Here is a 112,964-nt window from a genome sequence, read left to right on the forward strand (position 1 = left end):
CACCGGCACAAAGCTCGACCGGCCCGTGCCTGCAGGTTTCGAGACGGAACCCGCAAGGGATCCGGGTAAATCTCCGCGTGCGGGATGCCTCGGGCATCACCACCAAAGCTTCAAATCGGACACGATGTCCGCCGTGCATCCCGCACCCCTCTCATCGCTCCAGGGTTCAGGCCCGTGGAGGATTTCGCGCTGAGTGCCTTTCCTCCCCATTCCATGGGGAGGGGGACCCGCGAAGCGGGGGAGGGGCGCCGCGCCAGCGGCGTTGTGTTGATGCCAAGCTCCACCGCCCTCCGGCGCTGACGCGCCGGCCCCTTCGACCCCTCCTTCGCCAAGGCTATGGAGGGCCCACTTCCCCATGGAATGGGGAAGAAAGAGAGAGAGCGCTTTACGCGCCACAAGGCTAGGGGAAGTGAGAAAGAGAGTGGACAAAATCGGCCCCGAACACACAAACGCCCGCCCCCGGGAGGGCGGGCGCTGTGATGCGTCTGCGACACCTCTAGGCGTCGACCTCGGCTTCCAGCGCATGCTCCTGGATGAAGTCGCGGCGCGGTTCGACGACGTCGCCCATGAGCTTGGTGAAGAGCTCGTCGGCAGTATCGGCATGGGTGACCGAGACCTGCAGGAGAGAGCGCGCATTCGGGTCGAGCGTGGTTTCCCAGAGCTGGCCGGGATTCATTTCGCCCAGACCCTTGTAGCGCTGGATCTTCATGCCCTTGGCGCCGGACGTGGTGACGGCCTCGACCAGCTGGCTGGGCGAATGGATACGCACACTGCCGGATTTCGGTGCGAACACGGCCGGGCCGGTATAGTCGCCGGCGATCGCCAGGGCACGCTCGGACAAGCGTTTCGCTTCCGGGCTTTCGCGGAGATTGGCGTCCAGCACCACGGTCTCGGTGACACCGCGAACCTCGCGCTGGAAGATCAGCTGGTATTCCTCGCCCAGGCGCGCCGTCCAGCCATCCTCGCCCTCATCGGCAACGGCGTTGAGCCGTTCGGCGGCCGTCTTCACGGCCTCTTCGGACGGTTCCAGCACCAGCGCACCGGCCAGGGCGGCGGCTTCCAGGGCAAAGCCCGGAGCCCGCGCCGTCAAGCGGTCGACGGAGAGCTTCACCCCCCGCGCCGCAGCGACACGGCCGGCCAGATCCTGGCCATAGACGATCTCGCCATCGGCGAGGGTCAGCGAGGCATCGCTGACACCTTCCTCGATCAGGTAGGCGTCCATTTCCGCCTGGTCCTTCACATAGCGTTCCGAACGGCCCTTGGTGATCTTGTAGAGCGGTGGCTGGGCGATATAGAGGTGGCCGCGCTCGATCAGCTCGGGCATCTGCCGGTAGAAGAAGGTCAGCAGCAGGGTGCGGATGTGGGCGCCGTCCACGTCGGCATCGGTCATGATGATGACCTTGTGGTAGCGCAGCTTGTCGTAATTGATCTGGTCGCGCCCGATGCCCGTGCCCAGCGCCGTGATCAGCGTGCCGACCTGGTCGGACGAGAGCATCTTGTCGAAGCGCGCGCGCTCGACATTGAGGATCTTGCCCCGCAGCGGCAGCACGGCCTGGTTCTCGCGGTGACGGCCCTGCTTGGCGGAGCCGCCGGCCGAGTCACCCTCGACGATAAAGAGTTCGGACTTGGCCGGATCCTTCTCCTGACAGTCGGCGAGCTTGCCGGGCAGAGAGGTGATGTCCAGCGCCGATTTGCGCCGCGTCAGCTCGCGCGCCTTGCGGGCAGCTTCGCGGGCGGCGGCAGCCTCGATGATCTTGGAGACGACCATCCTGGCTTCGTTGGGATGCTCCTCGAACCATTCGGCCAGCGCCTCGCCGACCGCGCCCTCGACGGCGGGACGGACTTCCGAGGACACCAGCTTGTCCTTGGTCTGGGAGGAGAATTTCGGATCCGGCACCTTCACCGACAGGACGCAGGTCAGGCCTTCGCGGGCATCATCGCCCGAGATGGCGACCTTGGCCTTGGCGGCCAGGCCGGACGAGCCGGCATAATTGTTGATGATGCGGGTCAGCGCACCGCGGAAACCGGCCAGGTGGGTACCGCCATCGCGCTGGGGAATGTTGTTGGTGAAGCAGAGCACATTCTCGTGGTAGCTGTCATTCCACTCCAGCGCCGCTTCCACCGAAACACCGTCACGTTCGCCCTGGATCAGGACGGGCGGGGTGAAGAGCGGGGTCTTGGTGCGGTCGAGGTGCGAGACGAAAGCCGCCACGCCGCCCTCATACATCATCGTGTCGGAGAAGGGCTCGGGGCCGCGGTCGTCCTTCAGCGTGATCTTCACGCCGGAGTTCAGGAAGGCGAGTTCACGCAGCCGGTGCTGCAGCGTGTCGCGGTCGAACTCGATCATCGAGAAGGTCTCGTCCGACGGCATGAAGCGCACTTCCGTGCCCTTCTGGCCCTCGGCCTCGCCGACGACCTTGAGATCTTCCTCAGCCTCGCCGCGGCGGAAGCGCATGTGGTGCTTCTTGCCATTGCGCCAGATGGTCAGATCCATCCAGTCGGACAGCGCGTTCACCACCGAGACGCCCACGCCGTGCAGGCCGCCGGACACTTTGTAGGAATTCTGGTCGAACTTACCGCCGGCGTGCAGCTGGGTCATGATGACCTGGGCCGCAGAGACGCCTTCTTCCTTGTGGATGTCGGTCGGGATGCCGCGACCGTCGTCGCGCACCGAGGCCGAACCGTCGGCATGCAGGCGCACCACGACTTCGGTACAATGGCCGGCGAGCGCTTCGTCGATCGCATTGTCGACGACCTCGTAGACCATGTGGTGAAGGCCGGAACCGTCATCGGTGTCGCCGATATACATGCCCGGGCGCTTGCGCACGGCGTCGAGCCCTTTGAGGACCTTGATCGACTCCGCGCCGTATTCCTGATTCGCTTGTTCCGTCATGGGATTGTTGTACAGGTTTCGCATCCCTGTGACCACTCGCGCGCACACGCGCGCGTGCGTACGCGCGTGAGTCAGTTCGCAGCGTCTTCAGCCTCGGGACGGACCATCCGCCGCTTCAGCCAGTTGCGGCCGATCACGCCGATCAGGACGAGCAGCAGAACCGCCCCGCCGACCGCGATCCAGGCCTGCAGGCCGGCGCCCTCGAGGCCCCGGATGGCGGCATGGCTGGCAAGGGCGATCAGCGCCATTTTCGGCACGCTGCCGATCGCGGTCCCGGCGATGAAGTCGCGAAAGCGCATCGGCGTGCAGCCGGCCGCGGCATTGATCACGATGGAGGGCAGGGTCGGCACGAGACGGATCACCGCGCTGGCCCAGAAACCGTGGCGTGCCAGCTCGTCCATCACGATGGCGGCGTCGGAGCCCGCCCGCTCTTCCACCCAGCCCGCCCCGAGCTTGCGGCCGAGGGCGAAACCGAGTGCACAGGCGGCCAGCTTGCCGGCCCAGCTGTATGCAAAGCCCGCCCAGGGACCGAAGGCTGCCACCATCGCGGCGATCAGCACCGCCTGCGGTGTGCCCAGCAGGATCAGGACGAGGAAAAGCACCAGCGCGACCGGCGGCGCCCAGACGGTTCCGCCTGCCGCGCCGAGCATGTCCAGTCCGCGCCGCGTGACATCTTCGGGCAGGAGGAAGGCGGCAAACCCGCCCAGCGAAAACAGGGCGATGAGCACAATCAGAGCCACAGCCCGGCCCGGATGGCGCCGGACGAGACCGGCCAGCGCCCCGGGGATCACGGCTGCGCCCGGTAGAGCGTCAGCCGCATCTCGTCGCCATTGGAGTAGTTCCGGCCCTCGATCGTCTCGAGCGCCTGCAGCGACAGCCCCAGCGCCTCGGCCTGCGCCAGGAAAGGTTCGGCTTCGGAGGCGTCGATCAGGGCGAGCGAACAGGCCGTGTCGGCCGCCAGCCGGGTCGCGGCATCGGCGGGATCTGCGGCCAGCACGGTGTCATAGGGGCCGTGGCGATAGACCAGGCTGGGTTCGCGGAAGGCGGAGGTGACGAGATGGGTCGGTTCACACGCCGCATGCGCATCGACGGCCGCAACGATGCGCGGCGTCAGCCACAATGTTTCCAGCCGCGGCATGGTCACTCCATAGACCGTGATCACCGCCAGCGCTCCGCCGGCCAGTCCGGCCGCAAGCGAGGCCGGCCGGCGGCCGGTGAGATAGAGGGCAAGCGCTACAGCGGCCGCGAGGAATATGGCTGCGCCCAGCACGACGAGCAGCGGCGAGACAATGCCCTCGGACCAGTGGAACCCGGCCGCCGGCACAGCGGCGACCAGTCCGGAAAAGGCGAGCCACACGACGGCGTAGAGCCCTGCCGCGATCTTCAGCCAGAGCGGCGCCTTGCTGTCGCCCGGCGCGAAGATCGCCGCCACAGCCAACACGGCCAAGGCCGGATAGGTTGGCATCACATAATGCGGCAGCTTGGTCGCGATCAGCTCGTAGGCGATCCAGGCCGGCACGATCCAGCAGATCAGATAGCGCACGGCCGGCCGGGTCCGGTTGGCCCACGCCCACCAGCCGGCGAAGACCGCAAACAGCGAGCCGGGCCAGAAGGTCAGCGAGAACAGGCCGAGATAATAGCCCGGCGGGCCGGCATGGGATTGCTGGCTCTCGCCCACCTTGCCCATCAGGCTGTCGCCGACGGCTTCGGCGTAGAAGGCGCCGTCGGACACGATGCCGATGGCGACATACCAGGGCAGGGCGATGAGCAGGAAAAGCGGCACGCCCCAGAGCGGTTTCAGTCCGCCCAGCCAGGAAAATTTTCGGTCCCAGACCAGAAGCGCGGCCAGGGCCAGGCCGATGAAAAGCAGGATGATCGGTCCCTTGATCATCATGCCGGCGCCCAGCGCGGCCCAGAACAGGGCCGGTCGCCACCAATGCCCCTGTGGCTGCAGATAGATCCGCATCAGGGAGAGGTGTGCCGCCGTGATTGTCGCCAGCAGGACCGCATCGGTCTTGGCAATCCGCGCCTCGAACCCGACAGCAAGGGCCGTCGCGACAAGCAGGCCCGCGCCCACACCCGCCGTACGCCCGAACAGGCCGGCCGCGATAGCCGCCGTCATAACCACAGCAGCCAGAATTCCGAGGAAGGACGGGATGCGATGCGCCCAGATTGCGCGGTCATCCGCCGTGCCGGAGACGGTCACCGCAATCGATTGCAGCCAGTAGATTCCGGCCGGCTGCAGATAGCGCTGCTCGTCCTGGAAGCGGATGTCGATGAAATCGCCGGTCTCGACCATCTGGCTGGTCGCAACGGCATAGCGGCCCTCGTCGCGATCGACCGGCGGGATGGAGGAAATGCCCGGCAGCAGAACCACGAAGGACAGCAGGACCAGGACAAGCCTGTCCTTCCACCCCAGCGCGCGGCCGGCCGCCTCGCTCACGGGCGTCGCTCTTCAATGCGGCCCGGCGCCTTGGTCCGCCGCACCAGCCAGATCACGCCCATCGTGTCGAATATGCCGACAAAGGCGCGGCCGATATTGGTGTATTTCGACTGGCCGGCATGGCGGGCCCGGTGGCGCACCGGATGATTGATCAACGGATGGCCATAGCGCTGGAACAGGGCCGGCAGGAAGCGGTGCATGCCTTCGAAACAGGGCAGCATCAGGAAAGCCTCTCGCGGGAAGACCTTCACGCCACAGCCGGTATCGGGGCAGTGATCGCCCAACACCGCGGCACGGAAACCGTTGGCGATGCGGGTCGCCACCAACCGGGAGACCGGATCATTGCGGCGCACACGTGTGCCGGCAACCAGCGGCGCCTCGCCCTCGGCGGCCCAGGCTTTTTCCAGCATGTCGGGAAGATCGGCCGGATCGTTCTGCCCGTCACCATCCATGGTCGCGATCCAGGGCGCGCGGGCGGCCAGAACACCGGACCGGACCGCCTGCGACTTGCCGCAGCGGCGGTCATGGCGAACGACACGGACGCGCGGATCCTTCGCGGCGATATCCTGCAGGATGTCTGGCGTGGCATCGCTCGACCCGTCATCGACAAAGACGATCTCGAACGCGCCGGCGCGTTCCATTTCGCGCAGCGTCTCCTCGCACACGGCGGCAACATTCTCCGCCTCGTCGAGCACGGCGATCACGACGCAGGCCCGCGGCCCCTCGCCGGACCGTTCCGGCCGCCGGAAATCGATGCTTGTCGGATCGCTCATGTCCCTGCCCCGATCATTGCGCCGCGAGTGTGTGCCGCTTTGGCGCCGGTTACAAACCTCAATCGCCGTGCTCCCAGCCTGCCCGCCTGCCCGCTAGCGTGCGACCAGCAGCAGGATCGCAATACCGGTCATGACCAGCCCGGTCACGATATCCGCGCCGCGCCGGACCGCCGGCGTCACCAGCCATTCGCGGGCCCGATGCGCGCCGCCGATATAGGCGCCCGCCGTGAGCACGGCCAGCACGGTCATCATGGCCAGCATCAGCGCGTATGTGGCCGGTGTGATCGCCTCGAGCGGCACAAAGGCCGGCACCAGGGTCAGGTAGAAAACGATGGGCTTGGGATTGGACAGCGGCATGGCAACGCCCGCAATGAAGGTCGCGGCATGGCTGCGTTTCGAGCCCGCCTTGAAGACCGGTTTCGGGCGGGCACCGGTCCAGGCACTCCAGAACGCCCGGAACGCCATCCAGGACAAATAGGTCACGCCCACCAGCTTGGCCGCCAGCCAGAAGCCGGACAATTGCGTCGCCAGCGCCGACAACCCGGTCACCGCCAGGGTGAACCAGAACATGTCGCCCAGCAGAATGCCGAAGCCATAGATGGCCGCATTCACCGGACCGCCATCCAGCGTCCGCGCCACCATCGCCGCAATCCCGGGACCTGGCGTGATGAAAAGGACCAGCAAGGCACCGGCGAACAGAAGGAGGTTTTCGGGAGTCATGCCGACCGCTCCACACGGGCCGCATCGACCTCGAAATACTGCGCCCGCCCTGCGAAGGGCTCAAACAACACGCGCTCCACGCCGGTCAGCCAGGCTTGCGAGCCTGTGGCGAGGATCTCGCGGGCCAGCCCCTCGCGACGGGTTGCGTCCAGATGGGCGCAGGCCTCGTCGAACAGCAGAAGAGGGGCCACGCCGCCCTGCCGGGCCAGCGCCCGGGCCTGGGCCAGCGCAAGGGTGAGGATCAGTGCTTTCTGCTCGCCGGTCGAACAATCGCCGGCAGCCTGATCCTTGTCGCGATGACGGGCAACGAGCTCGGTCCGGTGGGGACCGCGTGTCAGGGTGCGGCCGGCCGCGCCGTCCCGCCGCCGGCCGTCTCGTAGTGCCGCGGCAAACCTGTCTTCGGCCGTTCCGGCATCCAGCCCGTCGGCCAGATCGGCCTCGACCGCCCCGTCCAGCGCCAGATCGGCCTGCGGGAAAGCGCCTTCCGGACGGGCATCGATCTCGCCCTGCAGGCGGATCAGCGCATCCAGCCGCGCCGCCGCCATGGCCACGCCGTGACCGGCCATCTCGCTTTCCAGCGCGTTGAGCCAGGCCGGATCCGCCTGGCCCTCGTCGAGCAAGCGCTGGCGGCGCGTACGCACCTTGTCATAAGCCGTCGCCGCTTCGGCATGGGCGGGATCGGCGGCGTAGACGAGCCGGTCGAAGAATTTCAGCCGGTCGGCCCGGGGACCGGCGAACAGGCGGTCCTGGGCCGGTGTCAGCCAGATCATCGGTACCAGCCGCGCCAGTTCGCCCTGGGGCGCCGGTTCGCCGTCGATCCGGGTTTCCCGACGGCCGCCATTGCGCGCGCCGACGCCAAGGCGGACCTCGCCATCCCGCGTCTCCATCTCGGCGAAGACCGCCCAGGCCTCAGCCGCACCGGAGGCATCCTTGCGCGCGACACCGTCAGCGCCGGCCGAACGCAGACCGCGGCCGGGCACGAGAAAGGAGAGCGCTTCGAGCAGATTGGTCTTGCCGGCCCCGTTTGCGCCATAGAGCGCGACAGGTGCGGGCGCGAGCTCAAGGTCGAGCGCGGCATAGCAGCGAAAATCGGTAAGCCGCAAACGACGAACCGCCGCAGGCGGAACCGGCGGCGGTGTCGGAGTCTCGAATTCGGCAGACCCGTCCGTCACACCCGCAACGGCATCAGCACGTAAAGCGCGTCTTCATCGCCGCTGTCTGTCACCAGGGCCGGCGACGCCGCATCGGCGAAGTGGAACCGCGCCTCGTCGCCCTCGATCTGCGAAGCGACATCGAGCATGTAGCGCGCGTTGAAACCGATCGCGAAGCCCTCGTCGGAATAGGACACGGCCAGCTCTTCCTCGGCCTGACCGCTTTCCGGATTGTTCACCGCCAAGGTCAGCGTGTCCTGACCCAGCGAGAGCTTTACCGAGCGCGACTTCTCGACCGAGATCGTAGCGACACGGTCGACAGCCTCGGCAAAGCGCTTGTTCTCGACCGACATCACCCGGGTATTGCCGCGCGGGATCACGCGCTCATAGTCCGGGAAAGCGCCGTCGATCAGCTTGGAGGTGAGCACGGCGCGGCCCAAACGGAAACGGATCTTGCCTTCGGAGACCGAGACCTCGACATCGTCGTCGGCGTCTTCCAGCAGACGGCGGACTTCCTGCACCGTCTTGCGCGGCACGATCACGCCCGGCATGCCGTCCGCCCCTTCCGGCAGATCGATCTCGGCCAGCGCCAGGCGTACGCCATCGGTGGCAACAGCGCGCAGCGTCTTGCGGCCGTCGTGCTCGGCGGCATGCAGATGGATGCCGTTGAGATAATAGCGTGTCTCTTCGGTGGAGATCGCGAAACGGGTCTTGTCGATCACCCGGGCCAGCTCACTGGCGGGAACCGAGAAGCGGTGTTCGAGATCCTCGGTCGGCATGACCGGGAAATCGCCCGGCGGCAGGCAGGGCAGCGAGAAGTTCGAGCGGCCCGCCTTCAGCGTCAGCCGCGGATCGCCGCCTGCCATCTCCAGCGTCACATCGGCGCCGTCCGGCAGTTTGCGGGTGATGTCGTAGAGCGTGTGCGCCGGCGCGGTCACCAGACCTTCGCCCTCGCAGCTCGCATCCGTCGTTTCCAGGATCTCGATATCGAGATCGGTGGCCGCGAAACTCGCACCATCCGGCCCGGCCGAGATCAGGACATTGGACAGGATCGGGATCGTGTTGCGCTTTTCGACGACGGCCTGAACATGGCCCAGGGCCTTCAGGAGCGTTGCGCGCTCAATCGTCAGCTTCATGTCTTACGTCCGCTTGCACATTGGCGGCATCACCGCAGCGTGACACCGGGTCGGTCGGGACAGCACGGCGGGCAAATCACCCCGTGCCGAAACAGGTGGGTCAAAGAGGATACATGAAAACGCGCGTTCGCAAGAGATTTCTCCAGCGCCCGCGCCTTCTCCACAACTGAGACTGACCGGAAGGCCCGGACGTCAGCCCTGCAACTCGCGGGTGAGACGGTCGATATCGTCGCCCACCGGATCCCCCGCTTCGAGCAGGGCCGTGACCTTGTTGACCGCGTGGATGACGGTGGAATGGTCCCGCCCGCCAAAGCGCCGGCCGATATCCGGCAGCGAACGCGTCGTCATCGTCTTGGCCAGATACATCGCGACATGCCGCGGACGCACGACGCTCTGGGTGCGGCGCTTCGAACAGATATCGGCAGGAGTCACACCGTAATGGCTGGCGACGGCTTTCTGGATGTCGTCCACCGTCAGGCGGCGCTCGGAATTCAGCGACAGTTCGCGCAGCGCCGTGGACACGGCTTCCATCGTCACCGGCAGACCGAGCAGGGCCGTGCGGCAGATGACATTGTTCAGCACGCCTTCCAGCTCGCGCGGGCTGGTGGTGATCCGGGCGGCGAGGAAGTCGCGCACGGCTTCCGGCACATCGAGCACCGGATAGTGGCACTTCGCCTGGGCAATCTTGCAGTCGAGGATCTGGCGGCGCAGGTCGAGATCGGGTTTGCCGAGCGGACAGGACAGACCGCCCGTCAGCAGCGAACGCAACCGGTCGTCGGACACCTGCAGCTCGGCCGGCGGCCGGTGCGAGGCCAGCACGACCTGCTTGTTCTCGGCAATCAGCGCCGCGATCGTGTTCAGCAGCTCGTCTTCGGTCTTCAGCTTGCCCGCGATGAAATGGACATCGTCGATCAGCAGCACATCGACGCCGCGCACGGTTTCCTTGAAGGAGATCGTGTCGCGCGCCCGCATGGCGGTCACGAAGCCGGACAGGAATTCCTCGGCCGTCAGATAGAGCGCCTTGCGCGGCCGCGAGGTGTGCTCGAAGGCGCTCGCCATGGCGTGCATGAGGTGGGTCTTGCCGACGCCGTAGTCGCCGTAGAAGAAAACGGGATTGAAGGGCGGGGTCTGGGCACCGACCACGGTCCGCGCCGCCGCGGCGGCAACCTCGTTGGCCGGGCCGACCCGGAAGCTGTCGAACGTGAAGCGGGTCTCGCCGATCGCGGGATCGGCTGCCGCCTCGGACGTCGCCTGCGCCTCTTTCACCGACGGTTCCGCAGTACGCCGCGCCGCCGGCTCGGGCCGCTTTGCGACCACGGGTTGAGCCTCACTGCTGCCTTCAGCGACAAGGTGAACGGCGCGATGTGTGGTATCAAGCTCGGACCAGATCGCGCGAATTCTCGCTCCCCAGTGGTCCTCCACCCAGTCACGATTGAACTGGCTCGGGGCAACGATGACAACCGCACCGGACTCCGAAACACTGACCCGGAGACGGGCGATTTCCTGGGAGTAAAGTGCCTGACCGCACTCATCCCGAAGCCGGGATCTCACCTGACGCCAGATAGCCGAAATGCCCCCGGTTCCATCGACTTCAAAGCCCGCTGTCTTTGCCTCTGCCACAGCCAGTTTGTTCAACGCCATCGTTCGCCACACTTTTGTTTTTATCACGCGATTGCGCGGTTCAGGTGTTTGTTTTTTAGGCGCAAATCTCCCCACCCAACGAGACGGATCGCCTCGTCGATATCGGAAATTTATCCGCATGGGATTGGTCGCCCTCAGTGGCCCAGAGGTTACGCCTTCCCCGGTTATGGTCAACCGGATTCAACGCCTGATTCTGGAGATTCTTCGCTTGACACGAGAAATCCGTGATCGGATCGAAGCTTGTCGTTTACGACAGATTTACGACACTCATAACGGTCTTTTTTCGCGACAAAACCGACGCATCCGGTCAGCCGAAAATCAAGCCCGGCGATGAGCGCTCGCTCATCCGTATCAGGAATAAAATATCAATAATTTGGCGTCTCCGGCACCGCGCCGCTGAGCGCGCTTGCTCGAGCCCGGCGGAGTCCGTTCGAAAAAAATGCGCCCGGAACGTGTGTTCCGGGCGCATCGCATTTTTCGTCGTTTCAGCGACGGCCGATCAGGCCGACATCGCCTTCACGCGGGCCGACAGACGCGAAACCTTGCGCGAGCCGGTGTTCTTGTGAAACACGCCATTGGAGACAGCGCGCATCATTTCCGACTCTGCCTTGACCAGAGCCGTCTTGGCCTCGGCCTGGTTGCCGGCCGCGATCGCCAGCTCGACCTTCTTCACGAAAGTCCGGACGCGCGAGCGGCGCGCCTTGTTGACAGCCGTGCGGCGCGCGATCTTGCGAACCATCTTCTTGGCCGAGTTTGTATTGGCCATGGATCCTAACCTCTTCATGCGGCCGGACGCTCGAGGCGGCCGGCGAAATCCGTGAGCGGCGGCGTATAGGCCCTTGCAGCCGGGCCGTCAACCGCCGTAATGCGCTTTCACCGCTAGCGGTGCTTGAAATGCGGGGCGCGCTTCTCGGCAAAGGCTGCCATGCCCTCGCGCTGGTCTTCCAGGGAGAATTGCGACTGGAAGACACGGCGCTCGAACAGAACGCCTTCCGTGAGGCCGACCTCGAAGGACCGGTTGATCGCTTCTTTGGTCATCATGGCGACCGGCAGCGACTTGGTCGCAATCGTCTCGGCCGCTTCCATCACCGTGTCCATCAGGTCGTCAGCCGGGACAACGCGCGAGACCAGCCCGGCGCGCTCGGCTTCCTCGGCATCCATCATACGGCCGGTGAGGCACAGATCCATGGCCTTGGCCTTGCCGACAGCGCGCGGCAGGCGCTGCGTGCCGCCCGAGCCCGGCATGACACCGAGATTGATTTCCGGCTGGCCGAACTTGGCGGTCTCCGAAGCGATAATGAAATCGCACATCATGGCGATTTCGCAGCCGCCGCCCAGCGCATAGCCGGACACGGCCGCAATGATCGGCTTGCGGAAACGCGCGACGGATTCCCAGGTCTGCGCGAACGGGTCGTTCAGGTAGAGGCTGACCTGGTCGCGGCTCTGGAGTTCCTTGATGTCCGCGCCTGCGGCAAAGGCCTTGCGCGAGCCGGTGAGCACGACGCAGCCGATGTCCTCATCGCGCTCGAAAGCCGCCAGAGCCTCGGCAAGTTCACCGGTCAGCGCATCGCACAGCGCGTTGAGCGCCTCGGGGCGGTTCAGCGTGATGACGCCGACCCGTCCTTCGGTCTTAACCTGTATCGTCTTGTAGGCCATTCGGCACTCCATGTGACGGCGCGGAAACCCCCGCGCGGGAAAAATCCGCGCCGCTATAACGCACGGTGGCGCGAGCGTCGATACCGGCGCGTTCGCCGGAGTCACCCGCTCGCGCCGGCGTTCGGCAATCTGCTATTGGCGAACGACCTCATAGCCCTGGTCACGCAGCAGGTCGATCACGCCTTCATCACCGGGCAGGTGGCCTGCACCGACAGCGATGAAGACCGTGCCCTCGCCTTCCAGGACAGCCTCGATCTGCGGGATCCAGTTACGGTTGCGCTGGACGATCACGGCCTCATAGACCTCAGGCTCGTCCTCACGCAGGTCGCCGTTCACATACTGGTCGAGCGCTTCGACATCTCCGGTCGCCCAGGCACGCACCATGTCGTCCACTTCCTGCGGCAGGTCTTCCAGCTCATGCAGGGTCTCGGCGAGACCGCGGACCTGGACCTCCTCAGGAATACCGGCAAGGAAGCCGATCTGCTCGGCGGCGGTTTCGAAATAGCCAAATTCGGTATCGGTGCCATTGACGCGGGCGATCAGCTGCATCTCGGTTCCGGCTGCCGGGTTGAAGCCCATCTGCTGGATCTTGGCGACGCTGAGCATGAGCTGGGCGAGCCAGGGGCGCAGCGGGTCCAGCGCGGCCGGCGCGGCTCCGACGCTCGGCGCGACTTCGGCGAGAAGCTCGCGGGTTTCCTCGTCCAGCATGGAGGAGAGCGTCACACCTTGCGGGTTGAGACCGTATTGCGGGATGAGGGCCTGCATCTGGGCCTGGGCCTCGGGGCTGTGCACATCCGCTTCCAGATAGACCGTGTCCGCGGAATCCACTGCTGCCATGAGGTCATCGGTCTGCCAGTCCAGCGTATCCGGGAGGATGTGGAAGGTGCCGAAGATGTACACGTCCGAGTCCGCATCCGAGACACGCCACAGCGCCGGGTCTGCCTGAACGTCCGAATAATCGATGGCCGCAGGCTGGGCCTGGGCCATGGACGCACCGGCCAGGAACCCGGCCACAACGGCGGTTCCGGCTGCTAGCGCAGGGCGCATGCGGGTCAGTCGGGAAACAGAAATCATGAGGTCTTTCTCCTTGGAGCGCAGATCAATGACAGGTTTTCTAGGCGAGATCGCGGCACGTGTTATCCGGGATTATGGCGATAGCGGTCCCCACGAGACCGCACCACCATAGATAGCGCAACCGAAAAACTTATCGCTGGCAGGACGGGCAGAAGAAGGTCGAGCGCGCGGACTGCACGATCCGGCCGATCGTGCCGGAACACCCCTCGGTCACGCACGCTTCACCTTCGCGGCCATAAGCCCGGAAGCGGTGCTGAAAATAACCCAGCGCACCGTCGGCCGCCGCGAAGTCGCGCAGGGTCGATCCACCCGCGTCAATCGCCTCGTCGATGACACTCCGAACCACCGGCGCCAGCCGCTCCGCCCGCTGCCCCGGAATACTGGATGCCAGCCGCCGCGGACTGATACCCGACCGGTGAAGCGCCTCGCAGACATAGATATTGCCCAGCCCGGCCACGATCTTCTGATCGAGAAGGGCCGTCTTGATGGGCGTCCGGCGCCCCGCCAGGACCTCGGACAGATAGGCGCCGGAGAAACGGTTCTCATTCGGCTCCGGCCCCAGGCTGGCGAGATAGGGGCTGTCACTGTCGCACGCGAACAAATCCATGAAACCGAAGCGCCGGGGATCGTTGTAGCGGATCGTCACACCGCCCTCGACCTGCAGCACGACATGGTCATGTCGCGGATTGGCCGGCGTGGCATGCACAAAGTCTCCAGGCTGTGCCGCCCCCTGTTCCGCCTCGATGGAATACCGTCCCGACATGCCCAGATGCGATAACAGCGTCAGATCGCCGTCCAGCCGGATCAAAAGGTATTTGGCCCGGCGGTCGATGCGAACGACCCGGCGGCCGGCCAGCCGATCGGCGAAGCCGGCGGGAAAGGGGAAACGCAGATCGGCCCGGTTCTGCTGCACAGACAGGATACGGCGCCCTTCCAGGGCCGGCACGAGACCGCGCCTTACGGTTTCAACCTCGGGAAGCTCGGGCATGGCGATCCATCCTTTTTGCCTGTATCGCCCCGTTCCGGCTTTACGGGCAAGCGTCTGCCGGCTGCGACACTGCGAACCGCCCCGGCCGCTTTCCCCGCACCGCGCCTGAGTTTATGGTCACGAGCATGACCGAGACCCAGACCCATTCCACCGTTTCCTTCGGCTTCACCGATGTCGCCCGCGAGGAAAAGGCCGGCCTTGTGCGCGGCGTGTTCGACCGTTCGGCGCGGCGTTATGACCTGATGAATGACCTGATGTCGGTCGGGGTGCACCGGGTGTGGAAGGACATGGTGATCACCCGCGCCAATCCGCAGCCCGGCGAGCGTCTGATCGATGTCGCCGGCGGCACGGGTGATCTGGCACGCAGCTTTCTGGTGAAGGCCGATCGCGCGGCCGCCCGGCGCGGCGACCCGCGGCAAGCCGAAGCCATCGTTCTGGATATCAATGAGCAGATGCTGCGGGCCGGTGTTAAGCGCGGCGTATCCGACCGGCAATCGGGCCGCATCCAGTGGGTGACCGGCAATGCCGAATGCCTGCCTCTGCCCGACCGCTCGGCACACTGCGTCACAATCTCGACCGGGATCCGCAACGTCACCGAACGCCTCACAGCGCTCAGGGAGATGCGGCGCGTGCTCAAACCGGGCGGGCGCTTTCTCTGCCTGGAGTTCACACGGCCGACCAGCCGAGCCTGGGAAAAAATCTACGACGCCTGGTCGTTCAACGTGATCCCCGAACTCGGTGCCCACATCGCCAAGGATCGCGAAAGCTATCAGTATCTGGTGGAGTCCATCCGGCGTTTCCCCGATCAGGAAACATTTGCCGCAGAGCTGCGCGAGGCCGGTTTCAACCGCGTCAGCTATACCAATTTTTCCGGCGGCATCGCGGCGCTTCACACGGGTTGGGCCTAAACCTCAGGCCTGATCGCCGGCGCGCTTGCGACGCAGCCAGGCCTTGGCAGCTGTCACCGTGTCAAAGATTTCGAGGCCCGGCGCATAGGCATCACGGCCGAAATTGACCCAGTATTCGACCAGCGGCTTCTGGATCGCATTTCCGCAGACCTGGGCGGAATAGTTCGGCGTATCGCCATAGTGTTCGGCAATGAATGCGGCCAGATCGCTCCGGACCCGCCGGAAATCCTCGGCCGTGATACCGCCCAGCAGCCCGTCATCATACACCACGATCCGGTCGCAATGCGGCGTCCAGCCCGGCATCGCCACCAGGCGCTGCATGACCTCAAGCGCATCCTCGATCGCTACCTCGCCATGGTAACGAATGACGGCCCACTGGTTTTCACGGTCGAGGTCGATTGTATGTTTCACGGCACAACAATCCGACACCCGCTGCACGCAGGCAAGCATTCTTGCCGGCTGCTTGCCTGCGCGACTTCACGCCACGCTCGCCAAACGGCGCTGCAGACACTAAACCGGCTTTCGATGCTTGCCTCCCTCGCCTCCTTTTTCCGTCTTGTGCGTGCCCTGGTCACCCTGGCGCGGCACGATGCGATCCTGCCGGCGGAATACCAGTCGGTCTATCCGGCATCGGCGCGCATGCTGGGCCGGATCACGCGCCTGTTTGCCCGCCGCGGCGGCCCCGACAATCCCGGCGAACGCCTCGCCCGGGCTCTGGAGTCGCTGGGCCCGTCCTATGTGAAGTTCGGCCAGATCCTCGCCACACGCGGCGATGTCGTCGGCGAGCGCTTTGCCCGCGGCCTGGCCCGCCTGCAGGACAAGATGCCGCCCTTCGGCGATGCCGAAGCCCGCAAAGTGCTGGCCGAGGAATTCGGCGCGCCGGCCGGGGAATTGTTCGCCGAGCTGGGCCCGCCGGTCGCGGCGGCCTCGATCGCCCAGGTCCACAAGGCCCGCACCGCCGACGGCCGGGACGTCGCGGTGAAAATTCTCCGGCCCGACGTGGAACGCCGCATTGCGCGCGACATCCGCACGCTATCGCTCGGCGCCTCGCTCGCCGAGCGTTTCGCTCCGGCTTCCCGCCGCCTCGAACCACGCAAATTCGTGGAAACGGTGTCCCGCTCGCTGATGGTCGAGACCGATCTGCGTCTCGAGGCCGCCGCCGCGTCCGAACTCTCCGAAGCGGCTGCCGTCGCCGAGGGCTACCGTATTCCGGCAGTCGACTGGTCACGCTCCAGCAAGCGCGTTTTGACCACGCAATGGATCGACGCCATTCCGCTGTCCGACATCGAGCGCGTGGCGGGCAGCGATCTGGACCGGCCGGCCCTGGCGACGCGCCTCACCCGGGCCTTCCTGGCCACCGCCCTCGATCGCGGCGTGTTTCATGCCGACATGCATGCCGGCAATCTCTTCGCCGGAGAGGATGGCACCGTCTGGGCTGTCGATTTCGGCATTATGGGACGCATCGGCCGGGCCGAACGGCGCTTCCTCGCCCTGATCCTGCATGGCTTCCTGACCCGCGACTACATGGCGGCCGCCCGCGCCCATTTCGCAGCCGGCTATGTGCCGCAGCATCATTCGGTGGAGGACTTCGCCAGTGCGCTGCGCGCCGTCGGCGAGCCGATCTTCGGCAAGCGGGCCGACGAGGTGCCGATGTCGCGCGTGCTGCTGCAGCTCTTCGAGATCACCGACCTGTTCGACATGCGCCTGCGCCCGGAACTCGTCATGCTGCAGAAGACGATGGTCCAGTGCGAAGGCGTCGCCCGCCAGCTCGACCCCAAGCACGACATGTGGGGCGCCGCGGCCCCCGTGGTCGAACGCTGGATGAAGCGCGAGCTGGGTCCGGAAGGCCGCATCCGCGATCTGGGTGAAGACCTGCAGCGCCTGCACGATGCTGTGCGCCAGCTGCCTCGCGCCATCGACGACTGGGCCGAGGTCGGCGCGATGCTCAAGGCGGGCGAGCTGAAACTGGGCGGAAGTCCGCGCATCCGTCCGTGGGCCCTGCGCATTGCCTGGCTCGCTGCCGCAGCGGCGGCCGGTGCCTTTGCCGCACAGGCTCTGTTCTAGTTTTAGCGATCCTCTACACCTTCCCTCAAGGAAGCTGTGATCGAATGCTTGCATGACAAGGCACGACGCGATCCCGAACGAGCAGCGCGAGATCCAGCGCGAGTTCTTCCGCATCGATGCGGAAACGGCGGAACGTATCCGCCATCTCAAGCCGCGCCTGATGACCTATGCGCGCGAAGCCCTGGAAACGGTGTTCGATCACCTGATGGGCAATCCGGAAGTCGCGCACTACTACGAGATCGCCGAGAATATCACCTATCTTCGCGCCGGCATGCTGGCTCATTGCGATCGCCTGTTCGCCGCGCGCTACGATCACGCCTACTACGCCGCCACCGACGAGATGGGCGAACGCCATTCGCGGCTGGAATACCACTCGCACGTCTACACCGCGGCCTATACCAACATGTTTGCGCGCATCGTCGAGCTGGCCATGTCGGACCGCCACCGCTTCACCGTTGACGACATCACGGCCCTGACGCGGGTGACGATGTACGACATGGAGCTGACGGTCGGCGCCTTCTACCGGCATCGCATGGAAAAGCGCGATGCGCTGGCGCAGGACACAGAGAAGGTTCGCGAACTGCTCGCGGCGAGTTGAGCGACCCGGCACACCCTTGCTCTTGGGATTTGCGCCCGGAAGCGCTACCTGTCTTCCCGTCCTGACGGGAGATGAGCCTTGTCCAGTCCGCGCATCCTGCTGATCATCGGCGGTGGTATAGCCGCCTACAAATCCCTCGAACTCATCCGCGAGCTGAAACGCCGGGAGATCGGCAGCCGCTGCATCCTGACGAAGGCCGGCGCAGAATTCGTCACGCCGCTGAGCGTTTCTGCCCTGTCGGGCGAAAAGGTCTATGCCGACCTGTTCGACCTCACGGACGAGGCGGAGATGGGGCATATCGAACTGTCCCGGTCGGCAGACCTCATTGTCGTCGCACCGGCGACCGCCGACCTGATGGCCAAGGCCGCCACCGGGATGGCGAACGATCTGGCCTCCACCACACTGCTCGCCACCGACAAACCTGTCCTGATGGCGCCCGCGATGAATGTGCGCATGTGGCTGCATCCAGCCACCCAGCGGAACCTGGCGACGCTGACGGGCGACGGCGTGCATTTTATCGGGCCCGACGAGGGCGACATGGCTTGCGGGGAATACGGGCCGGGCCGTATGGCCGAGCCGGGGACGATCGCCGGCAAGATCGAGAGCCTGCTGAATGTCTGAGCCGCTGGCCGGCCGCCACGTCCTGGTCACGGCCGGACCGACGCGCGAGCCGATCGACCCCGTACGCTTCATTTCCAACCACTCCTCCGGCAAGCAGGGCTACGCCATTGCGACGGCCTGCGCCGCGCTGGGCGCCCGGGTGACGCTGGTCGCCGGGCCGACCGCCCTGGCTGATCCGGACGGCGTGACGACGATCCATGTGGAAACGGCGCGCGACATGCTCGAGGCCGTCGAGACGGCCTTACCTGCAGATGTCTTCATCGCCGTGGCGGCCGTGGCCGACTGGCGCCCGGCCCAGCCCTCCGACCGCAAGCTGAAGCTGGACAAGGCCAGTTTCTCCAGCCTGCCGCTGGTCGAGAACCCGGACATTCTGAAGACCATAGCCCGCCGCGATACGGACCGTCCGGGCCTGGTCATCGGCTTTGCTGCCGAGACCCATGATGTCGAAGCGCTGGCCCGCGCCAAGCGCGAGCGAAAAGGGTGTGACTGGATCGTCGCCAATGACGTCTCCGGCGATGTGATGGGCGGTGCCGAGAATGCCGTCCTGCTGGTCACCGCCGAAACATCCGAGGCCTGGGAGCGCGCACCCAAGGGCGTGGTTGCGGAAAAGCTGGCGGAGCGGATCGCTAAAGCCCTCGCCTGACTTGCCTCGCACCGCGACGCATCGGAAAACAGGGCAACATCCAGACCATGAGGGCCGCCGCACATGACCGTATCCGTCCGCATCAAACCGCTTGAACACTATGAAGGCCTCGCTTTGCCGGCCTACGAGACCGCCCAGTCCGCCGGCATGGATCTGCGTGCGGCCGTGGCCGAGGATGAGCCGGTCACCATTCCGCCGGGCGAGTGGCGGCTGATCCCGGTGGGGATCGCGATCGCCCTGCCGGCCGGCTATGAAGCCCAGGTGCGCCCCCGCTCGGGCCTGGCCGCCAAGTTCGGCATTTCCTGCGTCAACACGCCGGGTACGGTGGATGCCGACTATCGCGGCGAGATCCGCGTCAACCTGATCAATCACGGCAAGGCCGATTTCGTCGTCAATCGCGGCGACCGCATCGCCCAGATGATCATCGCCCCGGTCACACAGGCCGTCTGGGAAGTCGCCGACACGCTCGACGAAACCGCGCGCGGCGAGGGCGGTTTCGGCTCGACCGGTGTCTGATAAAAAGGAGCAACCCCATGACCGACCAACCCGGACGCGGCCGCGTCTATGCCTCCATCGCCGACACGGTCGGCAGCACGCCCCTCGTCGAGATGAGCGGCCTGGCGAAGGCCCATGGCGTGAAGGCGCGCATCCTCGCCAAGCTGGAATTCTTCAACCCGCTGGCCAGCGTCAAGGACCGGATCGGCGTGGCGATGATCGACGCGCTGGAAGCCGCCGGCAAGCTGGGTGAGGGCACGGTGATGGTCGAGCCGACCTCGGGCAATACCGGGATCGGGCTCGCCTTCGTTGCCGCTGCGCGGGGCCACAAGCTGATCCTCACCATGCCGGAGAGCATGTCGATCGAGCGCCGCAAGCTTCTGAAATATCTCGGCGCCGAGCTGGTTCTCACCGAGGCGGCCAAGGGCATGAAGGGCGCCATCGTGAAGGCCCAGGAAATCATCGACGCCACGCCCGGCGCGGTGATGCCCAGCCAGTTCGCCAATCCGGCCAATCCGGAAATCCACCGCAAGACGACAGCGCTGGAGATCTGGAACGATACCGGCGGCGAGGCCGATGTGCTGGTCGCCGGCGTCGGCACCGGCGGCACGATCACCGGCTGTGCCCAGGTGCTCAAGCAGAAAAAGCCCGGCTTCCATGTCGTGGCCGTCGAGCCCGAAGACAGCCCGGTCCTGTCCGGCGGCGATCCCGGCCCGCACAAGATCCAGGGCATCGGCGCGGGCTTCGTTCCGTCAATCCTGGAGACCGACCTGATCGACGAGATGGTCACCGTCTCCAACGCCGCCGCCTTCTCCACCGCCCGCGAAGCCGCCCGCACCGACGGTGTGCCCGGCGGCATTTCCTCCGGCGCCGCCCTCAAGGCCGCCCTGGAAATCGGCAAACGCCCGGACATGGCCGGCAAGATCATCGTCGTGATCCTGGCCAGCTGTGCCGAACGCTATCTGTCGACGGCGCTGTTCGAGGACGAGTAGGGCCGGCCTGCGGGGCCCGCGGCTCAATACCGTCATCCTGACGAAGGTCAGGACCCAGATCGCAGGGCGAGCGGGTGCCAAGTCTGGCACGCCCCGGCTTTTCGAACTGGGTTCCGGCCTTCGCCGGAATGACGGTGAAAACCGGCCGGGCGGGTGACTCCCTAAGCCCCCACGCTCGCCGGCGCCGGGTCACAGAAGCTGCGCACGTCGAAAATGCGCGGGTCCGAGATGATGTCGCCGGGGGTCAGCGGTCGCGACAGCTCCAGCCCTTCCAGCGAGCGGGCCCGCGAGAGGGCGACATAGGCCTGCCCGTGTGCGAAGAGGCGGCGGGCAAGATCGAGATAGACCTTGTCCAGCGTCAGCCCCTGGGCCTTGTGGATCGTCATCGCCCAGGCCAGGCGTAGCGGATACTGGGTGAAGCTGCCGGCGGTTGTCTTGGTCAGCGCCTGGGCTTCCGGATCGAAGGCATAGGCGTTGCGCTCCCATTTCTGGGGCTCCACGGCATAGGTGGTATCGCCGATACGCACCCGCACAGCCTTCTCGTCGAAACCCTCGACCTCCCCCAGCGTGCCATTGACCCAGCGCCCCGCCGGATCGTTGCGGGTGAGCATGACGCGGGCGCCGATCTTCAGTGTCAGCGGTTCTTCCGCCGGAAACAGCCGCGTGTCGAACTGGCCTTCCACCTTGGCCTCGAACGCCCGCCCCGGTGTGCGCAAACCTTCCAGCCGAGCGGAATTGATCTGCCAGGCGGCCTCATTGGTCGAGGTCAGCACGATATGGGTCAGCGAGGCTTCCAGGCCGGAGCGGCCGGTCACCCGGTCATTCAGGTCCGCCGCCTCGTCGGATGTCAGATCGCCATCGCGCACGGCATTGAGGATGTTGATGAAATACTCGTCGGTCTGACGAAAGACCTGCTCAAGCTCGACCAGGGAGAAACCGGCCTGTCGGAAGGGTTCCGGGTTGAAGAAGAAAGGCCCGCCGAACGTGCTCTCCAGATACTCCGCCTCGGCCCCCTGGATCACCGGCGGCAATTGCGCAAGATCGCCCACAAGCACGACCTGCACGCCGCCAAACGGCTCGTCGCGTTCGCGATTGACCCGCAGCGCCTTGTCGATCGCCCACATCATGTCGGCGCGCACCATGGAAATCTCGTCGATTACCAGGGTTTCCAGTGCCTGCACCACGCGGCGGTGACGCACCTTGCGGATATCCCGCGCGCCGATCATGCGCGGCGGGAAGTGGAAGAAGGAGTGGATGGTCTGTCCGCCGGCCTGCATCGCCGCCACGCCGGTCGGGGCGATCACCGCAGCACGATTGCCCGCCCGGCGCAGGAATTCGCGCATCAGCGTGGTCTTGCCCGTGCCCGCCCGGCCCGTGATGAAGACATTCGGCCGCGCACCCGTCAGCCAGTCCAGCAGGCGCGACTGCTGGTCGGAGAGGGTCGGCTGGACCGACGCAAGCTGGGACACGGTGGACATGCCCGCAAACTGGCCGGGTTTGGGTGAAAAGCATAGTGCGAAGCGGCAGCGTGCTTGATAACCGCCCGGCAATCCGCCACCACTCCTGCATGACAGACGAGATCGATATCGAGCGCTTTGCGCGCCACATCGTATTGCGCGAGATCGGTGGGCCGGGCCAGCAGGCCCTGGCACGTGCCCATATTGCGATGATCGGCGCAGGCGGTCTGGGCGCGCCGGCAGCGCTCTATCTCGCAGCCGCAGGCATCGGCCGCATCACGCTGATCGATCCGGACGCGGTGAGCCTGGACAATCTGCAGCGGCAGATCCTGTTCCGCACGGCGGATGTCGGGCGCGCCAAGGTCGCGACGGGTGCGCAGGTCCTGACCGCGCTCAATCCCGGCACGACGGTCGACGCGGTCGGACAGGCCATAGACGGCAATAATGCCGAACGCCTGCTGGCAGGTGCCGATCTGATCCTGGACGGCTGTGACAATTTCGAGACGCGGTTCGCGGTCAATGCCGTCAGCCGCAGGCTGGGCATTCCGCTAGTCTCGGGCGCGGTCGGGCGGTGGGACGGGCAGGTTTCGCTGTTCAACGCCTCTCCGGACGCACCCTGCTATCGCTGCTGGGTGCCGGAAATTCCGCCAGACGCCGAGACCTGTGCTCGCGTGGGCATTGTCGGAGCGCTGGTCGGGGTGGTCGGCTCGATGATGGCATTGGACGCCATCAAACATGTCTGCAAAGCCGGCGAGACCCTGGACGGGCGCATCTGGCTGTTTGACGGGCTGTCGATGGAGAGCCGGACGGTGAAGCTGCCGCGCGATCCCGACTGTCCGGTGTGCGGCCGCTAGAGGCGATCCGCGGTCCGGTTCTCGCACCGGCGCGCCCGGGCTAGCAGAAAGCCGCCGGCGATCGTCGCGGGCAGGAGGGTGAATATCTGCGACAGCGCAAGATTGCCGCTCAGTGCGCCGACAGCGATCCAGGCCAGCAGGCCGAAGAGGATGATGCCGACCCCCGCAAGCCGGATATGCCCGGCGTCCCACGCGCTCAAATCCATTCCACCCTCACCGTCATCGCCTCGCCGTCAATTGCAGGCCGAGCCCGATGGCAATGCCGGGAAGGAGGCCGAAGGTGAGCCCCAGCAACATGTTGGAGGTCACCAGGCCGATGATCAGCCAGAGTAGCAGGCCGATACCCAGCCCCGCAGCAAATCCCAGGGGGCGTCCCAGGCGGGATCCGAGCGGGGCTGGGCCATGCGACCCGGAAGGGGGTGTTTCCGGTTTTGCCATAACACACCATTTAGCGCGTCAAGGCTGACCGGAAACTGGTCACAGGTTTAAATCTTGGTCACGATCCGGGTCTACTCGTAGGCAAAATCATTGCCCACGGCATCATTGTAGAGCGTTTGCACCATGCGGTCGGTGGTGATGAAACGCCAGTTCCAGTCATCGTGCAGGTCCGCCAGCGGCTCGGCCGCTCTTACGGCTTCCAGATCGGCACCGCCCTCGACGAGGGTGCGTACCCTGAACGCCGCTTCGCGCAGCATGTCGATCGAGGCCTGCAGGTCGGCGCGGGTCGAGAGCGGCCCATGGCCCGGAATGATGCGCGTCTCTTCACCGGCGATCTCCATCCCGCGTTCCATGGCCGCGATATAGCCGTCGACCGTGCCACCGGCCGACAGGTCGATGAAGGGGAAGAGGCCGGAGAACATCACATCGCCCATGTGCAGCACGTCCGCCTCGCGGAAATAGACCAGCGCATCGCCATCGGTATGGGCGGTGGGCACGTGCGTGACTTCGACCGTCTGCCCGTTCATGTGGAAGGTCAGGTCCTCGCCGAAGGTGATGATCGGCAAGGTGGCCGGGCTCTGCGCCCATTCATCGTCGGCATCGGCCAGGCGGCGGCGGATATTGTGGTGCGCCGCAATGGTCGAGCCCAGTTCGGCAAAATGCGCGTTGCCTCCGGTATGATCGCCATGCCAGTGCGTATTGACGATAAAGCGCGGTGCATTCGTGCCGGTGACCGCCACAACAGCGCCCTCGATCACGGACGTTGTGTTCGGCAGCTGGTCGTCGACCATCACCACGCCGTCATCGCCCGCGAGCACGGCGAGATTGCCGGCGATCCCCGTCGACATCATGAAAATACCGTCGCCCATATCGGTCGTCTCGACTTGGATGTCCTCGCTTTGGCGCATCCTCACGCTGGCTTCGGCCGCACGCGGCACGACGCTTCCTGCCGCCAGAAGCGCGGCAACACTTGTTATCGCAAGACGAAAGCTCATCCTGTCCCTCCCTGGATCGGTGCAGCCAGCCGGCTGCCTTCCCGAAGATATAGGAAAGCGCGCTGCGATTTCACCTTTGCCGGTTTTGCACGGCGGGTTCATGCTGGGTGCGCGTTGGGACGCACCGCTTTTACGGCCTGTTCACCGAAGCCGGGCACAGGCTTGGCGGAAGGAGTCCGTTCATGCGCCGCTCGATCATGCTTGCCCTCGCCCTTTCGGCCGCCGCCCTGGCGTCCGCTTCTGCCGTCGCGCAGGACGACAGCGATCGCGCCGACACGCCGTCAGGCCAGCAGGTCCCGCGCTTTGTCAGCCTGAAAGTGGATGTCGCCAACGGCCGCTCCGGACCGTCCCGCTCCCACCCCATCGCCTGGCGCTATGTGCGGGCGGGTCTGCCGATGGAAGTGATCGCGGAAACCCCCGACTGGCGCCGCGTGCGCGACCCCGATGGCGAAGTTACCTGGATGCACCGGTCAATCCTGTCCGGCCGCCGTTCGGTCTGGACGCTTGACGAAACACCTTTGCACGCACGCGACAACGCGGACTCCCCGGTCGAGGCGATTGCCGAGCCGGGCGTCGTTTTGTCGCTCGAACGCTGCCGCACCGGCTGGTGCCGTGTCGAGGCACAGGGTTATCGAGGCTGGGCAAGGACGGACACGCTGTGGGGCGTGTATCCGGAGGAAAGAACGGATGCCGAGACGCAGACGGGTGACGGCAGCGCCGTCTTGAGCACCACCCGCCCGCGTGATACCGCTCTGCCCTGACCCACCCGGCCGGCCTTCGGACCGGGTCCCAGTGACCAGCCCGGCGGCCACCTTCTTCCGGTCGTACGCGGCGCAACCGATCGGCTACATGACTGAACGCCAAAGCTCTTTCAGCTACGAAGATCTGATTGAATCCAGCGAAGGCCGGATGTGGGGCCCCGAGAACGCCCAGCTTCCCGCACCGCCCATGCTGATGATGGACCGCATCGTCCATATCGACGAAGACGGCGGCGAATACGGCAAGGGGCATATCGTCGCGGAACTGGATATCAATCCCGATCTCTGGTTCTTCGATTGCCACTTCAAGGGCGACCCCGTCATGCCCGGCTGCCTGGGCCTCGACGCCATGTGGCAGCTGGTCGGCTTCTTCCTGTGCTGGAAGGGCAATCCGGGCAAGGGCCGGGCGCTCGGCGTCGGCGAAGTGAAGTTCAAGGGCGAGATCAAGCCGGAGACCAAGCAGGTCCGCTACATCATCGACCTGAAGCGCGTCATCCAGCGCCGCCTGATCATGGCCATCGGCGACGGACGTGTCGAAGCCGACGGCAAGACCATATATACAGCGAAAGATCTGCGCGTGGGCCTGTTCAAGCCCGGCGAAATGGCCTCACCCCAGGAGACCTGACATGCGTCGCGTCGTTATCACCGGACTCGGTGTGATTTCTCCCATCGGCAATAATGCTGCGGAAGTCACGCAATCCCTCAGGGATGGCAAGAGCGGCATCGGCCGCATGGACGACTTCGTCAAATACAATTTCAAATGCCATGTCGGCGGCAAGCCGTCGGTCGATCCGGCCGAACATGTCGACAAGCGCGTCTACCGCTTCATGTCGGAAGGCGCCGGCTGGAACTATATGGCGATGGAACAGGCCATCGCCGAAGCCGGCCTGGAAGAGAGCGACATCTCCAATCCGCGCACCGGCATCATCATGGGTTCGGGCGGTCCGTCTGCCGGCACTATCGTCAATGCGGCCGACATCACCCGCGACAAGGGCCCGCGCCGCGTCGGCCCGTTTGCCGTCCCCAAGGCGATGAGCTCGACGGCTTCGGCCACGCTGGCCACGCCGTTCAAGATCCTCGGCGTGAACTACTCGATCACCTCGGCCTGCACGACGTCCCTGCACTGCATCGGCGCGGCTGCCGAGCAGATCCAGTGGAACAAGCAGGACGTGATGTTCGCCGGTGGCTGCGAGGAAATCCACTGGGCGCTGTCGAACCTGTTCGACGCCATGGGTGCCCTGTCGACCAAGTATAACGAGACCCCGGAACTCGCCTCGCGCGCCTTCGACAAGGACCGCGACGGTTTCGTCGGCGGTGCCGGCGCCGGTGTCGTCGTGCTGGAAGAGTATGAGCGCGCGAAAAAGCGCGGTGCGCCGATCCTGGCGGAAATCACCGGCTATGGCGCCACCTCCGACGGTTACGACATGGTCGCCCCGTCCGGCGAAGGCGCTGTGCGCGCCATGAAGCTGGCGATGGAGACGGCCGGTTCGGATATCGACTATCTCAACCCGCACGCCACCTCGACCCCGGTGGGCGATATCGCCGAGATGACCGCGGTGAAGGAGACGTTCGGCGACAGCGCGCCGATGATCTCGGCCACCAAGTCGATGACCGGCCACTCGCTGGGCGCTGCCGGCGTTCACGAGGCGGTCTATACGCTTTTGATGATGAAGCACGGCTTCGTCGCGCCCTCGATCAATGTCTTCGACATGGATCCGGACATCGCGGCGCTGAACCTGCCGATCGTCACCGAAACCCGCGATGCCGATATCAAGACCGCCATGTCGAACTCCTTCGGCTTCGGCGGCACCAACGGCACCGTGGTGTTCAAGAAAATCTAAGCCTCAAAGCGTTCGGGGAGAGCCTGATGAGCGAGACCGTGTTTCCGGCCGGAGACCTGATGAAAGGCAAGCGCGGGCTTGTCATGGGCGTGGCCAACAAGAACTCCATCGCCTGGGGCATTGCCCAGCAGCTGGCAGCCCAGGGCGCGGAACTGGCCTTCTCCTATCAGGACGATGCGCTGGAACGGCGTGTGCGTCCGCTGGTGGAAAGCCTGGGCGAGCCCTTCATGATCAAGGCCGACGTCACCGACGACGCCTCGATGGATGCCTGCTTCAAGCAGCTGGAAGACAAGTGGGGCACGATCGACTTCCTCGTCCACGCCATTGCCTTTGCCGGCAAGGACGAGCTGGTCGGTTCCTTCACCGAGAATACCACGCGTGAAGGCTGGCGCCGGGCCATGGAAATCTCGGCCTTCTCCTTCGTCGACGCCGGCAAGCGCGCCAGCCATCTGATGCCGAATGGCGGATCGATGGTGACGCTGACCTATCTCGGCTCCGAGCGCGTCGTGCCGTCCTACAATGTCATGGGCGTCGCCAAGGCCGCGCTGGAAGCCTCCACGCGCTACATGGCCCGCGATCTGGGTCCGAGCGGCATCCGCGTCAACGCGCTGTCGGCCGGCCCGATGCGCACCCTGGCCATGGCCGGTATCTCCGGCGGCAAGGCGCTGATGAAGACCGGCCGTGAATGGTCGATGATGAAAGAGGATACCAAGATGGAAGGCGTGGCCGGTGCCGCGCTCTACCTGCTGTCCGATCTCGGCTTCTCCTGCACCGGCGAAACCCTGCACGTCGACGCCGGCTTCCACGCCGTCGCGGTGCCGGACATCGCGGACGAGTAGTCCGCCTCCGCCAGACTATCCGGAAAACCCGCAATGCCCGGTGCGTCGCGGGTTTTTCTTTGCCGGGCTTTCCTTCACCCCCTATCTGCGCAAGTCTGAGGGCAAGCCACGACGGAGCGCGTTATCGCCCTGTTTTCCGGCCTGAGCGGCTCGCCCGGTCCGAAATCGGCCTGGAACCGCATTACTGCGCACATGAAACCGCCCGTCTTTTTCGGCGCGGCAGGGCTGGTGATCGGCTTTGTGGTCTTTGGCGCCGGCTTCACCGACACGGCCGCGTCGGCCTTCGAGGCCGCACAGGCGTGGACCACGCGAACGTTCGGCTGGTGGTACATGCTGGCCGCCACGGGCCTCTTGGTGCTGAGCGTCTTCCTGCTTTTCTCCCCGGCCCGCCATGTACGACTGGGCGGCAGGGACGCAACGCCCGACTTTTCCCGGCTCAGCTGGATGGCGATGCTGTTCGCCGCCGGCATGGGGACGGGTCTTGTCTTCTGGTCTGTCGCCGAGCCGCTGACGCACTACATGCAGGCCCGGCCCGGGCTGGAGTCCCGGACCCCGCAGGCCGCGGGCGAAGCGATGCGGCTGACCTTCTTTCACTGGGGCCTGAATGCCTGGGCCATCTACATCGTACTGGGGCTGGCGATCGCCCTGCTCCACTTCAATCGCGGCCTGCCGCTTGCCCCGCGTAACATCCTGGAGCCCGTGTTCGGACGGGCCGTGATGAAGGGCTGGGCCGGTCACATCGTGGACATTCTGTGCACGGTCGGCACCCTGCTTGGCGTTTCCACCTCGCTTGGCCTCGGTGCCATGCAGATCAATACCGGGCTCGAGCGCTTCCTGGGCTGGCCGATCTCCACAACGGTCCAGAGCCTGCTGGTCGGCGTCATCACGCTGCTGGCAACGATCTCCGTGGTGGCGGGCCTGTCCAGCGGGATCCGGCGACTGAGCCGGGCAAACATGATCGCTGCGCTCGGCCTCATGGCCTTCGTATTTGCCGCCGGCCCGACGGGCCGCATCCTGGAAAGCCTCGTCACGTCGAGCGGTCTCTACATCCAGTCCCTGCCGCGCTCGACGCTTTTTGTCGACTTCGTGCGCGAGAATGATTGGCAGGCGGACTGGACGCTGTTCTACTGGGGCTGGTGGATATCCTGGGCGCCCTTCGTCGCCGTCTTCCTGGCGCGAATATCCCGCGGGCGTACGGTAGGCGAATTCATTGTGGGTGCGCTGATCGTGCCCAGTCTGGCGACCTTCGCCTGGCTGGCCGTTTTCGGCACGAGCGGTCTCGACCTCGCCCTGAGCGGCGATACAGAACTGGCCCGGCGTATTGTCGAGGAACCGGCCATCGCGCTTCACGCCCTGCTGGAAACCCTGCCGCTCGCCCCCGTCAGCATGGCCCTCGCAACCGGCGTCATCCTGATCTTCTTCGTGACGAGTTCGGACTCGGGCTCCTTCGTGGACGATATGGTCACATCCGGTGGAGATCCGGACCCGCCGCGGGCCCAGCGTGTCTTCTGGGCTGTCAGCGAGGGGGCCGTCGCCATCACCCTGCTGCTGGCCGGAGGCCTGTCGGCCATCCGCAACGCATCGATCGCGCTCGGCCTGCCGATGTCCTGTATTCTGGTTCTGGCCGCGATCGCCCTGGTGCGGGCCCTCGGCCGTCAGGAAGGCGCCCGGCGGCCCCGTGCGGGGCCGCCGGATGCTTCATCCTAGTCCGCAGCGACCTCTTCGCCGCCGCCCATCGGGTCTTCTTCCGGCATGACCCAGCGGTCCAGCCAGTCGAAGCTTTCCGCGAGCACGTGGAGCACGCTCTCACGGCCGCGATAGCCATGGCTCTCAAAGGGCAGCATGACCAGGCGGGCCGTGCCGGCATTGCCCTTCACAGCGGCGAACATGCGTTCCGACTGGATCGGGAAGGTGCCGGAATTATTGTCCATCTGGCCGTGGATCATCAGCATAGGCTCGTCGATCTGGTCGGCTTGCATGAAGGGCGACAGTTCGAAATAGATGTCCGAGGCTTCCCAGAAGGTACGCCGCTCGGCCTGGAAGCCGAAGGGCGTCAGGGTGCGGTTATAGGCGCCCGACCGTGCGATACCCGCCCGGAAGATATCCGAATGGGCCAGCAGGTTGGCGGTCATGAAGGCGCCGTAGGAGTGACCGGCAATCGCCAGGCGTTCACCATCGCCGAAGCCCATCTCCACCGTGACGTCACGGGCGGCCTCGGCCGACATGACAAGCTGTTCGATGAAGCTGTCATTCACCGTCTCCGGATCGTCGCCGACGATCGGCATGGTGGCGTTCTCCAGCAGGGCATAGCCCTGGGTCACCAGGAAGCGCGGGCTGGTGCCGGCGACCCGGGTGAACTCATACGGTGAGCCGCGGACCTGGCCGGCAGTTTCGGCATTGTTGAACTCGCGCGGATAGGCCCAGACGACGACCGGCAGCTGGTCGCCTTCTTCATAGTCGGCGGGCAGGTAGAGCGTGGCGGACAGCGGCACGCCATCGGCACGGTCGAAGGTGATCAGCTCGCGCGAGATCGCGTTGAGCTGCGGGTGGGGATTGGGGAAGTCCGTGATCTGCACGGTCTCTTCGCCCGCCCGGTGCCAGCGCACATTTGCCGGCGTCTGCGGGTCTTCCCAGGAGGTCAGGAAGGCGGAGGCATCCGGAGCGGTCAGGCCGATCACCTGCTCGTAATTCTCGCCGGAATTGCGCCAGATCTCCTCGGTCTCGAACGTGTCGAAGCTGACCCGGTTGAGGAAGGGCCGGTCGCCTTCCGGCGTGGCGCCGTCACCGGTGAAGTACATATAGCCGTCCGTCACCGCGACGACGCTCTCGCCAAAGCGGTTGCGCGTCATCACCGGCTCACCCGGATCGGCATAGCTGTCCTGGATATTGCGTTCCTCGGCCAGGCGCGGCTCGACCGACGGATCGGAGAAGTCGACCAGCCAGCGGCGCACGACCCGCGTATCGCGGTCATATTCCATGGCGAACCCGGTTTCGCCCTGCTCAGTGAACTGGGCACCGTAATAGCGGTCCTCGGTGCGCAGAAGCTCCACCGGCTCACCGTCGAACGGTGCGTCCAGCGTCCAGACACTGTCGCGCTCGTCGGTCTCGACCCGCGGGTCGCCGCCGTCCAGGGCTTCCGCCCAGGTCAGACGGGCTTCATGGGAGTCCTGCCAGCCGACGGAGCGGCGGCCGGTCACCACGCCACCGATCGGGATATTGTCGGCCAGCGGCTGTTCGGCGATCTGGGCGATCTCATTGCCATCAAGGTCGATCACGAAGGTCCGGTCGGGAAAGCGGCTCCAGGGCACCTGGTAGGAGAAGGGCTGGCGCATCTCGCCAACCAGGATGTAGTCGCCGCCCGGGGCCGGGTCGGCCATGAAGTAGAGGCCCGGCTCGCCCACATGGCGCAGGCCGCGGCCATTGGCGCCGACGATGGCCAGCTGGCTGGTCGCCAGCCAGGCGAAGAGTTCGGCATCGTGCTCGTCGTTCAGCAGGTCCTGATAGGTGCGGACCGGCGCTTCATAGCCGCTGGCTTCCTGGATCACAGGGCCGGCCGGCACGCGCGGCCGCTGCGGCTGGGCGCCGCGATCCGGATCGGTCAGGCTGACCAGCAGGCGTTCGCCATCGGGCATCCAGGTGAAGGGCGAGAACACGGCATTGACGCCACGCTCCACGACGGCGCGGGCCCGGCCGCGCGCCACATCGGCGACCCAGATCCCGATCGTGTCATTGCGGGTAAGGGTGAAAGCGATCCGCGAGCCGTCCGGCGACCAGGAGATCGAGCCGATACCGGCATCGGCCGGCAGTTCGATCGTGCGCTCTTCGCGCGTTTCCAGATCGATCAGGCTGAGCCCGGTCACTGTGCGCGGACCGTGACGGCCATTCGTCGCCGCATCGAGACGCATACCCGCCAGACGCTCCATCGGCCGCGCCAGTTCGGAGACCGGCGGCAGGGCTTCACGGTGCATCAGCAGCAGCGTGTCGCGTGCCGGAGACAGCGAGGTGTAGGGCGCCGGCGCGGCGTCGACGATGTCGACAATATCCTGCGGCGGCAGGCGGTAGGCTTCCTGCGCTGCCACCGGCGTCAGGCCGAAAGCGGCCAGCGCCAGGGCCGGCGCAACACGCCGTACCGCAATGTGAAGTCCGAGCGGTTTCATGACTATCTCCCCGTATCCCGATCGATGACGGGGAGAATAGGGCGAACACTCCGTCCGGTCGCTGAAAATTCCGTAATGTTCGAACTTCAGCGCACCGGAGCGGATCGCCATTTCAACCCCATCACGGGACGAAGCGGCGGAATGCGGCGCACGATCTCATAGCCCGCCACACAGCCGGCCGTCGTGACCCCGGCGAGGATTGCGAACTCGACCCAGACATTCAGACCCATCGGCGCGATCCAGTAGCCGGTGAGGACGGTGATCGTCTGGTGCAGGATATAATAGGGAAAGATCGCGTCGGTAAGATAGCGGCGCACGGGACCGTCGCCATTGAGATAGCGGCGGGCCAGACCGATCAGCGCCAGAATGGCCAGCCAAGCGTAGAGGATGCGGCCCAGACGGAAAATCCAGCTCAGCCAGGCCTGCCCCTCCCAGTCGGCGTCCGGACGCCCCAGCCCCCACCAGAGCGCGGCGGCGTAGATCGCGCAGTAGATCAGGGCCGGAACCAGGACCCGGTCAGCGGCGCGCCAGAAAACCTCATTCTTTGCAACGGCATAGCCGATCAGCAGGATGGTGAGGCGATGGGCGTGATTGGCCCAGTCCCAGTAGAGATTATGGGTCGTGGGGAAATGCGGTTCCAGGAAAATCCGGTAGGCCCAGAAGGGCAGGACGGGGATGAGGGCGAGCAGGATGAGACCCGTCACGGGACGGTTCAATACCTGCAACATACGGCCAACAAAGCCGTCGCATAAGGCCCTCATAAGCGGCACAAAGGGTGACAGTATGAGGCAATAGACGAAGAGATAGACGACGTACCAGAGATGGTTCCACGTCGGCACTTCTATACCACCGATTTCCCACCCGAGGATATATCGCGGCCAGAAGGCGAGAAGCCCCGCCTCGATCACGCCCGCCTGACGCAGCTGCGCCCAGGTCTGGGGCATGACGATGACGATCATGCCGAACACGATCACGGGCAGGAGACGCCCCGTCCGGTCGAGCGCGAAACGGCCGGCGCCGAGCTTGTCGGAGAGATAGCGGATCGCCACGCCGGAAATGAAGAAGAGCAGGGCCAGCCGCCAGGGATTGAGCAGCAGCATGGCGTAGACGGGGCCGTCATTGGCCTGGGTGCTCTTCACATGCCAGTCCCAGGGCACGAAGAACATGCCGACATGGTAGAGGATGAGCAGGCCGAAGGCGATGATCCGCAGCCAGTCGAGATCGTGGCGGCGGGGATGGACGGTCCCGGATGCGGCGGGATGGGAGAGCGGGGTCATGGCGGTATCCTTTCGCCGCCAGACTGCATGTCCGCCGCAATCGCCCCAGCGGTGCGGGACGATATCCGGACCGGCGGGGTGAGCGACTGCAGCGCGGGGACGGGCGGCGGCGCTCCGGGACGAGCGGCGCGCCTGCCTCTTGCGCCGGGCGCGCACAGGGGCAAGAACACGGCATGACCCGGACCGAACGTCAGATCGAGGACGGCACCGACCGGCGCGTCGCGCTGTATGCGGGCCTGTTCACCTGTGCCATGACGCTGGGCCATCTGGCCGTCAATTCGGCGTCCCGGGTGACCGATTTCGAACGCATCGGCCGGGAGATGGCCCCCGCCTTTTCCTGGTTCATCGAGGCGACCAGCGTCGTCTACATCCTGCTGCTCTTCATCGGCCTGATCCTGCTGGAGCGGCGCTTTCCGCTGGCCTCGACCCGCTGGACTGTCGCCATCCCCGTCCATATCGCCGGCGTGCTGGTCTATGCGACGACCCACATCTTCGCGATGGCCTGGACCCGCGAGACCCTGACGCCCCTGCTGTTCGGCTTTGACTACCGCTTCTTCGAGGACCCGGTGCGCGAATTCGTCTACGAGCTGCGCAAGGACGTGCTGACCTATGCCTCGCATTTCCTCGTCCTGTCCGGCTTCCGGGCGATCGAGACGCACCGGATGGAGGCCATCGGCGCACGGGCGGAAGCCCGCCAGACGCATCGGCTGACGCTGAAATGCGGCGGCCGGATCATCCGGCTGGAAGCGGACCGGTTCGACAGCGCCCGCGCCGCCGGCAATTATGTCGAAGTGCACACGCCCGCCGGTGAACATCTGGCGCGGATCACCCTGTCTGAGCTGGAAAAACAGCTGACGGAAGCCGGCATCGACGCGGTGCGGGTGCACCGTTCCTGGCTGGTCAATCGCGCCCGGATCGCCGAGATCGCGCCGACCGGCGAAGGCGATGTCGCCATCACGCTGGAAAGCGGCGCCCGGATCCCCGGCAGCCGCCGTTATCGCGACAGGCTGGCCGCAGCCTGAGCCCGCGCCGCGGCGCGGAACAGGGCGGCCGCCCCCAGGAAAGCGCCGGCAAAGATCACGGTCACGCCGATCAGGCTCTGCGGCCAGGACGGCGAGCCACTGCCCATCCCGCCCAGCCAGGCGATGAGGCCGATCAGCACCTGCGCCCCCGCCATCAAGGCCAGGGTGAGCGCCATGCCGGCGGCCCGCAGGCGCGCGACGACGGCGCCGGCCAGGGCGATCAGCACGACGACGCCATACATCAGATTGGCCGCATTGCTTTGCGAACCGATAATGCCGACAGCGCCATTGATCCAGATCAGCGCCAGGACGGACAGAAGCGCGAGGAAGGCCGCAGCCCGGTAGGCCAGCTGACCGCTGGCTTTCAGCGCGATGGCCGCGCCGAAGACAAAGCCCGCCAGCAGGGTCGCCGCGGCCGCATAATCTCCGAAACTCCAGTCCATGTCCCGTCCCTCCCGTCCGGCTGAAAAGCCACGATAGCAGACCCTTCCGCGGGTCTGTCCAGTCCGCTGGAGCCAATGTCACAAACGGTCAAAACGGCCTCCGGCAGAGGGTCTAAACATCGGGTCTGTCCCGTTTCCCGCCCCGGAGCCTGTCATGAATGCCCGCCGCCTGACCCCCATCCTCCTGATCCTCGCCGTTCTGTCGATGGCGCCCCTGATACCGGGCGGGCCGGTGGAAAACCGCAGTTTCGGACACATCCCCGTCGCGGTGCTGATCGCGTTCAACGCCTTCATCACGCTGGTGGTGCTGGGCTCGATCCCGCTGGCTGCGCTGGCACGCCGGGGCGGCCGCGACATCCTGGTCTGGGTGATCGCCGACGGGCTGGGCTATGTCGCGATTTTCGCCCTCGACCTGCTGCACATCTTCCCGGTCTCGCCGACACCGATGTCGCCGGCCCTGATCGGGTTCGAGCTTGCCGGGCTGGCCTTCGGCCTCGCCATCATCGGCTCCGCCGTCCGCGATTTGCGCCGGCCGCAACCGGAGCAAACCCCGTCGCGCGCCCTGTCAGCCGGTGCACGGCGGCTCATTCTCGGCGGCGCGCTCGGCCTGGCCGGTATCGTCATCATCGCCGGCACGATCGGCGCGCTCCACTGACACCCACAACTCCACCCGCACCGGCCCGCCCAGGACCGCATCGGCCCGGAAGCGCTCGAAATCCGGACGGTCCGACTTGACCCAGCCGCTGCGCGGCAGCCAGCTGGCCCAGGCGTAGTTGACCGTGTCGAGCAGGGTTTCGAGCGGGCCGTCATGGACGAAGACGGCATACGGCCCCGCCGGGATGTCGAGGGCGATCAGGCCTTCGTCCGCCCCGCCTTTGCCCGGCCCGCCTTCTTCCGGCCGGGCGGCGACATAGACCAGGCAGCGGTCCGGCATGTCGGCGATCGCGGGATGGTCGGCCAGGGTGACGCCGAACAGCGTGTCGCCGGGTGCGGGCGGATCCGCGTCCAGAACGGACATCCACAGGGCCTCGACGGCGGCCTGGTCTTCAAAGGCGACACCGATGCCCCGGCCGGCGAGCGTCAGCGGCTGCGTCCATTCGACCAGATCCGGCGGGGCGCGCAGAACCCGGCGCCGCTGGGCAAGACCGGGCGGCGTCGGCGGGCGCAGGCCGGACTGGTAGCGCCGCGCCGGCCGGGCGCGATAGCGGCCCGGCGCCGTGCCGTACAGAGCCTTGAATGCGCGCGTGAAAGCCGCCTGGCTCTCGAACCCGCAATCGAGCGCGAGATCCAGGATGCGCACATCGCTGCCGCGCAGCCGGGCGGCGGCCCATGTCAGACGGCGCTTGCGGATATAGGCCTTCAGCCCTTCGCCATAATGGGCCTGGAACAACCGGTGCAGATGATAGCGCGTCAGACCGGCCGCGGCAGCGACCCGGTCGAGCGGCAGCGGCGTATCGAGATGCGCCTCGATATAATCCATCGCCGCCTGGACATGCTGCTGCGCCGTTTCCATCGCTTCGCCGGACCTCCCGCCCGGCGGGATAAACCGGGCCTCCCCGTCTGGCAAACGGCGAGGCCCGGTCTGCTACTTCAGCGACAGATCAGAACCGCGCCTTGATACCCACGATGCCGACATTGGACTGGACGCCGGACAGGGAGACGTCCTGGATGCCGACGAAGGGCTGGAAACCGTCGTTGAAGACGTATTCCACGCCCAGATCGAGCTGCGGTGTGAGGTGCATTTCCAGGCCGAGCACGTGCTGGAAGGCCTCGTCGAACTCGGTATTGTCCGGGCCGAGCGTGGTGTGGGAGAAGACCGCGCTGAGATCGGTATCATAGCCCAGAAGCTCGGTGCGGTAGCGGCCCATCACGGTGAGCGCATCGAGATGGCGATTGCCGTCGAAAGCCTGGCCGGCATCCGTGTTGAAGGCGGTCGCCGACCAGACATCGGTCGAGCGGGTGTATTCCACGGCGAGATCATAGCGCGGCGTGGTGTATTCCGCGGCGATGTCCCACAGGCCGGTGCGGTATTCGATATAGACCAGCGGCGGACGCGGCGCGTTCGGCGGCGAGAAACGGTCGACGGCCTGCACCGTGTGGGCGGTGAAATTATTGTTGTAGATCGTGTCGTGCAGATAGCTGGCCGACACGCGCAGGGCCCGGTCGTCGCCCAGATCGAAGCGGCGCTCGGCCTTCAGGGCGTAATTCGTGCCCAGACCGCCATCCCGGTCCGTGGTGAAGCCGACGCGCAGCATGCGCTCGCCGGTCGCCGCCGTGGCGGACACGCGCCAGGTATCGGCGATATAGCCCAGCTCCAGCACCGGCTCGTCGGCCAGGGCCCAGAAGAAGTGCTGGTTGATCGAGTGGGTGAAGGGGTTGTAGCCAAACTGCTCGCCGAAATCGATCGTCTTGCGGCCATAGGCCAGATAGCCGCCGAACACATCGAGATTGCCCAGGACGGCATAGTATTCGCGCGTCTGGAACTGGTTCTGGTCGCGCGTGAAGGTGACTTCGGAATACTCGGTGTGCACGAAACCGGTCAGCCAGTCGCCCACGGCACCGGTGAAGGTGAGGCCGGCGGCGTTGATCACGAAGTCGGAGTTTTCCTCGCCGGAGCCGTGCTGGTCGGGAAAGCGGTTGAGGATCGGGAATTTGCCGGCCGTATCCGTGGTTTCGTGGAAATAGGCGCCCTTGAAGAAACCGCCCAGGGTCAGCGTGTTCGCATCGAGCCGGCCGGACTGGCGCGCGCGCAGCAGGAAAGCGACATCCTGGGTCAGGCCTTCCTGGGTGTCGGCCAGTTGCGCGGTGAGCGCGGGGTCGACCCGGATGTGGCGGCCCAGCGCCGTGTATTCGACATCATGGTCCTGCGCGGAAGCGGCACCGCTCACCGCCATGAGGGCGGCGGTGGTCAGAAGAATGGTTTTCACTGAAACGTCCCCTTTGCCGGCGTATCGCGCCGGGAAATCCCGAAAAGAGATGGGGGTATTAGCAGGCTGTTTTGCGGCTGCAAGCCGCGAGTGCCGCATAAATGATACTGACTTTACAGTGTGTTGAAAAAGAAACGCCCCCGCAGGCGGAAGCTGCGGGGGCGTCTCGTTTCAGTCGGGATGAAGCGGGCCTTATTCGGCGTCGGCTTCTTCCTTCATCTCTTCGCCGGTCTCCTGGTCGACGACTTTCATCGACAGGCGGACCTTGCCGCGATCGTCGAAGCCGAGCAGCTTGACGTAGACTTCCTGACCTTCGGCCACGACGTCGGACGGGTGCTTCACGCGCTCGTTCTTCATCTGCGACACGTGGACGAGACCGTCCTTCGGGCCGAAGAAGTTCACGAAGGCACCGAAGTCCATCACCTTGACGACCTTGCCCTTGTAGATCTGGCCTTCTTCCGGTTCCGCGGTCAGACCGTGGATCCAGTCGAGGGCAGCCTTGATCGAGGCGGCATCGGAAGAGGAGACCTTGATCACGCCGTCATCATTGACGTCGACCTTGGCACCCGTCTTCTCGACGATTTCCCGGATCACCTTGCCGCCCGAACCGATCACGTCGCGGATCTTGTCGGTCGGAATGGTGATGGTCTCGATACGCGGCGCAAATTCGCCGAGCTCGGTGCGGGCTTCGCCCAGCGCCTTGCCCATCTCGCCGAGGATATGCATGCGGCCGCCCTTGGCCTGTGCCAGGGCCGTCGTCATGATGTCTTCGGTGATACCGGCGATCTTGATGTCCATCTGCAGCGAGGTGATGCCTTCGGACGTGCCGGCGACCTTGAAGTCCATGTCGCCCAGGTGATCTTCGTCACCCAGGATGTCGGACAGGACGGCAACGCCGTCCGGATCCTTGATCAGACCCATGGCGATACCGGAAACCGGACGCGTGATCGGCACACCGGCATCCATCAGGGCCAGCGAGGAACCGCACACCGTGGCCATGGAAGACGAACCGTTCGATTCCGTGATCTCGGAGACGAGACGGACCGTGTACGGGAAGTCTTCATGGTTCGGCAGGACAGCCCGCACCGCACGCCAGGCCAGCTTGCCGTGGCCGATTTCCCGGCGGCCCGGAGCGAGACGGAAGGACGTCTCACCGACCGAGTAGGGCGGGAAGTTGTAGTGCAGCAGGAACTTTTCCTTGTAGGTGCCGGTCAGGTCGTCGATGAACTGCTCGTCCTCGCCGGTACCCAGCGTGGCGACAACCATCGCCTGGGTCTCGCCGCGGGTGAACAGGGCCGAACCGTGCGTGCGCGGCAGGATGCCGGCTTCCGACACGATCGGACGGACCTGGTCGAGCGAACGGCCGTCGATCCGCTTGCCGGTCTTGATGATGCCGCCGCGGACGATGGAGCTTTCCACCGACTTCAGCACATCTTTCAGAACCGTGCCCGGGATACCGTCGGGGCGTTCTTCGGTCAGGGCCAGCTCGGCCACGGCCTTTTCCTTCGCCGCGCCAACCGCTGCATAACGCTCGGTCTTGTCGGTGATGGTGTAGGCCTTGGCGAGGTCGGCTTCGACCAGTTTGCGAACCTTGGCTTCCTCGGCCGAGTAATCGGCCGGCTGGTAGTCCCAGGGTTCCTTGGCGGCTTTTTCGGCCAGCTTGATGATCATGTCGATCACCGGCTGGAAGGCCTTGTGGCCGGCCATGACGGCACCGAGCATGATGTCCTCGGACAGCTCCTTGGCTTCCGATTCCACCATCATCACGGCATCGCTCGTCCCTGCAACGACGAGGTCCAGAGCGCTCTCCGGCATTTCGTCGACATGCGGGTTGATGACGTATTCGCCATTGATATAGCCGACGCGGGCTGCGCCGATCGGGCCCATGAAGGGCAGGCCGGACAGGACCAGCGCCGCCGAGGCGCCAACCATGCCGACCACGTCCGGATCGTTTTCCATGTCATGCGACAGGACCGTGATCATCACCTGGACTTCGTTCTTGAAGCCGGGTGCGAACAGCGGGCGGATCGGACGGTCGATCAGGCGCGAGGTGAGGGTTTCCTTTTCGGTCGGACGCCCTTCGCGCTTGAAATAACCGCCGGGAATCTTGCCGGCGGCGAAGTATTTTTCCTGGTAGTTCACGGTGAGGGGGAAGAAGTCCTGCCCCTCTTTCGCGGTTTTGACACCGACGGCGGTGGCGAGGACCGTGGTCTCGCCATAGGTCACCATGACCGCGCCGTCTGCCTGCCGGGCGACCCGCCCGGTTTCGATGGTGAGCGGACGACCCGCCCACTCGATCGTTTCTTTCTGAATATCGAACATATCGTCTTTCGTACGGATGTGGTCGCGGATCAGCGGCGCAGACCCAGCTTCTCGATAAGCGCCGTGTAACGCGCTTCGTCTTTCTTCTTCAGGTAGTCGAGAAGCCGGCGACGCTGGGAAACCATTTTCAGAAGGCCGCGACGCGAGTGGTTGTCCTTCTTGTGGCTCTTGAAGTGCTCGGTGAGGTTGGCGATCCGTTCGGTCAGGATGGCCACCTGGACTTCGGGCGAACCCGTATCCGTGTTGCCGCGAGCATTGTCTTTGATGAGCGCGGTCTTGCGCTCTTGCGTAATCGACATCGTGTTCTCCTAAAACGCGTTATGTCGCCCCGTTCACGGGGTGAGGTTGAAAACGCGCCAGGGCTGGAATTTTCCGGCTCTGGCGTCGCCGATCGCGACTGCCTGGTCCTTGCAGGTCGCCAAAGCCGAGAAGCTGCAGTCCCGACCCGCAATCGAGAGCGGGCGTCGCTGCGTTTTCAGCTCTTGCGCCTGACGCGGGAGCAGGACGATCGAGCGTCCTTGCTTCAATTGGAAGGCTTCCTCCTCGGTCACGGCCAGGGCCGGGATGTCGTCCAGCGCGGTCTGAACCGGGAGCAGAGCTTCCGAAGCGGCGCCCTTATGGGCCATTTCTTCCAATACGTCCAGTCTTGTGGATTCAGCCTCATCGAAACGGCCGACCCGGATCCGGCGCAGCGCCGCAACATGGCCCTCCGTGCCCAGCGCAAAGGCCAGATCGCGGGCCAGGGAACGCACATAGACGCCCTTGCCGCAGCGCATCTCCAGCACCGCCATATCGGGCGAGGGGCAGTCCATCAGGCTCAGCGCGGAGACATGCACCTGGCGGGCCTCCAGCTCGACCGCCTCGCCGTCGCGGGCGAGGTCGTAGGCACGCTCGCCATCCACCTTGATCGCCGAATAGACCGGCGGCACCTGTTCGATATCGCCGATGAAGCCGGCCAGCGCCGCCTCGATCGCCGCCCGGTCCGGACGCACATCCGACGTGGCGACGATCTCGCCCTCGGTATCCAGCGTGTCGGTGCGCTCGCCCCACTTCACCGTGAAGCGGTAGATCTTCTCGCCCTCCACGGCGAAGGGCACGGTCTTGGTCGCCTCGCCCAGCGCGATCGGCAAAAGGCCGGAGGCCAGCGGGTCGAGCGTGCCGGCATGGCCGGCCTTCTTGGCATTGAAGATGCGGCGCACAGCCGAGACGGCCTGGGTGGAGGTCATGTCGAGCGGCTTGTCCAGGACGATCCAGCCATGGACGTCCAGCCCCTTGCGGCGACGGGCCATACAAGTCTCCTTCTTTCGCCGGGGATCGGACCCGGATGCGCAAGAGCGGTCAGAAAGGGCGGGTGTCTAGACGACGGGCCCGGCGCGTGCAACCGGGCGGTCCGGCCTAGTCCTCGTCCTCGCCCGGATGATCGTGTCTGAGGTCCTGCTTCACCTGCGGCCGCGACAGCAATTCGTCGACATGGCTGGCCGTGTCGAAACTGTTGTCGGGATGGAAGTTGAGCTGCGGCGTGAACTTCATGTCGATCTCACGTCCCAGCTTGCCGCGCAGATAGCTGGCGGCGCGGTTGAGCGCCGCGGCCAGACGCACCTGGTCGCCCTGGCCGAGCGGTGCGACATAGACTTTCGCCTGGCGCAGATCGGGGCTGGGCCGCACCTCGGTGACCGAGATCAGCACACCGTCCAGATCCGGATCGCGCAGCTCCTCGCGGGCGAGAATGTCGACCAGCGCATGACGGATAAGCTCACCCGCGCGCAGCTGGCGCTGCGAGGGGCCCTTGGTTTCGTTGCGATGCTGATGTCTGGCCATGACGCGCTCCATCGGTTCGGGTCCGGGGCGCGGGGGTGTACGCCTCTTGCCGCCGCGATGCAAGGCATGCGCCCGGCTTTGCAGGGCAAGCGCTCGCAAAAGCGTGAATGGCTCCGGCCGGACGCCGCGTCTAGTCTCGCTCACCGCCGCGGGGAGGAGAACGCAGATGGACAAGTCGGTTGCCGGCTTTTTCGTGATCATGATGGCGCTGGTCGCCCGGCAGGACGATGCACCGCCGGAGGCCCCGGTCGCACAGGCCTATCTGGCCGCCTACCAGGCGCAGGATTTCGACGCCCTGGCCGGGCTCTATGCCGAGGACGCCGTCTTCGTCGACCCGACCTCCTTCGATGTCGGCGCAATCACACCGCCGATCGACTGGCAGGGCCGCGAGGCCATCCTCAGCGGATTGCGTTCGTGGAATATCGAACGGCTCGAATATGCCGTCGATCGCAATTATCAGGCGTCCGGACGCACCGTCTTTGACGGCGCGGTCACTGCTGTCTACGCGCTGGAAGACGGGGAACGGCACTACCGCTTTCCCATTGTCACCATCGTCACGGTGCAGGACGGCCAGGTCGTCGAGCATCGCGACTATACCGATTATGCCGGCATGGCGCAGATCGATCCGGCCGGCGATCACTGACGAGGACCTGCATGAGAAAACATACCGTCGCGGCAGCAATGATGGCCGGCCTGTTCTGCATGCCCGCAGCCTGGGCGCAGGAGATGAACGAGACCGAGCGTTTCGCCCGCGAGTACATGGAACACTATTCCGCCGTCGACTGGGATACGATGGAAGGGTATCTGGCCGAGGATGTGGTGTTCGCCGACCCGACCGCGATGGGTCCGGACTATGGCCAGGACGGTGCCCTGTACGAGGGCCGCGAGGCGGTCATGGAGGCGCTGCGCAGCTTCAGCGCCAGCTATAATCCGATCGAGCTCGGCTTCGAGTGGGACACCGTGTTCGAGAGCAATGGCCGCGTTGTCTTCATGGGCCATGTCAACGCGCTCTATCCCGCACGTACAGAGGGCCAGAATTTCCGCTGGCGCGCCGAACAGGTCACCGTGGTGACGGTGCGCGACGGCGTGGTGATCCGTCATGACGACTACGCCAATTACGCCAATCCCGAACAGGGGCTGATCCCGGCCGCCGAGTGATCCACCGGCCCTTGTAGCGGGATGCAGAAAGGGCGGCCCCTGCCGGAGCCGCCCTTTTTCAATGCCAGCTGTTCGGCCGAACCGGTCAGTCCAGCTTGCGGGCGATCTCGACCACTTCGAAACACTCGATCTGGTCGCCCTTCTGCAGGTCGTCGTAATTCTCGAAGGCCATGCCGCACTCGGTACCGGCACGAACCTCGGGAACCTCGTCCTTGAAGCGCTTGAGGGTTTTCAGATTGCCCTCGTGCAGCACCGTGTCGTCGCGCAGCAGGCGCACGCCGCAGCCGCGCTTCACCACGCCTTCGGTCACGCGGCAACCGGCGACCTTGCCGACCTTGGTGATGTTGAACACTTCCAGGATTTCCGCGTAACCGATGAAGTTCTCGCGCTTCTCCGGCGCCAGCATGCCTTCCATCGTGTTCTTCACGTCGTCCAGCACGTCGTAGATCACCGAGTAGTAGCGGATCTCGACACCTTCACGCTCGGCCAGCTCGCGGGCCTGCTTGTTGGCGCGGACGTTGAAGGCGAAGACCGGAGCACCGGACGACTTGGCCAGAAGCACGTCGCTCTCGTTCACACCGCCCGGGGCAGCGTGAATGACGCGGGCGCGGACCTCGTCATTGCCCAGCTTCTCGAGCGACTGCTTGATCGCCTCGGCCGAACCCTGCACGTCCGCCTTCACCAGCAGCGGCATTTCCTGGGTCTGGTCCTGCTTCAGGCGCGCCATCATCTGCTCGAGCGAGGCACCGCCGCCGCTGACCGCACCGGCCGCCTGACGCTCCTTGCGCTGGCGATAATCGGCGATCTCGCGGGCCCGGGCCTCGTTCTCGACGACGGCAAAGACCTCGCCCGGTTCCGGCGCACCGGCCAGGCCGAGAATCTCGACCGGCACGGACGGCTCTGCGGAATCCAGCTGCTGGCCGCGCTCGTTGACGAGCGCACGCACCCGGCCCCACTGCGACCCGGCGACGACGATATCGCCGCGCTTCAGCGTACCGCGGCGCACCAGCACCGTAGCCACCGAGCCGCGGCCCTTGTCGACCTGGCTTTCGATGACCACGCCTTCGGCGGCCCGGTCGGGATTGGCCTTCAGGTCGAGCAGTTCGGCCTGCAGGTTGATCGCCTCGGTCAGCTCGTCGAGACCTTCGCGCTTCTTGGCCGACACATTCACCGACTGCACGTCACCGGACATCGCTTCCACGACGATCTCGTGCTGCAGCAGGTCGGTGAGGACCTTTTGCGGATTGGCGTCCGGCTTGTCGCACTTGTTGACCGCCACGATGATCGGCGTACCCGCCGCCTTGGCGTGATGGATCGCCTCGATGGTCTGCGGCTTGACGCTGTCGTCGGCCGCCACGACCAGGATCACGATATCGGTCGCCTCGGCACCGCGCGAACGCATGGCCGAGAAGGCCGCGTGGCCCGGCGTGTCGAGGAAGGTGATCTTCTCGCCACCCTTCAGCTGCACCTGGTAGGCGCCGATATGCTGGGTGATGCCACCCGCCTCGCCGGCGGCCACATCGGTGGCCCGCAGCGCGTCGAGCAGCGAGGTCTTGCCGTGGTCGACGTGACCCATGACGGCGATGACCGGCGCACGGGCGACCTGGCTTTCTTCCGGATCGTCCTCGGCGATGAAGCCTTCTTCCACGTCGGACTCGGAGACGCGCTTCACGATGTGACCGAACTCCTCGACCACCAGTTCGGCGGTGTCGGCATCGAGCACGTCGTTCACGCGGACCATCTGGCCCTGCTTCATCAGGTATTTGACGACGTCGACAGCGCGTTCAGCCATACGGTTGGCCAGATCGGACACCGTAATGGCTTCCGGGACGACCACATCGCGGGCGATCTTGTCACGGCCGGTGCCGGTATCCTGACGGCGCTGCTTTTCACGCTCGCGGGCCCGGCGCACCGAGGCGAGCGAACGCTGCCGCTCCTCGTCGCCATCGACGATATTCTGGATCGTCAACTTGCCGCGGCGGCGATTGTCGGTCTTGGCACGGGCTGGCTGGGCCTTGGCCGGGCCGGGACCGGCACTGCCCTTGCGCTTGACGCGGCCACCCATGGCCTCGAGCGCCGACGCGGCGTCCTCGCCGTCATCGCGACGGTCGCGGCGCGGCTCGTCCTTGTCCTTGGCCGGCGCAGCCTTGCGGCGCGGCTCGTCATCGCTGCGCGGCGCATCCTGGGCCGCTGCCAGATTGGCCGCCTCTTCTTCCGCCTTGCGACGCGCTTCGTCGTCAGCCTTGCGGCGGGCCTCTTCCTCGGCTTCGCGCGCTTCGCGTTCCTCGCGCTCGCGCTGTTCCTCGAGATGGCGCTGTTCGTCCGCGGCGCGCTGGGCGCGTTCCTCGGCCTCTTTCTTCTTCAGCGCGTCGCGGTCAGCCGCCTCGGCCCGGGCCCGGGCGATGGCGCGCTGACGGGCGACCAGTTCCTCTTCGGACAGGCCGAGCTGGCGCGCCTTGGCCGCAAGCGCGCTTTCGCCGCCCTTGGCCGCGCCGCCGGCACCCTTGCCGGTTCCCGGAGCTCCGTCCTTGCCCGGTGTCGCCACACGCTTGCGCTTCTTCTCGACCACCACGGCCTTGGAGCGTCCGCGCGCAAAACTCTGCTGCACGGTGCCGGAGCCGGATCGTTTCAAAGAGAGCGGCCGGCGGCCGGACTTGTTGTCGTCTGCGTCGCTCATGCGAGCCTTCCAAATCGGCTTTCGTTCCACGTTCCGCCCCGGTAGCCGAATGCCGGTGCGGCGCACTATCCAAACCTGCTCGTCCGGTTTGAAGGCTCGCTAAACTAGCCAGCTCCGGCCCGGACGCAACCGCGAAGGCGGTTCATTTCGCATCTGCCGCAAGACCCGCCCCGTGCGGGTCGAGCGGCCGGAAGCCCGAGAGCTTCCGCATCACCGTCGAAAAGGCCCGCGCCTGCGGTCCCTCCGACAGGGAGGCATGGACCACCGGACTGCGCCCCAGCGCCAGACCGATGGCTTCCGCCTCGAAACATCCCGCAACCGGGACATCGCCCCAGGCTGCGCGTGCCAGCCGGTCGAGTTTCGACCGGCCGTCCGCCGCCCCGTCCGACGCTTCGATGCGCCAGGCCGGGCGGGCGGCCTTGAGGGCGAGACGCACCGCGTCCTGCCCCACTGCAAGCTCGCCGGCCCGGCGCGCCAGCCCCATCAGGTTCAGCGCACGCTCGGCCAGAAGCCGTTCAATCGTCCCGGCGAAATCCTCCGGGACCGTGACCGGACCGCCAAAGGCCCGGTTGAATGCCTTGCGGGCCACCGCCCGCTCCACCGACGCACGGTCGGCGGAAACCCAGGCACCGCGGCCCGGGAGTTTCGCGGCCAGGTCGGGCACCACGCTGCCATCCGGCGCGAGGGCGATGCGGACCAGGTCCGCCTCATCCCTCACCTCGCCGCTGGCGACGCAGCGCCGTTCACGCTCCCGGCCGCTGGCAGGAGACCTAGTCAGTCTCCTTCTCCTCTTCGGCTGCCTCGTCGAGATCGAGACCCAGGGCCTCGGCCTCGGCTTCCAGAGCCGCCAGATCCATGTTCTCGACGTCGAACACGCCCTCGTCCCCGTCGTCAGCCTCGACCTCTTCGACCGCCGGCTGCGGCAGGTCTTCTTCAGAGATCCAGCCGGCCGCGACGCGGGCGCGCATGATCATCATCTCGGCATCGTCGGCGGACAGGTTGAAGTCTTCCAGGATGCCCGGCTCGCGCACGCGCTCGCCATTGCGGTTCTCGAACCAGCCACGCAGATCGTCGGTGACCAGGCCGGCCAGATCGTCGACCGTCTTGACGTCGTTCTCGCCGAACTTCACGGCCATCGCCAGGTCGACGCCCTCGATCTCGAGCACGCCGTCCTCGACGCCCAGCTCCTTGCGCTTGGCGTCCTGTTCGGCCGCCAGACGGTCCAGATAATCGCGGGCGCGGGCCTGGATTTCCTCGGCGGTGTCCTCGTCGAAGCCTTCGATCACGGCGATCTCGCCGAGGTCGACATAGGCGATTTCCTCGACGTCCGAGAAACCTTCCGTAGCCAGAAGTTGGGCAATGACCTCGTCGACATCAAGGGCCGCGATGAAGAGCTGGGTCCGCTCGGCGAATTCCTTCTGGCGGCGTTCGGACTCTTCTTCCTCGGTCAGGATGTCGATCGACCAGCCCGTCAGCTGCGAGGCCAGGCGGACATTCTGGCCGCGGCGGCCGATGGCGAGCGAGAGCTGCTCGTCCGGCACCACGACCTCGATGCGCTGGTCTTCCTCGTCGAGCACGACCTTGGCGACTTCCGCCGGCTGCAGGGCGTTGACGATGAAGGTGGCCGGATCGTCGGACCACGGGATGATGTCGATCTTCTCGCCGGCGAGTTCGGACACCACGGCCTGCACGCGCGAACCGCGCATACCGACACAGGCGCCGACCGGGTCGATCGAGCTGTCATTGGAAATCACGGCGATCTTGGCGCGCGAACCCGGGTCGCGGGCGACCGACGGGATCTCGATAATGCCTTCGTAGACTTCCGGCACTTCCTGGGCGAACAGGGCAGCCATGAAGTCCGGATGCGCCCGCGACAGGAATATCTGCGGACCGCGGACCTCTTCGCGCACATCGTAGATGTAGGCGCGCACGCGCTCATTGTTCTGCAGGTTCTCGCGCGGAATGCCGTCGGCGCGGCGGATAATGCCTTCGGCGCGGCCCAGATCGATGATCACATTGCCGTACTCGACGCGCTTGACGATGCCGGAGACGATTTCGCCGACACGGTCCTTGTATTCCTCGAACTGGCGCTGGCGCTCGGCTTCACGCACTTTCTGCGTGATGACCTGCTTGGCGGTCTGCGAGGCGACGCGCCCGAACTCGATCGGCGGCAGCTCGTCGGAGAAGACGGTGCCGATCTCGGCGGTCTTGTCGATTTTCTGCGCGTCGGCCAGCGTGAGCTCCTGGCTCTCGTTCTCGACCTCTTCGACGACCGTCATGTTACGGGTCAGCGACAGCTCGCCCGTCTTCGGGTCGATCTTGGCGCGGATGTCGTTCTCGGCACCGTAGCGCGAGCGCGCAGCCTTCTGGATCGCTTCCTCGATGGCCTCGATGACGATGCTCTCGTCGATCGATTTCTCGGCAGCGACCGCACGGGCGATCTGCAGCAGCTCGAGCCGGTTGGCGCTAACACCAATGCTCATCGGGCAATCCCTTTTGCCGTAAACAGCGACATCATTCGTCTCCTTCAGTCTGCGCGGGCGCATTGCCGCCGCGCGCTTTCAAATCCGCCTCGATCAAGGCGTCCGTGAGTACAAGTTTGGCATCCGCGATCCAGTCGAACGGGATCAGCGCGGTGTCCTCTTCGCCATCCATGTCGAGGAGGACATTGCCGTCCTCGACACCGGCCAGCATGCCGCGGAAGCGCTTGCGGCCTTCCACCATGCGATCCAGCTCGATCTTGGCCTCGTAACCCTCCCAGCGCGCGAAGTGCGCCAGCGTGGTCAGCGGCCGGTCGATACCCGGAGAGGATATCTCAAGATCGTATTCTCCGGAAACGGGATCCTCGACCTCGAACACGTCGGACAGGGCGCGCGACAGGCGTGCGCAGTCGTCGACATCCACCCCGGTGCCGTCCAGCCGGTCGGTCATGATCTGAAGGCGCGGCTTCTTGCCGGACATGACGCGCACGCGCACGATTTCCAGGCCGAGCTCGGCAGCCACCGGGTCGACGAGGGCGAGAATGCGGGTGTCCTGCGGGGTCTTGGTCTTCAAGGGACCCGTGTCTCCATCAACAAAAAGAGCGGCCGCCGGAAGCGACCGCTCGATAGCATCATCCGATGCGATCGAACATGTAATGGGCACCTTATACGCCCGAAGGGTCGATGATGCAAGATGAGCGTCAGGAGCGCACGAAATCCATGAACACCGGCGCGCAGTCGCCCAGGCCCTTGGTTTCGTAGCGGGTGGTGATGTGGTCGGCCGGGGCGATGCGCCAGTCGTCGGCTTTTGCGGCCTGCCAGACAAAGCGGTCATCCTGCCGGAACTCGCTCATGCAGTGGTCGGCATAGGATTTCACATCCGTGGCGATGCGCAGCTGGCCGTCGGGCTTCAACAGCCGGGCGAAGGCGTCGCGCGTGGTCTGCTGCACGAAACGGCGCTTGGCGTGGCGCTTCTTGTGCCAGGGGTCCGGGAAAAGCAGGAAAATCCGGTCGAGACTGGCATCGGCAAAACGCGGCAGCAGCTCGCGCGCATCGGCGCGGGCCAGGCGGACATTCTCCAGACCCTGTTCGTCGATATAGGTCAGCGCCTTGGCGACGCCGTTGAGGAAGGGCTCGATGCCGATGAAGCCGGTCTCCGGCGCACGCGCGGCCTGGGCGGCAAGATGCTCGCCGCCGCCGAAGCCGATCTCCAGCACCTGCCGGCGGCAGTGCGGCAACAACTCAGCCGCGTCCACCGGCCCGCTTTCAGGCAGGCCGATGCGCGGCAGGAGATCGTCGACCAGCCCCTGCTGGCGCGCCGAGAGCGGCTTGCCCTGGGCACGGCCATACAGGCGGAATTCCGGTGCGTCCGGTTTCGGGGTCTTGCTCATGCGCGGGCATTTAGCGGTTTTGCGACCGCTTGACATCCCTTGCGTCGCAGACCCGCCGCCTCAGTGCGCGAGCGCACCCTCATCGGCTTCGCTTGCCAGCGTGCGGACCAGTTCCAGAACGCGCCGCCGGACCTTGGAGTCCTGGATGCGCGAAAAGGCTTCGGCCAGCGACACACCGTCGGCGCTCTGGATGAAGTCGTAGACAACGGGCGTCTGGTCGCCTTCCGCCATGCCTGTGGCGGCCGATCGCTCGCCCAGCCCTTCGAAGAAGAACTGCACAGGCACGTCCAGCACGCGCGACAGCCGGTAGAGCCGGCTGGCGCCGACGCGGTTGGCGCCACGCTCGTATTTCTGGACCTGCTGGAAGGTGACACCCAGTTCGTCACCGAGCTTTTCCTGACTCATCTTGACCAGTTGGCGGCGCAACCGGATCCGAGCGCCGACATGGACGTCGATCGGGTTGGGCCCTCTGGGATTCGCCTTGGGCATTCAATTACCTCTTTGCCGGTTTGCCACCCCGCGGTGCCCTGATGATGCTATCACAACCCTTGCGTGATTTCACATCACTTTCAGTTCATGTTCGCATCGACAGCAGTCGGGCCACCGCCCGGCGGCGCAGGATCAGAACGCCGGCAAGAATTGTCAGGACAACAATCCAGACCGGCACATCGCCCCACCACCCGTATAGAGGAACGCCCACAGGCCTCGGAAGGTTCACATCGCGAACACCTTCCTCACCCGGAGGAATTTCCACCCGGGTCCGGCCATGCGCATCGACCACGCCGGACACGCCCCGCGCGGCCGAGCGGATCATCGGCACTCCGGTCTCGATCGTCCGGTAACGCGCCTGGTTGAAATGCTGCCGCGGCCCGGCCGTCACCCCGAACCAGGCATCGTTGGAAATGTTGAGCAGCCAGGCCGGCCTGTCCGCTGCGGCGCGGACAAAGCCGGGGAAGATCGCCTCATAGCAGATCAGCGGCATCACGGGCGGCGCACCGGGCAGGTCCAGCGTCGTCGCACCCGGTCCCGGCGTGAACTGGTAGCGCGCGAACTCGTCCAGCCCGACCGCGCGCAGGAGGCCGGTCAGCGGCACGATTTCGCTGAACGGTGTCAGGCGCACCTTGTCGTACAGGCTCTCCACCCGCGGCGAGCCGTTGGGGAAGCGCAGGCCGACCAGGGCGTTGTAGTAGGCGTACTCGCCATTGCCGTTGTCGGCACGGCGATTGATGCCGGCGACCAGGGTCTGGCCGGCGCGCAATTGCTGGCCGATCAGGGCGAGCGTCGCATCATCTTCCAGCATGAAGACCGGCAGCGCGCCTTCCGGCCAGATGACATGGGTGACGTCCGCCAGGCCCGGCTCGGCAGTCAGTTCGAGATAGCGGTCGCGCGTCATGGCCGCCCCGCCGGGTGCCCATTTTGCGCGCTGCGGGATGTCGGCATGGACCAGGCGCAGCCGGATGTCCGGCTGATAACCTGCATCGGCACCGGACAGGCGCAGCGCCCCGCCGCACAGCACGATCAGGCCGATTACCGCCCCGGCGATCACCGGCGCCAGGCTGGACAGGCGCAGGGGCCGTCCAATGGCGGCCGCCGGCGAGGCCAGGGTAAAAACCGTCAGGAAGGACAGGCCGTAAATCCCGAACCAGGCGGCCGCCTGGCTCATCGCGCCACCGGCCGGCCAGGCATAGCCGGGCAGGTTCCAGGGCAGGCCGCCAAAGAGATGTCCGCGCAGCCATTCGGTCACGGTGAGTACGGCGGCGAGGACCAGAACCCGCCAGGGCAGGCGCGGCGCGATCCAGGCCTGCAGCACGCCGGCCATCCCCCAGAACACGGCCAGCATGGCCGCAAAGGCCGGCACGGCCACCGGCACCATGAAGCCATAGCCCTCGCCGCGGGTCAGGAAGGCAAAGGCGATCCAGTAGGTGCCGGCGAGAAAATAGCCGAAGCCGAAGACGAAACCGCGCAGGAAGCCGGCCAGGGTGCGTTTGGGGTGACGCCGGGCACCGTCCAGGCTCCACACCAGCACACACAGGCCGACCGCCAGGGCCGGCCAGAAATGCAGCGGCGCCATCGCGGTCGCCGACACGGCGCCGGCTGCAAAGACCACGGCGAGATGCCGCCAGCCCTGACGGGCGGCAAGCCAGGCTCGCGGACGCCAGAGAGCGAGCCGGCGCCAGTTCATGATCCGGATCCGGCTCCCTCTGCCGCCGGTGTTACCGAAGGCTTGGGTTTGCGATGTGCGGCGCGTACGCGCATCCGCTTGATGCGGCGGCTGTCGGCCTCGATCACCTCGAACTCATAGCCGGTCGGGTGACGGATTACCTCGCCGCGCTCGGGCACGCGGCCGATCAGGGTGAAGACCAGCCCGCCCAGGCTGTCGACATCCTCGTCCTCGTCCTCGGCGGCGATTTCCTCGCCGACGACGGCTTCGAAATCGTCGATCTCGGCGCGGGCGTCGACATCCCAGACGCCGGGACCGCGGGCGCGGATGGCCGGCGAATCCTCGTCGTCATGCTCGTCCTCGATATCGCCCACGATCGGCTCGATCAGGTCTTCCAGCGTCACCAGACCGTCGGTGCCGCCATACTCGTCAACCACCAGTGCCATGTGCATGCGGCGCCCCTGCATGCGGCGCAGCAGATCGCTGGCGCGCATCGAGGGCGGGGCGAACAGGAGCGGACGGCTGATGGCGGGCAGGATCTGTTTCTGCAGCCAGCCGGGCAGGCGCTCGCCATCCTCGCTCGGGGCGAGATGGCCGACCACATCCTTGATGTGTGCGACGCCGACCGGATCGTCCAGCGTTTCCCGGTAGATCGGAAGGCGCGAATGCGCGGCTTCGGCGAAACGCTGTGCCAGCTCGTCGAGCGGGGTGGAGACCTCGACGCCGATAATGTCGGCGCGCGGCACCATCACATCGGCAACGCGCAGCAGGTCCAGCGCATCCGCCTCGATGGAGAGCGGCAGGGAAGCCGGAGCCGCCGGTGCGGCCGCCGCTGCGACGGGAGTTTGACCGCTTTTACCCAGAATGCGCCGGAACCAGGAGCGGCCCTCCGGGCCCGGCGTGGTAGGATTGTCAGCCATTGTGTCTTCGATCGGGAAATTGTCGCTCAGGCGGCATAGGGATCAGCCACCCCCAGTCTGGCCAGCGCGCGGCGCTCCAGACCTTCCATGATTTCAGCCTCGTCGTCATCCTGGTGATCATACCCCTGCAAGTGCAGGAATCCATGGATGATTAAATGCCGCAGGTGATCGGCGAGCGAGATTTCGCGCGCCTGCGCCTCGCGCGCCACAACACCGGCGGCCAGGGCGATATCGCCAAGGTGATTGTCGGCATGACCGCCGGAGGGGAAGGAGAGCACATTCGTGGGCCCTTCCCGGCCGCGGAATTCAGCATTCAGGGCCGCCACGGCATCGTCGCCGGTGAGCAGGATCGCCACCACGCCCGGGCTGCGCTCGTCGAGCTCTTCGCAAACGGCTTCAACGGCTTGCTCGGCGAGACGGGTCTTGCCGTCCAGCCCGTTCCAGGCCTCGTCCTCAACGATCAGGTCGACAGCGTTCATCGGTCCGGTTTCGCCGTGCCGCTCGCGCGGCGCGCATCGTCCTCATAGGCTTCCACGATCCGGGCCACCAGATCGTGCCGGACCACATCAACACGCGAAAACCGGCAGATGGCAACACCCTTCGTCTCCGACAGGATACCCAGCGCATGGCCGAGGCCGGACGGTTCGCGCGGATGCAGGTCGATCTGGCTGGGATCGCCGGTCACCGCCATGCGCGAGCCTTCGCCCAGGCGGGTCAGCACCATCTGCATCTGCGGCTTGGACGTGTTCTGCGCCTCGTCGACCACGACAAAGGCGCGATTGAGTGTGCGGCCGCGCATGAAGGCGAGCGGGGCAACCTCGATCCGGCCGTCCTCGCGCATCTTCTCCAGCTCGTGACGCCCCAACGTGTCGGCCAGCGCATCCCAGACCGGCAGCAGATAAGGGTCGACCTTCTCGGTCAGATCGCCCGGCAGGAAGCCCAGCTTCTCGCCCGCCTCGACGGCGGGGCGGGTGATAATCAGCTTCTCGACCTTGCGCTGGACCAGCAGCGAGGCGCCATAGGCGACCGCCAGCAGCGTCTTGCCGGTGCCGGCCGGGCCGACGCCGAAAACCAGATCGTACGCCTTGTCATTCTTCAGGGCGCGCACGTATTCGCGCTGACCTTCGGTGCGGGCGATCAGGCTGGAGCCGCGCGGCACGCGGATCACGCCATCCTCGTTCCCGCCGGCGCGCTCGTCGGCATCGCGCAGGCGCAGAGCGGCGCGCACGGCCGCCTCGTCACAGGTCAGCCCGTGTTCCAGCGAGGCATAGAGCCGCTTGAGCACGCGCTTGGCTTCGTCGCGCGCCGCGCCGTCACCGGCGGTGATGACGATCTGGCCGCCGCCGGGCGCCGACAGGCGTACGCCGAGTTCCTGCTCGATGAGGATCAGGAAGCGGTCGCCGGCGCCGGCCATGCCGCGCAGGCGCTCCTTGTCGTCAAAGAAGACCGTTTCCGAGGCTTCGCGCCGCGGCTTGGTTGCCCGGTTGCGGGGCGGTGTCTTGGCTGAACTCACGCCGCGCTCCGTTCTCCGCCCGCCAGACGCCCGGCCAGCGCATTGCGGCTGGCGCGCTCGATAATGACATCGCCGATCTGGCCGATCATCCCGGCCGGCGCCTCGACATGGACAGCCTGCAGATAGGGGCTGCGGCCATGCAATTGCCCGTCCTGGCGGCCCGGCTTTTCAAACAGGACCGGCAGGGTGCGTCCGATCTGGCTTTCGTTGAAGGCGACCTGCTGGGCGTTGAGCAGATCCTGCAGCACGGCCAGACGCTCGCCTTTCACGGCTTCGTCGATCTGGCCCATCATCGCGGCCCCGGGCGTGCCCGGACGGCGCGAATACTTGAAGGAGAAGCAGGAGGCGTAATTCACCTCGCGCACCAGATCGAGCGTGGCCTGGAAATCGGCATCGGTCTCGCCGGGAAAGCCGACAATCATGTCGCCGGAAATCGCGATATCCGGCCGGGCCGCCCGCAGGCGCTCGATAATGGCGATATATTCCGCGGCCGTATGCTGACGGTTCATGACCTTGAGGATCTTGTCGGACCCGGCCTGCACCGGCAGGTGGAAATAGGGCATCAGCTTGGGTTCGTCGGCAAAGGCCGCGATCAGATCGTCATCCATGTCGCGCGGATGCGAAGTGGTGAAGCGGATGCGCTCGATACCGCCGATCAGGGCGATATGGCGCACCAGCTGACCCAGACCCCAGGCACCGTCGGCCTCGCGGCCGGACGGCGGCGCGCCGTGGAAGGCGTTGACATTCTGGCCCAGCAGCGTGACTTCGCGCACGCCCTTGGCCGCCAGGCCGCGCACTTCGGCAACGATCTGGTCGACCGGGCGCGACCATTCCGCACCGCGCGTATAGGGCACGACGCAGAACGTGCAGAACTTGTCACAGCCTTCCTGCACGGTGACGAAAGCGGAATAGCCCTCGACCTGGCGCTCGCCGGCGAGACGGTCGAACTTGTCCTCGACCTCGAACTCGGTATCCAGCGCCTCGCCGCGGGCGCGGTGCGCCTGGGCGATCAGCTCGGGAAGCTTGTGATAGGTCTGCGGTCCGACGACGAGATCGACGACCGGTGCGCGCTTCATGATTTCCGCGCCCTCGGCCTGGGCAACACAACCCGCCACGGCGATCGTCATGCCGCCGGATGCCGCCTTCTCGTCCTTCAGCGGACGCAGGCGGCCCAGTTCGGAATAGACTTTCTCGGCGGCCTTTTCGCGGATGTGGCAGGTGTTCAGGATCACCAGATCGGCGCCATCGGGCTCCTCGGCCGGCTCATAGCCAAGCGGGGCCAGCACGTCTCTCATCCGTTCGGAATCGTAGACATTCATCTGGCAGCCGTAAGTCTTGATGAAGAGACGTTTGCGCGTCGAACTCATGAAACCTTCAAAACCGCGTCCGGCGGTTCACCCAATCAGCGTCATCCGGCCCGCGGCCGGGAAGCGGGGCGTTATGATGGAAATGGGGCCGATAGGCAAGGCCCGCAAGACTATTCGGCCTCTACGGCGCCTTCAGGAACAGTCTCCCGGGACGCCAGTTCATGCGTGCCCGGATCGTGCCGCTTGGCGCCGAGCGCCAGGAAGAGCGCGACAATCGTCAGCGCCGAGGCCAGAAGGAAGGGCGCGCCGGCGAAGACAAAGGGCGCATCGGCGCCCGTGAAACCCTCGAACATGCGCGACATGATCAGCGGCCCGATAATCATCGACAGGCTCTGCATCGAGGTCATTGCCCCCTGCAGCTCGCCCTGGGCATTGGCCGGGACGATGCGCGAGATCACGCCCTGCAGCGCCGGCTGGCCGATCCCGGCCAGCGCGCCGAAGACGATGATCGGGTAGACCATCCAGCCGCTGGTCGCCAGGCCATAGGCGGCATAGGAGCACACGGCCAGCGACAGCGAGACCGCGATGGCGCGCCACTCGCCCAGTTTCGGCACGAGAATGCGGGTCAGCCCGCCCTGCACCAGCGCCGTCGTCAGCCCGACCGCCATCAGAGACAGGCCGATATCGCCGGATGTCCAGCCGAATTTGAAGTCGGTGTAGTAGGACCAGACAGCCGGATAGACCGCGTGGCCGAGCAGCATCAGGAAGACCGCGCCCATCATCACCAGAACCGCGGGATAGGAGCGCATTTGCAGAAGCGAACCGAGCGGATTGGCGCGGCGGATCGAGAAGGCGCGGCGATTTTCCGGCGCCAGCGTCTCGGGCAGCACGAACAGGCCGTAGATCAGGTTCAGCCCGGCCAGAATGCCGGCCGCAAAGAAGGGCGCGCGCGGACCGAAATGCTCGCCCAGCAGACCGCCGATCGCCGGGCCGAGGATGAAGCCGATGCCGAAGGCGGCGCCCATCATGCCGAACCGTCCGGCCCGCTCGTGCGCCGGCGTGATGTCGGCGATATAGGCGTTGGCGGTGGAATAGCTGGCGCCGAACACGCCGGCCAGGATGCGGCCGATCAGCAGCAGCCAGAAATGCGGGGCAAAGCCCATCATCGTGTAGTCAAGCGTGAAGCCGGCCAGCGCTGCCAGCAGAACGCGCTTGCGCCCGAACCGGTCGGACAGGCCGCCGACAATCGGTGCGAAGACGAATTGCATGCCGGCATAGCTGGCGGTCAGCCAGGCGCCCAGAACCACGGCATTATTCGCTTCCAGCCCGGTCACATCCTCGATCAGGGCCGGCATGACAGGCATGATCAGCCCGATGCCGATCATGTCGATCAGCACGGTGATGAAAATGAAGATGAAAGCGTGCTTGCCGGGCTTGCGGGCGGACATGACGTCTCCTGCGGGAGGCGGACGCCCTAGTCCTCGGCGCCCTTCAGGGGCACGCCGTAAAGCTCCAGGCGGTGATCGACAAGCTTGTAGCCCAGCTTGCGCGCGATCGCTTCCTGCAGACGTTCGATCTCTTCATTGACGAATTCCACGACTTCGCCCGTCTTCAGGTCGATCAGGTGGTCGTGATGCTCGTCGCCGACTTCCTCATAGCGCGACCTTCCGTCGCGGAAGTCGTGCCGCTCGATAATGCCGGCTTCCTCGAACAGGCGGACCGTGCGGTAGACCGTGGCCAGCGAGATCCGCGGATCTTCCGCCGATGCCCGGCGGTGCAGCTCTTCGGCATCCGGATGGTCGTCGGAAGACGACAGCACGCGGGCGATGACCCGGCGCTGATCGGTCATGCGAAGTCCCTTCGCGATGCAGATCTGTTCGATACGGTCAGGCATCATCGTCCTCGTCCTTGATACTGCAGAGATAGGCGTTCACGCCGGGGTTTGTCCATCTTCGCGCAGCCATTTTTCAAGGACAAGCGCATCCGCACCGTCGGCATAGTAGGCCTTGCGCAGCCCCACCTGCCGGTATCCCGCCCGGGCATAGAGCTTTTGCGCGGCCGTATTGGCGACCGAAACTTCCAGGAAAACCCTGCTGCAACCCGCCTGCATCAGCCCGTCCTGGGCAGCGGCGAGCAATTGTCCGCCGCGGCCGGACACCCGGGCGTGCGGCGCAATGCCGATGGTCAGGATTTCCGCCTCGTCGAGCGCCTGGCGCACGACAACAAGCCCCCGCGCCTCGCCATCCCCGCGCAGGATCAGCGCCGTGACGCCGTCCGTCAGCAAAAGCGAGGCGAATTCGCGCTCCGACCAGGGCGCGGCGAAACAGGCTGCATGCAGCGCCGCCAGCTCGCCGGCGGCTTCCGCCCCGGCGCGCTCGATGGTGACGCTCATGCCGGCTCGATCCCGCCCGGCAGCTTGGCGTCCGGCGGGCGGGCATAGAAGGGCGAGGCCGGTGCCTGCGCCGGATCTGCCTCGGCCACCAGATCGAGCAGGGCGTGAAGGTCGAGCTCGGTGACATCGCGGACCGATGCGACGGCCGGGTCGACCAGCGCCGCGCCCGAGCCGGCCAGGACGAGGCCGTCGAGCCCGAGGGTATCGAGGTGAGCGGGAACCGCATCGACGGTGAGGCGTAGCGGTCCGGACGCGTCCGGCCCGGTCCAGACCTGCAGGATGACCTCGCCGCGCTTGGCATCGTGCAGCACGGCCAGCGGGCGCACATCGTGCAGCTGACGGGCGATCACGGCGAGATTGCCGATGCCGATGGCCACGGCCCCCGTCGCCAGGGCAAGACCGCGGGCGAAGGCCGTGCCGACCCGGGTGCCGGCAAAACTGCCCGGACCGATCGTGACGCCGATACGCGTCAGCGCGCCGGGCGTGACCCCGGCATCGGCCAGGATCTGCTCCACCATCGGCGCCAGCCGTTCGGCATGGCCGCGGTTGATCCGTTCGCAAAGGACACGGTCCGGCCGGCCATCCACGCGCAGCGCGACGGCACAGTCCGGACCGGTGGTATCGATGGCCAGCAGGGTCATGCCAGCCCTTTAGAGGATTTTCGCGGCCTCGTCGAAGTCCAGGCGCGGCAGGCGCGGGAAGAGGTTCTTCGTCGTGCCATAGCCCAGATTGATCAGGATGTCGGACCGCCAGGTCTTCATTTCCGGATCGTCGAGGAAGAATTCCTTGTCCAGGCCGTCATTCTCGAACCCGGTCATCGGACCGGTGTCCAGGCCCAGCGCGCGGGCGGCGATGATCAGATAGGCGCCCTGCAGCACGGCATTGCGCTTGCCATTGTCGATCGTGGACGCCGGGGCGGTGAACCATTCGCGGGCACCGGGATTGTGCGGCATCAGCTGAGGCACCTTGTCGTAGAACTCGGTATCCCAGGCCAGAACGACCGTGACCGGCGCCTTCATCGTCTTAGCCCGGTTGCCTTCGGACAGGTGCGGTTCCAGGCGGGCCTTCGCCTCGGCCGTCGTCAGGAACAGGAAGCGCGCCGGCGAGGAATTGGCGCTGGTCGGACCCATGCGGAGCGTGTCGTAGAGTTCTTTCAGCGTCCCGGCCGGGACCGGGCGGGTCTCGTCGAAATCATTATAGGTGCGGGCGTCCAGCAGGATCTGCTTCAGCGCTGCGTCACCGATCGGATCGTTATGGGTGGGCTTGCGCGACAATTCGTCGGCCATGGGGGCGCTCCTGTGCGAATAACCAGTTCGGCCGGACCATAATCCGGGCCGACCGGCTTTTGAATTTCCGCACTGGAAAAAGTCTTTCCGGCGAGCGGAAACCGTTATTCGACGGCTTCCACGCCCTGGATTTCGGGAATGTAGTGGCGCAGCAGGTTCTCTATCCCGGCCTTCAGCGTCATCGTCGAGGACGGGCAGCCCGAGCAGGCGCCGCGCATGCGCAGACGCACGAGACCGCTGTCGGCAACATAGGAATGGAACAGGATATCGCCGCCATCGCGCGCCACGGCGGGACGGACGCGGGTGTCGATTAGATCGATGATTTCCTTCACCACCTCGGCATCCGCCCCGTCATACTCGGCATGATCGACCCCGCTCTGCGAGGTCTCGAACAGCGGCCGGCCCGACTGCAGACCGTCCATGATCGCGCCCAGCAGGAAGGGCTTGATATGGTCCCATTCATAATCGTCGGTCTTGGTGACGGCGACGAAGTCCTCGCCGAAAAACACGCCGCTCACCCCGTCGACCAGGAAGAGATCGGCCGCCAGCGGCGACGCCTCGGCATCCTCGGCATTCTCGAATTCCCGCGGCTGATCGGGCGAGATTTCCCGGCCCGGCAGGAATTTCAGCGTGTTGGGATTGGGTGTGGCTTCAGTCTGGATAAACATGGTTCGGATCTCCTGACCGTCACTTGGCCCACCCGGCCACGGCTTTCAACCATGATCGGCGTGTGGGTTTCACACGAGCGCGTCGATTTCCGCCGGATCCATGTCGCCGGGCACCACGGTCACAGGCACCGCACGGCCGTCGAACAGGCCGCGTCCGCGCGCGAGCGCCGTCACCAGCGGGCCGGGGCCCTCGCTCGAGGAGGAGGCCGCCAGCACCAGCAGCGAGATCAGCGGGTCTTCCTCCAGAAGACGCGCCAGTACGGTCCGGCGATCGCCTTCGCGCAGCAGCAATTCCGGACGCTCGCCGGTAACGGCCTCGGCATCCTCGGCCATGGATTCCAGCAGCGTCTCGGCGGCGGTCTCCGCTTCACGCTTGGCCGTCTCGGCGACACCGATCCAGTGATTGAAGTCGCTGGGCTCATGCGTTGCCAGAATGGCGACATGGGCACCGGTCGACACGGCGCGGCGGGCGGCGAAGTAGAGCGCCGTCCGGCACTCATTGCTGTCGTCGGCCACGACCAGGAATTTTCGTGAGCTCTGAGGCATGGAAACGGAGTTTGGCGTCTCGCGGGCGACTCGTCCAGAGAATGCTGCTAACACCGCGCGGGCAAGGGAGGGCGCATGTCTGCAAGCGAACACCGGGACCGGCGCAATGCCGCGACACCGGCCAGAATCTTCAGCCTGACGGACGCAGCGCTGGTCTGGCGCGGCGAGGGTGAAAACGATCCGGGCGGCGAGGTCGAACTGACCGATATCGCCCAGGTGCGGCTGAGTGTGGAAATGGCCGGCCAGCAGAGCCAGGTGGTCTGCCGCATCACCGACACGCAGGGAGAAGAGACGGTGTTCGGCTCGATGCGCTGGGCGGGCGTGGGCCATTGGGAGCCCGCCGCCGACACATTCAGCGCCCTGCTGCGCGACCTGCACCTGGCCTTGCTGCCCTATCGCGACGGCATCCGCTTCATCGAAGGCTCGTCGATCGTCTTCCTGTTCGTGATGTTCTCACTGGGCCTGGCGCTGACCGGGATCAGCCTGTTCTTCTTCGCTCTGCTCTTCCTGGTACGTGAACAGGCCTCAGGCCTGTTCCTGATTGCCGGTGTCGTGGCGGGCGTGTGGCTGACCCGCCTGTTCTGGCCCCGCGGACCGAAACCCTATGATCCGGAAACCTATGCCCGGCCCGCGACAAAGCGCGAACCGGACCCGGCCTGACGGCTGCTAGTGGCCGGAATGCCCGCCCGGTGCCGTATTGCGCGCCTGGAAGGTGACCGCGACCTCGCCGGCCCGTTCAAAGACGAGCGTGCCGGTGACCGCATCGCCCTCGGCGACCGGATCCATGCCGAACACCATCAGGTGCAGCCCGCCCGGTGCAAAGGCCAGCGCGCCGGCATCGGTGATGTCCTGCGGACCCACCTGGCGCATCTGCATCATGCCTTCATCATTCATGGTGTGGGTGTGCAGCTCGATATGGCCGGCACCGTCCATGCGCGCCTCGACCAGGCGGTCGGCATGGCCCTGCGCGAGCGTTGCCGTGAAATAGGCCGCCGTCACGTCGCGGCCCTGCGGGTGCGGCCGGATCCAGGCATCGGCGATCTCGACCACCGGGGTAACGCCATCGTCGGGCAGCGGCGCGGCCGCGTCAGCCGTTTCGGCAGGTGCCGCGTGATCCATCCCGCCATGATCCATGGCGGAGTCCATGGCGGCGGTGTCTTCGGCCGGTTCGCTGCAGGCTGTCAGGGCGAGGCCTGCGGCAACGATCAGGGCATAGTGCTTCATTGAAGTCCTCCAGCCGCTACAGGAGCGCGCCGTGAGAAGGCCCGCCATGCGGCGAATTGTCCACCTGAACCACTTCATCGCGATCAAGGGCGATGCGTTGATCGCACTTTGGAGTGGTCGCATTTCCGAACCGCAGAACCGGTTCCCACGTCTGCTGAAAATGCTTTAGTGCCAGAAACCGATGATTTCCTTGGTTTCCTTGAGGATCGGAGCGGCGATCACATCGGCCCGCTCGGCGCCTTTTGTCAGGATGCGGTCGATTTCGGCCTGGTCGGCAATCAGCCGGCGGAATTCCTGCGAGATCGGTGCGAGATATTCCACCGCCACATCCGCCAGCGCCGGCTTGAAGGCGCCGAAGCCCTGGCCGCCGAACTCGGCGAGCACATCCGCCTTGGTCTTGCCGGTCAGCGCGGCATAGATGCCGACCAGATTGGACGCTTCGGCACGGGCCTCCAGGCCTTCCACCGTTTCCGGCAGCGGCTCGGGATCGGTTTTCGCCTTCTTGATCTTGCGGGCGATCGTGTCGGCATCGTCTTCCAGATTGATGCGCGAATTGTCCGACACGTCGGACTTGGACATTTTCGCCGTGCCGTCGCGCAGGCTCATGATGCGCGCGCCCGGCCCCTGGATCACCGGTTCGGTGAGCGGGAAAAAGGCCTGGCCATCGCCATAGTCGCGGTTGAAGCGCGCCGCGATATCGCGGCACAGCTCGAGATGCTGCTTCTGGTCCTCACCGACGGGCACATGCGTCGCCTTGTAGGCGAGAATGTCGGCGGCCTGCAGCACGGGATAGGTCAGCAGGCCGACGGAGGAGCGCTCCTTGTCCTTGCCGCCCTTGTCCTTGAACTGGGTCATGCGCTCGGCCCAGCCCAGACGCGCCACACAGTTGAATATCCAGGCCAGTTCCGCGTGTGCGGACACAGCGGACTGGGCGAAGATGATGCTCTTGTCGGGGTTCACGCCGGCCGCGATGTAGGCGGCAGCCGCAGCACGCACAGCGCCGGGCAGGGCCTTGGGGTCGTGCGGCATGGTGATCGCGTGCATGTCGACCACGCAATAGATGCACTCGGCATCGCCCTCGTCCTGCAGCGCCACCCAGTTCTTCAGCGCGCCCAGATAATTGCCGAGATGCAGGCGGCCGGTGGGCTGCATGCCGGAAAAGATGCGCTCGGGACCGGTGTAGTCGGTGGGCGTTTCGCTCATGGGATCATGCCTTGGCAGAAAAGGGTCGGACGGCGCGTCTTACCCAGCCGGAGCCCAAGCCTCAAGAGCGCTTGAGCGCCGTGCGCACTTCGGACAGGCGCAGGGCGCCGGTCAGGAGCGAGGCAAGCGCGAAGACGACGAGGCCTGCCGCACACACGGCGGCGAGCACCAGAAGTGTCGAATTGAACAGCCAGGGATAGAGCCAGCCGAGGTTCTGGTGCGCCAGCAGCAGGAAGCCGGCCATGATCGCGCTGGCCACGACAATGCGCGGCAGGCGGTTGAGCAGGCGGGCATCCGGCTCGAACAGGCCACGCCGGTGAAGTGTCACCGCGAGCAGCAGCGTGTTGACCCAGCCGGCGACCGAGGTGGCAATGGCGAGCCCGGCAAAGCCGAGCGGACCGAAGAAGAGCGACAGCCCCAGCGCGAGATTGATCACCACGCCGACCGTCGCGAACTTCATCGGCGTCATTGTGTCCTGGCGCGCAAAGAAGCCGGGTGAGAGGACCTTGATGAGAACGAAGGCAGGCAGGCCGGCCGCAAAGGCGATCAGCGCCTGGGCAACCATTTGTGCATCCTGAGGCGTGAAGGCGTCGCGCTCGTAGATGCCGGTGGCGATGAAGACCGGGATCGCCGCCAGCGCCGCTGCGGCCGGCAGGGTCAGCGCCATGGAAATCTCCAGCGCGCGGTTCATCGCATTGCCCGCCGCCGGCAGGTCGCCGGCCCGCAGGCGCGCGCTCAGCGTCGGCAGCAGCACGACCCCCATCGCGATCCCGACCACGCCCAGCGGCAGTTGATAGAGGCGGTCGGCATAATAGAGCCAGGAGCGCGCACCCTCCTGCAGCGTCGCGATGGAGGAGGTGACGAGGATATTGATCTGGGTGACACCGGCCGCCATTGCGCCAGGCACGCCGAGCACGATCAGCCGCTTCACATCCGGGGTGAGCTTCGGCAGGCGCACCGACAGCCGCACGCCGGTCGCGCGCGTTGCCGCCCAGAGCCAGATGAGCTGCGCGACTCCCGACACACTGACACCCACTGACAACCATAGCGCCAGCTGGCGACCTTCTGCCGGGGAAAAAGCGAGGATGCCGATCAGGGTGAGGTTCAGCAGGACCGGCGCCGCAGCGGCAACCGCAAACTTGCCGTGGGAGTTGAGGACACCGCTGAGCATGGCACTGAGCGACATCATCATGAGGTAGGGCATGGTGATCTGTGTCAGGAGTACCGCCAGACCGAACAGGCCGGGGTCTCCCACGAAACCCGGCCCCAGCGCATACATCAACCACGGCATGACCAATTGTGCCGCGACCACCAGAACCAGCATGGCTGTCAGGAGGACCGACAGGACCTGACGGGCAAACAGCTGTGCCTCGGTCAGACCGTCGGCTTCCAGCTTGCCGGCATAGAGCGGCACGAAGGCCGCATTGAACGCGCCCTCGGCAAATATCCGCCGAAAAAGGTTGGGGAATTGCAGCGCTGTCAGGAAAACGTCAGTAACCGCGCCTGCGCCCAGCGCCGCCGCCAGCATCATCTCGCGCACAAGGCCGAGGACCCGGCTGGCCATGGTGAAAAGTCCGACCACCGCCGAGGACCGAAGAAGACGCATGCCGTTACCTCAGAACACTGGCGCGGGCCCGCGCGATACCGCGCTGGGCGGCTTTTTCGTCGGCGGCCGTCTCGCTCTCGCTCAGCACGGCCATCAGACCTTTTTCCACCCGCTCGATCACCTCGGCATCTTCCAGCTTGGCCTGTCCGTGACTGACATAGAAGACGTCGGTCGCACGCTCGCCATAGCCGTCGATCTGGGCGGAATTAAGCGCGAGGCCTTCATCGGCAAGCACGTCTGCCAGGTCGGCCAGCAGGCCCGGCCGGTCGCGGCCTGACGCCTCGATCACCGTGGCATTCTCGGCAATCTCGTTGGAGATCGTGACAGAGGGCGTGACCCGGAAAGCGGCATCGCGGCGCTGCAGCGGCATGGATTTGCGCCGGCGAACGGTGAGCTCGCCGGTCGCGACCTCGCGCAGATAGGCGACCAAGGCCTGGCGCTGGCGCTCGTCCTGCTGACCATAGGGCTGACCGGCCGCGTCCTGGATGTAGAAAATGTCGAAGACCTGGCCCGACGCAGTCGTGTTGATCGTCGCACCGACGACGTCTGCCCCCATCTCGGCGAAGGCGGCGACGATATCGGCAAAGATGCGCGTGCGGTCAGGCGACCAGATCATCACCTCGGTCGCCGCACGCCGCCGGTCCACACGCACACCGGCCGCCGTTGTCTCCCCGGCTTCGAATGCCCGCCGGACAAAGGCCGCATGGCGGTACCGGTCCTCGCGGCCGAAGGATACCCAGTAGGCATCGTTCAGCTCGGCCACCCACCAAGCCGCAAATTCCGGATTGAGCCGCTCCAGCCGCGGCAGCACGGCCTCGCGCTCGGCCCGCGCCCGGTCCGAAAGGCTGCGCCGGGCCGAGGCCATTGCGTCACCATCGCTGAGCAGTACCGCTTCGGTGGCGGTGTAGAGCTCGCGGATCAGCTGGCCTTTCCAGCCATTCCAGACGCCGGGCCCGACAGCTCGGATGTCGACCACAGTCAGCACGGTGAGCAGGCGCAAGCGTTCGACCGAGCCCATCGCGGCCGCGAAATCGGCGACGGTGCGCGGATCGGACAGATCGCGCCGCTGGGCGGTATCGCTCATCAGAAGGTGGGAGCGGATCAGCCAGGCCACCAGCTCGGTATCGTCATGGCCCAGACCCAGGCGTTCGCAGGCCGTCAGCGCCCGCAGCGCGCCCTCGATACACTGGTCGCCCGCTCCCTTGCCGGTATCGTGCAGCAGGATGGCGAGGTGCAGCGCGCGGCGGTTCTGGATCAGCGGTGCAATCCGGGTCGACAGCGGATGATCGAGCGGGTGCAGCCCGTCCTCGATCTCGCGCAGCAGACCCAGCGCCTGCAGCGTGTGCTCATCCACCGTGTAGCGGTGATACATGTTGAACTGGGTGCGCGCGACAATATCGCCGAACTCGGGGATATAGCGCCCCAGAACGCCCGCCTCGGTCATCATGCGCAGCACCGCCATCGGCGCCGGACTGTCCAGCAGCACCGCGAAGAAGGCGCGCGCCGCACGCGGGTCGCGGCGGAACTCGTCATCGATCAGATAGAGTGTACGGCCGATCCGGGCGACGGCTTCCGGGTGCAGATCCAGTCGCCGGGAGGCCGCCATGTGGAAGAAGCGCAGCAGCCGCACCGGATCCTCGCGGATCTGGGTGGCGTGGGCAAAGTCGAGCCGGCCCTCGCGGATGATGAATTCGCCGACATCGGCGCCTTCCTCATGATCCATGCCCGGCGGCAGGAAGCGCGCCAGTCCCTTCGGCTTGGCCTTCCAGGCATCGGCCTCCAGCTTGGCACAGACGAGGCGGGTCAACGCGCCGACGGCCATGGCGGTGCGGAAATAGCGGCGCATGAAGCGCTCGACGGCACTTTCCGTCTCGCTGTCCTCATAGCCCATGCGGGCCGCAATTTCCGGCTGCAGGTCAAAGGTCAGGCGTTCATCCTTGCCGCCCGCCAGATCGTGCAGATGGAAGCGGACGGTCCACAGGAAGTCATCGGCTGCCACATAACGGCTGACATCCTCGACCGAAAGCAGGCGCGTGCCGACCCAGCGTTCGAAGGCGTCGGCGCCGTAGAGGAATTGCGCCAGCCAGCGCATCAGCTGCAGGTCGCGCAGCCCGCCCTTGCCGGATTTAAGATTGGGCTCGACCGTGTAGCGCGAGCGCCCGGCCTTCTCGATCCGTGCATCGCGTTCACGCAGCTTGGCCTCGACGAAGCCCTGCAGATCGCCCGCGACAATCTCCTCGCGGAAACGCTGGGCAAGCGACTGGGTCGCGGTCTCGTCGCCCGCCAGATGCCGCAGGCTGAGCAGGGCCGTGCGTTCGGATGCATCTTCGCGCGTCAGATCGAGGGTCTGGTCGATCGTGCGGCAGGCCCCGCCGCCGACATCGATTTTCAGATCCCACAGGGCGTAGAGGAATTGCTGCAGGAATTCGTCGGTCTCCGGCCGCTCGCCCTCCGGCTTCACCAGCAGGAGGTCGACATCCGAGGACGGGGCCAGCTCGCCGGCCCCGAACCCGCCCTGGGCACACAGGGCGATACCGGCCGATCCGTCCGGGTCGCCGGCGGCCATGGAGTCGAACAGGGCATGCAGGCAGACACTCATCCCGTCCGACAGGACCTGCGCCGCCGCGGCACCACCGCCGGCACCGGACAGACGGGCAAAGGCCTGTTCACGGAACCCGTCCAGCGCCGAGCGGACATGGGCCAGTCCTGCCGAGCGTGCGGCAGGCGAGGTCCAGCCCGACTGCGCCGTGGCGGCAGCCAGTTGCGCCCGCAGTTTCAGGGCGTCGAGCGAGGCGGGCAGGGCGGACCGTGTCATGACGGCGTCAATCTAGTCGTGCCGCGGGCCGTCGTCACGCCTTCTTCACCAGCGATTTTAGCGCATAGACAAGGTCCAGCGCCTCGCGCGGCGTCAGCGCATCCGGGTCGATCCCGTCCAGCCGCTTTTCCACCTCTGACGGTTCCAGGATCGGCGCCTGTTCCGGCTCGGCGACGGCAAAGAGCGGCAGGGTGTCGAGTGCGGCGGCGGGCGCGCCATCGGACTCCAGGCGCTTGAGGATCGATTTGGCCCGGCTGATCGCCTTGCGCGGCAGACCGGCCCGGCGCGCGACCTCGATGCCGTAGGAGCGGTCGGCCGCCCCGGCCCCGACCTCGTGCAGGAAGACCAGCTCGCCCTTCCATTCCTTGGCCTTGAGCGACACGTTTCCGGCCGCATCGAGGTCTTCGGCGAGGCGGGTCAGCTCGTGATAGTGGGTGGCGAAGAGCGCGCGGCAGCGATTGATCTCGTGCAGATGTTCCGCCGCCGCCCAGGCAATGGACAGCCCGTCAAAGGTCGCCGTGCCGCGGCCGATCTCGTCGAGGATGACAAAGCTGCGCGGTGTCGCCTGGTTGAGGATCGCCGCCGTCTCGATCATCTCGGCCATGAAGGTCGAGCGGCCACGCGCCAGATCGTCGGCCGCCCCGACGCGGGAATAGAGCCGGTCGGCGACACCGATCTCGGCCCGCTCCGCCGGGACATAGCAGCCGGCCTGGGCCAGCATCAGGATCAGGGCATTCTGGCGCAGGAAGGTCGATTTACCCGCCATGTTGGGGCCGGTAACGAAGGTCAGACGGACCGCATTTTCCCCCGATCCGTCGAGTTGGCAGGAATTGGGGGTGAAGCGTCCCTCGCCGGATTTCGCCAGCGCGCGCTCGACCACGGGATGCCGGCCGCCATCGACAGAAAACGTAAACGAATCGTTAATTTGTGGGCGGCACGCCCCGGCCTCTTCGGCCCATTCGGCGAGCGCGGACGACACATCGAATTCTGCCAGAGCGGCCGTCGCGAGGCGGATAAAGCCTGCCAATGCCTCCACACGGTCACGCAGCGCGGCAAATGTCTCGATCTCCATCGCCAGCGCCCGCTCACCGGCACTCGCGATCTTCGATTCCAGCTCCGCCAGCTCGGTCGTGGTGAAGCGGACGGCGTTCGCCATGGTCTGGCGGTGGATGAAAGTATCATCCCCCATCAGCGCATCGGCATGACGCGCCGTCACCTCGACGAAATAGCCCAGCACATTATTGTGCTTGACCTTCAGGCTCGAAACGCCCGTCGCCTCGGCATAGGTCTGCTGCAGGCCGGCAACGATGCGGCGCGAAGCGTCGCGCAATTGCCGAGTCTCGTCCAGCTCCGGCATCCAGCCTTCAGCCACGAACCCGCCATCGCGCGCCAGCAAGGGCGGCTCGTCGACAATCGCCCGGTCAAGATCGCCGACCAGGGCCGCAAGCTCCGGCTTGTCGGCCAGAGTCAGTGCCGCGATCCCGTCGGCAATGCGTTGCGGCGGCCGGTCGAGCTGGGCGTCCAGCAGGCGCGCGGCGATCGCCTCTCCCTCCTGCAGCGCGCCGCTCAGCGCCTTGAGGTCCCTCGGACCGCCACGGCCGACGAGCAGGCGCGACAGGCCCCGCTCGGCATCGCCGGCGGATTTCAGCCGCTCGCGCAATTGCCGGCGCAGCCCGGCCTCGCGCTCGAACCAGGCAACCGCGTCCAGCCGCGCCTCGATCACGGCGACATCGGTCAGCGGACGCGCCAGCCGGTCGGCGAGCGCCCGCGCACCCGGCGCGGTGACGGTCCGGTCGATTGCACCGAGCAGCGAACCCTGGCGGTCACCGGAGAGGGTGCGATCGATTTCCAGACTGGCCCGGGTCGCCGGATCGATGGCCAGAACACTGCCCTCGCGGGCCTGGCGCGGCGGCGACAGCTTGGCCGGAGCACCGGCCTGGGACAGGGCGAGATAGTCCAGCAACGCCCCCAGCGCGGCGCGCTCGGCCTTCGAGAAATCCCCGAACGCGGTCAGCTCCTGCACCTCGAACTGGGCCTTGAGCTGCCGCTCCGCTGAAGCGACATCGAACTTGGCCCGCGGCAAAGGCGTGAGCGTGGTGCGCGGCAGAAGGCCCGCCGCCTCGCCGAACCGGCTCTCCTCGACCAGCAGTTCGGCCGGGTTCATCGCGGCCAGCTCGGCCGTCAGGGCGTCGCCCGCAACAGCACAGACCGCAAACTCCCCGGTCGAGATATCCGCCCAGGCGATGGCGTTCTCGCCGGTCGCCAGCTGCGCCAGCGCGGCAATCCGGTTGGCCGAGCGTGGATCGAGCAGACTGTCCTCGGTCAGCGTGCCCGGCGTGACGATACGGGTGATGGCCCGCTGCACGACCGCCTTGGATCCGCGCGCCTTGGCGGCCTTGGGATCCTCGATCTGCTCGCCCACGGCGACCTTGAAGCCCGCCTTGATCAGCCGCGCCAGATAGGCCTCGGCCGTGGCTGCCGGCACGCCGCACATCGGGATCGGCTCGCCCTGGTGCTCACCGCGCTTGGTCAGCGCGATATCCAGAGCCGCAGCCGCCCGCACGGCATCGTCGAAAAAGAGCTCGTAGAAATCGCCCATGCGATAGAAGAGCAGGGCATCGCCCGGCGCCTGCAACCGCAGGGCCAGGAATTGCTCCATCATCGGCGTGGCCCCCTCGGCTGAGGGGAAGGCGCGATCGGCGGGCATGGGAAGGCTGGACAGGGAATTCATCGGCGCAGACGGTGGCGAGGTTTCACCTTGCGTGCAAGGGTGTGAAGCGGCTAGAGCCCATACGATTGTCCATAATCAAAATAAAGCAGGGAATACGGGGATGAACGACAGAACCAGCCACGTCGAGGACGAAGAAGCGCTCGCCTTTCACAAGGAGCCCGTTCCCGGCAAGCTCGCCCTGTCTCCGACCAAGCCGATGGCGACACAGCGCGATCTCTCGCTGGCCTATTCGCCCGGCGTGGCTGCGCCGGTGAAGGCGATCGCGGAGAACCCTGACGCCGTCTACGATTTCACCTCCAAGGGCAATATGGTCGCCGTGATCTCCAACGGCACGGCCATTCTCGGCCTGGGCGATCTGGGCGCCATGGCGTCCAAGCCCGTGATGGAAGGCAAGGCGGTGTTGTTCAAGCGCTTTGCCGATATCGACGCGATGGACATCGAGGTCGAGGAGACCGATGCCGACGCCTTCATCGAATGCGTCCGGCGCATCGGCAACACGTTCGGCGGCATCAATCTGGAAGACATCAAGGCGCCGGAAAGCTTCATCATCGAACAGCGCCTGCGCGAACTGCTCGACGTGCCGGTCTTCCATGACGACCAGCATGGCACGGCGATCATCTCGGTTGCCGGTATCATCAATGCCTGCGACATCACCGGCCGCAAGATCAGCGATCTGAAAGTCGTGGTGAACGGCGCCGGCGCGGCCGGCATCGCCGTGCTCGAACTTCTCAAGGCCATGGGCGTCAAGCACGAGAACGCGCTGCTGTGCGATTCCAAGGGTGTCATCCATGCAGAGCGCGACGGGCTGAACCAGTGGAAGGCGGCGCATGCCGCCGACACGGATCGCCGCTCGCTGGCCGAGGCGCTGGACGGCGCCGACTGCTTCCTCGGCCTGTCGGTCGCCGGTGCGGTGACCCAGGACATGGTCAAGTCGATGGCCAAGGACCCGATCATCTTCGCGATGGCCAATCCGGATCCCGAGATCAAGCCGGAAGACGTGCGGGCCGTGCGCGACGACGCCATCATCGCCACCGGCCGCTCGGACTATCCCAACCAGGTCAACAATGTCCTCGGCTTCCCTTACATCTTCCGCGGTGCGCTGGACGTGCGCGCCCGCACGATCAATGAGGAGATGAAGATCGCCGCCGCCCGCGCCCTCGCCGCGCTGGCGCGCGAGGATGTGCCGGACGAAGTGGCCGCCGCCTATCATGGCTCGCGCCCGACATTCGGCCGCGACTACATCATCCCCTCACCCTTCGATCCGCGGCTCATCCACTATGTGCCGCCCTATGTCGCCCAGGCTGCGATGGATACCGGCGTCGCACGCAAGCCGATCGCCGACATGACCGCCTACCGGGCCTCGCTGGCCCGGCGTCTCGACCCGACCGCCGCCCTGCTGCAACGCATCCAGGGCGCGGTGATGGGGCATGGCCGCCGCATCGTCTTTGCCGAGGGCGAGGAGCCGTCGGTGATCCGCGCCGCCTATGCCTTCCAGAACCAGGAGCTGGGCAAGGCGATCCTGGTCGGCCGCGAAGAGATCACGCGCGCCAACATGCGCCAGGTCGGCGTGCCGGAAGACGCGATCGAGATCGTCAACGCCCGCCTGTCCGACCGCAATGCCGATTATGCGGATTTCCTGTATGAGCGTCTGCAGCGCAAGGGCTATCTGCGCCGCGACGTGCAGCGTCTGGTCAACAACGACCGCAACGTCTTCTCCGCCTGCATGGTGAAGCTGGGCGATGCCGACGGCATGGTGACGGGCACGACCCGTTCCTATGCCGCCGCGCTGAGCGATGTCGGCCTCGTGCTCGACCCGGCGCCGGGCCAGCGCGTGATGGGCATGTCGATCGCCCTGGCAAAAGGGCGCACGCTGTTCATCGCCGACACCAATATCGCCGAGTTTCCCGACAGCGAGGCGCTGGCCGATATCGCCACGGAGACCGCGGCGGCGGCCAAGGGTTTCGGCTTCACGCCGCGCGTCGCCTTCCTGTCCTACTCCACCTTCGGCAATCCGCAGGGCCAGCGCTCCGACAAGCTGCAGGAAGCCGTGCGCCTGCTCGACGAGCGCGGCGTGAACTTCGAATACGAGGGCGAGATGAATGTCGATGTGGCGCTCGACCCGTCACACCGCTTCCTCTACCCCTTCTCGCGCCTGAAGGGTCCGGCCAATGTGCTGGTCATGCCGGCGATCCACGCCGCCTCCATCGCCACCAAGCTGCTGCGCGTGGCCGGCGGGGCGACCGTGATCGGCCCGATGCTGGTCGGTGTCGAAAAACCCGTGCAGATCGCCCGCCTCGGCGCCTCGGTCAGCGAGATCACCACGCTGGCGGCGCTGGCTGCATACGACCCGGAAAAGCATGAGGTGGACAGCACGCTGGCGGAGTAGGGATCAGCTGTCTTCGACGGTCTCGCGCTCGGCGAATTTGTATTCGCCGCGGGCCGCTTTCGGGCCGAAGAGCAAGATCACTGCCAACAAGATGCCGGCGGGAATGGTCCAGGCCGCGGTTAGAACGAAGAACATCACCCAGCCCACGGCGTCGGCTAGGACGCCGGAGAAGCCCGACAGGAATTTCGCGAACAGGGCATAGAAGGAGCTGACCCAGGCATACTGGGTCGCGGCACTGGCGGGATCGACCAGGCTGGACAGATAGGCGATGAAGACCGTCGTGACAAAGCCACCGGCAAGGTTGTCACCCACAATGGCCACGGTGAGCTTCCAAGCGTCCTCGGGCTGGGCGGTCGCTGCCAGCCAGGCAAATGCACCATTTGTGATCAGGGTAATCAAAAGGCCCACCACCAGGGCCCGCATCATTCCGATGCGATAGGCTACGACACCACCGATAAACAGTCCGACAAAGGTGGATATCAGCCCCGGCCCGCCCTGGACGGCACCGACGACGGCGCGGTCGAAGCCTAGGTCCGAATAGAGTGGCGACGCCATTACGCCCATGGTGAAGTCACTGATGCGGTAGAGCGAAATCAGCGCGACGACGGCAATGATCCACCAGCCGAGCCGCTCGAAGAAGTCCTTGAAGGGCTGCCAGACGGCGCGGACAACTTTCATTCCCAAGGAGCCTTCCAACTCACGGCGGCCGGTCCCGGCCTTGGGTTCCTTCATGAAAAAGACCAGCGCTGCCGTGATCGCCATCGCCGTGGCCATGACCAGGAAGGAGGCGTGCCAATTGACCCATTCCGATATCGCCAGACCCAGGCTGGAGGTGAGATAGGCGATGCGGTAGCCGAAGGAATAGGCCGCCGCCATGTTGGCCTGGAGGTCGTTGGGCGCCGACTCGATCCGCCAGGCGTCAATCGCGACATCAAGCGTCGCGCCGGAATAGGCCAGCAACAGCGCCGCGATCATAATGGGGAACAGAATGGTGAAACTGCGATAGTCCGACAGGGCTTCGAAATGCTCATCCTCACGGACGATTTCGAGCAGGCGGCGGTAGTCGTCGGCCGGGAGCAGTACCGTCTCGGTACCGTCGACGTCGGTTTCGCGGGTGTAGCCAGCCGTCAGGAGGGCCGCGTCGCTCTCGGTCAGGAGGTCCTCTTCCTCGGCGAAAGCCAGCGAGTCCGTAAGGACCGCATATTCGCCGGCGCTGATCTGCGCCAGGCGCTCGCCGTCCGTGCCCTCCAGATAATTTGCTCCGGTCGGGTCGTTCGTGGAGAGCATCGCCAGCGCAACCACCGTGCCGGCAATCGCCGTCACGATCCAGGACCGCCGGGCGCCCAGAAGCTTGTGCAACCCCGGCAATTTCACCCGGTCGACGACCGGCGCCCAGAGCCATTTCAGAGAATAGGACAGGGTGACGAAGTAGAAAAAGCCGATCGTCGAGCGCTCGATACCGGCGTCGCGCAGCCAGTAGGACAGTTTCTGAAACACCATGTAGAGCGGCAGGCCCGAGGCGAAGCCCAGGATCAGCATGGAGAGCATGACCGGGGTGAAATAGACGGTGAGCGTCTTGAGCCAGGTGGTGCGGCCGGCCGCACCGATCTCCGCATTGCTGTCGGCCATGTCCCTGAAACTCCAGCGGGGTTGAGATCAGCCCATGCTGGCGCGCTTTTTCCGTCCGCACAAGTTAACGAGAACAGAGGTCAGACGGTCGGGATCGAGGGGTTTGGAGAGGAATTCGTCCATCCCGGCGCCCAGGCACAGCTTGCGGTCGCTTTCCGAGGCATTGGCCGTCAGTGCGATCAGCGGCAGGGTCAGTCCGGCTTCGCGCGCCTTGCGGGCGACATCCGGCCCGTCGCGCTTGGGCATGCGCTGATCGAGCAGGGCGGCGTCGAATTCCTGCACCGCCAGCGCTTCGCTGGCGGCTTCACCATCGGTCACGAGCGTGACGGCAATGCCCAGGCTCTCCAGGCATTTGCGGGCAATGAGAGCGTTGACCGGATCGTCCTCCGCGACCAGCAGGCTGAGGCCGGAAACATCGGGCTGTACGGACGGCCGTCGCGGCGCTTCGGCGTCCGGCCCGTCTTCACGGCCGGTCAGCCGGTCGACCAGGGTTGCGGAGCGGACCGGTTTGACGAACCAGCCCTGGCCGGGCCCTGCGGTTTCGATGACCGCCGCCTTCTGGTCCGGCCCGACCAGGTGCCAGGTCCGCACGACGCCCGTTTCGGCAGCGGCCGCCGCCCAGACCGGATCGACGAGAAGTTCCCGGCCATCGGCCTCCGCGGCGAGCGCGTCGGGCGAGTCGATTGCCAGGGCGTCGGCCCCGAGTGCCTGCAGCTGGTCGCACAGGCTCGTGCGCAGAATGGTATTGGGCGCAGCGACCGCGACCCGGTATCCCGTCAGCGGCCGTGCATCCATCACCGCCTCGACGGGCAGGTCGAACACGACCCAGAATTTCGCGCCTTCGCCCAGCCGGCTTTCCAGGCCCATCGTGCTGTCCATGGCTTCCACAAGCCGGCGCACCATGGCGAGACCCAGGCCGGCGCCGCCCTCGGCACCGTCACGTTCCGCAGCACCGCGCTCGAAATGCTCGAACAGGGTCTGCTGGTCGGCCTCGGCAATGCCCGGCCCGGTATCGCTGACCGAGAGCGCCAGACGCACCGCGCCATCGGCGCCGGGTGTGCCGGTGATGTCGACCCGCACACCGCCGGACCGCGTGAATTTCACCGCATTGCCGATCAGGTTGAACAGGATCTGGCGCAGGCGCGCGGCGTCGCCGATGACACGCACCGGGGCACCGGCGGCCTGCACGACCCCGATTTCGAGCCCTTTCTCGCGGGCCCGCGGCGCCGCGAGCTCGACGGTTTCGCGCACCAGTTCGGCGACATCGACCGGTTCGGGACGCAGATCGAGCTTGCCGGCCTCCAGACGCGACAGGTCGAGAATATCGTCCACCATCGCCAGCGCATGATCGGCCGATGTGGCGATCGAGCGGACATAGTCGGCCTGGTCCGGACGCAATGGTGTGGCTTCCAGCAGGCGGGCAACCCCCAGCGCGCCGGCCAGCGGCGTGCGCAGCTCATGGGTGACAGCGGCGAAGAACAGGGATTTGGCGCGCTGCGACGCTTCCAGATCGTCATGCGCCTCACGGCGGCGGGTGACGTCGCGCCCGACGGAGATCACGCCGCCATCGTCAGGCAGGAGGCGCTCGTCCCATTCGATCCAGACCGGACCGGAGCGCGTGCGCATCAGCATTTCGTAACGTCGCTGATCGGCGGTCGATACCGGCGGCGCCACGGAGAACCAGCGTCCGACCCAGTCGGTCCGCTCGCCGCCGAATGCCGCGAGAAAGGCGGCATTGACGTAGAGCACGCGGCCGCTATGGCTGCGCACCAGCATCAGCTCACCCGCCGCATCGAGCGCTGTGAGAAGCACAGTGTCGAGCGAGGGCTCGGCCTGCAGCCGGCGTGGTCCGGGCTCTCTGGCAGGAGCGGCATGGCCGGCGCCGCGACCGGGGAGACGCGTGATCGATCCGCTGTCCGGGTCTGCGACGCGACCCGGCGCCTGGTCCGGGCTTGTGTTCCCGTCACGCTGTTCCGTGTCAATAGGACCTTGGTCATTGGCGCCTGCGTCGCTGGGGGCCGTGTTACCGTGCCCGGCATTGTTGCAATCGGCATCGCCGCGTAAGGCGTCACTGCGACCGGGCTCACCGCGACCGGGATCGCTTTGACCGGCATCGCTTTGACGGGCTGCCTGCCGTGCCGCGGAACCTGTCGGGCGGATGATTTGCGCACGGCGGCGCATGGGGTTTGGCGCAGACGCTTTCTCAGCCCCGGCGTCCGCGCGCCGGTCTGCATAGCCCTGCCTGTCGCTCTCGCCCGCCGTGCCGGTGCGGGAACCGTCCCGCGGCGCGCCAGGGGGAGGCCCGGAGGATCCGTCTTTGCCGTCCCGTTTCATGCCGTCCTGTCTAGCAGGGGACGGTTAACGAAGCGTCGTGACCGCCCCTCCGCGCACACCACAAGGCCTGGCGCAGCGCAACGCCGGGCGCAACCCGGCAGCGGCAGGAGGTTGCGCCGCGCCGGATCGCGCCCGGGCCTCCGGAGCCCGGTTTTGATGTCCTATTCACGGCTCTGTCCCAGACCGGCCAGCGGACGCACCGCAGGGCCCTGCACGGGCATGCCTCCTATTGCGCCGCCAGTACCGCACCGGATGACATCTGCGTCGCCTCGAACAGGCCGCGCCGGCAGGCCAGCGCTTCGGCAATATGGATGCGGCGTACGCCCTCCTGGCCTTCCAGATCGGCAATGGTCCGGGCGACGCGCAAGACGCGGTGATAGGAGCGGGCGGTGAGATTGTGCGCCGTCGCCGCCTCGTTGAGCAGAGCCTCGCCCGGCCGGTCCGGCGTTGCGACATGGTCGAGAATATCGGTTGGCAGATGGGCGTTGAGATAGCCGCGCGCCGCCTGGATCTCGCGAGCCCGGGCGACACGCCGGGCAGCTTCGGCGGTGCCTTCGGCCGGCGGCGGGAGGGCCAGATCGGCCGGCGTGACGGCCGGGACGTGGATCTGGAGGTCGATCCGGTCGAGCATCGGACCGGAGATGCGGGCCTGATAATCACGCGCGCAGCGCGGACCGCGGCGGCAGCCCTGCCCGCCATCCCCGCCACCGCCACAGCGGCAGGGATTCATGGCAGCGACGAGCTGAAAACGCGCCGGATAGGCGATATGGGCATTGGCTCGGGCGACGGTGATCGAGCCGGTTTCCAGTGGCTGGCGTAGACTGTCTAGCACCTGGGGATGAAATTCCGGCAGTTCGTCGAGAAACAGCACGCCGCGATGGGCGAGCGAAGCCTCGCCCGGCCGGGCGCGCATGCCCCCGCCGACCATCGCCGCCATCGAAGCGGAATGATGCGGCGAGCGGAAGGGACGGGTGCGTGTCAGGCGCCCGCGCTCGAGCAGGCCCGCAACCGAGTGGATCATCGAGACGTCGAGCAATTCTTCCGGCGCCAGCGCTGGTAGGAGGCCCGGCAGGCGCTCGGCCATCATCGACTTGCCGGAACCGGGCGGCCCCACCATCAGGAGATTGTGGTGACCGGCGGCAGCGATCTCCAGCGCGCGCTTGGCCGCTTCCTGACCGCGGACCTGGGCGAGGTCCGGCCCCGTGCCGGCATCGAGCAATTCGCCCGGCACCGGACGGGCAAGCACCTGGGTGCCCTTGAAGTGATTGATCAGCTGGATCAGCGTCGCCGGTGCCAGGATGGCCAGATCGCCCCCGGCCCAGGCCGCTTCGGCACCGCAGGCGTCCGGACAGATCAGCGACAGGCCGGCCGCGTTGGCAGCAACGGCGGCCGGCAGCGCCCCCGGCGCCGAGCGGATTCGCGCATCGGCTCCCAGCTCGCCGAACACCAGATGCCCCTCGACAGCATCCTTGGGCAGTATGCCCATTTCCGCGAGCACGCTGACGGCGATCGGCAGGTCGAAATGCGCCCCTTCCTTGGGGCGGTCGGCCGGCGCGAGATTGACGATCAACCGCTTGGACGGCAGCGACAGGCCCAGCGCCGCAAATGCCGCACGCACCCGCTCGCGGCTTTCCGTGACCGCCTTGTCGCCCAGACCGACGACGGAAAAGATCGGTTGCTGACCGCCCGCTACCTGGACTTGTACGTCAACCAGGCCCGCTTCAGCCCCGTCGAACGCCACCGATGTCGTTCGCGCTGCCATGCTTTCTCCCTGACGTACCGGGAAATAGAATCGACGAGCAGCCGCATGTGTCGCACAATGCCGCTCACCGGGCCTTTCTGCCACGATCGCACAGCGACCGTTCTAAAGGCCCATCATGACAGGGTTTTCCACAGACCCTGTCCACACCCGGATCAAAACAGGAACACAGAGTGAACGAAGACAATCAACACGTCAAGCGTGTATTATAGATGGCCAGCCGTTTTTCGACGCAGTCCCAGAAAATGGCGCAGGTATCGATGCCGGAGAAACGCTTGAGCTCCTGTACGCCGGTCGGCGAGGTGACGTTGATCTCCGTCATCCGCCCGCCGATCACATCGATCCCGACCAGGACCAGGTCCCGCTCGCGCAGGACCGGGCCAATCGCGGCACAGATCGCACGGTCGGCATCATCGAGTTCGGAAGCCTCAGCCACACCGCCGACATGCATGTTCGAACGGGTCTCGCCCTTCTGCGGCACGCGATTGATCGCGCCCACGGGCTCGCCATCGATGAGAAGGACGCGCTTGTCGCCCTTCTCGACGGCCGGCAGGAAGGCTTGGGCGACAACGGGTTCACGCGACTGGGCAAAGAACATTTCCAGCAGCGAGGAGAAATTGCCGTCGCCGGGGCGCAGCCGGAACACGCCGGCGCCGCCATTGCCGTAGAGCGGCTTGATGATGATGTCGGAATGGGTGTCGCGGAAGGCCCGCAGCGCGCCGATATCGCGCGAGATCAGCGTCGGCGGGATCAGGTCCGGAAACAGCAGCGGCATGATCTTTTCCGGGCTGGAGCGCACCCAGGCCGGGTCGTTCAGCACCAGGGTCCGCCCCTTGAGGAATTCCAGGATGTGGGCGGCGGTCTGGTAGGCCATGTCGAAGGGCGGATCCTGGCGCATCAGGACGACATCGACATCCTCGGCCAGGTCCAGCATGACGGGTTCGCCAAGATCGGCATGATTGCCCTGCTCGTGCCGTACGGTCACCGGACGCGCCCGTGCCAGCACACGGCCCTGCAGCCAGACAAGCTGGTCGGGATGGTAGACGAAGAGCTCGGCACCACGGGCCTGGGCTTCTTCCATCAGGGCGAACGTGGTGTCTGCATCCACATTCACCGTCTCGATCGGGTCCATCTGGACCGCAACGCGCATGGTCATCAACGTGTCTCCGGGGCGCCCAGCAATTGCGGACCGGAGTTAGGGGTTTCCGCCGCCGGATCAAGAGCCGGGCGGGCTTCCCCCTCACACACTTCCGCGCGGCGCTCGCCGCGGGCAGGCAGATCGGTGGGCACACCATCGATGCGCACATAGGTGATCACTTCTTCCACCCCCTCGACCAGCGAGGCATGGCTGGACGCGCGCTCGAGCTCGGCCCGGTTGCGGGCAACGCCGAGCAGGTAGACATGGCCGGCGCGGGTCTCGACATTGAAATTGATCGAGCGGATGTTGCGGTCGGCGGCCAGGCGCGCATTCACCCGCGCCGTGATCTGGCCGTCGCGGACCCGGTTGCGGAAACCGTCGCCCGGACCGACCTCCAGCTCGTTGGCCACATTGCGCACAGCGACCGACGACCAGGCCAGGCATTCCGCCATGCGCCTGTCGGCCTCGCGCGGCACGGCGCCGGTCAGAAGGGCAATCCCCTCGGTGACCTCCACATCGACGCCATCGAGTGCATAGCCCTCGGTGCGCAGCATCGCCGCCTTGATCGAGACGGAGGCATTCGTGTCGTCCAGCTGGCGGCCGATGGAGCGCTCTTCCTGCACCGTTGAACAGGCGGTCAGCAGGGCGAGGGCAGGCAGGGCCAGAATGCGGAACATGGGGACGCTCTCCAGTCGAATCGTGCGGTTCACTCTACGCGATGGGACGCGCAAGACCACGTCCCGGTTCCCGGCCCATGTGCAGAGAAGCGTCAGATCAGGCTGACCGCGCCATCGCCGGGGACCCAGGCCGCACGATGATGCACCGGAAGCCGCCCCGGCGCGACCAGAAACAGATCGTACCGCACGAACAGCCGCCGGAAGCGCGCATCGTGCCGGGCGAGCCACAGGCTGGCGGCCCGTTCGATGCGCTGGCGCTGGCGCGGACCGACGGAGTCGCGCGCCTCGGCGACCGACGGGCGCAGCTTGACCTCGATGAAGGTGATGTACTCGCCGCGGCAGGCGACAAGATCGACCTCGCCGGCCGGCGTACGGGCGCGGCGGTCGAGCAGGCGATAGCCTTTTGCCGCCAGCCAGGCCATGGCCAGCCATTCCGCCCAGCGGCCGCGAGCCTCCGCTGCCTGCCGGGCCCGGCTCACCCCTTGTCCCGCAGCGCCAGGGCGCGGGCATAGACATCGCGTTTGGCCCAGCCGGACTGGGCGGCGATCTCGGCCGCGGCATCCTTGACCCGCATCTCCGCGAGCACGCGTTTCAGCGCCGCATCGATGCGCGCCTCGTCCCAGCCGGTCTCGCTGGGCGGGCCGATCACGATCACCACCTCGCCGCGCGGCGGACCGGCCTCGGCATAGTGTTCCGCCAGTCCGGCGAGCGTGCCGCGGCGGGCTTCCTCATGCAGCTTGGTCAGTTCGCGGCAGACGGCCGCCGGCCGGTCACCCAGCACTTTTGCCATGCTCGCCAGGGAGGCCGGCAGGCGGGAAGCGCCTTCATAGACAACCAGACTGCCCGGCGACCGGCCCATTTCCGCCAGCCAGGTCTCGCGGGCTCCGGTCTTGGGCGGCGGAAAACCGGCAAAGGTGAAACAGTCGGTCGGCAGGCCGGCAATGGTCAGCGCCGCCAGAACGGCAGACGCGCCGGGGATCGCGATCACTTTGTGGCCGGCCGCAATAACCTCGCGCGCCAGCTTGAAGCCGGGATCGGAGACGAGGGGCGTGCCGGCATCGGAGACCAGCGCGATCCGCTTTCCCGCCTCCAGCGCAGCCAGGATGTGCGGCCGGACCTTCTCGCCATTATGGTCGTGATAGGGCTGCAGTTCGGCCCGGATACCGTAGGCGTCGAGCAAGCGGCGGGAGACGCGGGTGTCCTCGGCCAGAACGCTATCGGCAGCAGCGAGCACGTCGAGGGCGCGCAGGGTGATGTCGCGCAGATTCCCGATCGGGGTGGAAACCAGGTAGAGACCGGGCTCCAGTGCTTGCCCCTTTCCACCCGGCCAGATAGCTTCGCGAGAAATTTCATCGGGTAGTCCGCTCATGCCGTCCGTCATTTTTTCGCGTTTTCATTCCTGTCTTTCCAGCATGACACAAAGCGCGGGCTTGCGCGCCTTCGCTGTCATCGGCCTTGTCGGCTTCGCCGCAGCGGCCTGCAGCACCACGCCGCCGCCCCCGCCGCCGGTCCAGCAACCGCCCGTCACCCAGCCGGAACCGGAGCCCAAGCCGGAGCCTGAACCCGAGCCGGAAGTGCGCACCGGGCTTATCCCGCCGCACATGGCCGATCGCGATCTCGTTCGCGTCGCCATCCTGCTGCCCTTCTCGGCCGAGAATGCCGGCGCCCGCACCGAGGCCCTGCGCCTCTTGCGCGCCGCAGAACTGGCGCTGTTCGAGCGCGGCAGTGGCAATCTCCTGATGATTCCCAAGGATACCCAGGGCACGCCCGAGGGCGCCCGCGCCGCCGCCATGGCGGCCGCCGGCGACGGTGCCGACATGATTATCGGCCCGCTGTTCGGCCCGGCTGTTTCCGGTGCCGCCTCGATTGCCCGCCAGGCCAATATTCCGGTCATCGCCTTCACCACGGACACGACGGTGGCGGGCGATGGCGTCTATCTGATGAGCTTCCCGCCGGAGATCGAGGTCGAACGAATTGTCGAATACGCCGCCCGCCAGGGCGTTGAACGTTTTGCCTATCTGGGTCCGCAGGACCGTTATGGCATGGCGGTCTATGATGCCCTGCAGAACAGTGCCGGGCTGAATGGCGGCTATGTCGCCGCGGATTCCTTCTATACCGGCGATGTCGAAGCCATGGCGCGCGCGTCGGCGCGCCTGGCCAGCGGTGTCTTCGAACCGCTCACTCCGGAAGAAGCACTCGAGCTGCAACGCCAGGAATGGGTGCCGGATCCCGATGCCGCTTTCCAGGCCGTGATCCTGCCCGAGGGCAGCACGCGCCTGCGCGCCCTGGGCCCGCTGCTGGTCTCGCAGAATGTCGACCCGCTGGTCGTGCGCTTCCTGGGCACCGGCCTGTGGAACGATCCGGAACTGCTGCGCGAACCGGCGCTGCATGGCGGCTGGTTTGCCGGCCCCGACCAGGCCGCCCGCGAGCGCTTCGAGACGGCCTATCGCGACGCCTATGACAGTCCGCCCTCGCGCATCGCCAGCCTGGCCTATGACGCGATGGCCCTGGCCGCACACCTCGATGGCGGCGAGCGCGGCTTCTCGCGCGCGGCGATCGAGGAAGAGCAGGGCTTCATGGGGGCAGACGGTCTGTTCCGTTTCCGCTCTGACGGGATGATCGAGCGCGGTCTGGCGATCTTCGAGATCCGCCCGCGCGGTCTGCGCGAGATCGAACCCGCACCCCTGAGCTTCGAACCGCAGGCCTTCTAGGGTACGAGTTCGCCGGAAACCCTGTCGGCCAGAAGACGGCCGGCGGCGGTCAGGCGTATCCGCGAACCGGCCTGTTCCACCATGCCCTGGCGCACCATGCGCGCCAGACCGTCCGGGTTGACCCCGCCGCCGGTAGTGGCGTGCAGATGGTGGATGTCCAGCCCGTCTGCCAGGCGCATCCCCATCAGGATGCGTTCGGCGATCTCGTCCGCGACCGCAAGCGCTTCCTCGCCCGCAATGCCGCTGCCGGTCCCTGCGACACGGCGGATATAATCGGCCGGGCGCCGGGCCGCTTCTGTCGCCGCTCGCCCGCCCGCGCTGGCGCGTCCGATACGGCCATGGGCCCCCGGGCCGATACCGATCCAGTCGCCGCCCTCCCAGTAGAGCCGGTTGTGAACCGACTGGTCGGCGCGGCTGCGGGCATGATTGGAGATTTCATAGCCTTCAAACCCGGCGTCCGCGCACAGGCTTTCGGTCAGTTCGTAGAGGTCGGCGGCAAAGTCCGGCGGCGCGTCCAGCTGTTCGCCGCGGCCGGCGCGCTTTCCGAAGGCCGTACCCGGCTCGATGGTCAGCTGGTAGGGCGAGATATGCCCGACACCGCTGGCCAGCGCCTCGCCGAGCTCGGCTGCCCAGTCATCCGCCGTCTGGCCGGCGCGGGCATAGATCATGTCGAGCGAGACACGGGCGAAATCGCGCTGGGCGGCGTCGATCGCCCGGCGCGCCAGTGAGGCGTCATGGTCCCGGCCGAGCGAGACCAGTGCCTGATCGTCAAAGCTCTGCACGCCCAGCGACAGCCGGTTGATGCCCGCCGAGGCCAAGCCGGAAAATCCGTCGATATCCTTGGGATTGGCTTCCAGACCGATTTCCGCGCCGCCGGCGAAGCCCCACAGACGCTCTGCCTCACCGATCACGGCGGCGAGCTGCTGCGGGGTCATCAGGGATGGCGTGCCGCCGCCGAAATGCAGGCTGGCGAGCGGCCGGGCGCCGGTGCGGGTGCGCCAGTGCGCCATATCGGCCAGCATGGCCGCCAGAAGCGCCTCGTCATCGCCCTTCGGCCGGTAGACGTTGAAGTCGCAATAGGGACAGATACGGGCACAATAGGGCCAGTGCACATACAGCCCCAGCGCATTGCCGAGGCCGGAGGCCGGCCCGTCACTCACGATCCGAATTCCGCTGCGATCATCGCGGCCAGGGCGCGGGCGCGATGGCTGAGTTCGCGTTTTTCCTCCGGCGCCATCTCGCCGAAGGTGCGGCTCTCGCCCGCCGGGCAGAAGACCGGGTCATAGCCGAAACCGCCCGTGCCGCGCGGCGGCCAGACGATGGTTCCAGCCACCTCACCGCGATAATGGCTGATCGATCCGTCAGGCCGGGCGAGGGCAATCACGCTGACAAAGCGCGCCGTACGGTCCGCCGCCTCGCCCAGTTCGTCATGGACCCGCTGCATGGCCCGGCCGAAATCGCGGGGCTCGCCGGCCCAGCGGGCCGAATAGATGCCGGGCGCTCCGTCCAGCGCATCGACGGCCAGTCCGGAATCGTCCGCCAGGCAGACAAGCCCCGTCGCCTCGCACGCGGCACGCGCTTTCAGCGCAGCATTACCCTCGAATGTCGGCTCGGTTTCTTCGGGTTCAGGAAGCTCGAGTTCGGCAGCGCTTTTCAGGGCGATCCCGCGGGGTAGGAGAATGTCCCGCAACTCCTTGATCTTGCCCGCATTATGGCTTGCGAGAACCCAGGTTTCACCGTCTGAAATCACCATTATTCCGGTCCTCTTTTATCGCCTTTCGAAAAATTCATATCGAAAAACGATATTTTTCGCTTGCGCACCCGCCGCCTCTCGTTTATCGATAAACAACAAGGACGGGAGACACCGTCCCGCGTACCACGAATGACAACGGTAATTGGTCAGATTAAAGCAGAAAGGAAACAGTCAAATGGTCAGGTCCGGAAATTCGAGCATGCAGGTCGTCGCGTCCATCGCGGTCAATGCCATGCTGCTGATCTCGGTTGCCGCCGGCGCGTTCTACGCGATTGCACCGGTTGCTGCATGATTGCTACTGACGGGTGAGGCCTGACGGGCGGACGCGCCGCTCACAGGCCTCATTCGCAAGCCGCATTGCCTATGGGAAGGGGCGGGCATGAAAACACTGGGCCAAGGATCGCTCGCATCCATTGTGAAGATCATCCTGGATGTCGTCTGGTATCTGGGCTGGGTCCTGCTGAGTTTCGCCGCGCTGGTCCTTCTGGCAGCCGCTGCCACGCTCGTCATGGATTTCCTCGGCTATTCGCCGGGTGTTGTAACAGAGCTTTTCCAGTCGATCCGCGAACACGGATGGCTTTTCCCGCTGCTGGTCACCGAGATTATCGCCTTCATGATCGTGATCGACCGGCTGCGCCGCATTTCCTCGACCCTGATCGCGGGGGACCCCTTTGTGCCGGAAAATGCCGGACACCTGCGGGTCATTGCGATCGCCATCGCCGGCTACCAGGTTCTGCGTCACGTCACGCAGGGGGCCGTTGCGATGCTGCTGACCATCATGGACCAGCCCGTTCTGGGCGGTCTGGAACTCACGGCGACGGCGAATATCGACCTGGGCGCCTGGTTTGCGGTGGCAGCGCTGCTGGTACTCGCGGAGATCTTCCGCGAAGGTGCGAAAATGCGCCAAGAACAGAAACTCACGATTTAGGGAGGCGCCTTTCATGCCCATTCGCGTCACCCTGGACCGTATGCTCCTCGAGCGCCGCATGTCGCTGACCGAATTGTGCGACCGTGTCGGCATCACCATGGCCAACCTGTCCATCCTCAAGACGGGCAAGGCCAAGGCCGTGCGCTTCTCCACGCTGGAGGCGCTGTGCCGCGAACTCGACTGCCAGCCGGGCGACCTGCTGAGCTTCGATGATGACGAGGATGAAGACGGGCGCGACGCCGCCGAATAGGCGCGGGCGTTCCTGGCAGAACACGAAACTTCGCCGTCCCTCATACCGGCGAAGCAGACGGCGGGGGTGGGCCTGCACGGAAGACCCTCCCTCACGGAAGGGGCCCTTCCCAAGGAGCCCGTGCGGGCCATTTCCAGCCCCCCAGCGCACTCCCGCCGTCTGTCTCTATGCTCGCAAGTCGCAGCAATTTCTGCAGGATAACGCGGCCGGCCGCGCTGGCAAGCGCGTTGACGCCACGCACCGCTTCCCCCGGACCCCGTTCCGGGGCCTGGAATCTGCCTGCGATTATCGCTTCACGGAACCGACGGCAGGCCCCGGAATGCGCTGTGCGCCGCCGGAGAAAGCCCGACTGGCGTTAGCCCTTCAACGCCGCCAGCTGTGCCGCGCACAGGTCGGTCACACCCGCTTTAGCCAGCGCGAAGAGTTCATGGAAATCGCTTTCCGGGATCGGCTTGTCCTCGGCGGTCGCCTGGATCTCGACAATGCCGCCGGTATTGGTGAGGACGAAATTGGCGTCGGCCTCGGCGCGGCGGTCTTCCTCGTATTCCAGATCGAGGCGGGTTTCCCCGTCGATCACGCCACAGGAAATCGCCGCGAGCTGGCCGTGCACCGGATCGGCTTTCAGCAGACCTTCCTCGATCAGATAGCCGGTGGCCTGTTTCAGGGCGACCCAGGCGCCGGTAATGGCCGCCGTGCGGGTGCCGCCATCGGCCTGGATGACATCGCAGTCGACCGTGATCTGGCGTTCGCCCAGGGCCTTGAGGTCGACCACGGCGCGCAGGGAGCGGCCGATCAGACGCTGGATTTCCTGGGTGCGGCCAGACTGTTTGCCGGCCGCCGCTTCGCGGCGTCCGCGGGTGTGCGTGGCACGCGGCAGCATGCCGTATTCCGCCGTCACCCAACCCTTGCCGCCACCGCGCAGCCACGGCGGAACGCTGTCTTCGATGCTCGCCGTGCACAGCACGTGCGTGCCGCCGAAGCGGGCCATGCAGGAGCCTTCGGCATAGACGGAAACACCGGCTTCCAGGCTGATCTCGCGCATTGCGTCGCGGGCGCGTCCGAAGGGTCTCATGCGTCTCTCCACGTCTTGATACCGGCCGCTCCTAGCGGCATGTGCGCATCGCTTCAAGCGCCGCGGCAGGAATGGAAGACAGGATTAGAGAATTGAACCGGCGCAAACCCGCGATTAATTGAGAGGCATGGCTGATACGCGACCCGAATCGACCCTGGCGGCCCTGGACGGACGGATGCGCACGATCTTTCGCGAGATCGTGGAGGCCTATCTGCGCTCCGGCGAGCCGGTCGGCTCGCGCACCCTGTCGCAGACCGGCAATCTGTCGCTGTCGCCGGCCTCGATCCGCAATACCATGTCCGACCTGGCCCAGATGGGCCTTCTGACCGCGCCGCATTCCAGCGCCGGCCGCATGCCGACCCATGCCGGCCTGCGGCTGTTCGTCGACGGGCTGTTGCAGGTCGGCCAGCTGACCGAGGACGAGCGCAAGGCGATCGAGGGCAAGGTGACCCGCTCGGGCCGCACCCAGCAGGACCTTCTCTCGGAAGCCTCCTCCCTGCTGTCGGGCCTGGCGGGCGGGGCCGGCCTCGTTGTCACGCCCAAGCGCGAGGCACCGCTGCGGCATGTCGAATTCGTGCCCCTCTCTCCGCAGGAAGTGCTGGCGGTCCTCGTCTTCGAGGACGGCACGGTGGAGAACCGGCTGATGCGCGCGCCGGACGGCATGCCGCCGGTCACGCTGATCGAGGCGGGCAATTATCTCTCCGCCCGGCTGAAGGGCCGTTCCCTCGCCGAGGCGCGCAAGGCGATCGAGGCCGAGATCGCCCAGCGCCGCTCCCAGCTGGACAGTGCCGCAGAAGACCTGGTCAAGCAGGGCCTGGCCGACTGGTCCGGCGGCTCGGCCGAGCGCGCCCTGATCGTACGCGGCCAGGCGCGGCTGCTGGAAAGCGTCGATGCGGCAGGCGATCTGGAGCGTATCCGCCTGCTGTTCGAGGATATCGAACGCAAGGAGGAGCTGATCACCCTGCTGGACAAGGCCCGAGACGGCGATGGCGTGCGCCTGTTCATCGGCGCCGAGAACCCGCTTTTCAGTCTGTCGGGTTCAAGCGTGATCGTGGCTCCCTATATGAATTCCGACCAGGAAATCATCGGGGCGCTGGGTGTAATTGGCCCCACCCGTTTGAACTATGCGCGTGTTATCCCCCTTGTCGACTACACCGCCCGTGTCGTCGGACAGATCCTCGACGGCACGCGATCTTGAGAGTGAAAGCGAATGAGCGAGACCGAAAACAGCAAGCCTGAAGACAACGGCCAGCCCGAAACGGAAGACGCCGCCGCGACCCCGCAAGCGGGCGCGGAGGACACGGCCGGCGAGACCGGTGCCGATGCGTCGCCGGAAGATGCGATCGTGAAGCTGACGGCCGAGCTGGACTCCATGCGCGACAAGCTGTTGCGCGCCCTGGCCGAGGCCGAGAATACCCGCCGCCGGGCCGAACGCGATGTCGCCGATGCCCGCAGCTATGCGGTATCCAGCTTTGCCAAGGACATGCTGGACGTGTCCGACAATCTGTCGCGGGCGGTCGGCGCCGTCGATCCGGCGACGCTGGACGGCGCACCGGACGCGGTGAAGAACCTCGTGGAAGGCGTGGCGATGACGGAGAAGGCCCTGCTCTCCAAGATGGAGCGGCATGGCGTGAAGAAGGTCGATCCCCAGCCGGGTGACGCCTTCGACCCGCACCGCCACCAGGCCGTCGCCCAGATCCCGTCCGACCAGCCCAATGGCCGCATCGCCTCGGTGATGCAGACCGGTTTCGTCATCGGCGAACGCACCCTGCGCGCTGCCATGGTCGCCGTCTCGGCGGGCAATCCGTCCGGCGATGGCCATGCATCAGGCGGCAACGGCGTCGACGTCACCGCCTGACCGGACAGCGGATCAAACATCACCTGTTTTCACCGCGCCCCCTCGCAAGGGGCGCGGCGGCAGTCCATGATGGCCCCGTCATGAAACAGGATTGAAAATCATGTCGATGCTGCCGCAATGGGCGATGGACGCGCTGAACATCCTGACCCAGCTCTTTGTGCTGGCGCTGGGGGCTGCGGCGCTGGCGATGATCGTCATGTATATCGTTGATCGCGCGCAGACCGCCGACGCGGTGCGCCGCAACTATCCGCTGGTCGGCCGGTTCCGGAACCTGTTCACGACGCTGGGCGAGTTCTTCCGCCAGTATTTCTTCGCCATGGACCGCGAGGAACTGCCGTTCAACCGCGCCGAGCGCGACTGGGTCTACCGATCGGCGCGGGGCGAGGGCGGCACCGTGCCGTTCGGCTCCACCAAGCCGATGGACAAGGTCGGCACGGCGCTTTTCGTCAATTGCGCCTTCCCGCTGCTCGACGATCATGCCGCCGCCACCGAACCCCTGCGCATCGGGCCGCATGCCCGCAAACCCTATGACGCGCCCTCCTTCTTCAATATTTCCGGCATGAGCTATGGCGCGCTGTCGAAACCGGCGGTGCGCGCGCTGTCGCGCGGTGCGGCCAAGGCCGGGATCTGGCTGAATACCGGCGAGGGCGGGCTCTCGCCCTGGCATCTGGAAGGCGGCTGCGACATCGTCTTCCAGATCGGCACCGCCAAGTATGGCGTGCGCAATGCGGAAGGCGGGCTGGACGATCAGCGCCTGCGCGACATGGCCGGTATCGATGCGGTAAAGATGATCGAGCTGAAGCTCTCCCAGGGCGCCAAGCCGGGCAAGGGCGGCATCCTGCCGGCCGAAAAAGTGACGGCAGAAGTCGCGGAAATCCGGGGCATTCCGGTCGGCGAAGCCTCGATCTCACCCAATCGCCACCCCGAATTCGACGATGTCGACGGCCTCCTCGACATGATCGGGCATATCCACGAAGTCACCGGCAAGCCGGTCGGACTGAAGGCGGTGATCGGCGCCTATGGCTGGATCGAGGACATGTGCGAGGCGATCACGCGCCGCGGCACGGAAAGCGCACCCGACTTCTTCACCATCGACAGCGGCGATGGCGGCACCGGCGCAGCGCCGATGGCGCTGATGGACAATGTCGGCCTGACAATCCGCGAAAGCCTGCCCATAGTGGTCGATATTCTCGACCGCTACGGCCTGCGCGGCCGGGTGCGGGTGATCGCGACGGGCAAGCTGCTGCTGCCGGGTGCTGTGGCCTGGGCGCTGGCGGCCGGCGCCGATTTCGTCCAGTGCGGCCGCGGCTTCATGTTCTCGCTGGGCTGTATCCAGGCGATGAAGTGCCACCGCAATACCTGTCCAACCGGGGTCACTACGCACGACAAGCGCCTGCAGCGCGGTCTCGTGGTCACCGACAAGGCCGAACGCGTCGCCCGCTATGCCGACACGATCCGCAGCCATGTCGAGATGATCGCGCATTCCTGCGGTGTCGCCGAGCCGCGGCAATTGCGCCGCAAGCATGTGCGGATCATCCAGGAAAACGGCCGTTCGCTGCCGATGAGCGCGATCGACTTCATGCCGCCGCCCGATGGCCGCAACCGCCCCGGCGACATGCCGTCACAGCCCTGACGAAAGCGTAATCAGCCTTACACGGGCGTGACAGGTCTCGACCGCCAGTTTGACAGAATTGATCTGTTTTTCGGGGGGAATGGCATGCTGGGACTGATCGCACTTCTCGCGCTTGGGGCGCCGCCGGCCGAACCGCTGGCGCTCTACGCCCGGGCCCGCGCGACCATCGAAACCCATGGCGACACACTCTGGCCGGGCTTCGCCGATGCGCCCTTCCGGATGCTGCTGAACGATGGCGAGCGGGAGTTTCTGGTCTGCGGCGATACACCGGACGGGTTCGAACCGGCCGGGACGGATCCCGTGACCGGCTGTTCCCTTGCCGCGCGCGACGCCCGGTTCGGGCCGAACCTGCTGGCCACTTTCCCGCTGTTCGGGGTCAGCACGATCGTGATCGGCACGCCGGAAGAGACCGGACAGAGCCCGCGCGCCTGGCAGCAGACTGTCCTGCACGAGCACATGCACCAGTTCCAGGACACACATCCCGCCGCCAGCTATGCCGCCGTTCAGGCGCTGGACCTGCATGGCGGTGACGAGACCGGCATGTGGATGCTGAACTATCCTTTCGCCTACGACGATCCGGCAACCGCCGAGGCAGGGCGTGCCCTGGCCGATGCGGCCCTGGCAGCGCTCGACGCAGAGCCGGACGGGTTCGACGCGGCCTTCGATGCCTATGCCGCCGCCCGCGCAGCCTTCATCGCCCGCCTGAGCGATGCCGATCATCGCTATTATGAATTCCAGGTCTGGAAAGAGGGGGTTGCGCGCTGGGCCGAGCTGGCGCTGGCCCGCCTTGCGGATGACAGCGACGAGACCGCACGCCAGGAGGCCCGGCTGCGCCAGGAATTGCGCGAACTGTCACTGCCGGACTGGCAGCGCGTCGCCTTCTATGCGCTGGGCTCGGCCGATGCCGAACTGCTCGAACGCCGGGGTGCTGCCTGGCGGGAAGCCTATTTCGACTACCCCTTCCGGCTCGACACCCATTTTGTCTCTGCCGGCGCCCGCTGAACCGGCGCCGGCAAAGACCTGTGTCTGCCAGATTAGCAGGCGCGGTATTCGCCATCCCGCCAGTAGGTACAGCCGTCACGCTCGTCGACATAGTATTCGCGGCGCGCGCGCTCATCGTAATAGAGGCGGGAATGGCTGGGATTGTTCTGGTTCCATGCACAGCCGCCCTGGGACCGGCATCCGGCATAGGCACCCCCCGCCGCACCGATCACGCCGCCGATGATGGCGCCGGTCTCGGCATCGCCGGAGCCGGTATTATTGCCGATAATGGCGCCCGCCGCCGCGCCCAGCGCGCCGCCGGTGATCGCCCCCTGGGTGGTGGCCCCGCAGGCCGTCAGGCCCAGTGCGAGAACACTCACTGCAAACGCTTTCGAGATCATGCTCGTCTCCCTGTCGCACCCGGCACGGTCCGGCCGTCTGCCGGGGCATCGCGAGCGGGTGGAGATGCCATTCTGCCCGCAATTGCATGACTGCGCCATGAACCAACAGGTCGCAGGGCGCACAAAAAACGCCGGGAGCGGAAACTCCCGGCGTTCGACCGGCAAGGGGTACCGGTGATGTCTGTGGCGTTCGGGTTCAGCAGGCGCGGTATTCGCCGTTGCGCCAATAGGTGCAGCCGTCGCGATCGTTGACGTAGTAATACCGGTTGGCGCGGCGATCGAGATAGAGCTGCGAATGGTTGGAATTGCTCTCGTTCCAGCGGCAGCCGCCCTCTTCGCGGCACCCGGAATAGGCACCGGCCGCTGCGCCGACGGCACCGCCGATCAGGGCACCGGTCTGGGCATCGCCCGAGCCGGTATTGTTACCGATAATCGCGCCCGCAGCCGCGCCCATGGCGCCGCCGGCAGCCGCATTTCGCGTGGTGGCACCGCAGGCCGTAACGGTCAGGGCGGCAGCACTGACGATCAGAAGTGTCTTCATCATGGCGTCCAGTCTCCCGTGTATTGTTCGACACCGGATGCAACGCCCGGACGCAGGACCCGTTCCATGGACCGGCGATTTTGCCGGCGCCGCAGGCGCTCAGGCCGGCGTCACCCGCCGCATCGTCAGATTGATGCGTCCACCGCCGGGAAAGACGTCTTCCGGCAAGAGGGTGGACGTGCCCGGATAGATCCGGTCGACACCGTGATAGCTGCGCCGCGAGGCCCCGCCGAGCACCACGACATCGCCCGAGGACAGCACCATGGAGACCGTCTTGCCGCGCCGCGTGGTGCCGCCGATCCGGAAGCGGGCCTTGTCCCCCAGCGAGACCGAGACGACGGCCGCATCGGTCGCCGCCTCGTCGCTGTCGACATGCAGGCCCATGCGGCTGCCCGGCGCATACCAGTTCACCAGGCAGGCTTCCGGCGGCGCGGGATAGCCGGACACGGCATTCCACAGGTCCAGCAATGCTGCCGGCAGGGGCGGCCAGGGGGCGCCGGTTTCCGGATGCGCGGGCTCGTAGCGATAGCCGCGCGCCTGGTCGGTGACCCATCCCAGCGGGCCGAAATTCGTCATCTTCACCGAGAGGGGCTGGCCCGTGCGCGGCATGGAGGGCCGCCAGAAGGGCGCCGTCGCGGCCGCCTCGACGACGGCCGCCATCAGGTCCGACTGGGCCGTCCGGTCGAAATGACCGGGCAGAAAGCGAAAACCGGGCAGAGGCGGGGCGGGCGCGTCCATGCCCCCAACATGGCGCGCCGCAGGCCGCGCTTCCACCCGGAATTCATCCCCCGGCAATCATCCCCTGTCGACCGCCGGCGGGCGCGTTGCTGCGACACCCGCCGGCGGCCGTCCCAAACGCCTAACGCGCGCCGGAACCGGTGAAGTCGAGCCGCATCTCGCCGTTGTTCAGCTGGACATTGCGGGATTCCCGGCGTCCATCGGGATAGATCACCTCGACGAAGGCCTCGGTGTAGACCGTGTTCATGCTGGCCGAGAATTCGCCGGGCGAAGCGACGCCCGGGCGATGACGGGTGATGTGGAAGGTGTGCGTCAGCGGTGTCGTGCCGATGAAGTTCATCGAGGTCGTGTCCCGTCCGGCCGGAATCGAGCCCATCACATCCGTCGAATTGACGCCGACCGAGCGGTGGCCGGTCAGCGACATGTAGACCTCGGCCCCCGGTTCCGGCGTGGTGACGATGAAGGTCTGCTGCGGCAGAATCACCGAACAGGCGGACATAATTAATGAGAGCGCTGCGACAACAGGCAGCATCAGGCGTCTGGCGATCATTCTCCCCCCTCGGGCCGCCGGGCCCTGTCCTTGAAAACCCGTACGGTTTATTGGGGGCTTGCACGGTAGGCCATTCGGCGATCGACGAAGACGCGGGGGATTTTCTGCGGTTCGCGCCGCCGCGACACCCCGTCCCTGCAATGGACGCGTCTGCGGCCTTGCGCTTGCAGTCATCCCTCCCTAAATCGCCCACCAAGCGCGGGGTTATTCCCCGAACATGCGTGAACCACTCCGGTGTCGGCATCACCGGATATTCAATGACGATCCCGAAGGGGACGGTGAACGGCATCCGGTACGCTTGCGACAAGGTCCTGATGCGCCGAACCGGTCCCGCTTGGAAAAAACGGAGAGACGATCAATGAGCAAGGTCATCGGCATCGACCTGGGTACCACCAACTCCTGTGTGGCCGTTATGGAAAACGGACAGGCCAAGGTCATCGAGAATTCCGAAGGCGCGCGGACGACCCCGTCCGTGGTCGCGTTCACCCAGGACGGCGAGCGCCTGATCGGCCAGCCGGCAAAGCGCCAGGCCGTCACCAACCCGGACTACACCTTCTTCGCCATCAAGCGCCTGATCGGCCGCATGATGGACGACCCCACGGTCAAGAAGGACATCGACATGGTGCCCTACAAGATCGTGCCGTCGGACAATAACGACGCCTGGGTGCAGGGCCGCGACAAGAAGTATTCCCCGTCCGAGATTTCCGCCTTCACGCTGCAGAAGATGAAGGAAACCGCGGAAAGCTATCTCGGCGAGAAGGTCGAGAAAGCGGTCATCACCGTCCCGGCCTATTTCGACGACGCCCAGCGCCAGGCCACCAAGGACGCCGGCAAGATTGCCGGTCTTGAAGTCCTGCGCATCATCAACGAGCCGACCGCGGCCGCGCTGGCGTATGGTCTCGACAAGGGCGAGAACAAGACGATCGCCGTGTTCGACCTCGGCGGCGGTACGTTCGACGTCTCCATCCTGGAAATCGGCGACGGTGTCTTCGAAGTGAAGGCCACGAACGGCGACACCTTCCTGGGCGGTGAGGACTTCGACCTGCGTATCGTCGAATACCTCGCAGACGAGTTCAAAAAGGAAAACGGCATCGACCTGAAGCAGGACAAGCTGGCCCTCCAGCGCCTGAAGGAAGAAGCCGAGAAGGCCAAGAAGGAACTCTCCTCGGCCACCTCCTATGAAGTGAACCTGCCCTTCATCACCGCCGATGCCTCGGGTCCCAAACACCTGAACATCAAGCTGTCCCGCGCCAAGCTGGAAGCGCTGGTCGACGATCTGGTCAAGCGCACCCTGGAGCCCTGCAAGAAGGCGCTCAAGGATGCCGGCCTGTCGGCGTCCGACATCGACGATATCGTCCTGGTCGGCGGCATGACCCGCATGCCCAAGGTGCAGGAAGCCGTGAAGGGCTTCTTCGGCAAGGACCCGCACAAGGGTGTGAACCCGGACGAGGTGGTCGCCATGGGTGCCGCCATCCAGGCCGGCGTTCTGCAGGGTGATGTGAAGGACGTGCTGCTGCTCGACGTGACCCCGCTGTCGCTGGGTATCGAGACGCTGGGCGGTGTCTTCACCCGCCTGATCGAGCGCAACACCACGATCCCGACCAAGAAGTCGCAGGTCTTCTCGACCGCCGACGACAACCAGACCGCCGTCACCATCCGGGTTTCCCAGGGTGAGCGCGAGATGGCCGCCGACAACAAGCTGCTGGGCCAGTTCGACCTGGTCGGCATCCCGCCGGCCCCGCGCGGCCTGCCGCAGATCGAGGTCACTTTCGACATCGACGCCAACGGCATCGTCAACGTGTCGGCCAAGGACAAGGCGACCGGCAAGGAACAGGCGATCCGGATCCAGGCATCCGGCGGTCTGTCCGACGACGATATCGAACAGATGGTCAAGGACGCCGAGGCGAATGCCGAGGCTGACAAGAAGAAGAAGGAACTGGCCGAGGCCCATAACGGCGCCGAAGCCATGATCCACCAGACCGAGAAACAGCTCGAGGAGTTCGGCGACAAGGTGCCGGCTGCCGACAAGGAAGCCATTGAAACGGCCCTGTCCGAGCTGAAAGCGGTCAAGGATGGCGAGGATGTCGAAGCCATCCAGCAGAAGACCCAGGCCCTCGTCCAGGCCGCGATGAAGCTGGGTGAGGCGATGTATGCCGCCCAGCAGTCCGAAGGCGCCGAAGGCGGTGAAGCCGCCTCCGAGGAGTCCTCGGACGATGACGTGGTCGACGCGGAGTTCTCCGAAGTCGACGACGAAAACAAGAAGGACGGCTAAGGTCCGGTGATCCGGAGCGGCACGCGTTCACGCGGCCGCTCCGGGCCCGCCGGCCCAGGAGTGCCACATGGCCCGTCCCGACCCGATTTCCGCACCTTTCGGTGCCTTTGCGCTTCCCGAGCTGGCGGAGCGATTCCGGCGCCTCCCCATGTCCCTTCCGCTCGACGGCCTGCGCCGCGGCGCGGAGACCGTGGTGCGGCGGACCCTGATGTCCGGCGGCCGCGACATCGCCGATGTCGAGGTGTTCCCCGGCCAGTTCGCCCGTCTGCACCTGCGCGACAATCGCTGCGAAAAGCGCGTCTTTGCCGGTGCACGCACCTGGGACGATGCGGAACGGGCCGAGATCCGCGCCCGCATTGCCGCCCACAGCGCCGATACCCCCTTCAATTTCGTCGATGCCGGCGCCAATGCCGGTCTCTACACCCTGTCGGTTCTGGCAGACGGAAAGACGCTGGGGCGGCCGGTGACGGTGGTGGCGATCGAGCCGGACACGGAAAACCGGCGGCGGCTGGAATTCAATCTGCGATCGTCGGGCGCCGAAGGCGTGACGGTCGTGCCCTGTGCGCTGGGCGCCGAGGCGGGTGAAGCCCGCATGGTGCAGTCCGGCAGGAACCGGGGCGAAGTGCATGTCGAAACCGGCGGCGAGGGCGACACGGTCGCCATGCGTCCGCTGCAGGCCGTGCTGGAAGAGGCCGGCATTGCGCGCGTCGATGTCATGAAGATCGACATCGAGGGCTATGAGGCTCCGGTTCTGGAGGCTTTCTTTGCCCGGGCGCCGCGCACGCTGTGGCCCGGCATGATCCTGATCGAAACGCGGCACGAGGCCGCGATCCATGACGGCGCCGCGGGCCTGTGTCTTGCACAGGGCTATACGCTGGCGCGGCAGATGCGGCAGAACGCGGTACTGGTTCTGTCCCACGGTAAAGCTTGATGAGTAAACGCGACTATTACGAGACACTCGGTGTCGACCGGACGGCAGACGAAAAGGCGCTGAAGAGCGCCTATCGCAAGCTGGCGATGCAATATCACCCGGACAAGAATCCGGGCGATGCGGAGGCCGAGGCCAAGTTCAAGGAAGTCGGCGAGGCCTATGCCATCCTGTCCGACAAGGACAAGCGCGCCGCCTATGACCGCATGGGCCACGCCGCTTTCGAGCATGGCGGCATGGGCGGCGGCCAGGGCCCGTTCGGCGGTGGCGCCGGCGCGGCCGAGTTTGCCGACATTTTCGAACAGGTCTTCGGCGAAGCCTTCGGCATGGGCGGAATGGGCGGCGGACGCCGGGGCGGCGGACGCAGCCATGGTCCCGCCCGCGGTGCCGATCTGCGCTATGATCTGGAAATCGCGCTGGAAGACGCCTTCAACGGCAAGGAAGCGACCATCAAGGTCCCCACGGCGATGCATTGCGAGCGCTGCGACGGGCAGGGCAATGAGCCGGGTACCGAGCTGGAGACCTGCGGCACCTGTGGCGGCGCCGGCCGGATCCGCCGCTCCCAGGGCTTCTTCACCATGGAACAGACCTGTCCGCATTGCGGCGGGCGCGGCCAGTACGTGAAAACCCCCTGCCAGGACTGCGACGGCGTCGGCCGGGTCCGCAAGACCCGCACGCTGAATGTCACCGTTCCGGCCGGCGTCGAGGACGGTACGCGCATCCGTCTTGCCGGCGAGGGCGAAGCGGGGGCCCGGGGCGGTCCGCGCGGCGATCTCTACATCTTCATTTCCGTCAGGCCGCACGAGATTTTCGAGCGCGACGGACCCAATCTTTACTGCCGCACGCCGGCCTCCATGGTGCAGGCCGCGCTGGGCTGTTCCATCGAAGTGCCGACGATCGAGGGCGGCAAGGCCGAGATGAAAATCCCCGAAGGCGCCCAGACCGGACGCCGCATGCGCCTGCGCGGCAAGGGCATGCCCCGCCTGCGCGGCGGCCCGCGCGGCGACATGATTGTCGAGCTGTTCGTGGAAACCCCGCGCAATCTGTGCGACCGCCAGAAAGAGCTCCTGAAGGAGTTCTGCGATCTCTCCGGCGAGGGCTGCAATCCCGACAGTGCGGGTTTCTTCAACAAGGTCAAACAGTTCTGGGACGATGTGACGACCGATGACGGTCGTCCCAACGCCAACTGATCCACCGCACGCAATCCGCGTGACACCCTGCGCCGCAACGGCGTAGGGTTCGCGCATGGATACCCGGCCGGACACGACTGCCCCTGCTGACACGCCCGCGGACGCGGCGCATTTCGAACCCTTCGAGATGCGGCTCTATCGCGTCTCGCCGCTGGGCCCGCTCCTGACAACGCTGGCGCTGTTCGTGCTGGTCTATGGCGCTTTCGTGCTGATCGCCGAAACCACCCGCCAGCCGTCACTTTTCCATGTCAGCGCGGCCGGCGAAATCGTGCTGGTGCAGGTCGCCTGGATCGCGCTGGTCCTGTCGCTGATCTTCACCGCCGGCATTGCCTTTACCGAATTCAGCCGCCGCATGTGGCAGGCCGAGACCGATGCCCTGGTCGCCGCCCTCGAACCGGCCGGCGCCGACAGTGCAAATGCTTTCGCCCTGGGCATTCCGCGCAGCTGGAGCCGGCGCTATGCGCTGATGTTCTTCGCCGGAGCCGCCGCGGGTCTTGCCTTCAACGGCATGATCATCCTCACCAGCAATTTCACCTTCGCCAGCTATCTCCGCTCGGTCGGTCTGTGGTTTGTCCTGGTCTCGCCGGTTCTGTACGGGATCGGCTTCCGCGCCGGGATCGATCTGGCGCGCGAGAGTGCGGCCATCAAACAGCTGATCCGCGACCATCTGGCGATCGATCTCTTCCATCTCGACCGGCTGGACGTGTTCGGCCGGATCGGGCTGCGCGCCGCGCGGTCCTGGCTGATCATGGCCGGTATCCTGCTGCTTTTCCTGATCAATCCGAACCGGCCCGACGCGCTGTTCGACGCCACCCAGTTGTGGATCACCGTGCCCGTGGTCGCGGCCTCGATTGCCGGCGGCGTCATCGTGCTGACCAGCGCGCTGCACCCGGTGCACACCAAGATCCGCGCCGCCAAACAGGCCGAGCTCGACCGCATCCATGCCGAGATGGCCCGGGTGCGCGAGCGGGCACTGGCCGGCGATGCCGGGGCCGCCTCGGCCCTGGCCGGTTTGACCGATTACGAGATCTGGGTGAATGCGCGGCCGGAATGGCCGGTCTCGGCCGGTGTGACGACGCGCTTCTCGCTGTATGTACTGATCCCGGTCATTCCCATCATCGGGTCCTATGTGTTTGAAAAGCTGGCCGATCAGTTTGTTTCCGGAGGGGGAGTATGAGCCAGGTCATCCGTGTAGCGCTTCTGGGTGTGACCGGGCGCCTGGGCCGGGCCATCGGCCGGGCGGTCCTGCATGCACCCGATTTCGCCCTGACAGGCGCCGTCGTGCGCGCCGGATCGTCCTCGGAAGGCGAAGATGTCGGCGAGTGGCTGACCGGTTCGCCCTGCGAGTGCATCGCGACGGTCGCGCTAGAGGAGGCGGTCCGTGACGCCGATATCGTGCTCGATGCCAGCCTGCCGCGCATGACGGTGGCCACGGCAGAGCGCCTGGCCGGCTGGAACGGTCCGCCCCTGGTCAGCGGTGTGACCGGGTTCGGCGCGGACGAGCAGGCCCGGCTGGCTGACGCCGCCCGCCGCCTGCCCATTCTCTCGACGGGGAATTTCTCGCTCGGCGTCGCCCTGGCCGAAGCCCTGGTGCGCCAGGCTGCCGGGCGGCTGCGCGCCCATGACTGGGATATCGAGGTCGAGGAGACCCATCACCGCATGAAGCCCGACGCGCCCTCGGGCACCGCGCTGTTGCTGGGCCGGGCCGCGGCCGAGGCGCGCGGCGAGGATCTTGACGCCGTCGCGACACCGGGACGCCATGGCACGACCGGTCCGCGCAAGCCGGGCACGATCGGTTTTTCCGCCACCCGCGGCGGCACCATTATCGGCGAACATGCCGTGCGTTTTCTGGGCGATATGGAAGAGATTTCCATCTCCCACCGCGCTTTCGACCGCTCTATCTTCGCCGCCGGAGCGCTGGAAGCCGCGCGCTGGATGTCGAACACGGGCGAGGGCCGGCTGGCCGGTCTCTACTCCATGCAGGACGTCATCGCCGGCGGGTGACAGGGTTTGTCAGGACTTGTGTGACAGGCCTCGACCTGCGTTGCACGTGAAACATGCCGGAGACGGCACCGGCCGGCCCCAGCTTGCGCAGGGTCCGAAATCCTGACATCATCCCGCCAGATCAGCCGGCCTCAAGGCCATATTTCAGGGGGTGTCAGTGCGCAGGGCCGAACGTCTCATCCGCATCGTGCAGGCCTTGCGGGAAGCGGCGCCCGGCGCCGTGACCGCCCATGACATGGGCAAGCGGTTCGAGGTTTCCGAGCGCACCATCTATCGCGACATCGCCCATCTGATCGGCTCCGGCGCGCCCATCGATGGCGAAGCCGGTGTCGGCTATGTGCTGCGCCCCGGTTTCGACCTGCCGCCGCTCACCTTCTCCTATGAACAGCTCGACGCGCTCGCCCTGGGCGCGCGCCTGGTCAAGGCGACCGGCGACAAGGACCTGGCCATGGCCGCCGCCGAGGCGCTGGGCAAGATCGAGCACGCCCTGCCCGACACGCACCGCCAGCGCCTGCGCTCCACGCCCCTGTTTGCCGCCTTCCTCGACGAGACTGTGCGGCCGGAAGCCTTCGGTCCCGTGCGCAACGCCATCGCCAACAAGCGCAAGCTGCGCGTGGTCTACAATTCGCTGCAGGACGAGAAGACCAAACGCGTCATCCGCCCGCTCGCGCTGACCTGTTTCGGCCGTGTCTGGCTGCTCTCGGCCTGGTGCGAACTGCGCAATGATTTCCGCCACTTCCGCACCGACCGCATCGAACGCCTCACCGTCCTCGCCGAAAGCTATGAAGACGAGCCCGGCAAGCGCTACGAAGACATGCGGCGCGCGGCGTAGCTCTCGCTCATCTCGTGTCATCCCGGCCGAACGGCCCGCGCAGGCGGGCCGAAGCGCCGGGACCCATACGCACGGTGTGGGCCGCAAGCAGGCTCGATATCTGTGACAGCTGGATGAGCAGCGGGGTTATGGGTCCCGGACTTGCGCCCGGCTTTCGCCAGGCATCCATCCGGGATGACAGGGAAGGGCCGGGAAGATCCTCCCCCAGCCCCGTCTATCCATTGATCTCTTGCCAGCCAGCAGGCCGCAGGGGAGGCGTCTCGTCAAGGGCGCCGCATGCGGGCTGGCCCCTTGACGAGACGCCTCCCCTGCGGCGAAATCCCGGCATGAAATCAATGGGCTGGTTTGCGCGTGCGCGAGCCTGTCAAAGCCCAGACGCCCGCCTCAACGGGCGCAAGTGTCCGCCAGGGCCCGGTCCACAGGGCACGCTCATCACAACCAGCGACCATCCAGCTCTACGAGCTGGGTTCCGGCTTTCGCCGGAATGACGGTTTGAATGACGCCCTGAAAGAAACCGGCGCTACCAGCTGCCGGTGTTTTCCATCGAGGCCCAGGGCTCCTGCGGCGGGAGATTCTCGCCGCGCTGCAGGAGTTCCACCGAGATACCGTCCGGCGAGCGCACGAAAGCCATATGGCCGTCGCGCGGCGGACGGTTGATCGTATAGCCCATCGCCTGCAAATGGGCGCAGGTGTCGTAGACATTGTCCATGCGATAGGCGAGATGCCCGAAATTGCGGCCGCCGGAATACTCCTCCGGATCCCAGTTATGGGTCAGCTCGACACAGGGCAGGCCTTCGGGGATCTTGCCGCCGGTATAGCCTGCCGCCGCGACATCTTCCGGCGTGGCGAGAAAGATCAGGGTGAAACGCCCCTTCTCGCTGTCCATCCGGCTGATTTCCTTGAGGCCCAGGCCTTCGCAGTAGAAACGCAGGCTCGCGTCCAGGTCCGAAACCCGGACCATGGTGTGCAGGTAGCGCATGGCAATCCGTCCTAATTCGTCTCGTTGGCGGGTTCGGTCCCCGTGTCCCGCTGACCGGGATTTTTCGGATCGGGCACCGCTCTTACCGCCCATTTGGGGCGTTTGCGCGGAATGACAATGTCATCGAAGGGTTCGCCGCGCGCGCGGGCCAGGGCCGGCACGAAGGATTCCGGCGAGCGGGCATGGTGGATGCGGGCCATCAGCGCGCCGCAGGCCGCCCAGATCAGGCAGAATCCGAAGAACATGTAGAACATCCACGGATAATAGCCCTCATCATACCAGGGCCCGCCATCCAGCCCCATGACGATGATCGGCCAGAACGCCACCAGGCCCAGCGCGGCCAGCGGCGTGATACCGATCGCCAGCACCAGCGTACCGGCGGCATAGAGCGCCCAGCGCGGCTCGTAGGCAGCGACATAGAGGCGTTCGAACGCGGCCGCATCGACGCCCCGCACGGTCGCCGGCTTGCTCTCGCAGCGCTCGGCATACTCGATCCGCGCGTCTTCCATCAGCCGCCGGCGCGCCGCGACCCAGCGGATCAGGAAGGCGGCGGCGGCAACAAGGCCTGTGATGCCGGCAATGGCGAAGGGGTGTGAAAGGTCCATGGGACCCAGTTTAGCTCGCTGCCGCCTCGTAGGCGAGCATGGCGCGCTTGCGTTCGACACCCCAGTGATAGCCGGTCAGCTGACCGTCCGCCGCAATGACGCGGTGGCAGGGGATCAGCCAGGCGACCGGGTTCGCCCCGACCGCGGCCCCCACGGCGCGCGCCGCCTTCGGGGTGCAGACCTGCTGGGCGATCGACTTGTAGCTCGTCGTCTCGCCGGCCGGGATGTCCAGCAGCGCCCGCCAGACCTGGCGCTGCCAAGGCGTGCCGTAGAGCGCCAGCGGCACCGGCGCACCAGGCCCGCCGCCCTGGAAGATGCGCTCGGCCCAGGCCCGCGCCTCGCTGTCATCGCGGACATAGTCTGCGGCGGGAAAACGGGCGTGCAGGTCTGCAAAGGCAGTGTCGATATCCGGTTCGGCAAAGGCGAGAGCGGAGAGGCCGCGCGGCGCGATCAGCAGCACCGCTTCGCCGAAGGGTGTGGGCGTTGCACCCCAGGTAAAGCTCAGCCCGGCACCGCGCCGTTTCGCATCGCCCGGCGTCACGGCTTCGTGGGCGATGAAGAGATCGTGCAGCCGGCCGGGGCCGGACAGGCCGGCATCGAAGGCGGCATCGAGAATGCTGGCGCCGTCCTCCAGCGCCTCGCGCGCGGCGCCATGGGCCAGCGCGCCGACATATTTCTTCGGGCTCAGCCCCACCCAGCGGGTGAACAGGCGCTGGAAGTGGTGCGGCGACAGGCCGGCCGAGCGCGCTGCGGCGTCCAGATCGGGATGGTCGCGCCAGTTTTCGCCCAGCCAGGCGAGGGCCGAGGCGATGCGGCGATAATCACGGCAGGCCGTGTCCAGATCGAGAATTTGTGCGGTCATCATGCGGCCAGTCTAGCCACCGGCCGGCACGGCTCCACCCGGTTCTTGCGCCGGGTTGAGGGATCGGCGTGCCGTATCGATCGCCGCCCCCAGCGCCTCGGCAAATTCGCCGCGCTCGGGCGGGCTGAGAAAACTGCCCAGCACCAGCGCGCGGCCATGGGCGCTCAGCGCCAGCTGGGCATGGTGTTCACCCGGATCGATCAGGCGCAATTGCACCCAGGCCGTAGGCAGGCGGTAGCGGCGGCGATGCCCGGTCGGGTGCTGGCGCACCACCTCGATATCGCGTGCATTCACCGTCACCCATTCGCGCGCCCGCCCGTCGCGATAGGAGATGCGGAAGGCCAGCCAGACCAGGAAGGCATCGAGCCCGAAAAACGGCGTCACCGGCCAGGCCCCGATGGTGATGAACAGCATGCCGGCGCTGAAAGAGATGATGGCGATGGCGATCATCAGCGCCGTGAAGGCGGGATTGGGCAGCGACCGGTTGGGCGCCAGTTCGGCCTCCATGAAGGCCGGGCCCTCATGCGGTGCAACGGCCTCCGCCTCGGCGGGCCAGCTTTCCACGATCGTGCGCATGACGGGCAAGATAATCGCTCCTGAGGGCGAGACAATGGCCGCCGGGTCCGCGCGCCGGATGACAGGCCGCGCGAAGCGGCTATACCTGCGGCCATGACGATATCCACGCCCCGCAAGACCGCCGCCAAGCCGAAATCCCGCCGCAAGTCCCAGCCGCGCGGCCTTTCCCGCGAGCAGGCCCATGACCTGATGGCGCGCCTGGCGCAGGATCGGCCTGCGCCGCGCACCGAGCTGGACTATACCAATCCCTATACGCTTTTGGTCGCGGTCGCCCTGTCGGCCCAGGCCACCGATGTCGGCGTGAACAAGGCGACGAAGCTCTTGTTCCAGGAAGCCGATACGCCGGAGAAGATGGTCGCGCTGGGCGAGGATCATGTGCGCGACCGGATCAAGACGATCGGCCTGTTCCGCAACAAGGCCAAGAATGTCATCGCCCTGTCGAAAATCCTGATCGAGAAGCATGGCGGCATCGTGCCGGCCGAACGCGAGGCGCTGGAAGCACTGCCGGGCGTCGGCCGCAAGACCGCGAATGTGGTGCTCAACGAGGCGTTCGGCGTGCCGACCATCGCCGTCGACACGCATATCTTCCGTGTCTCCAACCGCACGAAACTGGCGCCGGGCAAGGACCCGCTGGCGGTCGAACTGCGGCTGGAAAAGATCATGCCCGACGAATTCCGCCAGGGCGCCCACCACTGGCTGATCCTGCACGGCCGCTATGTCTGCAAGGCCCGCAAGCCGGAATGCTGGCGCTGCCCGATCGAGGATATCTGCCAGTTCAAGGACAAGACACCGGCCCCGAAAGGCGTTTAAGGCGCAGGGCTTGCCCTGACACTCTCTCTATTTTCCCCGGACCTGTTCCGGGGCCTGGTGGCCTCGACGCGCTTGCGATGAAGCCGGCCACGTCCGGTTCGAGGGGCAGCAGTGATCCCCTCTTCACCTTTGCCAGGCCCCGGAACGGGGTCCGGGGAAACCGACTGGGTCTGGCCTTGGGCGGGTGAGGTCGAAGGGGGTAAGTGAATGCGCGCTGCCGCGCTCTGCGGTGCTCCGCACCGCCCCCTCAGTCCGCTTCGCGGACAGCTCCCCCGCAAGCGGGGCGAGCCCTTGCTTGTCCTGACACCCTCTCCATTTCCCCAGTACAATCCATTTTCCCCAACCTCACCACTTTCCCCGGACTTGTTCCGGGGCCCAGGGAAAGTGGCGAGGCTGAGTTTACCCCCCTACCGCTCCACAGCGATCAGCGTGTCGTAGTCATACTGCGCCCGCAGGGCCTCGCTGATGCGTTCCAGGCGTTCGATAGCCGGGTGGCCGGAGCAGCCGCGATACCAGCTGACATCCTGACGGCCATCTACACGGGTGACGGACAGCTCATAGCCCGGCGCATCGGTGTGCCAGAGCGGGCAGGTGTTGTCGTCCTGTGTGTTGATCGAGACCGGCAGGCTGGCCGCATCCTCGCGCTCGAGCACGGCGGTCATGCGGGCAAAACTGCCGGCTTCCAGCGCGCCCGTGGTGCGGCCCTGCGTCTGCGTATGGCTGCGCGCCTCGAGCACATAGCGATCGTCCGGCGTGACGGTGATCGTATAGGCCGGGCAGAAGCCGAAACAGGGCGTCTCGGTGATGCTGATTGCGCGATAGGTGTCCGGTGCGGCCGGACCGGACGTCGCGGCACAGGCCGACAGGCCGGCAGCCAGGAGAAGGGCGGAGAGACTGTGACGGATCATGGCGGCCTCGCATGGGACGGGTCTGGACGTGGAAAGGCCTCATCAGGACGGGCAATCCGGGCCGTTTCAAGGCCCGGCTCCGGTCCCTGTTCAGGGTCAGCGCTATCCCGCGTCCCGGAAGCCGGCCTTCAGCGCCTTTTTCACCTTTTTCGGCCTGTCGCCGAACACGGCCTCGGCCCGCTCCAGCGCTTGGGCGGCCAGCGCCTCGCAACGCGCCTCGACCCGCTCGATCGCGGCATCCGCATCGGCCAGATCGTCCAGCCGGCGGGCGAGGCGGGAGAGGTCGTGGTGCAGGCCGAGCAGATCGACCAGCGCGTCGGTCTGCGACTTGCGGCGCGCCACCTCGTCCGGCCAGGCCCGCTTCAGCGCAATCGCCTGGTAGCGCCAGTCCTGGGTGCGTTTGCGCAATTCGTGCAGGCGTTCGCTATCCGGCACGGACTGCGCCTTGCCCAGCCGCTTTGCGGCGCGGCGATAGGTGCGCGCCATGCCGCGGGCGACCACATCCGGCGCATCGTCCGGCGTGGGCAGGCCGGCCAGCGCCCGGTCCATCTCGTCCAGCGCACGGGCCGCCTGCCGGGCCGCCGTCTCGCGATCGACCCGTTCACGGTCGGCGCGCGCCTGCGCCGCCAGTTCCGACAGGGCCGGCCGCGCCGCATCGTCGTCGCAGTCACGGACCATCGCACGGGCCAGCTGCTCCAGGCTGTCGGCATCGCGGGCCTCGGCCAGCACGTGTCCGGCGCGCCGGGCGGCGGCATTGACCAGGCTGGCCACCTCGCGATCGCTCTCGCGCAGCAGACGCGCAATCGACCGGGCGCGCTTGATGCTCTTGCGCGCCTCGTGCACGGCCAGCAGGGGATCCTCGCCCATGCCGTCCAGGGCGCGGCGGGCATTGGCGATCTCCAGGCGGACAAGACGCGTCACGCCGGTCAGATCGTCTTCATTGCGCAGTTTCTCGGTCATGGGCGCGGCTTTATACGCAGTCGATGGCGAAGTCGTGACACCAACGGGCGCGTACGCCTGCGCGTTCCCCGGAACCGCCGCTTTTCTAGGCCGGCACCGCCAGCATCCGCCCCAGCGCGCGGGCCAGGGTCTCGCCCATTTGCGGGCCCTGTTCGGGATAGAGATAGGGTTCGATCAGCTCGATCTCGATCAGCGCCAGCTGGCCGTCGAGCCCGCGCAGCATGTCGACCCGCGCATACAGCGGCTCGCCATCGATACAGTCGAGCACCGAACGGGCCAGCGCCAGCTCGTCTTCGCCGGGCACATGGATTTCCTCGTGTCCGCCATATTCCGACTGCACGCGGTAATCGCCGCTGGCGGGGATTTTCCGGGCACAGTGCGAGAACTCGCCGCCGAAGAAGAGGAAGGCATATTCGCCCTCTTCCGCCACGGCCGGCAGGAAGGGCTGGATCATGCAGTCCGCGGGCGGCAGGGCCTCGGCTGCGGGAACGGGCTCGCCCTTGCGGATCCGGGCCTGGCGCCAGGCCCCGGCCCCCAGGACCGGTTTCACCACGATATCGTCGCAGTCCAGCGTCTCGAAGGCTGCCGTGATCGTGTCCGCCGTGGCGCGGTCGGCCCACACGGTCGGGATCATCGGGGCGCCGCGTTCGGCAAGGTCCTTGAGATAGGTCTTGCGGCTGTTCCAGCGCACCATGGGCAGCGGATTGAACAGGCGCGTCGCCGCAGAAATCGCCTCCAGCTTCGCCATGAAGGCGTCCGGCTTTTCCATATAATCCCAGCAGGTGCCGATCATCGCGCCGTCGAAGGCGGCCGGGTCGAAGTCCGGATCGTCCCAGATCACCGGCACGAGGTCGAAACCGGCGGCCACACAGGCCGGCTGCAGCGCGGCGATCTCGAGCTCGTACTCGAAACAGTCGGCGCGGGCGGCGGGATTGTCGCGGAACATGCAGGCCGCGGTGAGGAAGGCGATACGGGTCATGGCGCGGGCTTTAGCAGAGCGGCGTCCGGCCGCAAGCCTTGTTCTCGCGCAGCGCTGCGGTTAGGTGTCACGGCTCAACCCGCTGTCTTTCAGCCACTGAACGGATTTTCCATGTCCCAAGCCCGTTTCGACGTGCTCGCCGTCGGCAATGCCATTGTCGACGTTCTCTCGCCGGCCAGCGACGAGTTTCTCGCCGCCGAGGGCATTGCCAAGAATGCCATGACACTGATCGACGAGGACCGGGCGCGTTCGCTCTATGCGCGCATGCAGCCGGGCAAGGAAGCCTCCGGCGGATCCGCCGCCAACACCGTCGCCGGTGTCGCCTCGCTGGGCGGCAAGGCGGCCTATATCGGCAAGGTGGCCAATGACCAGCTGGGCGAGATCTTCACCCATGATATCCGCACGATCGGCGTGCATTTCGACACGCCGGCCCTGCAGGAAGGTCCGGCCTCGGGCCGCTGCCTGATCAATGTCACCCCGGATGCGGCACGCTCGATGTGCACCTTCCTGGGCGCCGCCGCCCTGGTGACCGAGGATGATGTGGAAGCCGGCGCTGACGCGCTCAAGGCTGCCGAGATCATCTATCTGGAAGGCTATCTCTTCGACCGCGAAGAGGCCAAGCGCGCCTATGTCGCCGCCGCCGAAATGGCTGCCGCTGCCAATCGCCGCACCGCGCTGACCCTGTCCGACGTGTTCTGCGTCGACCGGCACCGCGCTTCCTTCCGCCATCTCGTGGCCAATCACATCGATATCCTGCTGGCCAATGAGGCCGAGCTGCTGGCGCTGTACGAGACCGAGGATTTCGACACCGCCCTCAACGCCGTGCGCCAGGATGTGGCGATCGCCGCCGTGACCCGGTCGGAAAAGGGCGCCGTGATCGTCGCCGGCGAGGAGACCGTGACCGTAGCAGCCGAACCGGTTTCGAAACTGGTCGACACCACGGGCGCGGGCGATCTGTTCGCGTCCGGCTTCCTTCTGGGCATTGCCCAGGGCCGGCCGCTGGCGGAAGCGGGGAAAATGGGGGCGATTTCCGCCGCCGAGATCATCTCGCACTATGGCGCGCGTCCCGACTGCAGTCTGAAAGACCTCGCGGAAGAGGCCGGAATCGCCTTCGAGTAAAGGCGTTTCCGGTATTCGACTAAAAACTTAACGAAAAAACTCCGGCATTTTAACCACAATTCAAGTGCTTGGTGTCACCGTGACCCTTGAGAACGGGCGAGAAGGTCTTCTTGCCTGCGTATTTGGTGGTGAAAACGCGCTCCAGAACCGGAGCGCGCTCAGGGGTAGACATGGCACCCATCCGCAAAGCGGTGTCGCGGGTAATGCGTTCGCTGGTGATGAAGTTCACGCTGCTCACCGGCGCTCTTATCTTCGCGACCACACTCATGCTGATGACGCTGGAGAGCATTTCCGCGCAACGGGAAACGCGTAACCTGCTGATCGACCGGTCTGTGGCCTCGCTGCAGACGACGGCGAGCCGGCTGGCCAACGCGGTGTCCGAAAACAATAACGGTTTCGTCGACCTGTATGTCGAGGAACTGATCGCCTCGCTGGGCGCGCAGGAAATGTACGTCCTCAATAATCGCCGTGAAGTGCTCGGCGAAGCCTATGATGACGACCGCGAACAGGGCCGCCTGCGCGCTGCCGACATGGCCGTCATGGCCCTGGGCGCCGGGGATCTGCGCTATTCCGTGCATGACGGTTTCCTGGAAATGGCCGCGCCGGTCTACACCGCCGAACGCCGCCTGGTCGGTGTCGTCTACGCCAAGCGCGAACTGGTCGAACTGGTCGCCTCGCGCAATGCAGCGATCCAGCGCCAGACGCTGATCGCGCTGTTCGCCCTGGGGATTTTCCTGCCGCTGGCCGCCCTCATCGTCGGCCGCGCCCTCAAGCCGGTGCAGACGCTGACCGATGCCGCACGCCTGGCCTCGTCGAAAAATCTCGACATGCGCATCAATGTGAAGACGGGCGACGAGCTGGAAGTGCTCGCCAATGCCTTCAACCGCATGTTTGCGCGCCTGGACGGCAATCTCAAACGCATCCACCGCCTGGCCTATGTCGACCTGGTGACCGAGCTGCCCAACCGCGAGCGCTTCCGCAAGGAAACCGAGCGCGTGGCCCGCAAGGCGCTGGAAGAGGGCACGTCCGGTGCCGTGCTCTTCCTCGATCTCGATCGCTTCAAGCGCGTCAATGACAGTCTGGGTATCGGCGAGGGCGACCGCCTGCTGGAAATGGTCGGCCGCCGCCTGTCCGAGGTTGCCCGCGGCTGTGACATGGCCTCCGCCAGCGGCGAGGAACCCTCCATGGTCGCCCGTCTCGGCGGCGACGAATTCACCGTGCTGCTGCCGCAGATCGCCGACAGCGCCGACGCGGCCCGTATTGCCAACAAGCTGGTCGACGCGATCCGCATGCCCTTCGAGATTTCCGGCCACCACGTCTTCCTGGGCGTGTCGATCGGTGTCGCCGTCTTCCCGCAGGACGGGGCCGACCCGGAAACCCTGATGCGCCATGCCGACCTGGCGATGGCCCATGCCAAACGCGCCGGGGGTTCGGCCGCGCAATTCTTCGAGCCGACCATGAACCAGTCCGCCTTCGAGCGCCTGGTGCTGGAAAACGAGCTGCGCGACGCCGTGCAGCAGGACCAGCTGGTCGTCTACTACCAGCCCAAAGTCCTGATGAAAGACGGCACGTGTGCCGGGGCCGAAGCGCTGGTGCGCTGGCAGCACCCGACGGCGGGCCTTCTGTCGCCCGGCGCCTTCATCGAGGCGGCCGAGGAATGCGGCCTGATCGGCGAGATCGGCGACTGGGTGCTGCGCGCCGCCTGCCGCGAAGCGGCCTCTTGGCGCGCCCGCGGTCTGGAAATCCCGGTCGCAGTCAATGTCTCCGCCATGCAGTTCGAACGCGAGGGCTTCTCGGACTCCGTGCTCGACGCGCTGCAGGCCGCCGATCTGCCGCCGCACCTGCTGGAGCTGGAGCTCACCGAGTCGATCGCGATGGAAAACCCGGAACGGGTGATCGAACAGGTGCAGCCGCTGCGCGATCGCGGTGTCAGCTTCGCCATCGACGATTTCGGTACGGGCCACTCCTCCCTGTCCTACCTGACGCGCATGCCGTTCGACGTGTTCAAGATCGACCAGTCCTTCGTGCGCGACATGGCGACCGACCCGCACGCCCGCATCGTCGTCGAGACGATCCTGGCCATGGCCAAGTCGCTGAAACTGGAAACCGTTGCGGAAGGCGTGGAAACCGCCGAGCAGATGAACATGCTGCGCCTGCAGGGGGCCACCCTGGCCCAGGGCTTCCTGTTCGGACGTCCGATGCCGGGTGCCGATCTGGTGGAATTCGCCACCGATTCCAGCGCCGACCGCGCCGTCAACGAATAGCCCCGCCCGGCGCCGGGGACTTGATCCCGGCGCCGGACCCAGCCACATGCAGGGGGTATCCAAGGGAGACCCTCGCATGACCCACGCTTCCCCGACCGACTATGCCGATGCCAGCCAGTGGCGGGGCACCACGATTGTCGCGGTCCGCAAGGCCGGCAAGCTGGTGGTCGCCGGCGACGGACAGGTGTCGATCGGGCCGACCGTGATGAAGGGCAATGCCCGCAAGGTGCGCCGCCTGGCCGGCGGCAATGTGGTGGCCGGTTTCGCCGGCGCCACGGCCGACGCCTTCGCCCTGTTCGAACGCCTGGAAGCCAAGCTGGAACAATATCCCGGCCAGCTCGCCCGCGCCTGTGTCGAGCTCGCCAAGGACTGGCGCACCGACCGCTATCTGCGCCGCCTGGAAGCCATGCTGATCGTCGGCGACAGCGTGGAAACCTATCTCCTGACCGGCGCCGGCGATGTGCTGGAACCGGAAGACGGCATCGTCGCTGTCGGCTCCGGCGGCAATTACGCCCTCTCGGCCGCCCGGGCCCTGTTCGACTACGAGGACGACCCGGAAGTCATCGCCCGCAAATCCATGGCCATCGCCGCCCGCATCTGCGTCTACACGAACGAAAACCTGACCGTGGAAGTGCTCGGCAGCGATTAAGGGGTGTTCCCGTACTCCAGCAGACTTTTCTCTAGCTCAAGCGCACTTTCTCTAACTCAAGCGTACTTTCCCCGGACCCCGTTCCGGGGCCCGGCAAACGACGACGCTCTGTGCTCAGTTTGTCAGCAATCACAGGCCCCGGAACGGGGTCCGGGGAAAACGGGCATGAAGTTTCTTCCTCACAATGTGGGGAAGAGAGCGCCCCAAACCCTCACCCCTGCCGCCGCGCCATACGCACAACCAGCACCGCGCCGCTGGCCAGCGCGATGCCGGCCCACACACTGAAGACAAGCAGCGTCCGCGCGGGCGCATCGGCACCGAAGGCGGGTTGCAGGTAGAGCAGCGCCATGATGATGGACACGACAAGGATGGCGGCGTTGAAGCCGAGGGATCTGACGGGTGTCATGAGGAGGTTTCCCTTCGTGTTTTCGTCCCCCGGGACGGCCGGATATCGATCAGGCCGAGAAAGCGGATCAGGGCCTTGCCCTGGGCATTCAGACGCGCGGCCCCGTCCTGTGTGATGCGCAGCGTTGTTTTCGGGCGCTTGCCCTCGAACCCTTTCTCGACCGACACCAGGCCGGCCGCGTCCAGCTTGCCCAGATGGGCGGACAGATTGCCCTGGGTCAGTCCGGTCTGGCGCATCAGCCAGGTGAAGTCAGCACTATCGACCGAGAGCAGGAGCGCCAGGATCGCCAGCCGGGCCGGCTCGTGGATCGTCTTGTCCAGCGCCAGCACATCCCGGATCTCCGGCAGGATATCGGCCTCAGGCATCCCCGCCCCCGCTTGCCGGATGGCGCATCATGAAGCGGGCCAGAAGCGCACCGCCACATGCCAGAACCAGTACACCCGACAGGAGAATGAGCAGGCCGGGCCGGTCAACGCCCGTCCACACGCCGGCCAGGCCAAGCCCGATCGCGAAGAGACCGTAGGCCGCAAACCGTTTTGCACCCAGGATCAGTCCGGCGAAGAGACCCAGGCCAACCAGCATGACCGGAATACCGACCGCCATATTGGCCAGGCCGCCCAGTCCCGTTCCGCCGCGATTGACGAATATCAGGAAGGCCAGCTCGGTCAGGCCGACGCCGGCCCCGAAGATCAGCCAGCCCGTCAGTGAACGCCGGGTTTCGGCCTGCTGCGCCGACCCGAATTGCGGCGAAGCAAGGCGGGGCTCAATCAGGCCGCGCCGGCCGATTGTCCAGAATGGCGCGAGAACCGCCGGAACGAGTGCGCCGAGCACGATCTGGTCCGCCAGCCAGGCCAGCCCGATCAGCACCAGGCCGAGACCGGTCAGTGTGTCCAGCCAGCCATCGTCAAATGAGCGCCGGTACAGGGCGCGGGTCAGGGGCATCGTCATGGTCACCTCCATTGACGGGCATCATGTCTGCATCACAGACTAAAATGCAATGCAGACTTTTTGTCGCAGCCCGCTGACAGCCGGAGCAAGCCTGGCGGAAGGCGTGCTGGATGGCGACAAGGAGCGGTCTCCCTGACCTCCCCTCTGTCATCCCGGCCGTATGGCCTGCGCAGGCAGGCCGGAGGGCCGGGACCCATACGCTCGCTGTCTGCCGAAAGCAGGTTCGATACCGACGACATCTGGGCACACACCGGGATTATGGGTCCCGGACTTGCGCCCCGCCTGCGCGGGGCATTCATCCGGGATGACACG

At 66.2% G+C, this 112,964-nt stretch carries 107 protein-coding genes and 1 pseudogene; 36 read left to right on the plus strand and 72 right to left on the minus strand.

The genetic code is table 11. The features are described 5' to 3' along the window. Window positions 1-496 precede the first annotated feature (496 nt). The 12 genes from gyrB to mutM form a co-directional block, all read right to left on the minus strand. Window positions 497-2,893, minus strand: coding sequence for a DNA topoisomerase (ATP-hydrolyzing) subunit B (gene gyrB / locus JJ918_RS00005; protein WP_291881659.1), 2,397 nt, complete (start codon window positions 2,891-2,893; stop codon window positions 497-499). Window positions 2,894-2,964: 71 nt separating this feature from the next. After that, a complete protein-coding gene (locus JJ918_RS00010) occupies window positions 2,965-3,633 on the minus strand; it encodes a VTT domain-containing protein (protein ID WP_291881661.1) in 669 nt (222 codons plus the stop codon). Window positions 3,634-3,680: 47 nt separating this feature from the next. After that, window positions 3,681-5,336, minus strand: coding sequence for a glycosyltransferase family 39 protein (locus tag JJ918_RS00015; RefSeq protein WP_291881663.1), 1,656 nt, complete (start codon window positions 5,334-5,336; stop codon window positions 3,681-3,683). After that, window positions 5,333-6,109, minus strand: coding sequence for a glycosyltransferase family 2 protein (locus JJ918_RS00020; RefSeq protein ID WP_291881666.1), 777 nt, complete (start codon window positions 6,107-6,109; stop codon window positions 5,333-5,335). The genes JJ918_RS00015 and JJ918_RS00020 overlap by 4 nt, the downstream gene beginning before the upstream one ends. Window positions 6,110-6,202: 93 nt before the next feature. Then, a complete protein-coding gene (locus tag JJ918_RS00025) occupies window positions 6,203-6,829 on the minus strand; it encodes a LysE family translocator (RefSeq protein ID WP_291881668.1) in 627 nt (208 codons plus the stop codon). Further along, window positions 6,826-8,001, minus strand: coding sequence for a DNA replication/repair protein RecF (gene recF / locus JJ918_RS00030; protein ID WP_291881670.1), 1,176 nt, complete (start codon window positions 7,999-8,001; stop codon window positions 6,826-6,828). The genes JJ918_RS00025 and recF overlap by 4 nt, the downstream gene beginning before the upstream one ends. After that, window positions 7,998-9,116, minus strand: coding sequence for a DNA polymerase III subunit beta (dnaN, locus tag JJ918_RS00035; RefSeq protein WP_291881672.1), 1,119 nt, complete (start codon window positions 9,114-9,116; stop codon window positions 7,998-8,000). The genes recF and dnaN overlap by 4 nt, the downstream gene beginning before the upstream one ends. Before the next feature lie 192 nt (window positions 9,117-9,308). Further along, window positions 9,309-10,877 (minus strand): chromosomal replication initiator protein DnaA, encoded by a 1,569-nt coding sequence (gene dnaA, locus JJ918_RS00040; protein ID WP_367277604.1) that lies wholly within the window; start codon window positions 10,875-10,877, stop codon window positions 9,309-9,311. Between the two features lie 379 nt (window positions 10,878-11,256). Then, the gene (rpsT, locus tag JJ918_RS00045; protein WP_271187927.1) at window positions 11,257-11,523 is read right to left on the minus strand and encodes a 30S ribosomal protein S20; all 267 of its coding nucleotides are present in this window, start codon (window positions 11,521-11,523) and stop codon (window positions 11,257-11,259) included. Window positions 11,524-11,636: 113 nt separating this feature from the next. Then, the gene (locus JJ918_RS00050; protein WP_291881675.1) at window positions 11,637-12,413 is read right to left on the minus strand and encodes an enoyl-CoA hydratase; all 777 of its coding nucleotides are present in this window, start codon (window positions 12,411-12,413) and stop codon (window positions 11,637-11,639) included. 132 nt (window positions 12,414-12,545) lie between these two features. Next, window positions 12,546-13,487 carry a TraB/GumN family protein gene (locus JJ918_RS00055; protein ID WP_291881677.1) on the minus strand — a complete coding sequence of 314 codons (942 nt, stop codon included), beginning with the start codon at window positions 13,485-13,487 and terminating at the stop codon, window positions 12,546-12,548. A gap of 130 nt (window positions 13,488-13,617) precedes the next feature. Further along, the gene (gene mutM / locus JJ918_RS00060; RefSeq protein ID WP_291881679.1) at window positions 13,618-14,475 is read right to left on the minus strand and encodes a bifunctional DNA-formamidopyrimidine glycosylase/DNA-(apurinic or apyrimidinic site) lyase; all 858 of its coding nucleotides are present in this window, start codon (window positions 14,473-14,475) and stop codon (window positions 13,618-13,620) included. Window positions 14,476-14,600: 125 nt separating this feature from the next. On the opposite strand from mutM, the gene JJ918_RS00065 reads away from it, so the two are divergent. Next, entirely contained in the window at window positions 14,601-15,383 is a 783-nt protein-coding gene (locus tag JJ918_RS00065; protein ID WP_291881681.1) for a class I SAM-dependent methyltransferase, read from the plus strand. Between the two features lie 3 nt (window positions 15,384-15,386). On the opposite strand, the gene JJ918_RS00070 is transcribed toward JJ918_RS00065, so the two are convergent. Continuing rightward, window positions 15,387-15,794 (minus strand): hypothetical protein, encoded by a 408-nt coding sequence (locus JJ918_RS00070; RefSeq protein WP_291881683.1) that lies wholly within the window; start codon window positions 15,792-15,794, stop codon window positions 15,387-15,389. A 114-nt stretch (window positions 15,795-15,908) separates the two neighbouring features. On the opposite strand from JJ918_RS00070, the gene ubiB reads away from it, so the two are divergent. From ubiB to cysK, 5 genes and pseudogenes are all read left to right on the plus strand, one after another. Then, entirely contained in the window at window positions 15,909-17,447 is a 1,539-nt protein-coding gene (ubiB, locus tag JJ918_RS00075) for a 2-polyprenylphenol 6-hydroxylase (RefSeq protein ID WP_291881685.1), read from the plus strand. A 52-nt stretch (window positions 17,448-17,499) separates the two neighbouring features. Then, window positions 17,500-18,045: a protoglobin domain-containing protein gene (locus JJ918_RS00080; protein WP_291881687.1), complete on the plus strand. Its 546-nt coding sequence runs from the start codon at window positions 17,500-17,502 to the stop codon at window positions 18,043-18,045. A 78-nt stretch (window positions 18,046-18,123) separates the two neighbouring features. Next, window positions 18,124-19,309: pseudogene (gene coaBC / locus JJ918_RS17190) on the plus strand (bifunctional phosphopantothenoylcysteine decarboxylase/phosphopantothenate--cysteine ligase CoaBC). Window positions 19,310-19,372: 63 nt separating this feature from the next. Next, window positions 19,373-19,825, plus strand: coding sequence for a dUTP diphosphatase (dut, locus tag JJ918_RS00095; protein WP_291881694.1), 453 nt, complete (start codon window positions 19,373-19,375; stop codon window positions 19,823-19,825). A 17-nt stretch (window positions 19,826-19,842) separates the two neighbouring features. Then, a complete protein-coding gene (gene cysK, locus JJ918_RS00100) occupies window positions 19,843-20,796 on the plus strand; it encodes a cysteine synthase A (RefSeq protein WP_291881697.1) in 954 nt (317 codons plus the stop codon). Window positions 20,797-20,957: 161 nt separating this feature from the next. On the opposite strand, the gene JJ918_RS00105 is transcribed toward cysK, so the two are convergent. Next, complete coding sequence (locus JJ918_RS00105; protein ID WP_291881700.1) at window positions 20,958-22,265, minus strand: ATP-dependent RecD-like DNA helicase; 1,308 nt, start codon at window positions 22,263-22,265, stop codon at window positions 20,958-20,960. A gap of 98 nt (window positions 22,266-22,363) precedes the next feature. Between JJ918_RS00105 and JJ918_RS00110 the strand changes: the two genes are divergently transcribed. Further along, window positions 22,364-23,107, plus strand: coding sequence for a molybdopterin-synthase adenylyltransferase MoeB (locus JJ918_RS00110; RefSeq protein ID WP_291881703.1), 744 nt, complete (start codon window positions 22,364-22,366; stop codon window positions 23,105-23,107). Here JJ918_RS00110 and JJ918_RS00115 read toward each other — a convergent pair. Further along, on the minus strand, window positions 23,104-23,313 hold the full coding sequence (locus JJ918_RS00115) for a hypothetical protein (protein WP_291881706.1): 210 nt from the start codon (window positions 23,311-23,313) through the stop codon (window positions 23,104-23,106). The two genes, JJ918_RS00110 and JJ918_RS00115, sit on opposite strands and share 4 nt — an antisense overlap. A 303-nt stretch (window positions 23,314-23,616) precedes the next feature. Further along, a complete protein-coding gene (locus tag JJ918_RS00120) occupies window positions 23,617-24,540 on the minus strand; it encodes an MBL fold metallo-hydrolase (RefSeq protein ID WP_291881709.1) in 924 nt (307 codons plus the stop codon). 182 nt (window positions 24,541-24,722) lie between these two features. Here JJ918_RS00120 and JJ918_RS00125 point away from each other — a divergent pair, with 182 nt between their 5' ends. From JJ918_RS00125 to JJ918_RS00145, 5 genes are all read left to right on the plus strand, one after another. After that, complete coding sequence (locus tag JJ918_RS00125; RefSeq protein ID WP_291881711.1) at window positions 24,723-25,301, plus strand: SH3 domain-containing protein; 579 nt, start codon at window positions 24,723-24,725, stop codon at window positions 25,299-25,301. An 88-nt stretch (window positions 25,302-25,389) separates the two neighbouring features. Beyond that, window positions 25,390-25,923 (plus strand): bifunctional 3-hydroxydecanoyl-ACP dehydratase/trans-2-decenoyl-ACP isomerase, encoded by a 534-nt coding sequence (gene fabA, locus JJ918_RS00130; RefSeq protein WP_271187945.1) that lies wholly within the window; start codon window positions 25,390-25,392, stop codon window positions 25,921-25,923. A 1-nt stretch (window position 25,924) separates the two neighbouring features. Then, on the plus strand, window positions 25,925-27,139 hold the full coding sequence (fabB, locus tag JJ918_RS00135; protein ID WP_291881715.1) for a beta-ketoacyl-ACP synthase I: 1,215 nt from the start codon (window positions 25,925-25,927) through the stop codon (window positions 27,137-27,139). A 26-nt stretch (window positions 27,140-27,165) separates the two neighbouring features. Beyond that, window positions 27,166-27,978 (plus strand): enoyl-ACP reductase, encoded by an 813-nt coding sequence (locus tag JJ918_RS00140; RefSeq protein WP_291881717.1) that lies wholly within the window; start codon window positions 27,166-27,168, stop codon window positions 27,976-27,978. A gap of 192 nt (window positions 27,979-28,170) precedes the next feature. Then, complete coding sequence (locus JJ918_RS00145; RefSeq protein WP_291881719.1) at window positions 28,171-29,685, plus strand: BCCT family transporter; 1,515 nt, start codon at window positions 28,171-28,173, stop codon at window positions 29,683-29,685. Here the strand turns inward: JJ918_RS00145 and JJ918_RS00150 are convergent. Together JJ918_RS00150 and JJ918_RS00155 are read right to left on the minus strand one after the other, a co-directional pair. Further along, window positions 29,682-32,135, minus strand: coding sequence for a prolyl oligopeptidase family serine peptidase (locus JJ918_RS00150; RefSeq protein ID WP_291881722.1), 2,454 nt, complete (start codon window positions 32,133-32,135; stop codon window positions 29,682-29,684). The two genes, JJ918_RS00145 and JJ918_RS00150, sit on opposite strands and share 4 nt — an antisense overlap. Window positions 32,136-32,221: 86 nt before the next feature. Beyond that, on the minus strand, window positions 32,222-33,412 hold the full coding sequence (locus JJ918_RS00155) for an acyltransferase family protein (RefSeq protein ID WP_291881724.1): 1,191 nt from the start codon (window positions 33,410-33,412) through the stop codon (window positions 32,222-32,224). A 173-nt stretch (window positions 33,413-33,585) separates the two neighbouring features. Between JJ918_RS00155 and JJ918_RS00160 the strand changes: the two genes are divergently transcribed. Continuing rightward, a complete protein-coding gene (locus tag JJ918_RS00160; RefSeq protein ID WP_291881727.1) occupies window positions 33,586-34,434 on the plus strand; it encodes a LytTR family DNA-binding domain-containing protein in 849 nt (282 codons plus the stop codon). Here JJ918_RS00160 and JJ918_RS00165 read toward each other — a convergent pair. Further along, window positions 34,407-34,877: a hypothetical protein gene (locus JJ918_RS00165; RefSeq protein ID WP_291881730.1), complete on the minus strand. Its 471-nt coding sequence runs from the start codon at window positions 34,875-34,877 to the stop codon at window positions 34,407-34,409. The genes JJ918_RS00160 and JJ918_RS00165 overlap by 28 nt on opposite strands. 154 nt (window positions 34,878-35,031) lie before the next feature. On the opposite strand from JJ918_RS00165, the gene JJ918_RS00170 reads away from it, so the two are divergent. Further along, window positions 35,032-35,532, plus strand: coding sequence for a hypothetical protein (locus JJ918_RS00170; protein ID WP_291881732.1), 501 nt, complete (start codon window positions 35,032-35,034; stop codon window positions 35,530-35,532). On the opposite strand, the gene JJ918_RS00175 is transcribed toward JJ918_RS00170, so the two are convergent. From JJ918_RS00175 to rbfA, 6 genes are all read right to left on the minus strand, one after another. Continuing rightward, the gene (locus JJ918_RS00175) at window positions 35,443-36,390 is read right to left on the minus strand and encodes an AraC family transcriptional regulator (protein ID WP_291881735.1); all 948 of its coding nucleotides are present in this window, start codon (window positions 36,388-36,390) and stop codon (window positions 35,443-35,445) included. The two genes, JJ918_RS00170 and JJ918_RS00175, sit on opposite strands and share 90 nt — an antisense overlap. Before the next feature lie 88 nt (window positions 36,391-36,478). Further along, the gene (locus JJ918_RS00180; protein WP_291881738.1) at window positions 36,479-37,804 is read right to left on the minus strand and encodes a hypothetical protein; all 1,326 of its coding nucleotides are present in this window, start codon (window positions 37,802-37,804) and stop codon (window positions 36,479-36,481) included. A gap of 192 nt (window positions 37,805-37,996) precedes the next feature. Further along, on the minus strand, window positions 37,997-40,126 hold the full coding sequence (gene pnp, locus JJ918_RS00185) for a polyribonucleotide nucleotidyltransferase (RefSeq protein ID WP_291881740.1): 2,130 nt from the start codon (window positions 40,124-40,126) through the stop codon (window positions 37,997-37,999). A gap of 29 nt (window positions 40,127-40,155) precedes the next feature. Next, entirely contained in the window at window positions 40,156-40,425 is a 270-nt protein-coding gene (gene rpsO / locus JJ918_RS00190) for a 30S ribosomal protein S15 (protein WP_271187960.1), read from the minus strand. 33 nt (window positions 40,426-40,458) lie between these two features. After that, window positions 40,459-41,415 (minus strand): tRNA pseudouridine(55) synthase TruB, encoded by a 957-nt coding sequence (truB, locus tag JJ918_RS00195; protein ID WP_291881744.1) that lies wholly within the window; start codon window positions 41,413-41,415, stop codon window positions 40,459-40,461. A gap of 106 nt (window positions 41,416-41,521) precedes the next feature. After that, a complete protein-coding gene (rbfA, locus tag JJ918_RS00200; RefSeq protein ID WP_291881746.1) occupies window positions 41,522-41,944 on the minus strand; it encodes a 30S ribosome-binding factor RbfA in 423 nt (140 codons plus the stop codon). 166 nt (window positions 41,945-42,110) lie between these two features. On the opposite strand from rbfA, the gene JJ918_RS00205 reads away from it, so the two are divergent. Then, window positions 42,111-42,587: a nuclear transport factor 2 family protein gene (locus tag JJ918_RS00205; protein ID WP_291881749.1), complete on the plus strand. Its 477-nt coding sequence runs from the start codon at window positions 42,111-42,113 to the stop codon at window positions 42,585-42,587. Between the two features lie 11 nt (window positions 42,588-42,598). Continuing rightward, window positions 42,599-43,102, plus strand: a complete 504-nt coding sequence (locus JJ918_RS00210; RefSeq protein ID WP_291881752.1) for a nuclear transport factor 2 family protein — start codon at window positions 42,599-42,601, stop codon at window positions 43,100-43,102. Between the two features lie 85 nt (window positions 43,103-43,187). On the opposite strand, the gene infB is transcribed toward JJ918_RS00210, so the two are convergent. The 18 genes from infB to JJ918_RS00300 form a co-directional block, all read right to left on the minus strand. Beyond that, window positions 43,188-45,779, minus strand: coding sequence for a translation initiation factor IF-2 (gene infB / locus JJ918_RS00215; protein ID WP_291881755.1), 2,592 nt, complete (start codon window positions 45,777-45,779; stop codon window positions 43,188-43,190). 142 nt (window positions 45,780-45,921) lie between these two features. After that, window positions 45,922-46,632, minus strand: a complete 711-nt coding sequence (locus JJ918_RS00220; RefSeq protein WP_367277613.1) for an RNA-binding protein — start codon at window positions 46,630-46,632, stop codon at window positions 45,922-45,924. Continuing rightward, the gene (gene nusA / locus JJ918_RS00225; protein WP_291881758.1) at window positions 46,550-48,262 is read right to left on the minus strand and encodes a transcription termination factor NusA; all 1,713 of its coding nucleotides are present in this window, start codon (window positions 48,260-48,262) and stop codon (window positions 46,550-46,552) included. Before nusA ends, JJ918_RS00220 begins: the two co-directional genes overlap by 83 nt. A gap of 31 nt (window positions 48,263-48,293) precedes the next feature. Beyond that, entirely contained in the window at window positions 48,294-48,833 is a 540-nt protein-coding gene (gene rimP, locus JJ918_RS00230) for a ribosome maturation factor RimP (protein ID WP_291881762.1), read from the minus strand. A gap of 127 nt (window positions 48,834-48,960) precedes the next feature. After that, the gene (trmB, locus tag JJ918_RS00235) at window positions 48,961-49,650 is read right to left on the minus strand and encodes a tRNA (guanosine(46)-N7)-methyltransferase TrmB (protein ID WP_291881765.1); all 690 of its coding nucleotides are present in this window, start codon (window positions 49,648-49,650) and stop codon (window positions 48,961-48,963) included. 60 nt (window positions 49,651-49,710) lie between these two features. Beyond that, the gene (locus JJ918_RS00240) at window positions 49,711-50,139 is read right to left on the minus strand and encodes a helix-turn-helix transcriptional regulator (protein WP_291881766.1); all 429 of its coding nucleotides are present in this window, start codon (window positions 50,137-50,139) and stop codon (window positions 49,711-49,713) included. Between the two features lie 85 nt (window positions 50,140-50,224). Continuing rightward, window positions 50,225-51,832 carry an apolipoprotein N-acyltransferase gene (gene lnt / locus JJ918_RS00245; protein WP_291881769.1) on the minus strand — a complete coding sequence of 536 codons (1,608 nt, stop codon included), beginning with the start codon at window positions 51,830-51,832 and terminating at the stop codon, window positions 50,225-50,227. Beyond that, window positions 51,829-52,731: a transporter associated domain-containing protein gene (locus JJ918_RS00250; protein WP_291881771.1), complete on the minus strand. Its 903-nt coding sequence runs from the start codon at window positions 52,729-52,731 to the stop codon at window positions 51,829-51,831. Before JJ918_RS00250 ends, lnt begins: the two co-directional genes overlap by 4 nt. A gap of 26 nt (window positions 52,732-52,757) precedes the next feature. Beyond that, window positions 52,758-53,210, minus strand: coding sequence for an rRNA maturation RNase YbeY (gene ybeY / locus JJ918_RS00255; RefSeq protein ID WP_291881773.1), 453 nt, complete (start codon window positions 53,208-53,210; stop codon window positions 52,758-52,760). After that, window positions 53,207-54,244 carry a PhoH family protein gene (locus tag JJ918_RS00260; protein ID WP_291881775.1) on the minus strand — a complete coding sequence of 346 codons (1,038 nt, stop codon included), beginning with the start codon at window positions 54,242-54,244 and terminating at the stop codon, window positions 53,207-53,209. Before JJ918_RS00260 ends, ybeY begins: the two co-directional genes overlap by 4 nt. Continuing rightward, window positions 54,241-55,611: a tRNA (N6-isopentenyl adenosine(37)-C2)-methylthiotransferase MiaB gene (miaB, locus tag JJ918_RS00265; RefSeq protein WP_291881777.1), complete on the minus strand. Its 1,371-nt coding sequence runs from the start codon at window positions 55,609-55,611 to the stop codon at window positions 54,241-54,243. Before miaB ends, JJ918_RS00260 begins: the two co-directional genes overlap by 4 nt. Window positions 55,612-55,721: 110 nt before the next feature. Further along, the gene (locus JJ918_RS00270; protein WP_291881779.1) at window positions 55,722-56,999 is read right to left on the minus strand and encodes a TCR/Tet family MFS transporter; all 1,278 of its coding nucleotides are present in this window, start codon (window positions 56,997-56,999) and stop codon (window positions 55,722-55,724) included. A gap of 26 nt (window positions 57,000-57,025) precedes the next feature. Next, entirely contained in the window at window positions 57,026-57,445 is a 420-nt protein-coding gene (locus JJ918_RS00275; protein WP_271188021.1) for a Fur family transcriptional regulator, read from the minus strand. 36 nt (window positions 57,446-57,481) lie between these two features. Then, window positions 57,482-57,943, minus strand: a complete 462-nt coding sequence (gene rimI / locus JJ918_RS00280) for a ribosomal protein S18-alanine N-acetyltransferase (protein WP_291881780.1) — start codon at window positions 57,941-57,943, stop codon at window positions 57,482-57,484. Then, window positions 57,940-58,584 carry a tRNA (adenosine(37)-N6)-threonylcarbamoyltransferase complex dimerization subunit type 1 TsaB gene (gene tsaB, locus JJ918_RS00285; RefSeq protein ID WP_291881782.1) on the minus strand — a complete coding sequence of 215 codons (645 nt, stop codon included), beginning with the start codon at window positions 58,582-58,584 and terminating at the stop codon, window positions 57,940-57,942. Before tsaB ends, rimI begins: the two co-directional genes overlap by 4 nt. 9 nt (window positions 58,585-58,593) lie before the next feature. Next, on the minus strand, window positions 58,594-59,229 hold the full coding sequence (locus JJ918_RS00290) for a malonic semialdehyde reductase (RefSeq protein WP_291881783.1): 636 nt from the start codon (window positions 59,227-59,229) through the stop codon (window positions 58,594-58,596). Between the two features lie 104 nt (window positions 59,230-59,333). After that, window positions 59,334-59,897 carry a NifU family protein gene (locus JJ918_RS00295; RefSeq protein ID WP_271187979.1) on the minus strand — a complete coding sequence of 188 codons (564 nt, stop codon included), beginning with the start codon at window positions 59,895-59,897 and terminating at the stop codon, window positions 59,334-59,336. A 69-nt stretch (window positions 59,898-59,966) separates the two neighbouring features. Further along, window positions 59,967-60,443, minus strand: coding sequence for a universal stress protein (locus tag JJ918_RS00300; RefSeq protein WP_291881786.1), 477 nt, complete (start codon window positions 60,441-60,443; stop codon window positions 59,967-59,969). Between the two features lie 75 nt (window positions 60,444-60,518). Between JJ918_RS00300 and JJ918_RS00305 the strand changes: the two genes are divergently transcribed. Further along, entirely contained in the window at window positions 60,519-61,103 is a 585-nt protein-coding gene (locus JJ918_RS00305) for a hypothetical protein (protein ID WP_291881788.1), read from the plus strand. A gap of 6 nt (window positions 61,104-61,109) precedes the next feature. Here the strand turns inward: JJ918_RS00305 and JJ918_RS00310 are convergent, their stop codons facing one another. After that, entirely contained in the window at window positions 61,110-61,667 is a 558-nt protein-coding gene (locus JJ918_RS00310; RefSeq protein WP_291881792.1) for a copper chaperone PCu(A)C, read from the minus strand. A 46-nt stretch (window positions 61,668-61,713) separates the two neighbouring features. Between JJ918_RS00310 and JJ918_RS00315 the strand changes: the two genes are divergently transcribed. Beyond that, complete coding sequence (locus JJ918_RS00315; RefSeq protein ID WP_291881795.1) at window positions 61,714-61,836, plus strand: hypothetical protein; 123 nt, start codon at window positions 61,714-61,716, stop codon at window positions 61,834-61,836. Here the strand turns inward: JJ918_RS00315 and trpS are convergent. From trpS to mutS, 4 genes are all read right to left on the minus strand, one after another. After that, entirely contained in the window at window positions 61,833-62,870 is a 1,038-nt protein-coding gene (gene trpS / locus JJ918_RS00320; protein ID WP_291881798.1) for a tryptophan--tRNA ligase, read from the minus strand. The two genes, JJ918_RS00315 and trpS, sit on opposite strands and share 4 nt — an antisense overlap. A gap of 61 nt (window positions 62,871-62,931) precedes the next feature. Continuing rightward, a complete protein-coding gene (gene murJ / locus JJ918_RS00325; protein WP_291881800.1) occupies window positions 62,932-64,476 on the minus strand; it encodes a murein biosynthesis integral membrane protein MurJ in 1,545 nt (514 codons plus the stop codon). 4 nt (window positions 64,477-64,480) lie between these two features. Then, window positions 64,481-67,291: a [protein-PII] uridylyltransferase gene (locus tag JJ918_RS00330; protein ID WP_291881802.1), complete on the minus strand. Its 2,811-nt coding sequence runs from the start codon at window positions 67,289-67,291 to the stop codon at window positions 64,481-64,483. A gap of 34 nt (window positions 67,292-67,325) precedes the next feature. Further along, window positions 67,326-70,022, minus strand: coding sequence for a DNA mismatch repair protein MutS (mutS, locus tag JJ918_RS00335; protein WP_367277607.1), 2,697 nt, complete (start codon window positions 70,020-70,022; stop codon window positions 67,326-67,328). 100 nt (window positions 70,023-70,122) lie between these two features. Here mutS and JJ918_RS00340 point away from each other — a divergent pair, with 100 nt between their 5' ends. Beyond that, window positions 70,123-72,408 (plus strand): NADP-dependent malic enzyme, encoded by a 2,286-nt coding sequence (locus JJ918_RS00340; RefSeq protein ID WP_291881807.1) that lies wholly within the window; start codon window positions 70,123-70,125, stop codon window positions 72,406-72,408. Window positions 72,409-72,411: 3 nt separating this feature from the next. On the opposite strand, the gene JJ918_RS00345 is transcribed toward JJ918_RS00340, so the two are convergent. The 7 genes from JJ918_RS00345 to rsmI form a co-directional block, all read right to left on the minus strand. Further along, window positions 72,412-74,037, minus strand: coding sequence for an MFS transporter (locus tag JJ918_RS00345; RefSeq protein WP_291881810.1), 1,626 nt, complete (start codon window positions 74,035-74,037; stop codon window positions 72,412-72,414). Window positions 74,038-74,064: 27 nt separating this feature from the next. Next, complete coding sequence (locus JJ918_RS00350; protein ID WP_291881813.1) at window positions 74,065-75,849, minus strand: ATP-binding protein; 1,785 nt, start codon at window positions 75,847-75,849, stop codon at window positions 74,065-74,067. 748 nt (window positions 75,850-76,597) lie between these two features. Then, window positions 76,598-78,133: a YifB family Mg chelatase-like AAA ATPase gene (locus JJ918_RS00355; protein WP_291881816.1), complete on the minus strand. Its 1,536-nt coding sequence runs from the start codon at window positions 78,131-78,133 to the stop codon at window positions 76,598-76,600. A gap of 184 nt (window positions 78,134-78,317) precedes the next feature. Then, window positions 78,318-79,286, minus strand: coding sequence for a glutathione synthase (gshB, locus tag JJ918_RS00360; RefSeq protein WP_291881819.1), 969 nt, complete (start codon window positions 79,284-79,286; stop codon window positions 78,318-78,320). Next, window positions 79,286-79,945: a BON domain-containing protein gene (locus JJ918_RS00365; RefSeq protein WP_291881822.1), complete on the minus strand. Its 660-nt coding sequence runs from the start codon at window positions 79,943-79,945 to the stop codon at window positions 79,286-79,288. Before JJ918_RS00365 ends, gshB begins: the two co-directional genes overlap by 1 nt. Before the next feature lie 92 nt (window positions 79,946-80,037). Continuing rightward, a complete protein-coding gene (locus tag JJ918_RS00370) occupies window positions 80,038-80,424 on the minus strand; it encodes a YraN family protein (RefSeq protein ID WP_291881824.1) in 387 nt (128 codons plus the stop codon). Then, window positions 80,421-81,314 carry a 16S rRNA (cytidine(1402)-2'-O)-methyltransferase gene (gene rsmI / locus JJ918_RS00375; protein ID WP_291881826.1) on the minus strand — a complete coding sequence of 298 codons (894 nt, stop codon included), beginning with the start codon at window positions 81,312-81,314 and terminating at the stop codon, window positions 80,421-80,423. The genes JJ918_RS00370 and rsmI overlap by 4 nt, the downstream gene beginning before the upstream one ends. 43 nt (window positions 81,315-81,357) lie before the next feature. On the opposite strand from rsmI, the gene JJ918_RS00380 reads away from it, so the two are divergent. Next, window positions 81,358-82,656: a penicillin-binding protein activator gene (locus tag JJ918_RS00380; RefSeq protein ID WP_291881828.1), complete on the plus strand. Its 1,299-nt coding sequence runs from the start codon at window positions 81,358-81,360 to the stop codon at window positions 82,654-82,656. Here the strand turns inward: JJ918_RS00380 and hemW are convergent. Further along, a complete protein-coding gene (gene hemW, locus JJ918_RS00385) occupies window positions 82,653-83,816 on the minus strand; it encodes a radical SAM family heme chaperone HemW (protein WP_291881831.1) in 1,164 nt (387 codons plus the stop codon). The two genes, JJ918_RS00380 and hemW, sit on opposite strands and share 4 nt — an antisense overlap. Further along, entirely contained in the window at window positions 83,813-84,409 is a 597-nt protein-coding gene (rdgB, locus tag JJ918_RS00390) for an RdgB/HAM1 family non-canonical purine NTP pyrophosphatase (RefSeq protein WP_291881834.1), read from the minus strand. Before rdgB ends, hemW begins: the two co-directional genes overlap by 4 nt. Window positions 84,410-84,788: 379 nt before the next feature. Here rdgB and JJ918_RS00395 point away from each other — a divergent pair, with 379 nt between their 5' ends. Beyond that, window positions 84,789-85,337, plus strand: a complete 549-nt coding sequence (locus JJ918_RS00395) for a DUF2975 domain-containing protein (RefSeq protein WP_291881837.1) — start codon at window positions 84,789-84,791, stop codon at window positions 85,335-85,337. A gap of 13 nt (window positions 85,338-85,350) precedes the next feature. Then, window positions 85,351-85,587: a helix-turn-helix transcriptional regulator gene (locus tag JJ918_RS00400; RefSeq protein ID WP_271187999.1), complete on the plus strand. Its 237-nt coding sequence runs from the start codon at window positions 85,351-85,353 to the stop codon at window positions 85,585-85,587. Between the two features lie 355 nt (window positions 85,588-85,942). Here JJ918_RS00400 and rph read toward each other — a convergent pair whose 3' ends face one another. Next, entirely contained in the window at window positions 85,943-86,659 is a 717-nt protein-coding gene (gene rph, locus JJ918_RS00405) for a ribonuclease PH (RefSeq protein WP_291881842.1), read from the minus strand. 127 nt (window positions 86,660-86,786) lie between these two features. Between rph and hrcA the strand changes: the two genes are divergently transcribed. The 4 genes from hrcA (at window position 86,787) to JJ918_RS00425 (ending at window position 91,152) form a co-directional block, all read left to right on the plus strand. Beyond that, window positions 86,787-87,857 (plus strand): heat-inducible transcriptional repressor HrcA, encoded by a 1,071-nt coding sequence (gene hrcA / locus JJ918_RS00410; protein WP_271188001.1) that lies wholly within the window; start codon window positions 86,787-86,789, stop codon window positions 87,855-87,857. A 12-nt stretch (window positions 87,858-87,869) separates the two neighbouring features. Then, a complete protein-coding gene (gene grpE / locus JJ918_RS00415; RefSeq protein ID WP_291881846.1) occupies window positions 87,870-88,517 on the plus strand; it encodes a nucleotide exchange factor GrpE in 648 nt (215 codons plus the stop codon). A 106-nt stretch (window positions 88,518-88,623) separates the two neighbouring features. After that, window positions 88,624-90,150 carry an FMN-binding glutamate synthase family protein gene (locus JJ918_RS00420; protein ID WP_367277614.1) on the plus strand — a complete coding sequence of 509 codons (1,527 nt, stop codon included), beginning with the start codon at window positions 88,624-88,626 and terminating at the stop codon, window positions 90,148-90,150. An 84-nt stretch (window positions 90,151-90,234) separates the two neighbouring features. Further along, window positions 90,235-91,152 carry a hypothetical protein gene (locus JJ918_RS00425; protein ID WP_291881851.1) on the plus strand — a complete coding sequence of 306 codons (918 nt, stop codon included), beginning with the start codon at window positions 90,235-90,237 and terminating at the stop codon, window positions 91,150-91,152. A 32-nt stretch (window positions 91,153-91,184) separates the two neighbouring features. Here the strand turns inward: JJ918_RS00425 and JJ918_RS00430 are convergent, their stop codons facing one another. From JJ918_RS00430 to JJ918_RS00445, 4 genes are all read right to left on the minus strand, one after another. Beyond that, entirely contained in the window at window positions 91,185-91,532 is a 348-nt protein-coding gene (locus JJ918_RS00430) for a glycine zipper domain-containing protein (protein WP_291881854.1), read from the minus strand. A 196-nt stretch (window positions 91,533-91,728) separates the two neighbouring features. Continuing rightward, window positions 91,729-92,076 (minus strand): YMGG-like glycine zipper-containing protein, encoded by a 348-nt coding sequence (locus JJ918_RS00435; protein ID WP_271188007.1) that lies wholly within the window; start codon window positions 92,074-92,076, stop codon window positions 91,729-91,731. A 96-nt stretch (window positions 92,077-92,172) separates the two neighbouring features. Beyond that, window positions 92,173-92,811, minus strand: a complete 639-nt coding sequence (locus tag JJ918_RS00440) for an alpha-ketoglutarate-dependent dioxygenase AlkB (protein WP_291881856.1) — start codon at window positions 92,809-92,811, stop codon at window positions 92,173-92,175. A gap of 121 nt (window positions 92,812-92,932) precedes the next feature. Then, complete coding sequence (locus tag JJ918_RS00445; protein WP_291881859.1) at window positions 92,933-93,361, minus strand: hypothetical protein; 429 nt, start codon at window positions 93,359-93,361, stop codon at window positions 92,933-92,935. Between the two features lie 358 nt (window positions 93,362-93,719). On the opposite strand from JJ918_RS00445, the gene dnaK reads away from it, so the two are divergent. From dnaK to JJ918_RS00475, 6 genes are all read left to right on the plus strand, one after another. Beyond that, window positions 93,720-95,633 (plus strand): molecular chaperone DnaK, encoded by a 1,914-nt coding sequence (gene dnaK, locus JJ918_RS00450; protein WP_291881862.1) that lies wholly within the window; start codon window positions 93,720-93,722, stop codon window positions 95,631-95,633. Between the two features lie 67 nt (window positions 95,634-95,700). Continuing rightward, complete coding sequence (locus JJ918_RS00455) at window positions 95,701-96,564, plus strand: FkbM family methyltransferase (RefSeq protein ID WP_291881864.1); 864 nt, start codon at window positions 95,701-95,703, stop codon at window positions 96,562-96,564. Then, window positions 96,564-97,751 (plus strand): molecular chaperone DnaJ, encoded by a 1,188-nt coding sequence (gene dnaJ / locus JJ918_RS00460; RefSeq protein ID WP_291881867.1) that lies wholly within the window; start codon window positions 96,564-96,566, stop codon window positions 97,749-97,751. The genes JJ918_RS00455 and dnaJ overlap by 1 nt, the downstream gene beginning before the upstream one ends. A gap of 55 nt (window positions 97,752-97,806) precedes the next feature. Then, window positions 97,807-98,928, plus strand: a complete 1,122-nt coding sequence (locus tag JJ918_RS00465; protein WP_291881869.1) for a hypothetical protein — start codon at window positions 97,807-97,809, stop codon at window positions 98,926-98,928. Then, window positions 98,925-99,755, plus strand: coding sequence for a 4-hydroxy-tetrahydrodipicolinate reductase (gene dapB / locus JJ918_RS00470; RefSeq protein ID WP_291881870.1), 831 nt, complete (start codon window positions 98,925-98,927; stop codon window positions 99,753-99,755). Before JJ918_RS00465 ends, dapB begins: the two co-directional genes overlap by 4 nt. A 157-nt stretch (window positions 99,756-99,912) precedes the next feature. Next, window positions 99,913-100,587, plus strand: coding sequence for a YafY family protein (locus JJ918_RS00475; protein ID WP_291881873.1), 675 nt, complete (start codon window positions 99,913-99,915; stop codon window positions 100,585-100,587). A 520-nt stretch (window positions 100,588-101,107) separates the two neighbouring features. On the opposite strand, the gene JJ918_RS00480 is transcribed toward JJ918_RS00475, so the two are convergent. From JJ918_RS00480 to JJ918_RS00495, 4 genes are read right to left on the minus strand one after another with little or no spacing between them, the layout of a single operon-like run. Further along, the gene (locus JJ918_RS00480) at window positions 101,108-101,566 is read right to left on the minus strand and encodes a VOC family protein (protein ID WP_291881876.1); all 459 of its coding nucleotides are present in this window, start codon (window positions 101,564-101,566) and stop codon (window positions 101,108-101,110) included. A gap of 11 nt (window positions 101,567-101,577) precedes the next feature. Next, window positions 101,578-102,171: a hypothetical protein gene (locus JJ918_RS00485; RefSeq protein ID WP_291881879.1), complete on the minus strand. Its 594-nt coding sequence runs from the start codon at window positions 102,169-102,171 to the stop codon at window positions 101,578-101,580. Window positions 102,172-102,181: 10 nt separating this feature from the next. After that, window positions 102,182-103,036: a methylated-DNA--[protein]-cysteine S-methyltransferase gene (locus tag JJ918_RS00490; protein ID WP_291881882.1), complete on the minus strand. Its 855-nt coding sequence runs from the start codon at window positions 103,034-103,036 to the stop codon at window positions 102,182-102,184. A 9-nt stretch (window positions 103,037-103,045) separates the two neighbouring features. Further along, complete coding sequence (locus tag JJ918_RS00495; protein ID WP_291882413.1) at window positions 103,046-103,609, minus strand: DUF2244 domain-containing protein; 564 nt, start codon at window positions 103,607-103,609, stop codon at window positions 103,046-103,048. 93 nt (window positions 103,610-103,702) lie between these two features. On the opposite strand from JJ918_RS00495, the gene nth reads away from it, so the two are divergent. Next, window positions 103,703-104,419, plus strand: coding sequence for an endonuclease III (gene nth, locus JJ918_RS00500; protein WP_291881885.1), 717 nt, complete (start codon window positions 103,703-103,705; stop codon window positions 104,417-104,419). Window positions 104,420-104,826: 407 nt separating this feature from the next. Here nth and JJ918_RS00505 read toward each other — a convergent pair whose 3' ends face one another. The 3 genes from JJ918_RS00505 to JJ918_RS00515 form a co-directional block, all read right to left on the minus strand. After that, window positions 104,827-105,327 (minus strand): DUF6438 domain-containing protein, encoded by a 501-nt coding sequence (locus tag JJ918_RS00505; protein WP_291881888.1) that lies wholly within the window; start codon window positions 105,325-105,327, stop codon window positions 104,827-104,829. Window positions 105,328-105,429: 102 nt separating this feature from the next. Next, window positions 105,430-106,287, minus strand: a complete 858-nt coding sequence (locus JJ918_RS00510) for a CHAD domain-containing protein (RefSeq protein ID WP_291881890.1) — start codon at window positions 106,285-106,287, stop codon at window positions 105,430-105,432. A gap of 85 nt (window positions 106,288-106,372) precedes the next feature. Next, window positions 106,373-107,266 carry a hypothetical protein gene (locus JJ918_RS00515; protein WP_291881893.1) on the minus strand — a complete coding sequence of 298 codons (894 nt, stop codon included), beginning with the start codon at window positions 107,264-107,266 and terminating at the stop codon, window positions 106,373-106,375. Between the two features lie 111 nt (window positions 107,267-107,377). Here JJ918_RS00515 and JJ918_RS00520 point away from each other — a divergent pair, with 111 nt between their 5' ends. From JJ918_RS00520 to hslV, 3 genes are all read left to right on the plus strand, one after another. After that, window positions 107,378-108,385: an adenosine kinase gene (locus JJ918_RS00520; RefSeq protein WP_291881896.1), complete on the plus strand. Its 1,008-nt coding sequence runs from the start codon at window positions 107,378-107,380 to the stop codon at window positions 108,383-108,385. Window positions 108,386-108,555: 170 nt separating this feature from the next. Then, a complete protein-coding gene (locus tag JJ918_RS00525) occupies window positions 108,556-110,649 on the plus strand; it encodes an EAL domain-containing protein (RefSeq protein ID WP_291881899.1) in 2,094 nt (697 codons plus the stop codon). A gap of 76 nt (window positions 110,650-110,725) precedes the next feature. Next, window positions 110,726-111,298 (plus strand): ATP-dependent protease subunit HslV, encoded by a 573-nt coding sequence (gene hslV, locus JJ918_RS00530; protein ID WP_291881902.1) that lies wholly within the window; start codon window positions 110,726-110,728, stop codon window positions 111,296-111,298. Window positions 111,299-111,509: 211 nt separating this feature from the next. On the opposite strand, the gene JJ918_RS00535 is transcribed toward hslV, so the two are convergent. Genes JJ918_RS00535 through JJ918_RS00545 form a run of 3 tightly spaced genes read right to left on the minus strand, consistent with a single transcriptional unit; the run spans window position 111,510 to window position 112,652 of the window. Then, on the minus strand, window positions 111,510-111,704 hold the full coding sequence (locus JJ918_RS00535) for a hypothetical protein (RefSeq protein ID WP_291881905.1): 195 nt from the start codon (window positions 111,702-111,704) through the stop codon (window positions 111,510-111,512). Then, window positions 111,701-112,069: a transcriptional regulator gene (locus JJ918_RS00540; protein WP_291881908.1), complete on the minus strand. Its 369-nt coding sequence runs from the start codon at window positions 112,067-112,069 to the stop codon at window positions 111,701-111,703. The genes JJ918_RS00535 and JJ918_RS00540 overlap by 4 nt, the downstream gene beginning before the upstream one ends. Next, window positions 112,062-112,652 (minus strand): hypothetical protein, encoded by a 591-nt coding sequence (locus JJ918_RS00545; RefSeq protein WP_291881910.1) that lies wholly within the window; start codon window positions 112,650-112,652, stop codon window positions 112,062-112,064. Before JJ918_RS00545 ends, JJ918_RS00540 begins: the two co-directional genes overlap by 8 nt. Between the last annotated feature and the right edge of the window lie 312 nt (window positions 112,653-112,964).

It is taken from the genome of Maricaulis sp. (assembly GCF_017642925.1).
GTDB lineage: Bacteria > Pseudomonadota > Alphaproteobacteria > Caulobacterales > Maricaulaceae > Maricaulis.

What these genes read in the sequence shown, in the direction of transcription:
- gyrB (WP_291881659.1), bottom strand. Translation starts at nt 2,893, where the DNA reads ATGACGGAACAAGCGAATCAGGAATACGGCGCGGAGTCGATCAAGGTC.
- JJ918_RS00020 (WP_291881666.1), bottom strand. Translation starts at nt 6,109, where the DNA reads ATGAGCGATCCGACAAGCATCGATTTCCGGCGGCCGGAACGGTCCGGC.
- JJ918_RS00025 (WP_291881668.1), bottom strand. Translation starts at nt 6,829, where the DNA reads ATGACTCCCGAAAACCTCCTTCTGTTCGCCGGTGCCTTGCTGGTCCTT.
- dnaN (WP_291881672.1), bottom strand. Translation starts at nt 9,116, where the DNA reads ATGAAGCTGACGATTGAGCGCGCAACGCTCCTGAAGGCCCTGGGCCAT.
- dnaA (WP_367277604.1), bottom strand. Translation starts at nt 10,877, where the DNA reads ATGCGGATAAATTTCCGATATCGACGAGGCGATCCGTCTCGTTGGGTG.
- rpsT (WP_271187927.1), bottom strand. Translation starts at nt 11,523, where the DNA reads ATGGCCAATACAAACTCGGCCAAGAAGATGGTTCGCAAGATCGCGCGC.
- JJ918_RS00050 (WP_291881675.1), bottom strand. Translation starts at nt 12,413, where the DNA reads ATGGCCTACAAGACGATACAGGTTAAGACCGAAGGACGGGTCGGCGTC.
- JJ918_RS00055 (WP_291881677.1), bottom strand. Translation starts at nt 13,487, where the DNA reads ATGATTTCTGTTTCCCGACTGACCCGCATGCGCCCTGCGCTAGCAGCC.
- mutM (WP_291881679.1), bottom strand. Translation starts at nt 14,475, where the DNA reads ATGCCCGAGCTTCCCGAGGTTGAAACCGTAAGGCGCGGTCTCGTGCCG.
- JJ918_RS00065 (WP_291881681.1), top strand. Translation starts at nt 14,601, where the DNA reads ATGACCGAGACCCAGACCCATTCCACCGTTTCCTTCGGCTTCACCGAT.
- ubiB (WP_291881685.1), top strand. Translation starts at nt 15,909, where the DNA reads ATGCTTGCCTCCCTCGCCTCCTTTTTCCGTCTTGTGCGTGCCCTGGTC.
- JJ918_RS00080 (WP_291881687.1), top strand. Translation starts at nt 17,500, where the DNA reads ATGACAAGGCACGACGCGATCCCGAACGAGCAGCGCGAGATCCAGCGC.
- dut (WP_291881694.1), top strand. Translation starts at nt 19,373, where the DNA reads ATGACCGTATCCGTCCGCATCAAACCGCTTGAACACTATGAAGGCCTC.
- cysK (WP_291881697.1), top strand. Translation starts at nt 19,843, where the DNA reads ATGACCGACCAACCCGGACGCGGCCGCGTCTATGCCTCCATCGCCGAC.
- JJ918_RS00110 (WP_291881703.1), top strand. Translation starts at nt 22,364, where the DNA reads ATGACAGACGAGATCGATATCGAGCGCTTTGCGCGCCACATCGTATTG.
- JJ918_RS00115 (WP_291881706.1), bottom strand. Translation starts at nt 23,313, where the DNA reads ATGGATTTGAGCGCGTGGGACGCCGGGCATATCCGGCTTGCGGGGGTC.
- JJ918_RS00120 (WP_291881709.1), bottom strand. Translation starts at nt 24,540, where the DNA reads ATGAGCTTTCGTCTTGCGATAACAAGTGTTGCCGCGCTTCTGGCGGCA.
- JJ918_RS00125 (WP_291881711.1), top strand. Translation starts at nt 24,723, where the DNA reads ATGCGCCGCTCGATCATGCTTGCCCTCGCCCTTTCGGCCGCCGCCCTG.
- fabA (WP_271187945.1), top strand. Translation starts at nt 25,390, where the DNA reads ATGACTGAACGCCAAAGCTCTTTCAGCTACGAAGATCTGATTGAATCC.
- fabB (WP_291881715.1), top strand. Translation starts at nt 25,925, where the DNA reads ATGCGTCGCGTCGTTATCACCGGACTCGGTGTGATTTCTCCCATCGGC.
- JJ918_RS00140 (WP_291881717.1), top strand. Translation starts at nt 27,166, where the DNA reads ATGAGCGAGACCGTGTTTCCGGCCGGAGACCTGATGAAAGGCAAGCGC.
- JJ918_RS00145 (WP_291881719.1), top strand. Translation starts at nt 28,171, where the DNA reads ATGAAACCGCCCGTCTTTTTCGGCGCGGCAGGGCTGGTGATCGGCTTT.
- JJ918_RS00150 (WP_291881722.1), bottom strand. Translation starts at nt 32,135, where the DNA reads ATGAAACCGCTCGGACTTCACATTGCGGTACGGCGTGTTGCGCCGGCC.
- JJ918_RS00155 (WP_291881724.1), bottom strand. Translation starts at nt 33,412, where the DNA reads ATGACCCCGCTCTCCCATCCCGCCGCATCCGGGACCGTCCATCCCCGC.
- JJ918_RS00160 (WP_291881727.1), top strand. Translation starts at nt 33,586, where the DNA reads ATGACCCGGACCGAACGTCAGATCGAGGACGGCACCGACCGGCGCGTC.
- JJ918_RS00165 (WP_291881730.1), bottom strand. Translation starts at nt 34,877, where the DNA reads ATGGACTGGAGTTTCGGAGATTATGCGGCCGCGGCGACCCTGCTGGCG.
- JJ918_RS00170 (WP_291881732.1), top strand. Translation starts at nt 35,032, where the DNA reads ATGAATGCCCGCCGCCTGACCCCCATCCTCCTGATCCTCGCCGTTCTG.
- JJ918_RS00175 (WP_291881735.1), bottom strand. Translation starts at nt 36,390, where the DNA reads ATGGAAACGGCGCAGCAGCATGTCCAGGCGGCGATGGATTATATCGAG.
- pnp (WP_291881740.1), bottom strand. Translation starts at nt 40,126, where the DNA reads ATGTTCGATATTCAGAAAGAAACGATCGAGTGGGCGGGTCGTCCGCTC.
- rpsO (WP_271187960.1), bottom strand. Translation starts at nt 40,425, where the DNA reads ATGTCGATTACGCAAGAGCGCAAGACCGCGCTCATCAAAGACAATGCT.
- truB (WP_291881744.1), bottom strand. Translation starts at nt 41,415, where the DNA reads ATGGCCCGTCGCCGCAAGGGGCTGGACGTCCATGGCTGGATCGTCCTG.
- rbfA (WP_291881746.1), bottom strand. Translation starts at nt 41,944, where the DNA reads ATGGCCAGACATCAGCATCGCAACGAAACCAAGGGCCCCTCGCAGCGC.
- JJ918_RS00205 (WP_291881749.1), top strand. Translation starts at nt 42,111, where the DNA reads ATGGACAAGTCGGTTGCCGGCTTTTTCGTGATCATGATGGCGCTGGTC.
- JJ918_RS00210 (WP_291881752.1), top strand. Translation starts at nt 42,599, where the DNA reads ATGAGAAAACATACCGTCGCGGCAGCAATGATGGCCGGCCTGTTCTGC.
- infB (WP_291881755.1), bottom strand. Translation starts at nt 45,779, where the DNA reads ATGAGCGACGCAGACGACAACAAGTCCGGCCGCCGGCCGCTCTCTTTG.
- nusA (WP_291881758.1), bottom strand. Translation starts at nt 48,262, where the DNA reads ATGAGCATTGGTGTTAGCGCCAACCGGCTCGAGCTGCTGCAGATCGCC.
- trmB (WP_291881765.1), bottom strand. Translation starts at nt 49,650, where the DNA reads ATGAGCAAGACCCCGAAACCGGACGCACCGGAATTCCGCCTGTATGGC.
- JJ918_RS00240 (WP_291881766.1), bottom strand. Translation starts at nt 50,139, where the DNA reads ATGCCCAAGGCGAATCCCAGAGGGCCCAACCCGATCGACGTCCATGTC.
- lnt (WP_291881769.1), bottom strand. Translation starts at nt 51,832, where the DNA reads ATGAACTGGCGCCGGCTCGCTCTCTGGCGTCCGCGAGCCTGGCTTGCC.
- JJ918_RS00250 (WP_291881771.1), bottom strand. Translation starts at nt 52,731, where the DNA reads ATGGCTGACAATCCTACCACGCCGGGCCCGGAGGGCCGCTCCTGGTTC.
- ybeY (WP_291881773.1), bottom strand. Translation starts at nt 53,210, where the DNA reads ATGAACGCTGTCGACCTGATCGTTGAGGACGAGGCCTGGAACGGGCTG.
- miaB (WP_291881777.1), bottom strand. Translation starts at nt 55,611, where the DNA reads ATGAGTTCGACGCGCAAACGTCTCTTCATCAAGACTTACGGCTGCCAG.
- JJ918_RS00270 (WP_291881779.1), bottom strand. Translation starts at nt 56,999, where the DNA reads ATGTCCGCCCGCAAGCCCGGCAAGCACGCTTTCATCTTCATTTTCATC.
- JJ918_RS00275 (WP_271188021.1), bottom strand. Translation starts at nt 57,445, where the DNA reads ATGCCTGACCGTATCGAACAGATCTGCATCGCGAAGGGACTTCGCATG.
- rimI (WP_291881780.1), bottom strand. Translation starts at nt 57,943, where the DNA reads ATGAGCGTCACCATCGAGCGCGCCGGGGCGGAAGCCGCCGGCGAGCTG.
- tsaB (WP_291881782.1), bottom strand. Translation starts at nt 58,584, where the DNA reads ATGACCCTGCTGGCCATCGATACCACCGGTCCGGACTGTGCCGTCGCG.
- JJ918_RS00290 (WP_291881783.1), bottom strand. Translation starts at nt 59,229, where the DNA reads ATGGCCGACGAATTGTCGCGCAAGCCCACCCATAACGATCCGATCGGT.
- JJ918_RS00295 (WP_271187979.1), bottom strand. Translation starts at nt 59,897, where the DNA reads ATGTTTATCCAGACTGAAGCCACACCCAATCCCAACACGCTGAAATTC.
- JJ918_RS00300 (WP_291881786.1), bottom strand. Translation starts at nt 60,443, where the DNA reads ATGCCTCAGAGCTCACGAAAATTCCTGGTCGTGGCCGACGACAGCAAT.
- JJ918_RS00305 (WP_291881788.1), top strand. Translation starts at nt 60,519, where the DNA reads ATGTCTGCAAGCGAACACCGGGACCGGCGCAATGCCGCGACACCGGCC.
- JJ918_RS00310 (WP_291881792.1), bottom strand. Translation starts at nt 61,667, where the DNA reads ATGAAGCACTATGCCCTGATCGTTGCCGCAGGCCTCGCCCTGACAGCC.
- JJ918_RS00315 (WP_291881795.1), top strand. Translation starts at nt 61,714, where the DNA reads ATGCGGCGAATTGTCCACCTGAACCACTTCATCGCGATCAAGGGCGAT.
- trpS (WP_291881798.1), bottom strand. Translation starts at nt 62,870, where the DNA reads ATGAGCGAAACGCCCACCGACTACACCGGTCCCGAGCGCATCTTTTCC.
- murJ (WP_291881800.1), bottom strand. Translation starts at nt 64,476, where the DNA reads ATGCGTCTTCTTCGGTCCTCGGCGGTGGTCGGACTTTTCACCATGGCC.
- JJ918_RS00330 (WP_291881802.1), bottom strand. Translation starts at nt 67,291, where the DNA reads ATGACACGGTCCGCCCTGCCCGCCTCGCTCGACGCCCTGAAACTGCGG.
- mutS (WP_367277607.1), bottom strand. Translation starts at nt 70,022, where the DNA reads ATGAATTCCCTGTCCAGCCTTCCCATGCCCGCCGATCGCGCCTTCCCC.
- JJ918_RS00340 (WP_291881807.1), top strand. Translation starts at nt 70,123, where the DNA reads ATGAACGACAGAACCAGCCACGTCGAGGACGAAGAAGCGCTCGCCTTT.
- JJ918_RS00345 (WP_291881810.1), bottom strand. Translation starts at nt 74,037, where the DNA reads ATGGCCGACAGCAATGCGGAGATCGGTGCGGCCGGCCGCACCACCTGG.
- JJ918_RS00355 (WP_291881816.1), bottom strand. Translation starts at nt 78,133, where the DNA reads ATGGCAGCGCGAACGACATCGGTGGCGTTCGACGGGGCTGAAGCGGGC.
- gshB (WP_291881819.1), bottom strand. Translation starts at nt 79,286, where the DNA reads ATGACCATGCGCGTTGCGGTCCAGATGGACCCGATCGAGACGGTGAAT.
- JJ918_RS00365 (WP_291881822.1), bottom strand. Translation starts at nt 79,945, where the DNA reads ATGTTCCGCATTCTGGCCCTGCCTGCCCTCGCCCTGCTGACCGCCTGT.
- rsmI (WP_291881826.1), bottom strand. Translation starts at nt 81,314, where the DNA reads ATGAGCGGACTACCCGATGAAATTTCTCGCGAAGCTATCTGGCCGGGT.
- JJ918_RS00380 (WP_291881828.1), top strand. Translation starts at nt 81,358, where the DNA reads ATGACACAAAGCGCGGGCTTGCGCGCCTTCGCTGTCATCGGCCTTGTC.
- rdgB (WP_291881834.1), bottom strand. Translation starts at nt 84,409, where the DNA reads ATGGTGATTTCAGACGGTGAAACCTGGGTTCTCGCAAGCCATAATGCG.
- JJ918_RS00395 (WP_291881837.1), top strand. Translation starts at nt 84,789, where the DNA reads ATGAAAACACTGGGCCAAGGATCGCTCGCATCCATTGTGAAGATCATC.
- JJ918_RS00400 (WP_271187999.1), top strand. Translation starts at nt 85,351, where the DNA reads ATGCCCATTCGCGTCACCCTGGACCGTATGCTCCTCGAGCGCCGCATG.
- rph (WP_291881842.1), bottom strand. Translation starts at nt 86,659, where the DNA reads ATGAGACCCTTCGGACGCGCCCGCGACGCAATGCGCGAGATCAGCCTG.
- hrcA (WP_271188001.1), top strand. Translation starts at nt 86,787, where the DNA reads ATGGCTGATACGCGACCCGAATCGACCCTGGCGGCCCTGGACGGACGG.
- grpE (WP_291881846.1), top strand. Translation starts at nt 87,870, where the DNA reads ATGAGCGAGACCGAAAACAGCAAGCCTGAAGACAACGGCCAGCCCGAA.
- JJ918_RS00420 (WP_367277614.1), top strand. Translation starts at nt 88,624, where the DNA reads ATGCTGCCGCAATGGGCGATGGACGCGCTGAACATCCTGACCCAGCTC.
- JJ918_RS00425 (WP_291881851.1), top strand. Translation starts at nt 90,235, where the DNA reads ATGCTGGGACTGATCGCACTTCTCGCGCTTGGGGCGCCGCCGGCCGAA.
- JJ918_RS00430 (WP_291881854.1), bottom strand. Translation starts at nt 91,532, where the DNA reads ATGATCTCGAAAGCGTTTGCAGTGAGTGTTCTCGCACTGGGCCTGACG.
- JJ918_RS00435 (WP_271188007.1), bottom strand. Translation starts at nt 92,076, where the DNA reads ATGATGAAGACACTTCTGATCGTCAGTGCTGCCGCCCTGACCGTTACG.
- JJ918_RS00440 (WP_291881856.1), bottom strand. Translation starts at nt 92,811, where the DNA reads ATGGACGCGCCCGCCCCGCCTCTGCCCGGTTTTCGCTTTCTGCCCGGT.
- JJ918_RS00445 (WP_291881859.1), bottom strand. Translation starts at nt 93,361, where the DNA reads ATGATCGCCAGACGCCTGATGCTGCCTGTTGTCGCAGCGCTCTCATTA.
- dnaK (WP_291881862.1), top strand. Translation starts at nt 93,720, where the DNA reads ATGAGCAAGGTCATCGGCATCGACCTGGGTACCACCAACTCCTGTGTG.
- JJ918_RS00455 (WP_291881864.1), top strand. Translation starts at nt 95,701, where the DNA reads ATGGCCCGTCCCGACCCGATTTCCGCACCTTTCGGTGCCTTTGCGCTT.
- dnaJ (WP_291881867.1), top strand. Translation starts at nt 96,564, where the DNA reads ATGAGTAAACGCGACTATTACGAGACACTCGGTGTCGACCGGACGGCA.
- JJ918_RS00465 (WP_291881869.1), top strand. Translation starts at nt 97,807, where the DNA reads ATGGATACCCGGCCGGACACGACTGCCCCTGCTGACACGCCCGCGGAC.
- dapB (WP_291881870.1), top strand. Translation starts at nt 98,925, where the DNA reads ATGAGCCAGGTCATCCGTGTAGCGCTTCTGGGTGTGACCGGGCGCCTG.
- JJ918_RS00480 (WP_291881876.1), bottom strand. Translation starts at nt 101,566, where the DNA reads ATGCGCTACCTGCACACCATGGTCCGGGTTTCGGACCTGGACGCGAGC.
- JJ918_RS00485 (WP_291881879.1), bottom strand. Translation starts at nt 102,171, where the DNA reads ATGGACCTTTCACACCCCTTCGCCATTGCCGGCATCACAGGCCTTGTT.
- JJ918_RS00490 (WP_291881882.1), bottom strand. Translation starts at nt 103,036, where the DNA reads ATGATGACCGCACAAATTCTCGATCTGGACACGGCCTGCCGTGATTAT.
- JJ918_RS00495 (WP_291882413.1), bottom strand. Translation starts at nt 103,609, where the DNA reads ATGCGCACGATCGTGGAAAGCTGGCCCGCCGAGGCGGAGGCCGTTGCA.
- nth (WP_291881885.1), top strand. Translation starts at nt 103,703, where the DNA reads ATGACGATATCCACGCCCCGCAAGACCGCCGCCAAGCCGAAATCCCGC.
- JJ918_RS00505 (WP_291881888.1), bottom strand. Translation starts at nt 105,327, where the DNA reads ATGATCCGTCACAGTCTCTCCGCCCTTCTCCTGGCTGCCGGCCTGTCG.
- JJ918_RS00510 (WP_291881890.1), bottom strand. Translation starts at nt 106,287, where the DNA reads ATGACCGAGAAACTGCGCAATGAAGACGATCTGACCGGCGTGACGCGT.
- JJ918_RS00515 (WP_291881893.1), bottom strand. Translation starts at nt 107,266, where the DNA reads ATGACCCGTATCGCCTTCCTCACCGCGGCCTGCATGTTCCGCGACAAT.
- JJ918_RS00520 (WP_291881896.1), top strand. Translation starts at nt 107,378, where the DNA reads ATGTCCCAAGCCCGTTTCGACGTGCTCGCCGTCGGCAATGCCATTGTC.
- JJ918_RS00525 (WP_291881899.1), top strand. Translation starts at nt 108,556, where the DNA reads ATGGCACCCATCCGCAAAGCGGTGTCGCGGGTAATGCGTTCGCTGGTG.
- hslV (WP_291881902.1), top strand. Translation starts at nt 110,726, where the DNA reads ATGACCCACGCTTCCCCGACCGACTATGCCGATGCCAGCCAGTGGCGG.
- JJ918_RS00535 (WP_291881905.1), bottom strand. Translation starts at nt 111,704, where the DNA reads ATGACACCCGTCAGATCCCTCGGCTTCAACGCCGCCATCCTTGTCGTG.
- JJ918_RS00540 (WP_291881908.1), bottom strand. Translation starts at nt 112,069, where the DNA reads ATGCCTGAGGCCGATATCCTGCCGGAGATCCGGGATGTGCTGGCGCTG.
- JJ918_RS00545 (WP_291881910.1), bottom strand. Translation starts at nt 112,652, where the DNA reads ATGACGATGCCCCTGACCCGCGCCCTGTACCGGCGCTCATTTGACGAT.